The 114,636-nt window shown below is 59.7% G+C and carries 107 protein-coding genes, 2 tRNA genes, 2 rRNA genes and 3 pseudogenes (2 of these 114 cut by a window edge); 56 read left to right on the top strand and 58 right to left on the bottom strand.

The features are described 5' to 3' along the window. The 6 genes from AB4O35_RS06690 to AB4O35_RS06665 form a co-directional block, all read right to left on the bottom strand. A 23S ribosomal RNA gene (locus AB4O35_RS06690) occupies positions 1-2,151 on the bottom strand (it extends 741 nt beyond the left edge of the window). 249 nt (positions 2,152-2,400) lie between these two features. Next, a tRNA-Ala gene (locus AB4O35_RS06685) sits at positions 2,401-2,476 on the bottom strand. A 30-nt stretch (positions 2,477-2,506) separates the two neighbouring features. Next, a tRNA-Ile gene (locus AB4O35_RS06680) sits at positions 2,507-2,583 on the bottom strand. 82 nt (positions 2,584-2,665) lie between these two features. Next, positions 2,666-4,202: ribosomal RNA gene (locus AB4O35_RS06675) — 16S ribosomal RNA — on the bottom strand. Together the 16S and 23S rRNA genes with 2 tRNA genes alongside form the textbook arrangement of a ribosomal RNA operon. 630 nt (positions 4,203-4,832) lie before the next feature. Continuing rightward, positions 4,833-6,053, bottom strand: coding sequence for a CaiB/BaiF CoA transferase family protein (locus tag AB4O35_RS06670; protein ID WP_460149572.1), 1,221 nt, complete (start codon positions 6,051-6,053; stop codon positions 4,833-4,835). Between the two features lie 12 nt (positions 6,054-6,065). After that, positions 6,066-7,247, bottom strand: a complete 1,182-nt coding sequence (locus tag AB4O35_RS06665) for an acyl-CoA dehydrogenase (RefSeq protein ID WP_065875664.1) — start codon at positions 7,245-7,247, stop codon at positions 6,066-6,068. Between the two features lie 157 nt (positions 7,248-7,404). Here AB4O35_RS06665 and AB4O35_RS06660 point away from each other — a divergent pair, with 157 nt between their 5' ends. The 20 genes from AB4O35_RS06660 to AB4O35_RS06565 all read left to right on the top strand — a co-directional run bounded on the left by AB4O35_RS06660 (position 7,405) and on the right by AB4O35_RS06565 (position 27,920). Further along, positions 7,405-8,304, top strand: coding sequence for a LysR family transcriptional regulator (locus AB4O35_RS06660; protein ID WP_065891252.1), 900 nt, complete (start codon positions 7,405-7,407; stop codon positions 8,302-8,304). 452 nt (positions 8,305-8,756) lie between these two features. Beyond that, the gene (locus tag AB4O35_RS06655) at positions 8,757-9,878 is read left to right on the top strand and encodes a Re/Si-specific NAD(P)(+) transhydrogenase subunit alpha (protein ID WP_049710711.1); all 1,122 of its coding nucleotides are present in this window, start codon (positions 8,757-8,759) and stop codon (positions 9,876-9,878) included. A gap of 15 nt (positions 9,879-9,893) precedes the next feature. After that, positions 9,894-10,214 (top strand): NAD(P) transhydrogenase subunit alpha part 2, encoded by a 321-nt coding sequence (locus AB4O35_RS06650; RefSeq protein WP_065910223.1) that lies wholly within the window; start codon positions 9,894-9,896, stop codon positions 10,212-10,214. After that, positions 10,214-11,650 carry an NAD(P)(+) transhydrogenase (Re/Si-specific) subunit beta gene (locus tag AB4O35_RS06645; protein ID WP_065910221.1) on the top strand — a complete coding sequence of 479 codons (1,437 nt, stop codon included), beginning with the start codon at positions 10,214-10,216 and terminating at the stop codon, positions 11,648-11,650. The genes AB4O35_RS06650 and AB4O35_RS06645 overlap by 1 nt, the downstream gene beginning before the upstream one ends. 179 nt (positions 11,651-11,829) lie before the next feature. Continuing rightward, positions 11,830-13,323, top strand: coding sequence for an acetyl-CoA hydrolase/transferase family protein (locus AB4O35_RS06640; protein WP_065910219.1), 1,494 nt, complete (start codon positions 11,830-11,832; stop codon positions 13,321-13,323). A gap of 318 nt (positions 13,324-13,641) precedes the next feature. Then, positions 13,642-13,854, top strand: coding sequence for a DUF1127 domain-containing protein (locus AB4O35_RS06635; protein ID WP_049710714.1), 213 nt, complete (start codon positions 13,642-13,644; stop codon positions 13,852-13,854). Between the two features lie 295 nt (positions 13,855-14,149). Then, positions 14,150-14,302 carry a DUF1127 domain-containing protein gene (locus AB4O35_RS06630; RefSeq protein ID WP_460149571.1) on the top strand — a complete coding sequence of 51 codons (153 nt, stop codon included), beginning with the start codon at positions 14,150-14,152 and terminating at the stop codon, positions 14,300-14,302. A gap of 135 nt (positions 14,303-14,437) precedes the next feature. Next, positions 14,438-14,758 (top strand): DUF2388 domain-containing protein, encoded by a 321-nt coding sequence (locus AB4O35_RS06625; protein ID WP_025854295.1) that lies wholly within the window; start codon positions 14,438-14,440, stop codon positions 14,756-14,758. Between the two features lie 80 nt (positions 14,759-14,838). Continuing rightward, the gene (locus tag AB4O35_RS06620) at positions 14,839-15,147 is read left to right on the top strand and encodes a DUF2388 domain-containing protein (protein WP_065910217.1); all 309 of its coding nucleotides are present in this window, start codon (positions 14,839-14,841) and stop codon (positions 15,145-15,147) included. A 39-nt stretch (positions 15,148-15,186) separates the two neighbouring features. After that, complete coding sequence (locus AB4O35_RS06615; RefSeq protein ID WP_049710717.1) at positions 15,187-15,507, top strand: DUF2388 domain-containing protein; 321 nt, start codon at positions 15,187-15,189, stop codon at positions 15,505-15,507. Next, positions 15,504-17,465, top strand: a complete 1,962-nt coding sequence (locus AB4O35_RS06610; RefSeq protein WP_065875657.1) for a DUF7844 domain-containing protein — start codon at positions 15,504-15,506, stop codon at positions 17,463-17,465. The genes AB4O35_RS06615 and AB4O35_RS06610 overlap by 4 nt, the downstream gene beginning before the upstream one ends. Before the next feature lie 346 nt (positions 17,466-17,811). Continuing rightward, complete coding sequence (locus AB4O35_RS06605; protein WP_003187405.1) at positions 17,812-19,119, top strand: CitMHS family transporter; 1,308 nt, start codon at positions 17,812-17,814, stop codon at positions 19,117-19,119. A 68-nt stretch (positions 19,120-19,187) separates the two neighbouring features. Next, entirely contained in the window at positions 19,188-19,955 is a 768-nt protein-coding gene (locus AB4O35_RS06600) for a TerC family protein (protein ID WP_049710720.1), read from the top strand. Positions 19,956-20,166: 211 nt separating this feature from the next. Then, positions 20,167-21,825: a Na/Pi cotransporter family protein gene (locus tag AB4O35_RS06595; RefSeq protein ID WP_049710721.1), complete on the top strand. Its 1,659-nt coding sequence runs from the start codon at positions 20,167-20,169 to the stop codon at positions 21,823-21,825. A gap of 57 nt (positions 21,826-21,882) precedes the next feature. Then, a complete protein-coding gene (locus AB4O35_RS06590) occupies positions 21,883-23,265 on the top strand; it encodes a M16 family metallopeptidase (RefSeq protein ID WP_065946106.1) in 1,383 nt (460 codons plus the stop codon). 72 nt (positions 23,266-23,337) lie between these two features. After that, a complete protein-coding gene (locus tag AB4O35_RS06585; protein ID WP_065946105.1) occupies positions 23,338-24,369 on the top strand; it encodes a DUF5924 family protein in 1,032 nt (343 codons plus the stop codon). 54 nt (positions 24,370-24,423) lie between these two features. Further along, entirely contained in the window at positions 24,424-25,572 is a 1,149-nt protein-coding gene (locus AB4O35_RS06580) for an ABC transporter permease (RefSeq protein WP_065875654.1), read from the top strand. Beyond that, positions 25,569-26,372 (top strand): ABC transporter ATP-binding protein, encoded by an 804-nt coding sequence (locus AB4O35_RS06575; RefSeq protein WP_065875653.1) that lies wholly within the window; start codon positions 25,569-25,571, stop codon positions 26,370-26,372. Before AB4O35_RS06580 ends, AB4O35_RS06575 begins: the two co-directional genes overlap by 4 nt. Before the next feature lies 1 nt (position 26,373). Then, a complete protein-coding gene (locus AB4O35_RS06570) occupies positions 26,374-27,312 on the top strand; it encodes an MlaD family protein (RefSeq protein ID WP_065880375.1) in 939 nt (312 codons plus the stop codon). Continuing rightward, positions 27,309-27,920, top strand: coding sequence for an ABC-type transport auxiliary lipoprotein family protein (locus tag AB4O35_RS06565; protein ID WP_065875651.1), 612 nt, complete (start codon positions 27,309-27,311; stop codon positions 27,918-27,920). The genes AB4O35_RS06570 and AB4O35_RS06565 overlap by 4 nt, the downstream gene beginning before the upstream one ends. A gap of 92 nt (positions 27,921-28,012) precedes the next feature. Here the strand turns inward: AB4O35_RS06565 and AB4O35_RS06560 are convergent, their stop codons facing one another. From AB4O35_RS06560 to AB4O35_RS06540, 5 genes are all read right to left on the bottom strand, one after another. After that, the gene (locus AB4O35_RS06560) at positions 28,013-29,242 is read right to left on the bottom strand and encodes a nucleoside recognition domain-containing protein (RefSeq protein ID WP_065880374.1); all 1,230 of its coding nucleotides are present in this window, start codon (positions 29,240-29,242) and stop codon (positions 28,013-28,015) included. Between the two features lie 98 nt (positions 29,243-29,340). Beyond that, entirely contained in the window at positions 29,341-30,672 is a 1,332-nt protein-coding gene (gltP, locus tag AB4O35_RS06555; protein WP_065880373.1) for a glutamate/aspartate:proton symporter GltP, read from the bottom strand. A gap of 752 nt (positions 30,673-31,424) precedes the next feature. Further along, the gene (locus AB4O35_RS06550; protein ID WP_065875649.1) at positions 31,425-31,892 is read right to left on the bottom strand and encodes an inhibitor of vertebrate lysozyme family protein; all 468 of its coding nucleotides are present in this window, start codon (positions 31,890-31,892) and stop codon (positions 31,425-31,427) included. 2 nt (positions 31,893-31,894) lie between these two features. Then, positions 31,895-32,059 carry a DUF1328 domain-containing protein gene (locus AB4O35_RS06545; protein ID WP_003170804.1) on the bottom strand — a complete coding sequence of 55 codons (165 nt, stop codon included), beginning with the start codon at positions 32,057-32,059 and terminating at the stop codon, positions 31,895-31,897. An 80-nt stretch (positions 32,060-32,139) separates the two neighbouring features. Continuing rightward, a complete protein-coding gene (locus AB4O35_RS06540; protein ID WP_065875648.1) occupies positions 32,140-32,424 on the bottom strand; it encodes a hypothetical protein in 285 nt (94 codons plus the stop codon). Between the two features lie 379 nt (positions 32,425-32,803). On the opposite strand from AB4O35_RS06540, the gene algB reads away from it, so the two are divergent. Together algB and AB4O35_RS06530 are read left to right on the top strand one after the other, a co-directional pair. Continuing rightward, positions 32,804-34,150, top strand: coding sequence for a sigma-54-dependent response regulator transcription factor AlgB (gene algB, locus AB4O35_RS06535; protein ID WP_065875647.1), 1,347 nt, complete (start codon positions 32,804-32,806; stop codon positions 34,148-34,150). Between the two features lie 10 nt (positions 34,151-34,160). Beyond that, positions 34,161-35,948 (top strand): ATP-binding protein, encoded by a 1,788-nt coding sequence (locus AB4O35_RS06530; RefSeq protein ID WP_065946104.1) that lies wholly within the window; start codon positions 34,161-34,163, stop codon positions 35,946-35,948. On the opposite strand, the gene AB4O35_RS06525 is transcribed toward AB4O35_RS06530, so the two are convergent. From AB4O35_RS06525 to AB4O35_RS06495, 7 genes and pseudogenes are all read right to left on the bottom strand, one after another. Continuing rightward, positions 35,945-36,721, bottom strand: a complete 777-nt coding sequence (locus tag AB4O35_RS06525; protein ID WP_065875645.1) for an N-acetylmuramoyl-L-alanine amidase — start codon at positions 36,719-36,721, stop codon at positions 35,945-35,947. The genes AB4O35_RS06530 and AB4O35_RS06525 overlap by 4 nt on opposite strands. A gap of 88 nt (positions 36,722-36,809) precedes the next feature. Then, positions 36,810-38,877: pseudogene (locus AB4O35_RS06520) on the bottom strand (GGDEF domain-containing protein). Next, complete coding sequence (locus AB4O35_RS06515) at positions 38,874-39,752, bottom strand: endonuclease/exonuclease/phosphatase family protein (protein ID WP_049710736.1); 879 nt, start codon at positions 39,750-39,752, stop codon at positions 38,874-38,876. Before AB4O35_RS06515 ends, AB4O35_RS06520 begins: the two are co-directional and overlap by 4 nt. Before the next feature lie 10 nt (positions 39,753-39,762). After that, positions 39,763-40,398, bottom strand: a complete 636-nt coding sequence (dsbA, locus tag AB4O35_RS06510) for a thiol:disulfide interchange protein DsbA (RefSeq protein ID WP_049710737.1) — start codon at positions 40,396-40,398, stop codon at positions 39,763-39,765. Between the two features lie 168 nt (positions 40,399-40,566). Next, positions 40,567-41,178, bottom strand: a complete 612-nt coding sequence (locus AB4O35_RS06505) for a c-type cytochrome (protein WP_065880370.1) — start codon at positions 41,176-41,178, stop codon at positions 40,567-40,569. A gap of 36 nt (positions 41,179-41,214) precedes the next feature. Further along, a pseudogene (locus tag AB4O35_RS06500) lies at positions 41,215-41,334 on the bottom strand (c-type cytochrome); the annotation flags it as partial. Positions 41,335-41,337: 3 nt separating this feature from the next. Further along, positions 41,338-41,434 (bottom strand): annotated as a pseudogene (locus tag AB4O35_RS06495) (cytochrome); the annotation flags it as partial. Between the two features lie 192 nt (positions 41,435-41,626). On the opposite strand from AB4O35_RS06495, the gene yihA reads away from it, so the two are divergent. Further along, the gene (gene yihA, locus AB4O35_RS06490; RefSeq protein WP_065875642.1) at positions 41,627-42,268 is read left to right on the top strand and encodes a ribosome biogenesis GTP-binding protein YihA/YsxC; all 642 of its coding nucleotides are present in this window, start codon (positions 41,627-41,629) and stop codon (positions 42,266-42,268) included. 269 nt (positions 42,269-42,537) lie between these two features. Here yihA and polA read toward each other — a convergent pair whose 3' ends face one another. Continuing rightward, entirely contained in the window at positions 42,538-45,315 is a 2,778-nt protein-coding gene (polA, locus tag AB4O35_RS06485) for a DNA polymerase I (RefSeq protein ID WP_065910200.1), read from the bottom strand. Between the two features lie 74 nt (positions 45,316-45,389). Between polA and AB4O35_RS06480 the strand changes: the two genes are divergently transcribed. Continuing rightward, a complete protein-coding gene (locus tag AB4O35_RS06480) occupies positions 45,390-45,680 on the top strand; it encodes a DUF2782 domain-containing protein (RefSeq protein ID WP_065875640.1) in 291 nt (96 codons plus the stop codon). 56 nt (positions 45,681-45,736) lie between these two features. Beyond that, positions 45,737-46,690, top strand: a complete 954-nt coding sequence (locus tag AB4O35_RS06475; protein WP_065875639.1) for a homoserine kinase — start codon at positions 45,737-45,739, stop codon at positions 46,688-46,690. 124 nt (positions 46,691-46,814) lie between these two features. On the opposite strand, the gene AB4O35_RS06470 is transcribed toward AB4O35_RS06475, so the two are convergent. Next, a complete protein-coding gene (locus tag AB4O35_RS06470; RefSeq protein WP_065946102.1) occupies positions 46,815-47,744 on the bottom strand; it encodes a zinc ABC transporter substrate-binding protein in 930 nt (309 codons plus the stop codon). Positions 47,745-47,802: 58 nt separating this feature from the next. On the opposite strand from AB4O35_RS06470, the gene zur reads away from it, so the two are divergent. Genes zur through AB4O35_RS06450 form a run of 4 tightly spaced genes read left to right on the top strand, consistent with a single transcriptional unit; the run spans position 47,803 to position 50,602 of the window. Then, positions 47,803-48,285 (top strand): zinc uptake transcriptional repressor Zur, encoded by a 483-nt coding sequence (gene zur / locus AB4O35_RS06465; protein WP_065875637.1) that lies wholly within the window; start codon positions 47,803-47,805, stop codon positions 48,283-48,285. Beyond that, positions 48,285-49,064 (top strand): zinc ABC transporter ATP-binding protein ZnuC, encoded by a 780-nt coding sequence (gene znuC, locus AB4O35_RS06460; RefSeq protein ID WP_065880367.1) that lies wholly within the window; start codon positions 48,285-48,287, stop codon positions 49,062-49,064. The genes zur and znuC overlap by 1 nt, the downstream gene beginning before the upstream one ends. After that, positions 49,057-49,845, top strand: a complete 789-nt coding sequence (gene znuB, locus AB4O35_RS06455; RefSeq protein WP_049710746.1) for a zinc ABC transporter permease subunit ZnuB — start codon at positions 49,057-49,059, stop codon at positions 49,843-49,845. Before znuC ends, znuB begins: the two co-directional genes overlap by 8 nt. A 37-nt stretch (positions 49,846-49,882) precedes the next feature. Further along, a complete protein-coding gene (locus tag AB4O35_RS06450; protein WP_065875634.1) occupies positions 49,883-50,602 on the top strand; it encodes a PA5502 family lipoprotein in 720 nt (239 codons plus the stop codon). Positions 50,603-50,702: 100 nt separating this feature from the next. Here AB4O35_RS06450 and katE read toward each other — a convergent pair whose 3' ends face one another. Continuing rightward, entirely contained in the window at positions 50,703-52,865 is a 2,163-nt protein-coding gene (gene katE / locus AB4O35_RS06445; RefSeq protein ID WP_256531576.1) for a catalase HPII, read from the bottom strand. Positions 52,866-53,110: 245 nt separating this feature from the next. Between katE and AB4O35_RS06440 the strand changes: the two genes are divergently transcribed. The 3 genes from AB4O35_RS06440 to AB4O35_RS06430 are packed head-to-tail and all read left to right on the top strand — an operon-like array spanning position 53,111 to position 55,615. Then, positions 53,111-54,118, top strand: coding sequence for a methionine ABC transporter ATP-binding protein (locus AB4O35_RS06440; protein ID WP_065875632.1), 1,008 nt, complete (start codon positions 53,111-53,113; stop codon positions 54,116-54,118). Further along, positions 54,118-54,795, top strand: a complete 678-nt coding sequence (locus AB4O35_RS06435) for a methionine ABC transporter permease (RefSeq protein ID WP_065946100.1) — start codon at positions 54,118-54,120, stop codon at positions 54,793-54,795. The genes AB4O35_RS06440 and AB4O35_RS06435 overlap by 1 nt, the downstream gene beginning before the upstream one ends. A 49-nt stretch (positions 54,796-54,844) precedes the next feature. Beyond that, complete coding sequence (locus AB4O35_RS06430) at positions 54,845-55,615, top strand: MetQ/NlpA family ABC transporter substrate-binding protein (RefSeq protein ID WP_065875630.1); 771 nt, start codon at positions 54,845-54,847, stop codon at positions 55,613-55,615. A 161-nt stretch (positions 55,616-55,776) separates the two neighbouring features. On the opposite strand, the gene AB4O35_RS06425 is transcribed toward AB4O35_RS06430, so the two are convergent. Genes AB4O35_RS06425 through AB4O35_RS06405 form a run of 5 tightly spaced genes read right to left on the bottom strand, consistent with a single transcriptional unit; the run spans position 55,777 to position 59,700 of the window. Continuing rightward, positions 55,777-56,412, bottom strand: a complete 636-nt coding sequence (locus AB4O35_RS06425; RefSeq protein WP_049710752.1) for an SCO family protein — start codon at positions 56,410-56,412, stop codon at positions 55,777-55,779. Next, positions 56,409-57,308 (bottom strand): heme o synthase, encoded by a 900-nt coding sequence (gene cyoE, locus AB4O35_RS06420; protein ID WP_065875628.1) that lies wholly within the window; start codon positions 57,306-57,308, stop codon positions 56,409-56,411. Before cyoE ends, AB4O35_RS06425 begins: the two co-directional genes overlap by 4 nt. Then, positions 57,296-58,375, bottom strand: a complete 1,080-nt coding sequence (locus AB4O35_RS06415) for a COX15/CtaA family protein (RefSeq protein ID WP_065946099.1) — start codon at positions 58,373-58,375, stop codon at positions 57,296-57,298. The genes cyoE and AB4O35_RS06415 overlap by 13 nt, the downstream gene beginning before the upstream one ends. Positions 58,376-58,385: 10 nt before the next feature. Further along, the gene (locus tag AB4O35_RS06410; RefSeq protein WP_065946116.1) at positions 58,386-58,970 is read right to left on the bottom strand and encodes a hypothetical protein; all 585 of its coding nucleotides are present in this window, start codon (positions 58,968-58,970) and stop codon (positions 58,386-58,388) included. Then, positions 58,936-59,700: an SURF1 family protein gene (locus AB4O35_RS06405; protein ID WP_065880365.1), complete on the bottom strand. Its 765-nt coding sequence runs from the start codon at positions 59,698-59,700 to the stop codon at positions 58,936-58,938. The genes AB4O35_RS06410 and AB4O35_RS06405 overlap by 35 nt, the downstream gene beginning before the upstream one ends. A 28-nt stretch (positions 59,701-59,728) precedes the next feature. Here AB4O35_RS06405 and AB4O35_RS06400 point away from each other — a divergent pair, with 28 nt between their 5' ends. Next, positions 59,729-59,932, top strand: a complete 204-nt coding sequence (locus tag AB4O35_RS06400) for a twin transmembrane helix small protein (RefSeq protein WP_016978774.1) — start codon at positions 59,729-59,731, stop codon at positions 59,930-59,932. Between the two features lie 6 nt (positions 59,933-59,938). Here AB4O35_RS06400 and AB4O35_RS06395 read toward each other — a convergent pair whose 3' ends face one another. The 4 genes from AB4O35_RS06395 to coxB are packed head-to-tail and all read right to left on the bottom strand — an operon-like array spanning position 59,939 to position 64,244. Next, entirely contained in the window at positions 59,939-60,826 is an 888-nt protein-coding gene (locus AB4O35_RS06395; protein WP_065875625.1) for a cytochrome c oxidase subunit 3, read from the bottom strand. 35 nt (positions 60,827-60,861) lie between these two features. Beyond that, a complete protein-coding gene (locus tag AB4O35_RS06390; protein ID WP_065875624.1) occupies positions 60,862-61,413 on the bottom strand; it encodes a cytochrome c oxidase assembly protein in 552 nt (183 codons plus the stop codon). Positions 61,414-61,471: 58 nt separating this feature from the next. Further along, complete coding sequence (gene ctaD, locus AB4O35_RS06385; protein WP_065875623.1) at positions 61,472-63,058, bottom strand: cytochrome c oxidase subunit I; 1,587 nt, start codon at positions 63,056-63,058, stop codon at positions 61,472-61,474. A 58-nt stretch (positions 63,059-63,116) separates the two neighbouring features. After that, positions 63,117-64,244 carry a cytochrome c oxidase subunit II gene (coxB, locus tag AB4O35_RS06380; RefSeq protein ID WP_065880363.1) on the bottom strand — a complete coding sequence of 376 codons (1,128 nt, stop codon included), beginning with the start codon at positions 64,242-64,244 and terminating at the stop codon, positions 63,117-63,119. A 368-nt stretch (positions 64,245-64,612) separates the two neighbouring features. Between coxB and AB4O35_RS06375 the strand changes: the two genes are divergently transcribed. After that, entirely contained in the window at positions 64,613-65,260 is a 648-nt protein-coding gene (locus tag AB4O35_RS06375; protein WP_065875621.1) for a hypothetical protein, read from the top strand. 128 nt (positions 65,261-65,388) lie between these two features. Here the strand turns inward: AB4O35_RS06375 and AB4O35_RS06370 are convergent, their stop codons facing one another. The 8 genes from AB4O35_RS06370 to prlC all read right to left on the bottom strand — a co-directional run bounded on the left by AB4O35_RS06370 (position 65,389) and on the right by prlC (position 75,557). Further along, entirely contained in the window at positions 65,389-66,936 is a 1,548-nt protein-coding gene (locus tag AB4O35_RS06370) for a SulP family inorganic anion transporter (protein ID WP_065891267.1), read from the bottom strand. An 85-nt stretch (positions 66,937-67,021) separates the two neighbouring features. After that, positions 67,022-67,753: a carbonic anhydrase gene (locus AB4O35_RS06365; protein WP_065875619.1), complete on the bottom strand. Its 732-nt coding sequence runs from the start codon at positions 67,751-67,753 to the stop codon at positions 67,022-67,024. 228 nt (positions 67,754-67,981) lie between these two features. Continuing rightward, a complete protein-coding gene (locus AB4O35_RS06360) occupies positions 67,982-69,040 on the bottom strand; it encodes a PA0069 family radical SAM protein (RefSeq protein ID WP_065946098.1) in 1,059 nt (352 codons plus the stop codon). A gap of 70 nt (positions 69,041-69,110) precedes the next feature. Then, positions 69,111-70,409: a c-type cytochrome gene (locus AB4O35_RS06355; protein ID WP_065880360.1), complete on the bottom strand. Its 1,299-nt coding sequence runs from the start codon at positions 70,407-70,409 to the stop codon at positions 69,111-69,113. A gap of 12 nt (positions 70,410-70,421) precedes the next feature. Next, the gene (locus AB4O35_RS06350) at positions 70,422-72,206 is read right to left on the bottom strand and encodes a GMC family oxidoreductase (protein WP_065875616.1); all 1,785 of its coding nucleotides are present in this window, start codon (positions 72,204-72,206) and stop codon (positions 70,422-70,424) included. A 2-nt stretch (positions 72,207-72,208) separates the two neighbouring features. Then, a complete protein-coding gene (locus AB4O35_RS06345) occupies positions 72,209-72,961 on the bottom strand; it encodes a gluconate 2-dehydrogenase subunit 3 family protein (protein WP_065875615.1) in 753 nt (250 codons plus the stop codon). A gap of 272 nt (positions 72,962-73,233) precedes the next feature. Continuing rightward, positions 73,234-73,509 (bottom strand): YheV family putative zinc ribbon protein, encoded by a 276-nt coding sequence (locus AB4O35_RS06340; protein ID WP_049710768.1) that lies wholly within the window; start codon positions 73,507-73,509, stop codon positions 73,234-73,236. Further along, entirely contained in the window at positions 73,506-75,557 is a 2,052-nt protein-coding gene (gene prlC, locus AB4O35_RS06335; protein ID WP_065880358.1) for an oligopeptidase A, read from the bottom strand. Before prlC ends, AB4O35_RS06340 begins: the two co-directional genes overlap by 4 nt. A 101-nt stretch (positions 75,558-75,658) precedes the next feature. Here prlC and AB4O35_RS06330 point away from each other — a divergent pair, with 101 nt between their 5' ends. Next, entirely contained in the window at positions 75,659-76,201 is a 543-nt protein-coding gene (locus tag AB4O35_RS06330) for a gamma carbonic anhydrase family protein (RefSeq protein ID WP_065880357.1), read from the top strand. Next, positions 76,198-76,857 carry an HAD family hydrolase gene (locus AB4O35_RS06325; protein ID WP_065875612.1) on the top strand — a complete coding sequence of 220 codons (660 nt, stop codon included), beginning with the start codon at positions 76,198-76,200 and terminating at the stop codon, positions 76,855-76,857. The genes AB4O35_RS06330 and AB4O35_RS06325 overlap by 4 nt, the downstream gene beginning before the upstream one ends. 95 nt (positions 76,858-76,952) lie before the next feature. Here AB4O35_RS06325 and AB4O35_RS06320 read toward each other — a convergent pair whose 3' ends face one another. Beyond that, positions 76,953-77,996: an aminopeptidase gene (locus AB4O35_RS06320; RefSeq protein ID WP_065891271.1), complete on the bottom strand. Its 1,044-nt coding sequence runs from the start codon at positions 77,994-77,996 to the stop codon at positions 76,953-76,955. Positions 77,997-78,138: 142 nt separating this feature from the next. On the opposite strand from AB4O35_RS06320, the gene AB4O35_RS06315 reads away from it, so the two are divergent. Beyond that, entirely contained in the window at positions 78,139-78,561 is a 423-nt protein-coding gene (locus AB4O35_RS06315; RefSeq protein WP_065875610.1) for a PA0061/PA0062 family lipoprotein, read from the top strand. Here the strand turns inward: AB4O35_RS06315 and AB4O35_RS06310 are convergent, their stop codons facing one another. Further along, positions 78,562-78,801 carry a DUF1161 domain-containing protein gene (locus AB4O35_RS06310; RefSeq protein ID WP_049710774.1) on the bottom strand — a complete coding sequence of 80 codons (240 nt, stop codon included), beginning with the start codon at positions 78,799-78,801 and terminating at the stop codon, positions 78,562-78,564. It abuts the gene before it with no gap. A 155-nt stretch (positions 78,802-78,956) separates the two neighbouring features. Then, positions 78,957-79,388 carry an OsmC family protein gene (locus AB4O35_RS06305; RefSeq protein WP_065875609.1) on the bottom strand — a complete coding sequence of 144 codons (432 nt, stop codon included), beginning with the start codon at positions 79,386-79,388 and terminating at the stop codon, positions 78,957-78,959. A 217-nt stretch (positions 79,389-79,605) separates the two neighbouring features. Between AB4O35_RS06305 and AB4O35_RS06300 the strand changes: the two genes are divergently transcribed. Further along, the gene (locus tag AB4O35_RS06300; RefSeq protein ID WP_065875608.1) at positions 79,606-80,607 is read left to right on the top strand and encodes an LLM class flavin-dependent oxidoreductase; all 1,002 of its coding nucleotides are present in this window, start codon (positions 79,606-79,608) and stop codon (positions 80,605-80,607) included. A 59-nt stretch (positions 80,608-80,666) separates the two neighbouring features. On the opposite strand, the gene AB4O35_RS06295 is transcribed toward AB4O35_RS06300, so the two are convergent. Continuing rightward, entirely contained in the window at positions 80,667-80,891 is a 225-nt protein-coding gene (locus AB4O35_RS06295) for a DUF1161 domain-containing protein (RefSeq protein WP_049710777.1), read from the bottom strand. A 113-nt stretch (positions 80,892-81,004) separates the two neighbouring features. After that, positions 81,005-81,220, bottom strand: coding sequence for a dodecin (locus tag AB4O35_RS06290; RefSeq protein WP_049710778.1), 216 nt, complete (start codon positions 81,218-81,220; stop codon positions 81,005-81,007). A 155-nt stretch (positions 81,221-81,375) separates the two neighbouring features. Between AB4O35_RS06290 and AB4O35_RS06285 the strand changes: the two genes are divergently transcribed. After that, positions 81,376-81,702 carry an ElaB/YgaM/YqjD family protein gene (locus AB4O35_RS06285; protein ID WP_032885107.1) on the top strand — a complete coding sequence of 109 codons (327 nt, stop codon included), beginning with the start codon at positions 81,376-81,378 and terminating at the stop codon, positions 81,700-81,702. Between the two features lie 11 nt (positions 81,703-81,713). Here the strand turns inward: AB4O35_RS06285 and AB4O35_RS06280 are convergent, their stop codons facing one another. After that, positions 81,714-82,610 (bottom strand): LysR family transcriptional regulator, encoded by an 897-nt coding sequence (locus AB4O35_RS06280; protein ID WP_065875672.1) that lies wholly within the window; start codon positions 82,608-82,610, stop codon positions 81,714-81,716. 110 nt (positions 82,611-82,720) lie between these two features. Here AB4O35_RS06280 and trpB point away from each other — a divergent pair, with 110 nt between their 5' ends. The 4 genes from trpB (at position 82,721) to AB4O35_RS06260 (ending at position 87,179) form a co-directional block, all read left to right on the top strand. After that, positions 82,721-83,962 (top strand): tryptophan synthase subunit beta, encoded by a 1,242-nt coding sequence (trpB, locus tag AB4O35_RS06275; RefSeq protein ID WP_065875607.1) that lies wholly within the window; start codon positions 82,721-82,723, stop codon positions 83,960-83,962. Further along, positions 83,962-84,771 carry a tryptophan synthase subunit alpha gene (gene trpA, locus AB4O35_RS06270; protein WP_065946097.1) on the top strand — a complete coding sequence of 270 codons (810 nt, stop codon included), beginning with the start codon at positions 83,962-83,964 and terminating at the stop codon, positions 84,769-84,771. The genes trpB and trpA overlap by 1 nt, the downstream gene beginning before the upstream one ends. A 136-nt stretch (positions 84,772-84,907) precedes the next feature. After that, a complete protein-coding gene (locus tag AB4O35_RS06265) occupies positions 84,908-85,348 on the top strand; it encodes an anti-virulence regulator CigR family protein (protein WP_065946096.1) in 441 nt (146 codons plus the stop codon). Between the two features lie 172 nt (positions 85,349-85,520). Continuing rightward, entirely contained in the window at positions 85,521-87,179 is a 1,659-nt protein-coding gene (locus tag AB4O35_RS06260; protein ID WP_065875604.1) for a BBE domain-containing protein, read from the top strand. 36 nt (positions 87,180-87,215) lie between these two features. Here the strand turns inward: AB4O35_RS06260 and AB4O35_RS06255 are convergent, their stop codons facing one another. The 6 genes from AB4O35_RS06255 to AB4O35_RS06230 all read right to left on the bottom strand — a co-directional run bounded on the left by AB4O35_RS06255 (position 87,216) and on the right by AB4O35_RS06230 (position 92,821). Beyond that, complete coding sequence (locus AB4O35_RS06255) at positions 87,216-88,520, bottom strand: MFS transporter (protein ID WP_065875603.1); 1,305 nt, start codon at positions 88,518-88,520, stop codon at positions 87,216-87,218. Between the two features lie 114 nt (positions 88,521-88,634). Continuing rightward, on the bottom strand, positions 88,635-89,783 hold the full coding sequence (gene dgoD, locus AB4O35_RS06250; RefSeq protein ID WP_012721479.1) for a galactonate dehydratase: 1,149 nt from the start codon (positions 89,781-89,783) through the stop codon (positions 88,635-88,637). A gap of 48 nt (positions 89,784-89,831) precedes the next feature. Continuing rightward, a complete protein-coding gene (locus tag AB4O35_RS06245; RefSeq protein WP_065875602.1) occupies positions 89,832-90,452 on the bottom strand; it encodes a 2-dehydro-3-deoxy-6-phosphogalactonate aldolase in 621 nt (206 codons plus the stop codon). A 1-nt stretch (position 90,453) separates the two neighbouring features. Continuing rightward, positions 90,454-91,413: a 2-dehydro-3-deoxygalactonokinase gene (locus AB4O35_RS06240; RefSeq protein WP_460149570.1), complete on the bottom strand. Its 960-nt coding sequence runs from the start codon at positions 91,411-91,413 to the stop codon at positions 90,454-90,456. A gap of 96 nt (positions 91,414-91,509) precedes the next feature. Beyond that, positions 91,510-91,839 (bottom strand): DOPA 4,5-dioxygenase family protein, encoded by a 330-nt coding sequence (locus AB4O35_RS06235; protein WP_065875600.1) that lies wholly within the window; start codon positions 91,837-91,839, stop codon positions 91,510-91,512. Positions 91,840-91,870: 31 nt separating this feature from the next. Continuing rightward, on the bottom strand, positions 91,871-92,821 hold the full coding sequence (locus AB4O35_RS06230; RefSeq protein WP_065875599.1) for a choline sulfate utilization transcriptional regulator: 951 nt from the start codon (positions 92,819-92,821) through the stop codon (positions 91,871-91,873). A 103-nt stretch (positions 92,822-92,924) separates the two neighbouring features. Here AB4O35_RS06230 and betC point away from each other — a divergent pair, with 103 nt between their 5' ends. The 3 genes from betC (at position 92,925) to AB4O35_RS06215 (ending at position 97,040) form a co-directional block, all read left to right on the top strand. Continuing rightward, positions 92,925-94,439 (top strand): choline-sulfatase, encoded by a 1,515-nt coding sequence (gene betC, locus AB4O35_RS06225; protein ID WP_065946095.1) that lies wholly within the window; start codon positions 92,925-92,927, stop codon positions 94,437-94,439. Between the two features lie 18 nt (positions 94,440-94,457). Further along, entirely contained in the window at positions 94,458-95,372 is a 915-nt protein-coding gene (gene choX, locus AB4O35_RS06220; protein ID WP_065875597.1) for a choline ABC transporter substrate-binding protein, read from the top strand. Positions 95,373-95,471: 99 nt separating this feature from the next. Continuing rightward, positions 95,472-97,040, top strand: coding sequence for a SulP family inorganic anion transporter (locus tag AB4O35_RS06215; RefSeq protein ID WP_065875596.1), 1,569 nt, complete (start codon positions 95,472-95,474; stop codon positions 97,038-97,040). A gap of 124 nt (positions 97,041-97,164) precedes the next feature. Here the strand turns inward: AB4O35_RS06215 and aroE are convergent, their stop codons facing one another. Both aroE and hemF read right to left on the bottom strand, forming a co-directional pair. Next, on the bottom strand, positions 97,165-97,989 hold the full coding sequence (aroE, locus tag AB4O35_RS06210; RefSeq protein ID WP_065891276.1) for a shikimate dehydrogenase: 825 nt from the start codon (positions 97,987-97,989) through the stop codon (positions 97,165-97,167). After that, positions 97,989-98,921 carry an oxygen-dependent coproporphyrinogen oxidase gene (gene hemF, locus AB4O35_RS06205; RefSeq protein WP_065875594.1) on the bottom strand — a complete coding sequence of 311 codons (933 nt, stop codon included), beginning with the start codon at positions 98,919-98,921 and terminating at the stop codon, positions 97,989-97,991. The genes aroE and hemF overlap by 1 nt, the downstream gene beginning before the upstream one ends. Positions 98,922-99,080: 159 nt before the next feature. On the opposite strand from hemF, the gene AB4O35_RS06200 reads away from it, so the two are divergent. Next, positions 99,081-100,058 (top strand): quinone oxidoreductase family protein, encoded by a 978-nt coding sequence (locus tag AB4O35_RS06200; protein WP_460149569.1) that lies wholly within the window; start codon positions 99,081-99,083, stop codon positions 100,056-100,058. Between the two features lie 131 nt (positions 100,059-100,189). Here AB4O35_RS06200 and AB4O35_RS06195 read toward each other — a convergent pair whose 3' ends face one another. The 3 genes from AB4O35_RS06195 to AB4O35_RS06185 form a co-directional block, all read right to left on the bottom strand. Then, the gene (locus tag AB4O35_RS06195) at positions 100,190-100,747 is read right to left on the bottom strand and encodes an L-threonylcarbamoyladenylate synthase type 1 TsaC (protein ID WP_012721468.1); all 558 of its coding nucleotides are present in this window, start codon (positions 100,745-100,747) and stop codon (positions 100,190-100,192) included. Between the two features lie 54 nt (positions 100,748-100,801). Further along, complete coding sequence (gene dprA, locus AB4O35_RS06190) at positions 100,802-101,896, bottom strand: DNA-processing protein DprA (RefSeq protein ID WP_065946094.1); 1,095 nt, start codon at positions 101,894-101,896, stop codon at positions 100,802-100,804. Positions 101,897-101,959: 63 nt separating this feature from the next. Beyond that, positions 101,960-102,736 (bottom strand): peptidoglycan-binding protein, encoded by a 777-nt coding sequence (locus AB4O35_RS06185; protein ID WP_065946093.1) that lies wholly within the window; start codon positions 102,734-102,736, stop codon positions 101,960-101,962. 135 nt (positions 102,737-102,871) lie between these two features. Between AB4O35_RS06185 and def the strand changes: the two genes are divergently transcribed. The 5 genes from def (at position 102,872) to AB4O35_RS06160 (ending at position 107,555) form a co-directional block, all read left to right on the top strand. After that, complete coding sequence (def, locus tag AB4O35_RS06180; RefSeq protein ID WP_049710796.1) at positions 102,872-103,378, top strand: peptide deformylase; 507 nt, start codon at positions 102,872-102,874, stop codon at positions 103,376-103,378. Between the two features lie 69 nt (positions 103,379-103,447). Further along, positions 103,448-104,401 (top strand): methionyl-tRNA formyltransferase, encoded by a 954-nt coding sequence (fmt, locus tag AB4O35_RS06175; RefSeq protein WP_065946092.1) that lies wholly within the window; start codon positions 103,448-103,450, stop codon positions 104,399-104,401. Then, positions 104,398-105,708 (top strand): 16S rRNA (cytosine(967)-C(5))-methyltransferase RsmB, encoded by a 1,311-nt coding sequence (gene rsmB, locus AB4O35_RS06170; protein ID WP_065880345.1) that lies wholly within the window; start codon positions 104,398-104,400, stop codon positions 105,706-105,708. The genes fmt and rsmB overlap by 4 nt, the downstream gene beginning before the upstream one ends. A gap of 22 nt (positions 105,709-105,730) precedes the next feature. After that, on the top strand, positions 105,731-107,104 hold the full coding sequence (gene trkA, locus AB4O35_RS06165; protein WP_065875588.1) for a Trk system potassium transporter TrkA: 1,374 nt from the start codon (positions 105,731-105,733) through the stop codon (positions 107,102-107,104). 139 nt (positions 107,105-107,243) lie between these two features. Then, positions 107,244-107,555 carry a tetratricopeptide repeat protein gene (locus AB4O35_RS06160; RefSeq protein ID WP_065875587.1) on the top strand — a complete coding sequence of 104 codons (312 nt, stop codon included), beginning with the start codon at positions 107,244-107,246 and terminating at the stop codon, positions 107,553-107,555. 130 nt (positions 107,556-107,685) lie between these two features. Here AB4O35_RS06160 and AB4O35_RS06155 read toward each other — a convergent pair whose 3' ends face one another. Together AB4O35_RS06155 and AB4O35_RS06150 are read right to left on the bottom strand one after the other, a co-directional pair. Further along, positions 107,686-108,573, bottom strand: coding sequence for a lysophospholipid acyltransferase (locus tag AB4O35_RS06155; RefSeq protein WP_065875586.1), 888 nt, complete (start codon positions 108,571-108,573; stop codon positions 107,686-107,688). Between the two features lie 40 nt (positions 108,574-108,613). Continuing rightward, complete coding sequence (locus tag AB4O35_RS06150) at positions 108,614-109,171, bottom strand: DNA-3-methyladenine glycosylase I (protein ID WP_065875585.1); 558 nt, start codon at positions 109,169-109,171, stop codon at positions 108,614-108,616. Positions 109,172-109,252: 81 nt separating this feature from the next. Here AB4O35_RS06150 and glyQ point away from each other — a divergent pair, with 81 nt between their 5' ends. The 4 genes from glyQ to AB4O35_RS06130 all read left to right on the top strand — a co-directional run bounded on the left by glyQ (position 109,253) and on the right by AB4O35_RS06130 (position 113,648). Next, positions 109,253-110,206, top strand: a complete 954-nt coding sequence (gene glyQ, locus AB4O35_RS06145; protein WP_003187265.1) for a glycine--tRNA ligase subunit alpha — start codon at positions 109,253-109,255, stop codon at positions 110,204-110,206. After that, a complete protein-coding gene (glyS, locus tag AB4O35_RS06140; RefSeq protein WP_065875584.1) occupies positions 110,203-112,257 on the top strand; it encodes a glycine--tRNA ligase subunit beta in 2,055 nt (684 codons plus the stop codon). Before glyQ ends, glyS begins: the two co-directional genes overlap by 4 nt. 2 nt (positions 112,258-112,259) lie before the next feature. After that, the gene (gene gmhB / locus AB4O35_RS06135; protein WP_175403036.1) at positions 112,260-112,796 is read left to right on the top strand and encodes a D-glycero-beta-D-manno-heptose 1,7-bisphosphate 7-phosphatase; all 537 of its coding nucleotides are present in this window, start codon (positions 112,260-112,262) and stop codon (positions 112,794-112,796) included. Between the two features lie 81 nt (positions 112,797-112,877). Then, positions 112,878-113,648, top strand: a complete 771-nt coding sequence (locus AB4O35_RS06130; RefSeq protein WP_049710804.1) for a lysophospholipid acyltransferase family protein — start codon at positions 112,878-112,880, stop codon at positions 113,646-113,648. A 182-nt stretch (positions 113,649-113,830) separates the two neighbouring features. Here the strand turns inward: AB4O35_RS06130 and AB4O35_RS06125 are convergent, their stop codons facing one another. Beyond that, a protein-coding gene (locus AB4O35_RS06125; RefSeq protein WP_065946091.1) for a CHASE2 domain-containing protein crosses the window boundary here: on the bottom strand, positions 113,831-114,636 show its end. The gene runs 1,474 nt beyond the window's last position; the window shows 806 of its 2,280 coding nt (coding positions 1,475-2,280); its start codon lies beyond the right edge, outside the window — the gene reads right to left on this strand; the stop codon is at positions 113,831-113,833.

Here is a 114,636-nt window from a genome sequence, read left to right as displayed (position 1 = left end):
TTGGCTCCACGCAGACTGGCGTCCACGCTTCAAAGCCTCCCACCTATCCTACACAAGCAAATTCAAAGTCCAGTGCAAAGCTATAGTAAAGGTTCACGGGGTCTTTCCGTCTAGCCGCGGATACACTGCATCTTCACAGCGATTTCAATTTCACTGAGTCTCGGGTGGAGACAGCGCCGCCATCGTTACGCCATTCGTGCAGGTCGGAACTTACCCGACAAGGAATTTCGCTACCTTAGGACCGTTATAGTTACGGCCGCCGTTTACCGGGGCTTCGATCAAGAGCTTCGCGTTAGCTAACCCCATCAATTAACCTTCCGGCACCGGGCAGGCGTCACACCCTATACGTCCACTTTCGTGTTTGCAGAGTGCTGTGTTTTTAATAAACAGTCGCAGCGGCCTGGTATCTTCGACCGGCATGAGCTTACGGAGCAAGTCCTTCACCCTCACCGGCGCACCTTCTCCCGAAGTTACGGTGCCATTTTGCCTAGTTCCTTCACCCGAGTTCTCTCAAGCGCCTTGGTATTCTCTACCCAACCACCTGTGTCGGTTTGGGGTACGGTTCCTGGTTACCTGAAGCTTAGAAGCTTTTCTTGGAAGCATGGCATCAACCACTTCGTTAACTAAAAGTTAACTCGTCATCAGCTCTCGGCCTTAAGATCCCGGATTTACCTAAGATCTCAGCCTACCACCTTAAACTTGGACAACCAACGCCAAGCTGGCCTAGCCTTCTCCGTCCCTCCATCGCAATAACCAGAAGTACAGGAATATTAACCTGTTTTCCATCGACTACGCTTTTCAGCCTCGCCTTAGGGACCGACTAACCCTGCGTCGATTAACGTTGCGCAGGAAACCTTGGTCTTTCGGCGTGGGTGTTTTTCACACCCATTGTCGTTACTCATGTCAGCATTCGCACTTCTGATACCTCCAGCAAGCTTCTCAACTCACCTTCACAGGCTTACAGAACGCTCCTCTACCGCATCACTTACGTGATACCCGTAGCTTCGGTGTATGGTTTGAGCCCCGTTACATCTTCCGCGCAGGCCGACTCGACTAGTGAGCTATTACGCTTTCTTTAAAGGGTGGCTGCTTCTAAGCCAACCTCCTAGCTGTCTAAGCCTTCCCACATCGTTTCCCACTTAACCATAACTTTGGGACCTTAGCTGACGGTCTGGGTTGTTTCCCTTTTCACGACGGACGTTAGCACCCGCCGTGTGTCTCCCATGCTCGGCACTTGTAGGTATTCGGAGTTTGCATCGGTTTGGTAAGTCGGGATGACCCCCTAGCCGAAACAGTGCTCTACCCCCTACAGTGATACATGAGGCGCTACCTAAATAGCTTTCGAGGAGAACCAGCTATCTCCGAGCTTGATTAGCCTTTCACTCCGATCCACAGGTCATCCGCTAACTTTTCAACGGTAGTCGGTTCGGTCCTCCAGTTAGTGTTACCCAACCTTCAACCTGCCCATGGATAGATCGCCCGGTTTCGGGTCTATTCCCAGCGACTAGACGCCCTATTAAGACTCGCTTTCGCTACGCCTCCCCTATTCGGTTAAGCTCGCCACTGAAAATAAGTCGCTGACCCATTATACAAAAGGTACGCAGTCACCCAACAAAGTGGGCTCCCACTGCTTGTACGCATACGGTTTCAGGATCTATTTCACTCCCCTCTCCGGGGTTCTTTTCGCCTTTCCCTCACGGTACTAGTTCACTATCGGTCAGTCAGTAGTATTTAGCCTTGGAGGATGGTCCCCCCATATTCAGACAAAGTTTCTCGTGCTCCGTCCTACTCGATTTCATGACTAAGAGATTTTCGCGTACAGGGCTATCACCCACTATGGCCGCACTTTCCAGAGCGTTCCGCTAATCTCAAAGCCACTTAAGGGCTAGTCCCCGTTCGCTCGCCACTACTAAGGGAATCTCGGTTGATTTCTTTTCCTCAGGGTACTTAGATGTTTCAGTTCCCCTGGTTCGCTCCATACACCTATGTATTCAGTGTAAGGTAACCATCTTATGATGGCTGGGTTCCCCCATTCAGACATCTCCGGATCAAAGTCTGTTTGCCGACTCCCCGAAGCTTTTCGCAGGCTACCACGTCTTTCATCGCCTCTGACTGCCAAGGCATCCACCGTATGCGCTTCTTCACTTGACCATATAACCCCAAGCAATCTGGTTATACTGTGAAGACAACATTCGCCGAAAATTCGATAATACTCAAAACTGAGTAACTCACAAATTTTACCTTAGCCTGATCCGTTACCAGTGAAAGTAACGCTCAGTCTATCTTTCTATCACATACCCAAATTTTTAAAGAACGATCTAATCAAAGACTAGAAATCAACATTCACCATCATAACGATGGAATGCTCATTTCTAAGCTTTCATAACGTAGAAGCAGTAGTGGTGGAGCCAAACGGGATCGAACCGTTGACCTCCTGCGTGCAAGGCAGGCGCTCTCCCAGCTGAGCTATGGCCCCGTATTTCTACAGGCGTTTCCCACACAAAATTGGTGGGTCTGGGCAGATTCGAACTGCCGACCTCACCCTTATCAGGGGTGCGCTCTAACCAACTGAGCTACAGACCCAATTTCGGGCTGCTTCTTATCGTCTTCTTCAATGAATCAAGCAATTCGTGTGGGAACTTATGGAGCAGCTGATGTCGTCGATTAAGGAGGTGATCCAGCCGCAGGTTCCCCTACGGCTACCTTGTTACGACTTCACCCCAGTCATGAATCACACCGTGGTAACCGTCCTCCCGAAGGTTAGACTAGCTACTTCTGGTGCAACCCACTCCCATGGTGTGACGGGCGGTGTGTACAAGGCCCGGGAACGTATTCACCGCGACATTCTGATTCGCGATTACTAGCGATTCCGACTTCACGCAGTCGAGTTGCAGACTGCGATCCGGACTACGATCGGTTTTCTGGGATTAGCTCCACCTCGCGGCTTGGCAACCCTCTGTACCGACCATTGTAGCACGTGTGTAGCCCAGGCCGTAAGGGCCATGATGACTTGACGTCATCCCCACCTTCCTCCGGTTTGTCACCGGCAGTCTCCTTAGAGTGCCCACCATTATGTGCTGGTAACTAAGGACAAGGGTTGCGCTCGTTACGGGACTTAACCCAACATCTCACGACACGAGCTGACGACAGCCATGCAGCACCTGTCTCAATGTTCCCGAAGGCACCAATCTATCTCTAGAAAGTTCATTGGATGTCAAGGCCTGGTAAGGTTCTTCGCGTTGCTTCGAATTAAACCACATGCTCCACCGCTTGTGCGGGCCCCCGTCAATTCATTTGAGTTTTAACCTTGCGGCCGTACTCCCCAGGCGGTCAACTTAATGCGTTAGCTGCGCCACTAAAAGCTCAAGGCTTCCAACGGCTAGTTGACATCGTTTACGGCGTGGACTACCAGGGTATCTAATCCTGTTTGCTCCCCACGCTTTCGCACCTCAGTGTCAGTATTAGTCCAGGTGGTCGCCTTCGCCACTGGTGTTCCTTCCTATATCTACGCATTTCACCGCTACACAGGAAATTCCACCACCCTCTACCATACTCTAGTCAGTCAGTTTTGAATGCAGTTCCCAGGTTGAGCCCGGGGATTTCACATCCAACTTAACAAACCACCTACGCGCGCTTTACGCCCAGTAATTCCGATTAACGCTTGCACCCTCTGTATTACCGCGGCTGCTGGCACAGAGTTAGCCGGTGCTTATTCTGTCGGTAACGTCAAAACAATCACGTATTAGGTAACTGCCCTTCCTCCCAACTTAAAGTGCTTTACAATCCGAAGACCTTCTTCACACACGCGGCATGGCTGGATCAGGCTTTCGCCCATTGTCCAATATTCCCCACTGCTGCCTCCCGTAGGAGTCTGGACCGTGTCTCAGTTCCAGTGTGACTGATCATCCTCTCAGACCAGTTACGGATCGTCGCCTTGGTGAGCCATTACCTCACCAACTAGCTAATCCGACCTAGGCTCATCTGATAGCGCAAGGCCCGAAGGTCCCCTGCTTTCTCCCGTAGGACGTATGCGGTATTAGCGTCCGTTTCCGAACGTTATCCCCCACTACCAGGCAGATTCCTAGGCATTACTCACCCGTCCGCCGCTCTCAAGAGAAGCAAGCTTCTCTCTACCGCTCGACTTGCATGTGTTAGGCCTGCCGCCAGCGTTCAATCTGAGCCATGATCAAACTCTTCAGTTCAAACATCTTTGGGTTTTTAAGAAACCCTAAACTTGGCTCAGCAATCGTTGGTTACATCTTTGATTTCTCGCGGAGTAACTTGTGATGCTGATAATCTTGTTGACTATCAGTCTGACTCCACAAGCACCCACACGAATTGCTTGATTCAGTTGTTAAAGAGCGGTTGGTTAAGATCTTTCGTCTCAACCGAGGCGCGCATTCTACAGCAGCCTCATTTGCTGTCAAGTGATTATTTTCAGAAGTTTTCGAAGAATTCTTCAACAACTTCAACCACTTGCGCTTCCGATCTCTCGTTAGCGGGAGGCGAATTCTACAGCGTTACACGCTGCTGTCAACACCTCTTTTTCTCCGCTTTCGACCGAGAAGATCGAAACGTTAATAGAGCGAAACAACACTGCTCTACCAACTCCTTCTGGGCTTCGATGAACTGAAGCAACTCGCTGTCGAATCTCGCATAACTCTTTGTTTATCAAGGAGTTTTCCGTTTCGACTGCGCCGGAAGTGGGGCGAATTATAGACTTCTAGGATCTGCCGTCAACCCTTAATTTTGCTTTTTATATCAATTAGTTAGGATTGATTAAAAAACCACCAGAAAAGCTACGATAACGCCCTCTATATAGAAGAGAAGACTCAGATAACACCCAACCCTTTCAAGACAGCTACGTTGGCCACACCCAATCCCAGCACATCCTGCAGCACTTTCGCCGTATGCTCCCCTAATAGAGGAGGCGCACTCCGGTACTCCACAGGGGTCTTGGACAACCGTATCGGACTGGCAACCTGGAGCACCATCCCCGCCAGCGCATGGGGCAACGCTATCGCCAACCCGCGCGCCTTGACCTGTGGATCGGCAAACACTTGGGCCAGGTCATTGATAGGCCCGCAAGGCACACCCACCTGCTCCAACTGTGACACCCACTCAGCCGTCGTCTTAAACACCGTAGCTTGGCGAATCAACGGAATCAGCTCCGCGCGATTGGCCACTCGCACCTTATTAGTAGAGAAACGCGGATCATCCGCCCACTGAGGCTGCCCAGCCACCTCAGCAAACTTACGAAACTGTCCGTCATTACCCACCGTCAGGATAAAGTCACCATCGGCCGTGGGAAAATCCTGATAAGGCACAATATTCGGGTGAGCATTGCCCAAGCGCTTAGGCGCCTCCCCAGTTGTCAGGTAATTCATCGCCTGGTTAGCCAGGCAAGCCACCTGCACATCCAGCAACGCCATATCAATATGTTGCCCGCCACCGTCATGCCCCCGATGCGCCAGCGCCGCCAGTATCGCTACGGTCGAATAAAGCCCCGTAAGAATGTCAGTCAGTGCCACGCCCACCTTCACCGGCCCAGCCCCGTCATCACCCTCCGGCCTGCCGGTCAGACTCATAAGCCCGCCCAACCCCTGGATCATGAAGTCATAGCCAGCACGCGCCGCATAAGGCCCCGTCTGACCAAAGCCGGTAATCGAGCAGTAGATCAACTCCGGATTGATCTCCTTGAGCGACTCATAATCCAGCCCATACGCCGCAAGACCACCCACCTTGAAGTTCTCGATGAGGATGTCCGACTTGGCCGCCAAGTCGCGCACCAGTGCCTGGCCCTCCGGCCACGTGAAGTCGATAGTCACGGACTGCTTATTGCGATTGGCCGACAGGTAATACGCCGCCTCACTGGTGTTCTCGCCATAGGCATCTTTAAGGAAGGGCGGTCCCCACGCACGCGTGTCGTCGCCATTGCCAGGCCGTTCGACCTTAATTACCTCTGCCCCAAGGTCCGCCAGGATTTGCCCGGACCAGGGACCCGCCAGTACTCGCGATAAATCCAGTACCCGCAGATGCGAAAGCGCGCCCATGCCGTGCTCCTGTTAATAGAACGCCTGAAGACCGGTTTGCGCACGCCCCAAGATCAGGGCATGCACGTCATGGGTGCCTTCGTAGGTGTTCACCACCTCGAGGTTGACCAAATGGCGCGCCACCCCGAACTCATCGGAAATACCGTTGCCACCTAACATATCCCGCGCCATACGCGCGATATCCAGGGACTTGCCACACGAGTTGCGCTTCATGATTGAAGTAATCTCGACCGCTGCAGTGCCTTCATCCTTCATACGACCCAAACGCAGGCAGCCTTGCAGGGCTAGAGTGATCTCGGTCTGCATATCGGCCAGTTTCTTCTGGATCAATTGAGTCGCCGCCAATGGACGACCGAACTGCTGACGATCCAGAGTGTATTGGCGAGCGGTGTGCCAGCAGAATTCTGCGGCACCCAAAGCCCCCCAGGAGATGCCATAACGTGCAGAGTTGAGGCAGGTGAAAGGCCCCTTCAAGCCACGCACATCCGGGAAAATGTTCTCTTCGGGCACGAATACGTTATCCATGACGATTTCACCCGTAATGGAGGCGCGCAGCCCGACCTTGCCGTGAATCGCCGGGGCGCTCAGACCTTTCCAGCCTTTCTCCAAGACAAAACCACGGATGTCACCGGCATCGTCCTTGCCCCAGACCACAAATACATCCGCGATCGGGCTATTGGTGATCCACATCTTCGCGCCGGTCAGGCTGTAGCCGCCGTCTACCTTGCGCGCACGGGTAATCATCGCGCCCGGGTCGGAACCATGGTCAGGCTCTGTCAGGCCAAAACAGCCAATCCATTCGCCAGAGGCCAACTTCGGCAGGTACTTTTGTTTCTGCGCCTCAGTGCCAAACTCGTTGATAGGCACCATCACCAGTGACGACTGCACACTCATCATCGAACGGTAGCCCGAGTCGACACGCTCCACCTCACGCGCAATCAACCCATAGCAGACGTAGTTCAAACCGCTGCCACCGTACTGCTCCGGAATCATTGCGCCGAGCAGCCCGGTCTCACCCATCTCGCGAAAAATCGCCGTATCGGTCTTTTCATGGCGAAAGGCTTCGAGCACACGCGGTGCCAACTTGTCCTGGGCGAATTGCTCAGCACTGTCGCGCACCATGCGCTCTTCTTCGGTGAGCTGTTGATCCAGCAGCAGTGGATCAATCCAGTTGAAGCTTGCCTTACCAGCCATGAATAAGTCCTCGCGGAGAAAATCGGAAGTCGTGGAATGAGCCTAGGCCCGCCAGGCGCACAGGGCAAACGAGGTTTCCGCATAGGGTTGTGCTAATTTCTCACTTCGTAACGGTTAAGAACGGCCCATCAGCGCTTTATGAGTGAGGACACGGTATATGCGCAGAAAAATTCCCAGCACCACCGCCTTGGTCAGTTTTGAAGCAGCAGCCCGCCACGAAAGCTTCACCAAGGCCGCGCACGAGCTTTCGATCACTCAAGGCGCCATCTGTCGACAGATCGCCAGCCTTGAGGAGTTTTTGAGTGTCGAGCTGTTTCGGCGCTCACGGCGCGGGGTCAAGCTGACGGAAGCAGGGCTTTCCTACAGCCGTCGCGTTGCCACACAGTTAGACGCAGTGGAGCGCGATACGCTTTCGGTAATGGGACAGCAGGGCGCCAACGTCATTGAGCTGGCCGTGGTCCCGACGTTTGGCACTCAATGGTTAATACCTCGCCTTAAGGACTTTCAACGCCAGCACCCGGAAGTCACCGTCAACCTGACCAACCGCACGCGTCCCTTTCTGTTTGCCGATACCGAATTCGACGCCGCCATCTACTTCGGCGATGCCGACTGGTCCGGCACTGAATCCCATCGACTGATGGGTGAGAACCCTGTCCCCGTGTGCAGCCCACGACTTTTGGCTAGCCGCACGCAGCTCAGCGCTCAGGAGATTGCAGAGCTGCCGCTCCTGCAGCAGACCACTCGACCCTACGCGTGGCGCCAGTGGTTCAGTGCCCAACAGCTGAACATCCCCCGCGACATGACAGGCCCCCGTTACGAGCTATTCTCGATGTTGTCCCAGGCAGCCATGCATGACATGGGAATCGCGCTGATCCCGCCGTTCCTCATCCAGCGCGAGCTGGAGGAGGGCCACCTGGTGATTGCAAACCCCGAGACACTGACCAGCTCAAAGGCTTACTACCTGATGATTCCTGAGAGAAAAGTAGAATCTGCCTCCCTGCACGCATTCAGAGACTGGTTAATCGACCAATCACAGCGCTACAGCCCTAGTATCTAAAGGCTAAAGCTGAATTACTGACTATGTAGTCAATTAATTTTCGATCCTACAGATGTACATATATGTCGCATTTCAACAGACTGTATCTGTCAATCAAAAATCAGGCTAAAAGCCATGACCTACATGGCTTGTAGCGACTATTACAAGCCAATAGGCGACTATTCACACAAACCATTGCAAAACACCGCAAAAACGCCTGAAGCGCTTTAACTCCATGTATTAGAAGCGTTTATTTCGGCTTGTTGCGACAATCAGTCACAGGGTGACTTGTAGTTAATTTTTCGTCACACGTCATAATCCCTTGAAGGCCGTAAAGTTCGCCTGCAAAATGCCGCGCCCCGCTGTCATTTCAGCGGGATCGTGCTGATCGGCCGCCCCAGCTGCGCCACTCGCGGTGCACTGGCCTTTTTACAAAAAGATCAAAAGCAAAAAGATCATGCAGGAGATTTGACGTGCACATTGGTGTTCCTCTCGAAACCCAGACCGGTGAAACGCGGGTGGCTGCCACCCCGGAAACCATCAAGAAGCTGATCGGCCAGGGCCACAAGGTCACTGTTCAAAGCGGAGCAGGCATCAACGCCAGCGTCCCCGACAGTGCCTATGAAACGGCAGGCGCAACCATTGGCAGTGCCAGCGATGCGTTTGGCGCCGAGCTTATTCTCAAGGTAGTGGCCCCCAGCGACAGTGAACTTGAGCTGATCAAAAGCGGCACCGTGTTGGTGGGCATGCTCAATCCGTTCAGCAACGAAACTATCGCCAAGCTTGCCGAGCGTGGCATCACCGCCTTCGCACTGGAAGCCGCGCCGCGCACCTCCCGAGCCCAGAGCCTCGACGTGCTGTCTTCCCAAGCCAACATCGCCGGCTATAAAGCTGTGCTGCTCGCCGCTCATCACTATCCGCGCTTCATGCCGATGCTGATGACCGCCGCAGGCACCGTAAAAGCGGCGCGCGTGCTGATCCTCGGCGCTGGCGTGGCGGGCTTGCAGGCCATCGCCACGGCGAAACGTCTGGGTGCGGTGATCGAAGCGTCTGACGTACGCCCGGCCGTGAAGGAGCAGATTGAGTCCCTCGGCGCGAAGTTCGTCGACGTGCCCTACGAAACCGATGAAGAGCGCGAATGCGCCGTCGGTGTCGGTGGTTACGCCCGTCCAATGCCTACCAGCTGGATGCAGCGCCAGGCCCTGGCCGTGCACGAGCGCGCCAAGCAGGCCGACATCGTCATCACCACTGCATTGATTCCTGGCCGCAAGGCACCGACGCTGCTGAGCGCCGAGACCGTCGCGCAAATGAAGCCTGGCTCGGTGGTCATCGACCTCGCCGCAGCCCAGGGCGGCAACTGCCCGCTGACCGTCGCCGATCAAGTGGTAGTGCAGAACGGCGTGATCATTTGCGGCCCGACTAATCTGGCCGGTGCCGTAGCCGCCGATGCGTCGGCTTTATATGCACGCAACCTGCTGGACTTCCTGAAGCTGGTCTTCAACAAGGAAGGGCAGTTTGAACTCAACCTCGAAGACGACATCGTCGCCGCGTGCCTGATGTGCCGCGACGGCCAAGTCATCCGCAAAAACGCCTAAGCAGGGATTCAGACGATGGAAGAGCTTATCTCCCCCGGTATCTACAACCTGATCATCTTTGTGCTGGCGATTTATGTCGGTTACCACGTGGTCTGGAACGTTACCCCCGCGCTGCACACGCCTTTGATGGCGGTGACCAACGCCATTTCGGCGATCGTAATCGTCGGCGCCATGTTGGCTGCGTCGCTCACCGTGACACCGCTGGGCAAAACCATGGGCACACTTGCCGTGGCACTGGCGGCAGTCAACGTGTTTGGCGGCTTCCTGGTCACCCGCAGGATGCTTGAGATGTTCAAGAAGAAAGCGCCCAAAGTTAAAGAAGAGGTGCAGAAATAATGAGTATGAATCTGGTCACGACGCTGTATCTGATCGCGTCGATCTGTTTCATCCAGGCCCTCAAAGGCCTGTCGCACCCGAACACCTCGCGGCGCGGCAACCTGTTCGGCATGCTCGGCATGGCGCTGGCGGTACTCACCACCGTGGGCCTCATCTATAAGCTCGGCGCTGAGCTCGCCACTGCCGGCATCGGCTACGTGATTGTCGGCCTGCTGGTCGGCGGCACTGCCGGTTCGGTCATGGCCAAGCGCGTAGAAATGACCAAGATGCCGGAGCTGGTCGCCTTCATGCACAGCATGATCGGCCTGGCCGCGGTATTTATCGCCATCGCGGCGGTGGTGGAGCCGCAATCCCTGGGCATCGTCAAACACCTGGGCGACGCGATTCCTGCGGGTAACCGCCTGGAGCTGTTCCTCGGTGCAGCCATCGGCGCCATCACGTTCTCCGGTTCGGTGATCGCCTTCGGCAAACTGTCGGGAAAGTACAAGTTCCGCCTGTTCCAGGGCGCACCCGTTCAGTTCGGCGGTCAGCACAAGCTTAATCTGGTGCTCGGCCTCGCAACGCTCGGCCTGGGCCTGGCGTTCATGTTCACCGGCAACCTCACCGCGTTCTCGCTGATGCTGGCCCTGGCCTTCGTGCTTGGCGTGCTGATCATCATCCCAATCGGCGGCGCCGACATGCCAGTGGTGGTGTCGATGCTCAACAGTTACTCCGGCTGGGCGGCGGCGGGTATTGGCTTCTCGCTGAATAACTCGATGCTGATCATCGCCGGCTCCCTGGTGGGCTCGAGCGGCGCGATCCTGTCGTACATCATGTGCAAGGCGATGAACCGCTCCTTCTTTAATGTACTGCTCGGCGGTTTCGGCAATGCGCCGGACGCCGGTGCTGCGGCAGGTTCGAAGGAAGCACGCCCGGTAAAATCCGGCTCGGCCGACGACGCCACCTTCCTGCTGACCAACGCCGACACCGTGATCATCGTCCCGGGCTACGGCCTGGCAGTCGCTCGGGCGCAACATGCGCTCAAAGAGCTGACCGAAAAGCTGACTCACCGCGGCGTTACCGTGAAGTACGCGATCCACCCGGTGGCGGGGCGTATGCCTGGGCACATGAACGTCCTACTCGCTGAGGCAGAAGTGCCTTACGACCAAGTGTTCGAAATGGAAGACATCAACTCCGAGTTCGGCCAGGCCGACGTGGTGCTGGTGTTGGGCGCAAACGACGTGGTCAACCCGGCCGCCAAGAATGACCCGAACTCGCCGATTGCTGGCATGCCGATCCTCGAAGCGTTCAAGGCCAAGACCATCATCGTCAACAAGCGCTCGATGGCCAGCGGTTATGCTGGCCTGGATAACGAGCTGTTCTACCTGGACAAGACCATGATGGTCTTCGGTGACGCCAAGAAGGTCATCGAAGACATGGTCAAAGCCGTCGAGTAACAATGCTTCAGCGCAATACTCGAAACCCCGGCCTGCTGTAGGCTGGGGTTTTTTATGACTGCATGAAACCCGACCAAAGGCTCTAAATCGCTGCCCGGCATTCGACCATGGTAGCGGGCCGAATTTTTTTGAAATCACTAAACTGCGCACCTTGCCTCCGTAGCCCGAGATAACAATCCATGTACCGTGATCGTATCCGCTTGCCTTCGTTGTTGAACAAGGTCATGAGCGCGGCAGATGCCGCCGCACTGATCGAGGACGGCATGACCGTCGGCATGAGCGGCTTCACCCGTGCCGGTGAAGCCAAGGCCGTCCCCCACGCCCTGGCCGAACGCGCCAAGACTTCCCCACTGAAGATCACCCTGATGACCGGCGCGAGCTTGGGCAATGACCTGGATAAACAACTGACCGAAGCCGGCGTACTGTCACGACGCATGCCATTCCAAGTCGACAGCACCTTGCGTAAGGCGATCAACGCCGGCGAAGTGATGTTTATCGATCAGCACTTGTCGGAGACCGTGGAGCAACTGCGCAACAACCAGCTCAAGCTGCCGGACATCGCCGTGATCGAAGCCGTCGCCATCACCGAGCAAGGACATATCGTGCCCACCACCTCCGTGGGCAACTCGGCCAGCTTCGCCATTTTTGCCAAGCAGGTGATCATCGAGATCAACATGGCGCACAACCCAAATCTGGAAGGGTTGCACGACATCTATATCCCCACCTATCGGCCAACACGTACGCCAATCCCACTGGTCAACGTTGACGATCGCATTGGCAGCACCGCGATCCCGATTCCACCGGAAAAGATCGTCGCCATCGTTATCACCAACCAGCCCGACTCGGCCTCTACCGTGACGCCGCCTGACAACGACACCCAGGGCATCGCCAATCACCTGATCAACTTCCTCAAGCAGGAAGTCGACGCTGGCCGCATGACCAACAAGCTCGGCCCACTGCAGGCCGGGATCGGCAACATTGCCAACGCAGTGATGTGCGGGTTGATCGATTCGCCGTTCGAAGACCTCACCATGTATTCTGAAGTGTTGCAGGATTCGACCTTCGACCTCATCGACGCAGGCAAGCTGAGCTTCGCTTCGGGCAGCTCGATCACCTTGTCAGAACGACGCAATGCCGATGTGTTCGGCAACCTCGAACACTATAAGGACAAGCTGGTATTGCGCCCGCAGGAGATCTCCAACCATCCTGAAGTGGTGCGTCGCCTGGGCATCATCGGCATCAATACCGCGTTGGAGTTCGACATCTACGGCAACGTCAACTCCACTCATATCTGCGGCACCCGGATGATGAACGGCATTGGCGGCTCCGGCGATTTCGCGCGCAACGCGCATTTGGCGATCTTCGTCACCAAGTCGATTGCCAAAGGCGGTGCAATTTCCAGTGTGGTGCCAATGGTCAGCCATGTGGACCACACCGAGCATGATGTCGACATCCTGGTGACAGAAGTCGGATTGGCCGACCTGCGCGGCCTGGCGCCGAGGGAGCGGGCACGGGTGATCATCGACAATTGTGTGCACCCGGCCTACCGCGATGCGCTGAACACTTACTTCAATGCTGCTTGTGCCCTCGGTGGGCATACCCCACACATCCTGCGTGAAGCACTGAGCTGGCACATTAACCTGGAAGAAACGGGGCACATGCTCAAGGCGTGATTGATACAGATTCGAGCTGATGCAAATACAGTTTCATCAGCTCGGCACCCTCCTGGCCTTTTAATGAAAAAACTGTACTGCTGTACTGGTCATTTCCTACCTAAATATCCCACATACCTCGCCAAAAATGCCTATTTCGCACTTATTTAGTGCGGACAGGTACAGTTGCCCCGTTTTCGTACAGTACAGCACCCTTAAACAGTTAACTGCCCTCTCACAATACAAGTGAACTGTATCTAGAGAGTCTTGCGTCGGAAGAGGATCATTGGCATCAGTTAAACCACTACCTAATCCCGCCACAAGCGGAAGGATGTCATCATGGAACGTACACTCAGTTCCGATCTGTTCTCTGAAAAAGCTGTAAACAACCAAGCCGCAATGCCTCTGCGCGTTCTGGCCAACCTGATGTTGTGGCAGCGCCGCATCTCCAGCCGTCACCAACTGGCTCGCCTGGATTCGCGTCTGCTGGCTGACGCAGGTATCAGCGAAGCTCAACGTTACGAAGAGCTGAGCAAGCCGTTCTGGCGCTAACTTAGCGCTCGCTGGCCCTGACCCACCGGGTCCACTGCCAGCACTGATTCTTCAAAACAAAGCCCGCCCCGGGAAACCGGAGGCGGGCTTTGTTGTTTCCGGGATGGTGGTTTTGAACGGGAAAACAGAAGTCTTTCATAGCGACAGTTACAGTTTAAAAAATACAACAGTTAAGCAGTACAATTTAGCATTGGTGTATCTGTACCGGTCACACGGGCTCGCTCAACATGGTGTTCCAAGACCTCATGAAAGGTAACCGCCATGGATATGCCATCCCCCTCCTTATAAGCGGTTTTTGCACCAGACGACCTCCATCCTCGCTAAATGGATGCGCCGCGCCTATGAACGACGCCAGCTGTCGCGGCTTGATGGCCGGGAGCTGTCGGATCTCGGTATCAGCCATGGGGACCAAATGGCTGAACTGTCCAAGCCGTTCTGGCGTGACTAGGCAGTCGAGGCGCTTCCCGAATGGATAAGTGTCGGCTTAATATCCACTCAACACGTGGCGAACCGCGTAGCACGGGCGTCTGATCCGAATGGTTGCCCTGCGCCACCTTATCCGTTCATCTACAGGAGTCACCCCATGTCCCGTCTTCGCCTGCTGAGTGCTGCAGCCCTGTTGGCCCTGGCTGCCAATGCCAATGCGACCAGCTTCATCGTGACCACCGACTCCATCGTCGGCGCGCTGAAGGCCACTTCCGACGCCAGCTCCGATGCCACTTCGTCCCTGCGTGACAATAAGGTCGTGCGCGCCGCTCGTGACGACGCCGCCAGCTTTGTCGCCAGCGAAGGCGCCATTCGTGGAGTAAAACTGGAAAGCGCCCTGGCGCAGATTCGCCAACAGGCTCCGCAACTGAACACTGCGACTGACGCCCAACTGGCCCAGGCCATCCTGGCGATCTGACGACAGGACGGATGCCTGGGCGCTGGCTCTCGCCCGGGCATTGCGCTAGCCTTGGCGCTCGCTTTCAATAGTCGAGTCCTATGGCTTTTTCATACCGCCTTTTAATAGTCCCTTTGATATTTTCCGCCGGCTGGTCGCCACTGTCTTCGGCCTTTGACCTGACCACTCAGAGCACCGTCGTCAGCGCGTACGCCACCAGTAAAGTGACCTCCGCACCCTTCGACAAAAAAGTGATAATGGCCGCCCAGGACGACGCTGCTGCATTTATCGCCACTGACGGCCAATGGCGGGGTGCACGGCTGGAGTCGGCGCTGGATTACCTGCGCCGTAACCAACCAAAACTTAACGCCAGCGACCTTGAACTGGCGCAAGCAATTCTCGTCCAATAATCATCTTTGTATTTCCATCTTTGTATTTGGAGTTATTCCATGCGTAGCCCGCTGATCGCCGCCACCCTTGGCCTGCTGTTGTTGGCCGACGTTGCCCAGGCGCATACCTTGGTTGCCACCAGTAACATCATTGTTCGCGCCTCTGGCCGCACCATTGATTTCACCTCGGACACCACCACTTCCATCCGCGATTCCAAAGTGGTGCGCGAAGCCCACGATGACGCCGCCAGCTTCGTAGCTACCAACGGCGAGATCCGTGGCGCGCGATTGGAAGCAGCCTTCGACACCCTGCGCACACGCTTGCCCGAAGCCCGTGACGCCAGTGACCAGACGCTCGCTGAAGCTATCCTCGCACTGTGAGGCGAATTGCCGCCTGGCTCCTGGCCGGGGCCGTGCTGCTGTGTGCCAGCGCGGCCCAGGCCAGCCTGCAACTGCGGCTCAAGACCGAGGGCTTGAGCCCGGCTGAACAACAGGCCAGCCAGGCGTTGCTCGACGAAGCGATGCGCTCTTTGCCGCCGCGCTTTATCGAGCAGTTGGACCGACGCATCGATGTCGGCTGGACCGACAAGATGCCCGAAAACGCCTACGGTCAAGCCTCCCTGGTGTCCGAGCTGGACCTCAACCGCAACCTGCTCGCCAGCCTCACCGATGGCAGCGCCGCTACTCAGAAAACCAATCGCCCCCACGGCACTGTGCGCCGGGAAATGCTTGCCACGGTGCTGCATGAACTGACCCATATCTATGACCGTGCGCGCCTGTGGTCCAAAGAAGACCGTGCGCTGATCAATCGTTGCAGCCGCCAGAACAGCCTCACCGGCCTCATCGGTCTGCCTGATCAATGCCGTGGCCAGAACGGCCGACGCTTTACCCTAAGCGATGACCCTCGCCTGCTGGACCTTGCCGGCTGGCCGCAATACGTTGGTCGGCGCGGCGAGCGTGAGCAGAACAATCACCAGGTCGCCCGCAGCCCGGACATCTACGAAACCACCAGCCCGCTGGAATTTGTCGCGGTCAATATGGAGTACTTCCTCCTCGACCCAAGCTACGCCTGCCGCCGCCCCTCACTGTTCCGCTATTACAAGGAACACTTCGGCTGGGCCCCGCCCGAACAAGACACCTGCGCCAAGAGCTACGCATTCCTGAACGCCGGCAACGACTTCGCCAAGACACCGCTGGGCCATGTCGACCCGGAGCGCGTCTACGAAATTGACTACCTGCTGGCCGAAGCCAACCAGAACCTGGTCAGCCGCTGGGGCCACAGCATGTTGCGCCTGGTGATCTGTGCGCCGGGCCGCCCGCGAGGGCCGGATTGTCGGCTGGACCTGGACCAGCATCTAGTGTTGTCCTACCGCGCGTTTGTCGGTGACGTACAGCTGTCGAGCTGGGATGGCCTGGTTGGCAAGTACCCGTCGCGACTGTTTGTACTGCCGCTGGCGCAAGTGATCGACGAGTACACCAAGACCGAGTTGCGCGGCTTGGCCTCTGTACCGTTGAAACTGACCCGCCAGGAAATCAACGACACCGTCGAACATGCCGCCGAAATGCACTGGAGCTATGACGGCAACTACTTCTTCATTTCCAACAACTGCGCAGTGGAAAGCCTCAAGCTGTTACGCAGCGGCAGCGCCAACCCACAACTGACCGGCCTGGATAACATCACCCCCAATGGTTTGCTGGAGGTTCTGAGCGCCCGCGGCCTGGCCGACACAAGTGTGCTGGACGACAAGCGCAAGGCCTTGCGCCTGGGCTATCACTTCGACTCCTTCCGCGAGCGTTACCAAGCGATGTTCGATGTGCTGCGAAAACACCTGCCGATCAAACAAACCCAGGTCGAAGACTGGCTGTCTCTCAGCGCAGAGGAACGCCGCCAGTGGTTCGGCCAGGCCGACCTGCGCACCAGCGCCGCGTTGCTGCTGCTGGAGCAGGCGAGCTTTCGTAAACAGTTGATGCTGGCCCAGGACGAGGTCAAACAACGCTACCTCGGTGCTCGCGAGCTGAAAAACGGTGGCATGGAGAAAGCCAACGCCACGTTGCAACAGATCCTCGCCAACAGCGGCTTCCTCAGCCGCCCGGCGGAGCTGCTGGGCAGCGGTGGCTACGGGCTGCCGCAACCGTCGGAATCCAAACGCCTGGAATCGGAAAGCGCCGAACGCCAGAAGCAGCTGCAATCGCTGACCGGCGAACTGGATAAAGAGGTGAGGGCGCTGCTGGAGCCTTCCCGCTCCGCCGAAATTGCTGCGTGCGAAGCCAACCTCAAGCAGGTGGGCGAGCATTTGCGGGCATTGCATAAGGCCGCCGGCGGTCTGGAGCTCCCATAGACACCCGCAACTCCCGTAGCAGCTGTCGAGCGCCAGCGAGGCTGCGTCGGCGGACTGCCTGACGCACCGCAACGCAGCCTCGCTGGCGCTCGACAGCTGCTACGACAACTTATTGCACCTCTCATCACCTGTTTTGCCAGCGAAAGCTGGCTGAAAGCTTTCGCGACTAGGATCACCTCCAACTGCCGGCAACAGACCGGCTGTACACAACAACAATGGTGATTCCCGATGTCCGCCCGTACCCGCCTGTTCGCCCCAACTCCACCCGTACGCCTCGTGCCTTTCGTTCTGCGCTGACCCCCACCGGTTCGCCATTCCCTAGCCGCGCTACGCCTGGAGTATTCCTATGCTGACTTTCCTTGGCTTTGCCATGGTCATCACGTTCATGTTCTTGATCATGACCAAGCGCCTGTCCGCGCTGATCGCCCTGATCATCGTGCCGATCCTGTTTGCGCTGTTCGGCGGTTTCGCCCCGAAGATCGGCCCGATGATGCTCGAAGGCATCACCAAGCTCGCGCCGACCGGCGTGATGCTGATGTTCGCCATTCTCTACTTTGCCCTGATGATCGACTCCGGCCTATTCGACCCGGCCGTGCGCAAGATCCTCAAGATGGTCAAGGGTGATCCGCTCAAAGTCTCCGTCGGCACCGCTGTGCTGGCCCTGGTCGTGTCCCTCGACGGTGACGGGGCCACCACCTACATGATCTGCGTGGCCGCCATGTTGCCGCTGTACCAGCGCATCGGCATGAGCCCGCGGATCATGGCCGGCTTGATCATTCTCGCCGGTGGCGTGATGAACATGACCCCTTGGGGCGGCCCGACCGCCCGCGCCGCCAGTGCGCTGCATGTGGACCCATCGGATATTTTCGTGCCGATGATCCCGGCCATGGCCGCTGGCGTGGTCGCGATCCTAGTGATCGCCTACATGTACGGCAAGCGCGAACGTGCGCGCTTGGGTGAACTGCACCTGCAAGGTGACGAGATCGACCACAGTGAAATCAGCGTGTCGCAATTCCCGGATGCCCGCCGTCCGAAGCTGATCTGGTTCAACGGCGCGCTGACCCTGGCGCTGATGTGCACCCTGATCGCCGGTCTGTTGCCACTGCCGGTGCTGTTCATGGTGGCGTTCAGTATCGCAATGATCGTCAACTACCCGTGCCTGCAACAGCAGAAAGACCGCGTCGCCGCCCATGCCGGCAGCGTCTTGGCGGTGGTGGGGCTGATCTTCGCCGCCGGTATCTTCACCGGCATTCTGTCCGGTACCGGCATGGTCGACGCCATGTCCAAGAGCCTGCTGGCGGTCATCCCGGAAGCGATGGGCCCGTACCTGGCGGTAATCACCGCGCTGGTCAGCATGCCCTTCACCTTCTTCATGTCCAACGACGCGTTCTACTATGGCGTACTGCCCGTACTCGCCGAAGCCGCCAGCCACTACGGCATCACCGCCGTCGAGATGGCCCGCGCGTCTATTGTTGGCCAGCCTGTGCACTTGCTCAGCCCGCTGGTACCTTCGACCTACTTGCTGGTAGCTCTGGCCGGTATCGAATTTGGCGATCACCAGCGCTTCACGCTGAAGTGGGCAGTGCTGGTATGCCTGTGCATAATGTTCGCCGCATTGCTGATGGGGATTTTTCCGCTGTTCAGCACTCTATAATCGTACCGACTCACTCACCGCGCGGCGCTGCAGCTTGCGCGGTCTAACACTTGCTCAAAGGAATACACATGGAATGGCTGACCAATCCGGAAATCTGGATTGCCTTCTTCACGCTGACGGCCCTCGAGATCGTTCTGGGTATCGATAACATCATCATGATTTCGATCCTGGTCAGCCGCATGCCCAAGCATATGCAGGCGCGCACCCGGATCTTCGGCCTGGCGCTGGCCATGGTCACGCGCATTCTGTTGCTGCTGTCGATCACGTGGGTCATGCAACTGACCAACGACCTGTTCGTGGTCTTCGGCCAAGGCATTTCCGGTCGCGACCTGATCCTGTTCTTCGGTGGCCTGTTCCTGCTGTGGAAAAGCTCCCAGGAGATGTACCACGCGCTCGAAGGTGAAGACGAAACCCACGAAGAACCGGGCGGCAAAGGTGGCAAGTTCATCTACACCATCATCCAGATCGCGATCATCGACATCGTGTTCTCCCTGGACTCGGTGATCACCGCTGTCGGCATGGTTTCCCATGTGCCGGTCATGGTTGCGGCGATTGTCGTGGCAGTGCTGGTGATGATGCTGGCGGCCGGCACCATCAGCGAATTCATCGACAAGCACCCGTCGCTGAAGATGCTCGCGCTGTCGTTCCTGCTGGTCGTGGGTACCGTGCTGATCGCCGAATCGTTCGATGTGCACGTGCCAAAAGGCTACGTCTACTTCGCCATGGCGTTCTCGCTGGCAGTGGAAGCGGTGAACATCAAGATGCGTACCGCCATCGCGAAAAAGCGCAAACAGCAGGATCCTGTGAAACTGCGCAAAGATATTCCGGGTCAATAAAACTGACTCGCTGCTGAAAAAGGGGCTTTCGAGCCCTTTTTTCTCGTCTGCAAAAAGCTGATTTCATGACAGTTTTGTTTCAATCCCCACTTTAGCTATGCGATGCTGGCGCAGAACCCATTCGCCAACTACAGCTTAATCACAAGACGTAGAACGGCAGCGGCAATTCTCATTTGCGTCGATTGGCGCACACCCACACGGGGGGCCGAGCATGCTGACCTTGCTCAATCTGCTTTCCGCCGTGACCCTGCTTATCTGGGGCACGCACATCGTCCGTACCGGCATCCTGCGGGTCTACGGCTCCAACTTGCGCCAAGTCATCGGGCAGAACATGTCCAAGCGCTGGCTGGCGTTTGTTGCCGGTATCCTGGTGACCGCCATGGTGCAGAGCAGCAACGCCACGGCGATGCTGGTGACTTCCTTTGTTGGCCAGGGCCTGATGGGACTGATGCCCGCCCTGGCGACCATGCTGGGCGCCGACGTCGGTACCGCGCTGATGGCGCGCGTGTTGACCTTTGACTTGTCCTGGCTGTCGCCGCTGCTGATTTTTCTCGGGGTGATTTTCTTCCTGTCGCGCAAGCAGACGCGGGCAGGGCAGTTGGGCCGGGTCGGCATTGGCCTCGGGCTGATCATCCTCGCGCTGCAACTGATCGTCGAAGCCGCCGGGCCGATCACCCACGCACAGGGCGTGAAAGTGCTGTTCGCTTCATTAACCGGCGACATCCTGCTCGACGCCCTGGTCGGTGCCTTGTTCGCGATGATTTCCTACTCCAGCCTGGCCGCCGTGCTGCTGACCGCCACCCTGGCCGGCGCCGGCGTGATCGGCCTGCACGTGGCCATCGGCTTGGTGATCGGCGCCAACATCGGCAGCGGCGTGCTGGCCTTCCTCAGCACCAGCATGCAGAACGCCGCCGGCCGCCAAGTGGCCTTGGGCAGCTTGCTGTACAAATTGATCGGCCTGCTGCTGATCATCCCGGTACTCGACCCGCTGGTGCTGTGGATGGATGGCCTGGACTACAGCGCCCAAGGCATGGTCATCACCTTCCACCTGCTCTACAACGTCAGTCGTTGCCTGATCCTGTTGCCCACCATCGGCCCGATGGCGCGGCTGTGCGCCTGGCTGCTGCCTGAACGTGAAGAGGTCAACGGCAAGGCCAAACCGCGCCATCTGGATCCTACCGCACTGACCACGCCGAGCCTGGCACTGGCCAACGCCGCCCGCGAAACCCTGCGCCTGGGCGACCTCATCGACAACATGCTCACCGCCATGCAGGAGGTACTGCGCGGCAAACAGACCGCTATCACCCAGGAAATGCGCAGCCTCAGTGACGATGTCGAAGCGCTCTACAGCGCGATCAAACTCTACCTGGCGCAAATGCCCCGCGAAGACCTCAGCGAACAGGACAGCCGCCGTTGGGCCGAGATCATTGAGTTGTCGATCAACCTGAAACTGGCCGGCGACCTGATCGAACGCATGCTGCGCAAAGTCCAGCAGCAGAAAACCTCCCAGCGCCGCCAGTTCTCCGAAGTGGGCCTGGAAGAACTGACCGGCCTGCACGGCCAACTGATCGCCAACCTGCGCCTCGGCTTGTCGGTATTCCTCAGCGCGGACCCGGAAAGCGCTCGCCAATTGCTGCGCGAGAAGCGCCGTTTCCGCGCCCAGGAACGCCGTCTGGCCCACGCCCATGTCAGCCGCCTGCAGCGCAAAATCGTACAGAGCCTAGAGACCAGTTCCCTGCATCTGGAACTGATTGCCGACATGAAACGCCTGAACTCGTTGTTTTGCAGCAGTGCTTATGTAGTGTTGGAAACGTCCGACACCGGCGCGCTCTCCGCCGAAGATATTGCCGACATCACACACTCGCCCTGAACGGATGATGGCCCGTGAAGTCAGTTAAAGCTGACCTCACTCGCCAGGAAGCTTGTTATGCGTCGCCTGTTATTCGCTTGCCTGCTCATGAGCTGTACCCACGCCTTTGCCTTTGACCGCCTGCAAGTCGAGGGCTACACCTTGCCCAACGGCCTGCAATTGCTGCTCAAACCGGGCACCGAGCGCGGGCACGTGGCGATTCGCCTGGTGGTGGGCGTAGGGCTGGATGACTTCAGTTGCGAGGACAAAGAGCTGCCGCACTTGCTGGAACACTTGCTGTTCAGCGGCATCGACGGCGGCGGCGAAGGTGACCTGGAAGACCGCATGCAGGCGCTGGGCGGCGAGTGGAACGCCTACACCAGCAATGCCGACACCACCTTTGTGATCGAAGCGCCCGCGCAAAATCAGCGCAAGGTGCTCGACCTGCTGCTGGCGATCATCACCCGTACCGAACTGACCGACGCCAATATCAACGCCGCCAAGCAAGTGGTCGAGCGCGAAGACGGCGGCCACTATTCACACCTGCAACGCCTACTGGACCGCCAGGACCTGGGCCACACTGCCAGCAATCAACTGGCCGTCGAGCTTGGCCTCAAGTGTGCTGAACGTGCGGAGGTCGATCACCTGACCCGCGACCAATTGGAGAAGCTGCGCAAAAACTGGTACGCGCCTAACAACATGACGCTGATCATCGTCGGCGACCTCGACAAACTGCTGCCGGCTTATCTGGAACGCACCTATGGCCAACTCGACCCGGTCGAGCCGACTGAACACCCCGCGCTGCCTGACATCCAGCACGCCGCCGCCAGTCATCGTGAACTGATTCACGGCTGGGTAGGCGACAGCGCCAAGCTGCACTGGCTGTTTCCCGAGCCGGTGCTGGACGAACAGCACGACGAAACCTACGACTTGCTCAAGGACTACCTCGACTGGGCGCTGTACCGCCAACTACGCCTCAAGCACGGCTTGTCCTACGGCCCCTGGAGCGAACGCGAAGTACTCGGCGGCGTCGGCTTCCTCAGCCTGAACGCCGACCTTGAGCGGGAAAACCTCCCCGTAGCCGAACAGGTACTCCAGGACCTCAAGGCGCAACTGCTCAAGGATGGCCTCGACCCTGCGGTATTCGCGCGCCTGCAACAGGCTGCAATCGCGCGCCAGGCCTGGGCCGTTCAAGGTAACAGCGCGTTGGCCGACTACTATTGGAGTGCATCCAGCGATTACAACAAAGGCCGCTTCAGCGACCCGGCCAAGCGCATCAAGGCGGTGAGCCTGGACCAGACCAACCAAGCCATGCGCCAAGTGTTCAAGCAGCCCGGCTACTGGCGCATCGAGAAACCGCTGCTGAGCTATGACGCCCTCAGTTGGATCGGCGCCGGCGTACTCGGGCTGATCGCCATTATGCTGATCGGCGTGCGGGTTTATCGCAAACGGATCGCGTAATGAGGCACCGGACGACGGGCTAAGACGCTATTCTGTCTCGGATTTTTCCCTACAAAGACTGCGAACCGCCGAATGCCAAACCTGACCCGCATAATCACCCGCATCCTCGAGCTGATGAAGCGCTACCCAGGGGTGATTGCACTCGGCGGTTTTATCTCGGGTGTGTGCAGTTTCATCCTGGTGGATCGCCAGCAAGGCATGGCGAGCTGGATCGCCGTGATCATGCTGGTGAGCTGGCTATGGCTGATGCTGGAAAACAGCTTTACCCAGCTGTTCACCAAAGTCTTCAAGCGCGAAATTCCCGAACCCCTGTTGCGCTACGCGACCCAGATGATCCACCAGGAAAGTCTGTTTTTTGTGCTGCCGTTCTTTTTTGTCACCACCGCCTGGAACAGCGGCCAATCGATTTTCACCGGGCTGCTTGGGGCGGCGGCGCTGGTGTCGATCATCGACCCGCTGTACTACAAGTGGCTGGCGCCCAAGCGCTCGCTGTTTCTGGCGCTGCATACCCTGACCCTGTTCGCCGCATTGCTCACCGCACTGCCGATCATCCTGCACCTGACCACGGCCCAGAGTTACAAGCTCGCCCTCGGCGTAGCCATGGTCTTGTCGATTCCGAGCCTGGCGGTGAGCCTGCCGCTGCGCAGCCTCAAAGGCTGGGCGATGCTGCTCGGGGTCACTGCCGCCATAGGCTGTGCCGGTTGGTTTCTACGCAGCTGGGTACCGCCAGCCACGTTGTGGATGACTGAAGTCGCCATCAGTACCCAACTGCAAGACCGCACCCCCGGCGATGACCTCAAGGAAGTCAACGCCGCGCAGCTGCGAAGCAGCGGGCTGTACGCCTACACCGCGATCAACGCCCCGCGCGGGCTGGATGAACGGATCTACCACGTGTGGAAATTCAACGGCAAAGAGGTCGACCGCATCGCCCTGGATATCCACGGCGGGCGCAAAGAGGGCTATCGCGCCTGGACCCACAAGCAGAATTTCCCAGGCGACTCGGTAGGCCGCTGGCAAGTGCAGGTTTTGACAGAAGACGGGCAGGTGATCGGCGTACTGCGGTTCAAAGTCACCGACACAGCACAAACGGACAATCCAAAGTAGGACGTATCGTGCTATTACGTAGGAATTGTGGATAGCCAAACAAGCTCGGAGCTTATGACCACCCGTACGACCGCCGGCGCAGCTCACCTCGATACGTCCACCACCCCGCCACAGCTGAGGATTACGGGGGACTGGACGCTTGCCCACTATGCCGGCCTGAAGAAGCTGTCGGACAAACTTGACGGCCAATACGACGCCGGCGCGCGCATCGACCTCAACGGCCTCGGCGCGCTGGATACTGCCGGCGCCTCGCTGCTGGTGGAGTTGCTGGGGCCGACCCGTATCGAGCAATCCGCCGAACAGACCGATTGCAGCCTGTCAGCCGCCGACCGCGCGCTGCTGAAGACCGTCTACCGCTCCCTGAATGATTTTTGCGTGCCGGAGAAAGCACCGGAAGAAGCCACCGGCATTCAGGTGCTGGCGCGCATCGGCAGGGCGGTGGACACCGTCTGGCAGGACAGCAAAAAACTGCTGGGCTTTATCGGCCTGATTCTCGAAACCTTTGCTCGCGGTATTTTCCGCCCCAAGCGCTGGCGCATCACGCCGATGGTCGCGCACATCGAACAAACCGGCCTCGACGCTGCGCCTATTGTGGCCCTGCTGACCTTTCTGGTCGGCGCCGTCGTAGCGTTCCTGGGCGCCACGGTGCTCAAGAGCTTTGGCGCGACGATTTTTACCGTGGACCTGGTGGCCTTCTCTTTCCTACGCGAGTTCGGCGTGTTGCTTACCGCCATCTTGATCGCCGGCCGCACCGCCAGTGCCTTTACCGCGCAGATCGGCTCAATGAAGGCCAATGAAGAAATCGACGCCATCCGCACGCTGGGCCTCGACCCGATGGAACTGTTGGTATTGCCGCGCGTGCTGGCGTTGCTGGTGTCATTGCCAATGCTGACCTTTCTGGCAATGCTCTCCGGGATTGTCGGCGGCGGCGTGGTCTGCGCCGTGGCGTTGGATATTTCCCCGGCAATGTTTCTCTCGTTGCTGCAATCGGACATTGGTGTGCAGCATTTCCTGGTGGGCATGGTGAAAGCGCCGATCTTCGCCTTTTTGATTGCTGCCATTGGTTGCCTGGAAGGCTTCAAGGTCAGTGGCAGTGCCGAGTCGGTCGGCGCTCACACCACCTCCAGCGTGGTGCAGTCGATTTTCGTGGTGATCGTGCTGGATGCGGTGGCTGCGCTGTTCTTCATGGAGATGGGCTGGTGAGTCGTCTACACCGAGCGCCCAGTGAGGCGGTGATTGAAGTGCGCGGGCTGTGCAATCGTTTTGGCAGGCAGAGCGTGCACGAGAACCTCGACCTGGATTTGTACAAAGGCGAGATCCTCGCGGTCGTCGGCGGGTCCGGCAGCGGTAAGTCGGTGCTGTTGCGCAGCATTGTTGGCCTGCGCCGGCCCAGCGAAGGTGAAGTGCGGGTGTTCGGTAAAAACCTGCCCAATCTTTCGGAACACGAACGCTCGCTGGTGGAACGACGCTTCGGCGTGCTGTTCCAGAAGGGCGCACTGTTTTCCTCGCTGACCGTCACCGAAAACGTCGCGCTGCCACTGATTGAACACGCCGGCCTCAGCCGCCGCGACGCCGAGCACTTGGCTGCGGTCAAGCTGGCCCTGGCCGGGCTGCCGCTGTCGGCGGCCGACAAATACCCGGCTTCGTTGTCGGGCGGCATGATCAAGCGCGCGGCCCTGGCCCGTGCGCTGGCGCTGGACCCGGACATCCTGTTTCTCGACGAACCCACCGCCGGCCTCGACCCGATTGGTGCGGCGCAGTTCGACCAACTGATCCTGACCCTGCGCGATGCGCTGGGCCTGAGTGTGTTCCTGGTCACTCACGACCTGGATACGCTGTACACCATCACCGACCGCGTGGCGGTGCTGGCACAGAAGAAAGTGCTGGTCGCCGGTGCCATCGACGTCGTCTCGGAAACGGACGACGCGTGGATTCACGAATATTTCCACGGCCCCCGGGGCCGCGCGGCATTGGATGCCGCTCAATCGCTTAACGAGGTATGACATGGAAACCCGAGCCCATCATGTGATGATCGGTCTGTTCAGCGTGATCGTGGTGGTCGGCGCGCTGCTGTTCGGCCTGTGGCTGGCCAAGTCCAGCATCGACAGCGCTTTCCAGGATTACGAAGTGGTCTTCAACGAAGCCGTCAGCGGGCTTTCCCAGGGCAGTTCGGTGCAGTACAGCGGCATCAAAGTGGGTGACGTTATCAGCCTGCGCCTGGACCCCAAGGACCCGCGCCGCGTCCTCGCACGCATCCGCCTGGCCGGCCAGACGCCGATCAAGGAAGACACCCAGGCCAAACTGGCACTGACCGGTATCACGGGCACCTCGATCATCCAGCTCAGCGGCGGCACGCCCCAAAGCCCCGAACTCAAAGGCAAAGACGGCAACCTGCCGGAAATCATCGCTTCGCCTTCGCCCATCGCGCGCCTGCTCAATAACAGTAACGACTTGATGACCAGCATCAACCTGCTGCTGCACAACGCCAACGACATGTTCTCCGCGCAGAATGTCGAGCGCCTGAGCAACACGTTGGACCACTTGGAAAAAACCACGGGGTTCATCGCCGACCAGCGTGGCGACATCAAGGTGGTGATGCAGCAACTGATGCAAGTGAGTAAGCAGGCCACTGCCGCCTTGGAGCAAACCACGGTGCTGATGCGCAATGCCAACGGTTTGCTCAACGATCAAGGCAAACAAGCCTTTGGCAGCGCAGAAAAAGCCATGAAGTCTCTTGAACAGAGCACCGCCACCATCAACACCTTGCTGACAGACAACAAGAGTTCGGTAAACAGCGGCATGCAAGGCCTCAATGAACTGGCACCGGCCGTGCGCGAACTGCGCGAAACCCTCGGCTCGCTGCGCGCTATCTCTCGCCGCCTGGAAGCCAACCCCAGCGGTTACCTGCTGGGCAGCGACCAGAACAAGGAGTTCACGCCATGAAGCGTGCTTACCAAATGATCGCCCCTGTGGCCCTGGCGCTCATCAGCGCGTGCTCGATCCTGCCCAAGGCCGACCCTTCGGATGTGTATCGCCTGGCCTCGGCCCAGACCACCACACAGGGCACCCCGGTCGCCTGGTCGCTGCGCGTGACCAAGCCGCAGACCAGCGAATTTCTAGACAGCCCGCGCATTGCCGTGGTGCCCAATGGCGACCTGATCAGCAGTTATGCGAACTCGCGCTGGAGCGATCCGACCCCGGTGCTGTTGCGTAATCGCCTGCTGGACGGGTTTCAGCGCGATGGGCGGGTAACGTTATTGAGCACCGACGAGACCAATCTGCAGGCCGACTATGAGCTGGGCGGGCAATTGCAGGCATTCCAGAGTGAGTACCGAGGCAGTGCGGTGGAGGTGGTGATTCGCCTGGATGCGCGGCTGGTGCGGGGGAGTGATCAGCGGATTATTGCCAGCCGGCGATTTGAGGTGAGACAGCCGGTGAATGACACCAAGGTGCCGGCCGTGGTGGCTGGGTTTGGACTGGCGGGGGATCAGTTGAATAAGCAGGTGGTGGATTGGGTGGTTGCGCAGGGCAATAGTGCACCGAAACGCTGAGGGCCTCTTCGCAGGCAAGCCAGCTCCCACATTTTGATGTGTGAATACAGTCAAATGTGGGAGCTGGCTTGCCTGCGAAAGGGGTTTAAGCCTCAGCCAAAGAACCAGTAGCACACCGCAATCGCCGCCACGACGCCGGCAAACTCCGCCAGCAACGCACATCCCACCGCATGCCGCGCCCGCTGGATCCCCACCGAACCAAAATAAACCGCCAACACGTAAAAGGTGGTCTCGGTACTGCCCTGGATCGTCGCCGCCACCAGCGCCGGGAAGCTGTCCACACCTTGGGTTTGCATGGTCTCGATCAGCATCGCCCGCGCGGCACTGCCGGAGAACGGCTTGACCATGGCAGTGGGCAAGGCATCCACAAACCGCGTGTCCATGCCGGTCCAGGCCACGACGTGGCGAATACCTTCCAGACCAAAGTCCAGCGCGCCGGATGCTCGCAGCACGCCGACGGCACACAGCATCGCCACCAGGTACGGCAGCAAATTCTTGGCCACATCGAAGCCTTCTTTGGCGCCTTCGACGAACGCCTCGTACACCTTCACCTTACGCAGCGCGCCAATCACCAGGAACAGCATGATCAGGCCGAACAGCGTGAGGTTGCCGAGGATCGACGACAAGCCCGCCAGTGCGGTGGCGGACAGCGTCGCCAGCAACGCCATGAAGCCGCCCAGCACCAACGCACCCGGAATCAGATAGGCCAGCACCACCGGATCCCACAGCCGCAGGCGCTGCATGATCGCCACCGACAACAGACCCACCAAGGTAGACGCACTGGTCGCCAGCAGGATCGGCAAAAACACCAGCGTCGGGTCCGCAGCACCTTGCTGCGCGCGGTACATGAAGATGGTCACCGGCAACAGCGTCAACGAAGACGCGTTGAGCACCAGGAACAGGATCTGCGCGTTACTCGCCGTGTTGGGGATGGGGTTGAGTTCCTGCAATGCCTTCATCGCTTTCAAGCCGATGGGCGTTGCCGCGTTATCCAGGCCCAGGCCGTTGGCTGCAAAATTGAGGGTGATCAAGCCAATGGCAGGGTGGCCGGCGGGCACTTCAGGCATCAGGCGGCGAAACAATGGGCCCAGCGCCTTGGCCAGCCAATCGACGATCCCGGCTTTTTCGGCGATGCGCAAAAAACCCAGCCACAGCGTCAGGGTGCCGAACAGCAGCACCATCACTTCCACCGACAGTTTGGCCATGGCGAAAATGCTTTCGACCATTGCCGCAAAAATCCCGGCATTACCGCCAATCAGCCATTGCGCCAGTGCTGACACCATTGCCACGACAAAGAAGCCAAGCCACAGGCCATTGAGCATCAGTTGAATCCCCCAAAGAATGGGGCGAATGATAACGGGGCTGGCAGAAACGACAAACCCCGGAATTTTCCGGGGTTTGTTTCAGAGCCGTCGTGCTATCAGCCGCGCGTAGCTTGGCCGACTGGCCGCGCTTGCGTGCTGCGCCAGTGCGGCAGGGAGTTCCAGTAACGCTCGCCCTTGGCATCGTCGTACATGCCTTCCCAGCGGGAGATGACCAGTACGGCCAGGGCGTTGCCGATCACGTTGAGCGCAGTACGCGCCATGTCCATGATGCGGTCGACACCGGCGATGAACGCCAGGCCTTCCAGCGGAATACCCACGCTGCCCAGGGTAGCCAGCAGTACCACGAAGGACACGCCCGGTACGCCGGCGATACCTTTGGAGGTGACCATCAGGGTCAGCACCAGCATCAACTGCTGGCCAATCGACAGGTCGATGCCGTACAGCTGGGCAATGAAGATCGCCGCGATGCTCTGGTACAGGGTCGAACCGTCGAGGTTGAACGAGTAACCCGTCGGTACCACAAAGCTGCAGATGGCCTTCGGCGCGCCGTAGGCTTCCATCTTCTCGATCACGCGCGGCAGCACGGTTTCGGAGCTGGCGGTGGAGTAGGCCAGCACCAGCTCATCCTTGAAGATGCGCATCAGCTTGATCACCGAGAAGCCGAACAGGCGGGCGATCAGGCCGAGAATCACGAAAGCGAAGAACAGGATGGCGACGTAAACCAGGATCACCAGCTTGGCCAGCGGCAGCAAGGAGGCGAAGCCGAAGTTGGCGACGGTGACGGCGATCAGTGCGAATACGCCGATCGGGGCGTACTTCATGATCATGTGGGTGACTTTGAACATGCTCTCGGACACGCCCTGGAACATGGTCACCAGCGGCTCACGCAGCTCAGGCTTGAGGCTCGACAATCCCAGGCCGAACAGCACGGAGAAGAAGATGATCGGCAGCATTTCGCCGCGGGCCACGGCGGCGAAGATGTTCGATGGGATCAGGTTGAGGATGGTCTCGATGAACGCATGCTCATGCTGCACTTCGGCGGCAGTCGCCTGGTATTTGGAGATATCGACGGTACCCAGGGTACTCATGTCGATGCCAGCACCCGGGTGGAACAGGTTGGCCAGCAGCAGGCCGACCACGATGGCGATGGTGGTGACGATTTCGAAGTAAAGGATGGTTTTGACGCCGATACGCCCGAGTTTTTTCGCGTCACCGACACCGGCAATGCCGACGATCAGCGAGGAGATCACAATCGGGATCACGATCATCTTGATCAGGCGGATAAAGATATCGCCCGCTGGCTGCAACACATTGCTGATCCACCAGGCCTTTTCAGCGCTGAAATGGTTGAGCACAGCACCGATTGCGATCCCCAGCACCAAACCGATGAGGATCTGCCAGGCGAGGCTTAGCTTTGCCTTCTTCATGTCATTACCCTTACTTCAAGTGAACTTAAGGCAAACGCGCCAGCTGCAACGCCCGAGGGCGAAAAAGTGTGTGCATCTGCCTCCATGGAAGGTCACCGCAGCGTGGCCGAAATGGCTTACTGGCAGGCGAAAAAAGGCGCAACTATTCCCATGCAAGGGAGCGACGTCTAATGCCGTAAACGCCTACCCTATGCCGAATCGGCATGGTCTTTTTTCATAATAACTGTCCGAACGGTCAGTTCAAATGTGACATTTTGTCCGACAAACATGCCGTGAACCTGCCAAACCCGGCTCGCGCAGAGATTCAGCGCGTGTCGCGAGCATTGCTAGAAATGCTTGGGAACTCCGCTGTTTAGTGTCAGAAATGCCCTATAGGCCCAGACCAATTTTATCGATAGATGGTCGAGCCGACACACTAAGAAATGGTTGGGAACAAGCAGAACGGAAATTTGCGACTAAGGGAGGTATAGGCAGGTATATGAAGAGGGACAACGAGGCAGAGGGTTTACGTCATAAGCGCGCCGCAAGTTCAGCAAGCCATAAGCTTGTGAACCTGCGTCGCAGCCTTTCGCCTGACCCGGCCCTTTCGCAGGTACTCCCTGTACCCGTAGGTCACGCCGATCGCGATTGATCAGCACAACCCGGCCCCTTGGTCATGCACAGCACTTGGCGTGCTGTGCAGATAGAAAGAAGCGAGGGGGCTTCTTTCCATGGACGCTAGTTCCGCAGACGACAATCGCGTCAAACGGAACCTAGTACCAATTCGGATCTTTCTTGAGTTGCTCCATCAGGAGCTTCTGCATGCCCTCGTCCGGCTTGCCGATAAAACGGTAGTCGGCGTGCCGCGTGGGTGACTTGTCCGCCGGCAGGCCGGCCGGGACTTCCACCAACATGGCGTAGGCATCTTCCTTGTCGAGGCTGAAGGCAACGATCAAGCGCTTGTTCAGGCACGTGTCAGCGGTTTCGCAGAGCGGCCCAACCAAATACTTATCACCGTCTTCTTCCACGGCATTCATTTGCTCGGCCGTGCCCGACAGGTTCAATACCCATTCCGGCAGACGCTCTTCTTTCTTCACCACGCCTTGCCAGGTTTCACGGTATTGCGGGTCCGCGCTGAGCAATTCGTTGGCTCGGGATTGGCCGTCATTGGCGGCCATCACCAAGCCGCTACCGCCCAGAAGCAGGGCGGCAGTAATGGCTTTGAAGGACAGAGTGGTCATTTTCAGCCTCGGCCGCGACGACCAAAGAAGAAAGAAGCGATGAACATCACCAGGAAGACCACAAACAGGATTTTTGCGATACCCGTGGCGGTGCCCGCGATACCACCGAAGCCCAAGACTGCAGCCACAATGGCGATGATCAGAAATGTGATTGCCCAACTCAACATGGTGATTCTCCTTATCGTTCTTTAAGAGGTAACAGCTGTGGTGCCGTACAGCCACTCAACACAAGTGGCCTTTTTGTTGCCTAGAACACCCAACGCTCTTGGGATGGCAGTTCACTCAGGGAAGACGCCTGGTCAACCATCCGCAATTGCGGGGCTGTTGCGCTGGGAGCAACGCTGCCAACGGAACGGAAATGGGTCTGGGTCATGGCCGGACGCTCAAACTGAGGAACCTGCTGCTGACTCTGCTGCCAATGTTGCAACTGCTGACCACCAATCAACGTGACCATCAGCGCCAAGCTGGCAAACAGCCCTTGCTGCAAGCGCAGTGGCGATACACGCAATTGGCTAAGGCTTTGGCGAGTCATGCTGCTGGTCTCCCACATTTTGATTATTTGTTGAGAGGGATATTGCAGAGCGCATGCCAGTTTTTTTACAAAATAAAACCTAATTAAATCAATAACTTATCTATTAATGAATAACCATGAGCCCAGCATCCTGCACGATCCCCCACTTGGCGCCGTGCGAAATGCACGACGGCCAGCGGTCGGATCAAGGGATAGAAAGCGGAAGGTGTGTTGCCGAACTGGCAAGACGGCATGAAAACGCCATCAGACGGGGGTTTGTAGACAGGACTGCAGATACCTGCACGACGTCGTCATTTATCGATCAGAATAAACCATGCAACTTGCCCGATTATTCCGGGACTAAACACCATCATTCATACTTTTAGGGAGCGCGGGACAGATGGAATCAGCCAAGGAACTTCAAGGCCGCATTCTTTTAGTGGATGACGAATCCGCGATCCTCCGCACCTTCCGTTATTGCCTGGAAGATGAAGGCTACACAGTGGCTACCGCGAACAGCGCTGCCCAGGCCGATACCTTGATGCAGCGCCAGGTGTTCGACCTGTGCTTCCTGGACTTGCGCTTGGGCGAAGACAACGGTCTGGATGTGCTGGCGCAGATGCGCATCCAGGCGCCTTGGATGCGCGTGGTGATTGTGACCGCCCATTCGGCGGTCGACACCGCTGTTGACGCGATCCAGGCTGGCGCCGCCGACTACTTGGTGAAGCCGTGCAGCCCCGACCAACTGCGCCTCGCCACCGCCAAGCAACTGGAAGTGCGTCAACTCTCTGCGCGCCTCGAGGCCCTCGAGGGCGAAGTGCGCCAACCGAAAGATGGCCTCGACTCCCACAGCCCGTCGATGATGGTGGTGCTGGAAACCGCACGCCAGGTGGCCGGGACAGACGCCAACATTTTGATCCTGGGTGAATCCGGTACCGGTAAAGGTGAGCTGGCACGAGCCATTCACGGCTGGAGCAAGCGCTCAAAGAAATCCTGTGTGACCATTAACTGCCCATCGCTGACCGCAGAGCTGATGGAAAGTGAGTTGTTCGGCCATAGCCGTGGGGCCTTTACCGGTGCCAGTGAAAGCACCTTGGGCCGTGTCAACCAAGCCGATGGCGGCACGCTGTTTCTCGACGAGATCGGCGACTTTCCACTCACCTTGCAACCTAAATTGCTGCGATTCATCCAGGACAAGGAATACGAGCGTGTGGGCGATCCGGTCACCCGTCGTGCCGACGTACGTATCCTCGCGGCCACCAACCTGAATCTGGAAGACATGGTGCGCGACGGCCGTTTCCGCGAGGACTTGCTGTATCGCCTCAACGTGATCACCTTGCACCTGCCGCCGCTGCGCGAGCGAAGTGAAGACATCCTGACCCTGGCCGACCGTTTCCTGGCGCGCTTCGTCAAGGAATACGCCCGACCTGCACGCGGCTTCAGCGATGAAGCACGCGAAGCGTTGCTCAACTATCGCTGGCCGGGGAATATCCGTGAGCTGCGCAACGTGGTGGAGCGCGCCAGCATCATTTGTCCCCAGGAGAAGGTCGAAATCAGTCACCTTGGGATGTCTGAGCAGCCGACCAACAATGCGCCGCGTATCGGTGCGGCGCTGAGCCTCGACGAGCTGGAGAAGGCACACATCGGCGCCGTTCTCGCTACCAGCGACACACTGGACCAGGCGGCTCGCACCCTGGGTATCGACGCGTCGACCCTGTACCGCAAACGTAAACAGTACAACCTGTGAGCTGTACCCTATGAAGTTAGCGATGAAACTGCGCACTCGGTTATTCCTGAGCATCTCCGCGCTGATCACCGTTGCCCTGCTGGGTTTGATCCTGGGCCTGGTCAGCGTCATGCAAATGGCCAAGACCCAGGAGTCTTCAATTCGCAGCAACTTCGTTACCCTCGACCTGGGGCTCAAGCTGCGTCAGAGCCTGGGCGACCAGTTGATGATGATGCTGGAGGCGCGCCCTGATCCGGGCGCCCTGGAAGCCTCGAAAGGACGCTACTTTGATTTGCTCGATCAGGGGATTGCCCATGAGCGGCAAGCGCACACCGGAAGCGGCTTCAGCGAGGCCAAGACGGACTACTTGAGTTTCCTCAAGGCTTTCGATGAGTCTCAGCAGGCTTCGCCGCCGCCGGGCAGCAAGGAAAAACTCCACGAAACGTTCAACGTGCTGCGTAACGGCCTGATCGCCGAACACAAGCACGCCTTGGAAAACATCAGCTCCACCGAACAAAAGTCCCGCGCGCGCGCCTTGCTGATTGCCGGCCTTCTGGGATTGGTGGGGCTCGCGGTGCTGATCATCGGATTCATTACGGCTCATGGCATTGCCCGGCGTTTTGGCGGGCCGATCGAAGCCCTGGCCAAGGCGGCGGACAAGATCGGGCAGGGCGATTTCGAAGTGACGCTGCCCATCTCCTCTGCCGCGGAAATGAACCTGTTGACCCGGCGCTTCGGCATCATGGCCGAAGCGTTGCGCCAGCATCAGGCGACCAACGTCGATGAACTGCTGGCGGGCCAGCAGCGCCTGCAAGCGGTGCTCGACAGCATTGACGATGGCTTGCTGATGATCGACCGCCAAGGCCGCCTGGAGCATCTCAACCCTGTCGCCCAGCGGCAATTAGGTTGGGACGAGGAACGCCTCGGCCAAGGCCTGGGCGAGGCGTTGGTGCGTCCGGAACTGGACGAGCAACTGCAACTGGTACTGCGAGGCGGCAACCTGGAGCGGGCGCCGGATGATCTGGAAGTGGAAGTCGAAGGCGAACTGCGCCTGCTGACCTACAGCTTGACCCCTGTGAGCCATACCGAGGGGCACATCCTCGGCGCGGTGATGGTGCTGCATGACGTCACCGAACAACGGGCATTCGAGCGGGTGCGCAGCGAGTTCGTCCTACGCGCCTCCCATGAACTGCGTACGCCGGTGACGGGCATGCACATGGCATTCGGGCTGTTCCGCGAACGCGCGAAGTTTCCCGCAGAGTCCCGTGAAGCGGACCTGCTGGACACGGTCAATGAAGAGATGCAGCGCCTGATGCAGTTGATCAACGACTTGCTCAATTTCTCGCGCTACCAGAACGGCCTGCAGAAACTCACGCTGGGGCCGTGCGATGTGACTGACCTGCTGGAACACGCCCGGGCGCGCTTCGTCGAGCCGGCCAACGCGCAAAACGTCGAACTGCTGGTAGAAACTCAATCCGACCTGCCCAGATTGTATGCAGACCAGGCACAACTGGAGCGGGTGCTCGACAACCTGCTGGGTAACGCCCTGCGCCATACCGCCACGGGCGGACAGATTCGCCTGCAGGCGCGCCGGCATGGCGAGCGGGTGATTATCAGCGTCGAAGATAACGGAGAAGGCATCGCTTACGGGCAACAGGGGCGGATCTTCGAGCCCTTTGTTCAGGTGGGTCGCAAGAAAGGCGGCGCTGGCCTGGGGCTGGCGCTGTGCAAGGAGATCGTACAATTGCACGGCGGCCGCATGGGCGTGTATTCGCGGCCGGGGCAAGGCACTCAGTTCTATATGGCGTTGCCGCTTTAACGGTGGTTCAACGCTCGCAGGATCGCTGCACTCTCCGCATCCGGCGCGCCATCAAACAGCGATGGCCGGAAATGCATCTGGAACGCTGCGATCACGTGACGCGTGGCTACATCCAGCTCCCCGGTCTGGGGTGTCTGGTAGCCCAGACGCGCCAACTCTTCCTGAAACCAGGTAATGCTCGGCAGCTCGGTGGCGTATTGCACCCGGTAGCGCGCGACAGCCTGGGCATCCGGCCATACGCCCAGCCCTTCAGCAGCCAGGCGCTTCCAAGGAAATAGCGGGCCCGGGTCCAACTTGCGCAGCGGTGCGATATCGCTGTGACCAATAATGTTTTTGGGGTCGATGCCGTTGCGCTTACTGATGTCTTTGAGCAAGACCACCAGGGATTGCACCTGCGCCTCAGAGTAGGGGTACCAGAGTCGGCCAGTCGGCGTGTCCTTGTAGCCAGGGTTCACGATCTCGATACCGATGGAGCTGGAGTTAAGCCAGGTGCGCCCCATCCACTCGCTTTCCCCGGCATGCCAGGCGCGCTGGCTCTCATCCACCAGCTTGTAAATGGTGGCGGAGGCATCGTCGCCGATCAGGTAGTGGCTGCTGACCTGGCCGTGGGTGAGCAATGCCAGGGAGCGTTCAAGGTTGGTGGAAGTGTAATGGACGACCACGAATTGCACGCGGTTATCGTGATTCACCGAGGGGTGGTTGGTGTCCAGGCGAGGGCCGCTGGCGCAGCCCGCAAGCAGAAGGAGCACAAAAGCAAAGTACAAGGATTTCATGGCGGAAGGCATTACACTGAAGACGATAATGCAACAGTGTAACGTACCGATTGTGGCCCGGCGGTCAAATTACAAAATGGAACATTTTTTAGGCTGCCTGCACCCGATTCCGTCCCGCCGCCTTTGCCCGGTATAGCGCCGCATCGGCGCGCTTGAGCGCCAGATCACTGCGCTCTCCCGGCTGGAACTGCGCCACGCCCATGGACACCGTGATCGTCACCGGCTCGCCCTTGAAATGAAACGGGCACGCTTCAATCGCTGCGCGCAACACCTCGCCCGCCGCCAGGGCGTCCGTCAAGGATGAGTCAGGCATCAGCAAGACAAACTCTTCACCGCCAAAGCGCGCGATAAAGTCAGTCGGTCGCAGGCGTTTGCGCAGCACATTGGCGATGATCTTCAGCACCTTGTCGCCAGCCAGATGGCCGTAGCCATCGTTGATGCGCTTGAAGTGATCCAGGTCCAGCATCGCCAGCGAAAGGTTGTTGCCGCGCTGGTGCCAAGTGTTGACCTCCTGATCCAGGCGCTCACTCCACGCTGCGCGATTGGGCAAGCCGGTGAGTGGATCGATCAGGGCCTTCTGGCGTTGAACCTCCAGGTGCTCGCGATAGCCTTGGGCTTCCTGCTCCATATTGGCAACCCGCTCGGCCAGGCCCTTCAGACGTGCAGCCGTTTCCTGCTCACGTTGATCGCGCTGCTGCTGGTGCTCATCCATGGTGCCTAGCAGGCCTTCGAGATGGCTTTCCAATACGTGCTTGAGGCTGTCCAGGTCGGCGGCTTCCTGCACGCTGCTTTGCAGGCCGTCGACCTGTTCGCGGATCTGCGTGTCCAGCTCCCGGGCGGCGGAACGGCTATCGGCGTGGCCGTCGCTGGCGACCTGCAAATGCCCCTGGAACGCTTCGAGGCGCTCGTTGAGCTGCTTGAGGTAAGCCTCGAACTCATGCTGGCCACTGTCGGTGATCGCCAGCATCAAGACTGCCAGGTCGTCGAGGATAGGCAGCAGTTCGTACCAGTTCAGGCCGTGGGCCAGACGCTCACGCATGGCTTCGGCCTGGGGCCAATGGCGCTCGGGCAATGCCAGCTCTTCCAGCAGGCCGAGCAGGGTGTCTTCAATGTGCTTGGCCACGGAGCTGTAGGACGGCTCCGGCGAGTCGGGTAAGGAATACACGCCATCCGATTGCAGCTCGTCGGGGTCGGACTCTTCGACCTCCAGCACGGGCGGCAGCGACAGGCTGCCGATGACAGTCTTATCCGGGGTTTCGACCTGAAGTTCGGATGTTTCAATGAAGGCGGCAAGGGCGCTTTCCGGTGCCGGCTGTTCTGCCTGAAGTTCGGGCTCGGGCTCGGGTTCCACACGTGCCAAGGGCGCTACGAGCTCGTCAACTGGAGCGGCTTGAGCAGGGGCCTCGTAGACGAACGTTTCACTGGAGGCCTCGGCAACTTTTGCCGGAGCATCTGGTTCAACTGCAGGGGCAACCGGTGCTCGAGGCTGTGGCGAAAAGGCGCGCAAGGCTTGCGTCAGTTCCTCGGACTGCTCGGGCTGCTGAGGTTCGGCGACAGGCTTGGCCACAGGGAGGGGGCGCCGCCGGGCTGGGGACCGGCTCGTCCGCTACCGTCTCGTTCGCAAAATCCTTGGAACCAAACAGGCGCTGCAAGAGCCCAGGCCCTGAGCGCATAGTTTCGCTGTCCGGCTCCAGGTTATTCAGCGCCTGGCTTTGCAGGCCACTCAACTCGCTCAGCAACAACGGGATCTCACGTGCCTGGCCGACGCGTCCGTCCAACTGCTTGGCGAATGTTTTCAGCGGCCGGGCGACCTCACGCGGTAATGGCAGCTTTTGCAGTTGCGTGACCAGGGAGGTCAGCGCGGTGCTGATCTGGTCGACCCGGGTTTCGCGGCGCTGCTCTGAATCCAGAACGGCCTTTTCCAGGCGCGGCAGCAACGCGGCGAGGGCGGCGTCCATGTCATCCGTGCGGACAACGTCGCGCATTTCCTTCATGCATTGATCAACCGCGCGATCGGTGCCCTCAGCCGCCAACGTACTGCGTACGAGCCCACGGCGCAGCAGGTCAAGGCGGGCGGCCCAGCGACGTTCGAGCTTTTCCTGTTGCTCGATGCTTTTAAGGTACTTCTCTTTCCAGCGCTGGGCGTCGTCGCTCATGCAAGGGGTCCGCGAGGGCCGGGACTCAGCGCGGGGAATGCATCGGCCGTGAGCGAACCCGGCAGGCGAATCTCTACCGCGACCGGCAGGTGATCGGAGATGGGCTGCGCCAGCACCTGCACACTCTCGAGTGTGAGGGTCGGGCTTAGTAGGATATGGTCAAGACAGCGTTGCGGGCGCCAGCTGGGAAACGTGGCTTCGGCTTGCGGTGCCAGTAGCCCAAGGTCGCGCAACGGGGAATTCAGCAGCAGGTCGCTGGCGTGGGTGTTCATGTCCCCCATCAGCACCTGGTGTTTGTAATTTCCAATCAGCTCTCGGATGTAGGCCAATTGCATGGTCCGGGTGCGCGCACCCAGCGCCAGGTGCATCATCACCACGACCAAAGCCTCTGGCCCCTCGCCAAAACGCACAAGGATAGCGCCCCGGCCCTTGGGGCCTGGTAGCGGGTGGTCTTCGATGGCAGAAGGCTTCAAGCGGCTGAGCACGCCATTGCTGTGCTGCGCCAGACGCCCGAGGTTGCGATTGAGCTGCTGGTACCAATAAGGGAAGGCACCCAGCTGGGCCAAGTGCTCCACCTGATTGATATAGCCGGAGCGCATGCTGCCGCCATCGGCTTCCTGCAGGGCAACCAGGTCAAAGTCATTCAACAGGTTGCCGATCTTTTGCAGGTTGCCGGCACGCCCGTTGTGGGGCAACAGGTGTTGCCAGCCACGGGTGAGGTAATGCCGATACTTCTCGGTACTGATGCCCACCTGGATATTGAAGCTCAGCAGCCGCAGACGACTGTCCGGCGGCAAACCCGTGGTTTCCAGGTGATGTTCGTTGACCTGCGGATCATGCAGGCCAACCACACGTTCGGTACCCCAGCGGCGCATGACGGGCCCCTTACTTGGCTGCGCGCTCTTTGGCGATCAGTTGGTCGGCAACATTAAGCACAGCTTCCGGGCCGCCAGCAGTACCCAGGTCAAAACGGTATTTGCCGTTGACGATCAGCGTCGGTACACCTTGCACGCCATACTTCTGCGCGAGTTCCTTGGCCTGTTTGATCTGGCCCTGGATCGCGAAGGAGTTGAAGGTAGCCAGGAACTTGTCTTTGTCGACACCTTGGGTGGCAACGAAGTCAGCCATTTCGTCTGGTTTGGTCAGGCGCTTGCCTTGTTTTTGGATAGCTTCGAATACAGCGTTATGGACCTTGTGTTCCACACCCATGGCTTCCAGGGTCAGGAACAGTTGGCCGTGAGCATCCCATGGGCCGCCAAACATGGCTGGAATACGTTTGAAGTTCACATCCTTAGGCAGTTTCTCAACCCATGGGTTGATCGTCGGCTCAAAAGCGTAGCAATGCGGGCAGCCATACCAGAACAGCTCCACCACTTCGATCTTGCCTGGCACCGAAACCGGAACCGGGTTGGCCAATTCAACATAGGTTTTCCCGGCTTCAAGCGGCACATCGGCAGCTTGTGCGGTCATGCCGAAGAGGCTGGCAGTGACGAGAGCGGCGCTGAGGATCAGATTACGCATGCTTTACTCCTGGACAAATAAAGTCGCCTCACGCGACCTTTGTTGTGACAGGTCTACGCGGGCATGAGTTCGTTAGTGTAACGGTAGCGGCCACAAAAAAGGGCAGCCTAAGCCACCCTTTTTATGCTTGCATCGATGGATTAATCGAGCGTTAACGTCGTGCGCGCCTCAGTGCAGGCCCTGGATGTAGCTGGAGACCGCCGCAATGTCTTCATCACTCAGCTTGCGAGCGATTGTGCGCATGATCATCGCATCGCCGTCGTTGCTTCGCCCGGCCTCTTCCTTACGGAAATCGGTCAACTGTTTGGCGATGTAGGTTGCGTGCTGGCCACTCAAGTGCGGGAAGCCAGCGGCTGCTATACCAGCGCCATTTGGCGAGTGGCAGCCGGTGCAGGCAGGAAGACCTTTTTCCAGGTCACCGCCGCGGAACAGTTTCTCACCACGGGCCACCAGTTTCGGATCGGCAGCTCCCACACTGCCTTTCTGGCTGGCAAAATACGCGGCGATGTCTGCCAGGTCCTGATCGCTGAGGTTGGTCAGCAAGCCGGTCATTTCCAGGACCGTGCGCTTGCCAGACTTGATATCCTGCATCTGTTTGGTCAGGTAGCGCTCTCCCTGGCCGGCCAGTTTGGGGAAGTTCGGCGCCGGGCTGTTACCATCCGGTCCATGGCAAGCACCACATACGGCGGCTTTCGCCTGGCCCGCTGTAGCGTCGCCTGCAGCATGGGCAACACCGGTGATGCCCAAGGTCAACAGCAGACTCACGATCAGTTTGTTCATCAGCTAATCCAACTACGGCTAAGGGTTTAAGAGTTATCAACCGGGTTTACTCACCATCAACTCAATGATGGCCTGGTAATCCTCAGTACTGCAGTCCATGCACAAACCACGCGGCGGCATTGCCTTGAAACCCTGGGTCACGTGTTGCACCAGCGTGACCACGCAAACTCGGTTGTACACCGCTTCCGGATCCTGTGTAGCCTGAGCACCATTAAAGCGGGACCAGGACACCGACAGCGCGCAACCACTTGGTCATACGTCGACCATTTCAGGGTTTGAGAGCGTTTTGCGTTCTAATGCGCAATAAAGGTCTTTCGCTCCCGTGAACCTCGTCCTTCGCTGGGACAAAGCACACACAAAATCTGCGGCATTATATACTGGCGCTACTGAAACGGAAACGACACCGCTTGCCGCACCCTTTCTCGGCATCGCCCACATCGGAAATCTCATGCAACTCAAGAATCCCATCCTCGGCCTGTGCCAACAGTCCACATTCATGCTCAGCGCCGCCAAAGTTGACCAATGCCCCGATGACGAAGGCTTTGAAGTCGCCTTTGCCGGTCGTTCCAACGCCGGTAAGTCCAGCGCACTGAACACCCTGACTCACGCCAGCCTGGCACGCACCTCGAAAACCCCGGGTCGCACGCAACTCCTCAACTTCTTCAAGCTAGACGATGATCGGCGTCTGGTCGACCTTCCGGGCTACGGTTACGCAAAAGTACCCATCCCGCTGAAGCTGCACTGGCAGCGTCACCTCGAGGCTTATCTGGGTGGTCGCGAGAGTTTGAAGGGTTTGATTTTGATGATGGACATCCGCCATCCGATGACCGATTTCGACCTGCTGATGCTCGATTGGGCTGTTGCCAGCGGTATGCCGATGCATATCCTACTGACCAAGGCCGACAAACTGACCTACGGCGCCGCCAAGAACACCCTGCTCAAAGTGCAGGCCGAAATCCGTAAAGGCTGGGGTGACGCGATCACTATCCAGCTGTTCTCGGCGCCGAAGCGCTTGGGCCTGGAAGACGCCTACACCGTGCTGGCCGGCTGGATGGAATTGGCCGACAAGGGCGCGGAAGTCGCGGAGTAACTTTTCTGCAGGCAAAAAAAACCCCGGACTTCGTATGGGGAGGGGAAGTTCGGGGTTCAAGTTCCGGACCGCTAGGGCGGGGTCCAGATATCTGCCAACACTTAACACAACATAGGAGCATTGAAGGGCTTCACCACCCATTCAGTAACTCTGAGTGGCAGTTCACGGGTTAAGTTCCGGCAGGCTCAAAAAACTATTGGAAATAACTGACGGCGACTTCCGGACTAAAGCACTCTGCCACCACGCAAGGTGGTGGCAAAGCCCCGTAATCAGTGCGCTTCGTCCCAGTTATCACCCACACCTACCTCCACCAGCAGCGGCACATCCAGCTGAGCAGCCGCACTCATGTGCTCACGGATCCTCTCGCTGACTTCGGCCACCAAGTCCTCACGCACTTCCAGCACCAATTCATCGTGCACCTGCAGGATGACCTTGGCATCCAGGCCCGAATCGGTCAGCCAATTGTCCACCAGCACCATGGCTTTCTTGATGATGTCCGCCGCCGTGCCCTGCATTGGCGCGTTGATCGCAGTGCGTTCTGCCGCCGCGCGCTCCTGGGGCTTGTTGGAATGGATATCCGGCAAATACAGCCGGCGCCCGAAGAAAGTTTCGACGTAGCCCTGGTCGGAAGCCTGGGCGCGGGTGCGCTCCATGTACTCGCGAACCCCGGGATAACGGGCGAAGTACACGTCGATGTACGCCTTGGCCGTCTTGGTATCGACGCCGATGTCCTTGCCAAGCTTCTGCGCGCCCATGCCATAGATCAAACCGAAGTTGATCGCCTTCGCGCTGCGGCGCTGGTCAGACGTAACCTCACCCAGCTCAACCTTGAACACTTCGGCGGCCGTCGCCGTGTGCACGTCGAGGTTGTGACGGAAGGCGTTCATCAACCCTTCGTCCTTCGACAGGTGCGCCATGATCCGCAGCTCGATCTGCGAATAGTCCGCCGCCAGCAGTTTGTAGCCCTTCGGCGCAACAAACGCCTGGCGAATCCGCCGCCCTTCGGCGGTGCGCACCGGGATGTTCTGCAGGTTCGGGTCACTCGAGGACAAGCGCCCGGTAGCCGCCACCGCCTGGTGATAGGACGTGTGGATCCGCCCGGTGCGCGGGTTGATCTGTTCCGGCAAGCGATCGGTGTAAGTGCTTTTCAGCTTGCTCATGCTGCGGTACTGCATCAGCACCTTGGGCAGCGGATAGTCATCTTCAGCCAGCTTGGCCAGCACTTCTTCGGCCGTCGACGCCTGGCCCTTGCCGGTTTTTTTCAGCACCGGCAGGCCGAGCTTTTCGTAAAGAATCGCGCCGAGCTGCTTGGGCGAACCCAAGTTGAATTCCTCACCGGCGATCTCGAATGCCTGGCGCTCCAGTTCGACCATCTTGTTGCCCAGCTCGATGCTCTGGATGCCCAGCAGCGCCTTGTCCACCAGCGCACCCTGGCGCTCGATACGGGCCAGCACCGGTACCAACGGAATCTCGATATCCGTGAGCACGCTCACCAGGCTCGGGATGGCTGAAAGTTGCGCGAACAGCGCCTGATGCAGACGCAAGGTCACATCGGCATCTTCAGCCGCATAAGGGCCGGCCTGCTCCAATGCGATCTGGTCGAAGGTGAGCTGCTTGGCGCCCCTGCCGGCGATATCCTGGAAACTGACGGTGTCGTAATCCAGGTACTTCTTCGCCAGGCTGTCCATGTCATGCCGGGTTGCGGTGGCGTTCAACACATAGGATTCGAGCATGGTGTCAAACGCGATGCCCCGCACGGTAATGCCGTGTGCAGGGTCGCCGCCGATGGCGCAGTTGGCCAGGATGTTCATGTCGAACTTGGCGTGCTGGCCAACCTTGAGTTTGGTCGGGTCTTCCAACAGTGGCTTCAGGGCCAGCAGCACGGTGTCACGGTCCAACTGCTCCGGCACGCCGATGTAGGCGTGGGTCAGCGGGATGTAGGCGGCTTCATGGGGCTGCACGGCGAAGGAAACACCGACCAACTGTGCCTGTTGGGCGTCGATGCCAGTGGTTTCTGTGTCGAAGGCGAACAACTTCGCCTCGTTGAGCTTCTTCAACCAGACATCAAACGTCGCCTGGTCGAGGATGGTGGTGTAGGTGGTCTGCGCTGGCGCCACGGTTTCAACGACTGCTTCAACGACAGGAGCAGCCTTGAGTTCGACACGCTTGGCGTCACGCTGGATCTCGTCAATCCAGCTCTTGAACTCCAGCAGCGTATACAGCTCCAGCAGTTTTTCACGGTTCGGTTCGATCAGGTGCAGATCATCCAGGCCCACATCCAGCGGCACATCAATCTTGATCGTCGCCAGCTGGTAGGAAAGGAACGCCATCTCCCGGTGCTCTTCCAGCTTGGCCGGCAGCGTCTTCGCGCCACGGATAGGCAGGGTCGGCACGATATCCAGCTGTTCATAAAGCTCTTTTAGGCCGCCGTTCACACCTACAAGTAAGCCGGACGCGGTCTTAGGACCAATACCCGGAACACCCGGAATGTTGTCGGACGAATCGCCCATCAACGCCAGATAGTCGATGATCTGCTCCGGAGCGACGCCGAATTTCTCCTTTACGCCCTCAATGTCCATCGCACTACCGGTCATGGTATTGACCAAGGTAATGTGGCCGTCCACCAGTTGCGCCATGTCCTTGTCACCGGTCGAAATCACCACCGGGCGGTCAGCGGCGGCACTGCTGCGGGCCAGGGTGCCGATCACATCATCGGCCTCGACGCCTTCGACGCATAGCAGCGGGAAGCCCAGCGCGATTACGCTTTGATGCAATGGCTCGATTTGCAGGCGCATGTCATCGGGCATGCTTGGGCGATTGGCCTTGTATTCGGCGTACATGTCATCGCGAAAGGTCCCACCCTTGGCGTCGAACACCACCGCGAACGGGCTGTCCGGGTACTGCCTGCGCAGGCTTTTGAGCATGTTCAACACGCCCTTGACCGCACCGGTCGGCAGGCCTTTGGAGGTGGTCAGCGGTGGCAGCGCATGAAAAGCGCGGTACAGATAAGAAGAACCGTCCACCAGGACGAGGGGTGCTTGGCTCATGAGCAGAATCAACCTTTTCGGCGGGTCAGGCGCTAGAATAGCCGGACCAATGACGACAAAGGGACAAGGTTATCATGCGCACATTCAATCGCCTGCTGTTGACCGGCTTGATTGCACTCGCTCCGTTGGCTGCCATGGCGGCAGACGATGCGCCTGGGGGTGATCCGGAAGTGACCATTCGCACGGAAGGCGACAAGACCATCCAGGAATACCGTCAGAACGGGTTCCTGTACGCAATCAAGGTCACTCCGAAAGGGGCGCCTCCGTATTTCCTGGTGCGCGCGGACGGAACCGATGCGAACTTCATCCGCTCTGACCAGCCGGATATGCTGATCCCGTCATGGAAGATCTTCGAATGGAAATGATTTCTTAACTTAAATTGGCGCCGCGCACAGCGGCGCCCGTACTGGCAGTTTTAACCATGTCTGTGTTCACCCCCCTGGCTCGGCCCGAGCTGGAAACCTTTCTCGCCCCTTACGGGCTCGGCCGCCTGCTTGATTTCCAGGGGATTGCCGCCGGTAGTGAAAACACCAATTTCTTTATCAGCCTGGAGCAGGGCGAGTATGTCCTGACCCTGGTTGAGCGCGGCCCGGTCGCAGAAATGCCGTTCTTTATCGAGCTGCTCGACGTGCTCCACGACGCTGACCTGCCCGTGCCTTACGCCCTGCGTACAACCGACGGCGTTGCATTGCGCGAGCTGAAAGGCAAACCGGCACTGCTGCAACCGCGCCTGGCCGGCAAGCACATCAAGGACGCCAACGCCCAGCACTGTACCCAGGTCGGCGACCTGCTTGGCCACCTGCACCTGGCGACACAAGGCGAAAAGGTGCTGGAACGCAAGACCGACCGCGGCCTGGAGTGGATGCTGGCTGAAGGCACGCAACTGATTTCGCACCTGAACGACGCACAGCAGCGCCTGCTGCAAGCTGCACTGACGGAAATCGACGCTCACAAGGCCCAGATCCTCGCCCTGCCGCGCGCCAACGTCCACGCCGACCTGTTCCGCGACAATGCGATGTTCGAAGGCACGCACCTCACAGGCCTGATCGACTTCTACAACGCCTGCTCCGGGCCGATGCTGTACGACGTGGCGATCGCCCTGAATGACTGGTGTTCGGATGCCGATGGCGTGATTGACGGACAACGCGCCCGTGCGCTGCTCGGCGCCTATGCCGGCCTGCGACCGTTCACCGCCAAGGAAGCCGAACTGTGGCCGACGATGTTGCGGGTGGCGTGTGTGCGGTTCTGGCTGTCACGCCTGATCGCTGCCGAGTCGTTTGCAGGGCAGGATGTGTTGATCCATGACCCGGCGGAATTTGAGCATCGCTTGGCACAACGCCAGCAGGTCACAATCCAACTGCCGTTCGCCCTCTAAAGCCCCAACTCGGTCAATGTGGGAGCTGGCTTGCCTGCGATAGCGTCAGGTCAGCCAGCAATTTCGTCGCAGGCCCACCGCAATCGCAGGCAAGCCAGCTCCCACATTTGACCTGCGCCGTCTGTTACAACGATTCCAGGCACCCAGCCAAGTCATTCCCCAACTTTTCCAACACCTGCTCATAACCCTGAGCCGTAGCCGGGGTATACCCGCCCAGCGCATCCAACTCCGCCAGCTTCACCGGCAAACCCGCCACCAGGGTTTCAGCCAAACGCGGGCGCAACGGCGGCTCGCTGAACACGCAGGTCTTGCCCACTTCCTGCAAACGCGTACGCATCGCCGCTACGTGCTGGGCGCCGGGCTGTACTTCAGCGGCAACGCTGAACACACCGGCGTGCTTGAGCCCGTAAGCCTCTTCGAAGTAATCGAAGGCTTCATGGAACACGAAGTAAGGTTTGCCGCCAATCGGCGCCAGACGAGCTTTCAGGCGGGCATCCAGAACATCCAGGCGCCCATCAAAAGCTTTCGCATTGCTCTGATAACGCACGGCATTGGCCGGGTCAGCGGCCGCCAGATCAGCAGCCATACGCGCCGCAATCACGCGAGCATTCACGGTCGACAGCCACAAGTGCGAATCCAGGCTGCCTGGGCGGTGATCATGATCATGTTCGTCGGCATCGTCGGCGTGAGAGTGGCTATCTTCGGCAAACCGCCGCAGCTTCATACCCGGAAGATCCTGCACCGCTACCGTTGTTGCCGTACGACCTTTCAGCACGCGCGGCAGGAAACTCTCCATATCCGGGCCGATCCAGTACAGCAGGTCCACCGACTGCACGCGCCGTACGTCGGATGGACGCAGCGCGTAGTTATGCGGCGATGCACCCGGCGGCAGCAACACCTCCGGAACCGCCACGCCGTCCTGCACAGCCGCAGCAATTAACTGCAAAGGCTTGATGCTGGTCAGCACCTTGACCTCGGCCTGAGCGGCGCCATTGATGAACAAACTGGTGACAAATACGACAAAAACGGGAAAAAGTCGGGACACGATGACCACTCGATGGCGTAGGAACGGGTAACATAATAACGTCTCTATCAAATGTCTGTCGCCGCTCATGCCTATTACACCGCTTGCCAGCCGTCCCCACGACCACTCCCACTGCGTGCATACCGCGCTGTCGGAGGCCGATACCCTCTGTGCACAGAAGGGTTTGCGCCTGACCGCCTTGCGTCGGCGTGTACTGGAACTGGTGTGGCAGAGCCACAAGCCACTGGGCGCCTACGACATTCTCGGGGTGCTCAGCGAGCAGGACGGCCGCCGCGCAGCGCCACCCACGGTCTACCGTGCGCTGGATTTCCTGCTGGAAAACGGCCTGGTGCACCGCATTGCCTCGCTCAACGCTTTTGTCGGCTGCAACCACCCGGAACACGCGCATCAAGGTCAATTCCTGATCTGCCGCGCGTGCCATGCCGCCATCGAACTTGAACAAAAAAGCATCAGCGACGCCATTATCAGCAGCGCTGCCGATGTCGGCTTTACGGTCGAAGGGCAAACGGTCGAAGTAGTCGGCCTGTGCTCGGGCTGCCAGGGGGCTTGATGAGCAATGCGTTAATCCGCCTGGAACAAGTCGGGGTCACGTTCGCCGGGCAAAACGTGCTGGATAACATCGCACTGAGCGTCGAACCCGGGCAGATCGTCACCCTGATCGGCCCTAACGGCGCCGGCAAGACCACACTGGTGCGCGCCGTGCTCGGCCTGCTCAAGCCCGACACCGGCAGCGTCTGGCGCAAGCCCAAGCTGCGCGTCGGCTATATGCCGCAGAAGCTGCATGTCGACCCGACGCTGCCGCTTTCCGTGTTGCGCTTCCTGCGTCTGGTGCCGGGCGTGGACCGTGCCCGCGCGCAGGCAGCGCTCAAGGAAGTCGGCGCCGAACAGGTGATCGACAGCCCGGTGCAAAGCATCTCCGGCGGCGAAATGCAGCGCGTGCTGCTGGCCCGCGCCTTGTTGCGCGAGCCGGAACTGCTGGTACTGGATGAACCCGTGCAGGGCGTCGACGTCGCCGGCCAGGCCGAGCTGTACAGCCTGATCACGCGCCTGCGCGACCGGCATGGCTGCGGCGTGCTGATGGTGTCCCACGACTTGCACTTGGTGATGAGCACCACCGACCAAGTGGTCTGCCTCAATCGACACGTGTGCTGCTCCGGCCACCCGGAACAGGTCAGTGGCGACCCCGCGTTCGTCGAGCTGTTCGGCAAAAACGCGCAGAGCCTGGCGATCTATCACCACCACCACGACCACGCGCATGACCTGCATGGCGCGGTCGTGGAGGATCCTTCTACCCCTCACGTTCATGGAGATAGCTGCAAGCATGGCTGATTTTCTGCTCTACGCCCTGCTGGCAGGCTTGGCTTTGGCACTGGTTGCGGGTCCGTTGGGCTCGTTCGTGGTCTGGCGGCGCATGGCGTATTTCGGCGACACCTTGTCGCATGCCGCATTGCTGGGCGTGGCCATGGGCTTTTTGCTCGATGTAAGCCCGACCATCGCCGTGACCGTGGGTTGCCTGCTCTTGGCGGTGCTGCTGGTAACCCTGCAACAGCGCCAGCCACTGGCTTCCGATACCCTGCTGGGCATCCTGGCGCCAAGCACCCTGTCTTTGGGCCTGGTGGTGCTGAGCTTTATGCACGAAGTGCGTATCGACCTGATGGCCTACCTGTTCGGCGATCTGCTGGCGATCAGCCCCACTGACTTGGCCTGGATCCTCGGCGGCAGCGCGACCGTGCTGGTGTTGCTGGTAGCCCTGTGGCGCCCACTGCTGGCGATCACCGTGCATGAAGAGCTGGCCACGGTAGAAGGCTTGCCTGTGCCGGCCCTGCGCATGGCCCTGATGTTGTTGATCGCCGTGGTGATTGCTGTCGCGATGAAGATTGTCGGCGTATTGTTGATCACGTCGCTGCTGATCATTCCCGCCGCCGCCGCTCAACGCCATGCCCGTTCGCCGGAGCAAATGGCGATCGGCGCCAGCCTGTTGGGAATGTTTGCAGTGTGCGGGGGCTTGGCGCTGTCCTGGTTCAAGGACACGCCTGCCGGGCCATCGATTGTGGTCACGGCCGCCGCCCTGTTTCTGCTGAGTTTTGTCCTGCCCCGTCGAGGGGTGTAGACTTGCTCGCTTTTTGCGCAAATAGAGAGTCGCAGGAATGAAGCCGTTCACCGCACGTTATCTGCTCCTTGCCGCATTTTCCCTGCTGCTGGGCGCCTGTCAAAGCACACCGCCCGCCGCCCAACAGGCACCGGACGCACGCGCTGTGGCCATCGCGCAGCTGGAGCAAAACCTGGCCAGCAGCGAGCTGGCTACCGCCGAAGATCAGTTGACTACCCTGCAAGCCCAGTCGCCCAACGACCCGACGCTTGAGGGCTACCAACGCCAATTGGCCGAGGCCTACCTGCAGCGCAGCCAGATCGTGTTGCAAAAAGGTGACGTTAACGCAGCTGCCACCGCGCTAAGCCGTGCGCGTGCGCTGATGCCAAAGGCACCGGCACTTACTGGCGGCGTTAACAGCGCCATCAGCCACGCCCGCAAAGCCGAGCTGGATAAAGCCGAAGCCGCTCTGAAAGCCGCTGAAACCAAGCCCGCCGCCAAGGTCATCGACCCGGCAGCGCCAAGCACCACCGTGGCACTGAACCTCACCGACATCGAAGCACTGCGCCATCAGCTGGATGCAATCGCCACCGACGTCGTGAATTACCAGTGCGACGTGAGCATCCAGGCACCGCGCACCGAGGATTACCCGTGGCTGGCCACGTTACTGACCAAACGGGTGAAGCGTATTGATTCGGGGTATGACCTGAAGATTCACCGGCAGATTTTGAAACACATTCCGGCGCAGGTTGTGCTGATTCCGCGCAAGGCGGACTAACAGCATCGCGGGCAAGCCCGCTCCCACACTTGAATGTGTTCACAATTCAAATGTGGGAGCGGACTTGCCCGCGATGACGATCTAACAAACAACCAATGACTTAAGCCGGAATCGCCTTGGCCTTAGGCTCACGATCCCAAACCCGATGCTGCGCAATCGCCGCGAAGAACGCCTTGAACGCCTTGGCATCCCCGCCCACGATCAAGCCTGCATCCGCCTCAAGCTTGAGCACGTCCAGCAACTGCTTGGCCTCACCGGCCAACGTAATTGCCTTCAGGTGTTTGTAGGCCTCCAGCACGTAATGCAGCGCAACACCGTCACCACTCAACGCTTTCACAGAGTCCGCGCCGCCCGGTACGAATACCGCATCAAACGCAATCGACGGCATGCCTTCCATGGACGCATCCACCGGCAGCGATTTGCCATCCGCCGTGGTGACCGGTGCCGAGGTTGGCCCCAGCAACTTGGCATGCGCGCCTTCTGCTGCGAGCGCTTTTTTCATCGCGTCGATGGCAGCACCATCAACCCCGTTTGCTGCCAGGATCGCCACCTTGCGGGTCTTGATATCGCCCGACAGCAAGTTCACCTGGCTCAACGCCGGGGACTCTTTGACCGAAGTCTCACGTGGCGCTACTGTGCCTTTGCTCGGCGCCGGCAGACCCAGGTTCTGCGCAACGCGCTTGGCCAGCTCCAGGTCGATATTGGCGAGGATTTCATTCACCTGACGCGCACGAATATGCTCGCGCTCGACCTTGCCCAATTCAAAGCTGTAGGCGGCGATGATGTGCTCTTTCTCGTGGTGGCTCATGCTGTTGAAAAACAGCGTGGCCTGGGAGAAATGGTCGCCGAACGATTCACTGCGCTCACGCACCTTGTTCGCATCGACACGCTCGTAGTAGGTCTCGAAACCGCCGTCGGTCGGGCCGGCAGGCGTTTCTTTCGGCCAACCGCCGTCGATGGAGTTCGGCTCGTAAGCAGCACGACCCTTATCAATCACCGTGCGATGCAGGGCATCGCGCTGGCCGTTATGGTTCGGCGCGACCGGGCGGTTGATCGGGATCTCATGGAAGTTCGGACCACCGAGGCGGCTGATCTGGGTGTCCGTGTAGGAAAACAGACGGCCTTGCAGCAACGGGTCATTGGTAAAGTCGATACCCGGCACGATATGGCCTGGGCAGAAGGCGACCTGCTCGACTTCAGCGAAGAAGTTGTCCGGGTTGCGGTTCAGCACCATCCGGCCCAGCGGCGTGATCGGCACCAGTTCTTCGGGAATGATCTTGGTCGGGTCGAGCAGGTCGAAGTCGAACTTATGCTCGTCCTCTTCTGCAACGATCTGCACACCCAGTTCCCACTCAGGGTAATCGCCGGTTTCAATCGACTCCCACAGGTCGCGGCGGTGGTAATCGGTGTCTTTACCGGCCAGCTTCTGCGCTTCGTCCCACACCAGCGAGCAGGTGCCCACTTTTGGACGCCAGTGGAATTTCACGAAGCTGGACTTGCCCTCGGTATTAATCAGGCGAAACGTGTGTACGCCAAAGCCCTGCATGGCACGCAGGCTTTTGGGAATGGCGCGGTCGGACATTGCCCACACCACCATGTGCGCCGACTCCGGCACCAGCGAAACAAAATCCCAGAACGTGTCGTGGGCCGAACCGCCAGTAGGAATTTCGTTGTGGGGTTCAGGTTTCACGGCGTGAACAAAGTCGGGAAACTTGATCGCGTCCTGAATGAAGAACACTGGCATGTTGTTGCCAACCAGGTCGAAGTTGCCTTCGTCGGTGAAAAATTTCACTGCGAAACCGCGTACATCGCGCACCGTGTCGCCTGAGCCGCGAGGGCCCTGCACGGTAGAGAAGCGCGTGAATACCGGGGTTTTCTGCCCGGGATTGCGCAGAAAGCCGGCCTTGGTCAGCGCCGAGTGGTCTGCATAGGTTTCAAAAAAGCCATGAGCGCCCGTCCCACGGGCATGCACGATGCGCTCCGGGATGCGCTCATGGTCAAAGTGCGTGATTTTTTCACGCATGATGAAGTCTTCCAGCAGCGACGGGCCACGGGAGCCGACTTTCAACGTGTTCTGGTTATCGGAAATCTTGACGCCTTGGTTGGTACGCAGGGCCTGGCCGGTCGCATCGGAACGGAATTCCTCCAGGGCCTGCAGCTTGGCGTTGGTGTTGCCACGGTCCAGGGTATCGGTGCCCGCGAGTTCACTCTTCGACGGGGTGGCTGGCTTCTTGGTACTCATCAGACAAAACTCCTTATTCAAAGTGGCCAGAGCGATCCCCGGCTCGTTTGAGCAAAAACCCCAGGCACGGCACCTGGGATATCGCGTTGCTTAAGTAGTGACTGATGAGGTTTTGGGCCGTTCCTTTTTTATGACCTTTGATCGCGTTATTGCCAAATCGCTGGTTGAATGCGAAATAAATGCTAAGAAACGCTATACGGACAGGCTAAAATGCGCGCCCGGCTAACCGCTGATCCCTTTTCCATGCGCCCCACAAGGTTCGCTACGTGATCGAGTTTCATAACGTCCATAAAACTTACCGCGTCGCCGGTAAGGATATTCCCGCGCTGCATGCCACCAGCCTGAGTGTCGAAAACGGCCAGGTGTTCGGCCTGATTGGCCACTCCGGTGCAGGCAAAAGCACCCTGCTGCGCCTGATCAACCGCCTCGAAGAACCAAGTGGCGGCCAAATCACCGTTGATGGCGAAGAAGTCACCGCCCTGGACGCCAACGGCCTGCGCCGTTTCCGCCAGCAGGTTGGGATGATCTTCCAGCACTTCAACCTGCTCGCGTCCAAGACCGTTGCCGACAACGTGGCACTGCCACTGACCCTGGCCGGCGAATTGTCGCGCAAGGAAATCGACCTACGCGTCGCCGAGTTACTCGCCCGTGTCGGCCTGTCGGACCACGCCAAGAAGTACCCGGCGCAGTTGTCCGGCGGCCAGAAGCAACGCGTCGGCATCGCGCGTGCCTTGGCGACCAAGCCAAAGATCCTGCTGTGCGACGAAGCCACCAGCGCCCTCGACCCGCAAACCACCGCTTCGGTGTTGCAACTGCTGGCCGAGATCAACCGCGAGTTGAAGCTGACCATCGTGCTGATCACCCATGAAATGGACGTGATCCGCCGCGTCTGCGACCAGGTGGCGGTGATGGACGCCGGCGTGATCGTCGAGCAAGGCTCGGTCGCCGATGTGTTCCTACACCCCAAGCACCCGACCACCAAGCGCTTCGTACAAGAATCCGAGCAGGTCGATGAAGGAGAGCAACGCGATGATTTCGCCCACGTCCCAGGCCGCATCGTGCGCCTGACGTTCCAGGGTGAATCGACCTACGCGCCTTTGCTGGGTACCGTCGCCCGTGAAACGGGTGTGGACTACAGCATCCTTGCCGGTCGTATCGACCGCATCAAAGACATCCCCTACGGGCAATTGACCCTGGCCATCACCGGCGGTGACATGGAAGCGGCCTTCGCCCGCTTTACCGCAGCCGATGTGCACATGGAGGTCCTGCGTTAATGGACGTTTTATTACTGCATTACTTCGACAAAGTTGACTGGGCTGACATCTGGGTTGCCACCGGCGACACCATGCTGATGCTCAGTACCTCGCTGCTGTTCACCGTGCTGGTGGGCCTGCCGCTGGGTGTTCTGCTGTTTCTCTTCAGCCCCCGACAGTTGCTGGAGCAGAAGACCACCTACGCAGTACTGGCATTCGTGGTCAACGCCATACGCTCTCTGCCATTTATCATTCTGCTGATTGTGATGATCCCTACGACGATCTTTATCACAGGCACGTCGCTTGGCGTGGCCGGCGCGATTCCACCGCTGGTGGTAGGTGCTTCGACGTTCTTCGCACGGCTGGTGGAAACCGCCCTACGCGAAGTGGATCGCGGCATCATCGAGGCGACTCAAGCAATGGGCGCCACCACCCGGCAGATCATCATCAAGGCGCTTTTGCCGGAGGCTAAGCCCGGTATCATTGCTGCAATCACAGTCACTGCGATCGCACTGGTAGGCTACACCGCGATGGCGGGTGTAGTGGGCGCCGGAGGCTTGGGTGACCTGGCCATTCGTTATGGATACCAGCGTTTTCAGGACGACGTCATGGTCGTCACCGTGGTGATGTTGATCGTGCTGGTACAAATTCTGCAGACCATCGGCGATAAGCTGGTGACGCACTATTCTCGAAAATAACGGCCATTGCCGGCCCCCGCCGGCCATGCCCGAACAAGGAGCTTGCTGGATGAAAAAACTACTGGTTGCTTTCGCCGCCGTTGCCGCGTTTTCCGCCCACGCCGAGACCATTACGGTCGCCGCTTCGCCGGTCCCGCACGCGGAAATCCTGGAATTCGTGAAACCTGCCCTCGCCAAAGAAGGCGTGGACCTGCAGGTCAAAGTCTTCACCGACTACGTGCAGCCGAACGTACAGGTCGCTGAAAAGCGCCTGGACGCCAACTTCTTCCAGCATCAGCCGTACCTGGATGAGTTCAACAAAACCAAGGGCACTCACCTGGTGAGCGTAGCCGGTGTGCATCTGGAACCCCTGGGCGCTTACTCCAGCAAATACAAAACCCTCGCTGAGCTGCCTGATGGCGCCAACGTGGTGATCCCGAACGACGCCACCAACGGCGGCCGCGCGCTGTTGCTGCTGGCCAAGCACAACCTGATCACCCTGAAGGATCCGACAGACATCCTGTCGACCATCAAGGACATCACCGCCAATCCGAAAAACCTGAAGTTCCGCGAACTCGAAGCCGCCACCCTGCCGCGCGTGCTGACCCAGGTTGACCTGGCGCTGATCAACACCAACTACGCGCTGGAAGCCAAGCTGGACCCGTCCAAGGACGCCCTGGTCATCGAAGGCAGCGACTCGCCTTACGTGAACATCCTGGTCACCCGCGAAGACAACAAAGACTCGGACGCTGTGAAGAAGCTGGTCGCAGCCCTGCACACGCCGGAAGTGAAGAAATTCATCGAAGAGAAGTACAAAGGCGCGATCAAGCCGGCGTTCTGATCCAACTCGATCTCCCAGACACTGGAGATCAAAAAATGTGGGAGCGGGCTTGCCCGCGATGGCGGAGCGTCAGTCACAGAATATGTTGACTGGCCCACCGCTATCGCAGGCAAGCCAGCTCCCACATTTGTTTTGTGGTGTAGGCTGAATTGGCGTCCGGCTTATTTACGCTGTAGCAACACCGGCAGTTGCACCACCAGCTTCTGATTGTTCAACGGCGCCCGGATAAACCCACGCTGCGTCCCATCCGGCCCGATCAGCGCCAGGTTGCCGCTGTGGTCGACGGTGTAGTTCGGCTTGCTGGTATCCGCCGGAATGAACGGAATGCTCACCGCATTCGAAACCTTCTGCACATCCTCCACGTTCGCGCCGGTCAGGCCCTGGAACTGCGGGTCGAAGTAGCCCAGGTACTGCTTGAGCTGAGTCGGCGTGTCGCGGTGCGGGTCGACGCTGACCAGGATCACCTGCAACTTATCCACAACGTCCTTGGGCAGCTCGCTCTTGATCTGGCGCAGTTGGGCGAGGGTCGTCGGGCAGATGTCCGGGCAAAAGGTGTAGCCGAAGAACAGCAGACTCCACTTGCCTTTCAACTCATTGACCAGCACTGGCTGGCCGTCCTGATTAGTCATGGTCACCGGCGGTAGCTGACGGCTTTGCGGCAGCAGGATGATGCCGGCGTCGATCAAGGCAGTAGGGTCGCCCTGGCCTTTGCCCGAGAGCACTTTGTTGACGGTCAGGCCCATGATCAATGCCACCAGGGCCACCAGGATGAAGACAGTTTTTTGAGTTCGAGTCATAGGTTCAACAGTAAGTAGTGGTCTACGAGCAGGGCGATAAACAGCAGCAACAAGTACCAGATAGAATACTTGAAGGTGTTGATCGCCGCGTGCGGCCGAGCGCCACGGTACAACACCCAGGCCCATTGCAGAAAGCGCCCGCCCAATACCAGCGCGCACGCAAGGTACAACAGGCCACTCATATGAATCACATACGGCATCAGGCTCACCGCCAGCAAGGCGAAGGTGTAGAGCAGGATATGCACCTTGGTGTAGTGCTCGCCATGGGTGACCGGCAGCATCGGGATATCGGCCTTGGCGTATTCCTCCTTGCGGTGGATGGCCAGGGCCCAGAAGTGCGGCGGGGTCCAGGCGAAGATGATCAGCACCAGCAGCAGGGGTTCGGCACTGACATGGCCGGTGACGGCGACCCAGCCCAATAATGGCGGCGCGGCACCGGCGAGGCCGCCGATGACGATATTTTGCGGCGTCGCACGCTTCAGGAAACCGGTGTAGATCACTGCGTACCCCAGCAGCGAAGCCAGGGTCAGCCATGCTGCCAATGGGTTGGTGAACGCCAGCAACAGCGCCAATCCCGCAACAGCCAGAAACAATGCAAAGGCCAACGCAGCCAACGGCGACACACGCCCCTGCGCCAACGGCCGCTTATGAGTGCGCGCCATCACCGCATCAATCCGCCGGTCCACCACGTGGTTCACCACCGCCGCGCCACCGGCACACAGTGCAATGCCCAGGTTGCCAAACACCAGCACTGTCCACGGCACACCCGCGCGCGTTGCGAGAAACATCCCCACCAGCGAGGTGATGAGCATCAACACCACCACTTTCGGCTTGGTCAGCTCCAGGTAGTCACGCCAGATCGCCTGGCCGTGACGCGCGCCGATCAAGGTCGCCATGGCATCTCTCCTTTAAGGGTGATGAGGCCCGATACGTGTTTGCGCGGGCTGAAACGCCAGCCGAACGGCCGTTGATTACGCACCCGAACCAGGCTGGTGCGAGCGTGGTAATTGACCAGCACCAGACTCAGCAACAACGCAACGCCCCCAGCGTTATGGCCTACAGCCACTGCCAGCGGCAGCCCGAACGCCACATTGCTCAGGCCCAGGCAGATTTGCGCAGCCAGGGCGATCAGCAGCAAGCCCGCCAACCGCGTCATGCCCACGGCGCGCAGTTGCCAGGCCAGGCCGAGCAGTACCAGGCTGACGATGACAGCACCGATGCGGTGGGTCAGGTGAATGGCCGTGCGCGCTTCGCTGTCCAGCTGCCCGCCCAGGTAATTGGGGCCGATGTGCTGGGTAAGATGAAAGCCGTTGGCAAAATCCGCCGCCGGCCACCATTCGCCATGGCACGTTGGCAAATCAACGCAGGCCACCGCCGCGTAGTTGGAGCTGACCCAGCCGCCCAGCGCAATCTGCCCGATCACCAGCACCAAGCTTGCCGTCGCCCAATACTGCAGGCGCTTGGGCACGATCAACGCAGGCAGCACGCCCGACAAGCGCAGGGTCAACAGAAACAACAGGCTCAGGGTCGCAAAGCCGCCGAGCAAATGCCCCGTCACCACCTGCGGCCACAGCTTCAACGTGACCGTCCACATGCCAAACGCCGCCTGTGCAAACACTACCGCCAATAGAAACAGCGGCAATTTCACCGGCTGACCGGGATCACGCCGATGCCTCCACGAGCGCGCCGCCAGCAGCAAGATCAGCAGGCCCAACGTACCTGCGAAGTAGCGGTGAATCATTTCGCTCCAGCCCTTGTCCGCCTCAACCGGTGTATCGGGGAAATGCAGTTCGGCATGGGCCAGCTGAGTTTCGCTCTGCGGCACGCTGATAAAACCGTAGCAGCCAGGCCAGTCCGGGCACCCCAGTCCAGCATGGGTCAGGCGGGTATAAGCCCCCAGCAGCACGACGATCAGCGCCAGCAAGGTGGCAAACAACGCGAGGCGAAATCCAGGTTTGGCCATGACGATGCCCTTATCCGATATTCGACAGTTTCAGCAGATGGCGCAGATCGTTGAGCAAGTCCTTGCCCTTGACCTTAGCGTCGTAGCGCAGCACCAGGTTGCCGTGGGGATCGACGATCCACAGCTGTGCATCGCCCGGCGCGCCGGCGTCCTTGGTGAAGGTCGCCAGGTCCAGCGGGTAACGCTGCAGTTGCGGGTATTCAGCCTTGAGCTTGGCCTCGTAGTCGGTGGTGACCGGCTGCGTACTGGCCAAGGCGTGGCTAGCACGGGAGGCGTCGCGGCCGAGACCGATCTGCAATTGGCGCGCGAGGTACACCAGTTGCTGGCAATCCGCGGCACAGGCAGTTGGCGCGGTGACCAGCAGTTGCCAACGCTGCTCATCGGCTTGCACGCCAATATCGGCGCGGGTCTGGCCGTTGCCGATCATCTCGCCATGGTAGCTGCGGCTTTCCGGCACCCAGAACTGCAATTTGTACATGAAGGTCGCCAGCGCCATCGGGCCGATCACCATCATCAGGATCAGCAACAGCTGCCAACGGCCTTTGCGCCGATCAGGCACGTCAGACATGTTGAGTGGATTCATGGCCGCTCCCATGGGGCTTCTCCTTTTTGTTGTGCCATCCGAGGTAGAGGTAAAGCGCCAGCAGGGCCAGCGACATGGCGAACCACTGCACGGCATACGCCAGGTGTTTTTCCGGCCCCATGGCCACGATGGGCCAGGTGGTTTCGTAGGTGCCGGGGCCTGCTTCGGCCCGTAGCTCGTAGGCGAAACCGCTGCGCCCCAGTTCAGCCCACAGCGCGGCCGGATGCAGGGCGGTCAGCAAGCGCGGCCATTGCGCGCTCGCCGGGTCTGCATGCAGTTGGAAGGTTTCGCCGGGGGCGACGTACACCCAGGCATCCAGGTTCAAGGGCTGCTCAGGGGTGGCAAAGACGGGCGGCGTGCGCCGATCCGGCCAAGGCAGCCAGCCGCGATTGAGCAAGAGCCACAGGCCGCTGGCCTGGTCGTGGAAGGGTTGCAGCAGCTCTACGCCGGCCTTGCCGTCACGCAGGCGGTTATCGAGAAACACACTGTGTTCGGCGTCGAATTGCCCGCGCAGGCGCACACGACGAAAAGCCGGGTCAGCCAGCTCGTTGAGCTGTGCACTGCTGATCGGATCAGCCGCGCGCCGCTCGGCATAATTGTCCACCATCAGCTGTTTTTCATGGCCGCGGGACAATTGCCAGAACCCCAGGCCCACCATCAACGGCAGCAGCACCAACACCACCAGCGTCGGCGCAATCCCGGGGCGAAAGCTTTTCATGGCGCTGGCTATACTTGTTTTCATTGCCCGCCCATCCAATTGGAGCCAGACCATGCTCAAAGCCGCTATTGCCCTGATGCTGATCGCGACTGTCGTGAGCCTGTTCAGTGGCTTGTTCTTTCTGGTCAAGGACGAGGGCAACTCCAACCGCCTCGTCACCGCCTTGACCGTGCGCGTGGTACTGGCCGTGATCACCGTGGCGCTGATCGCCTGGGGCTTTTTCAGCGGCCAGCTGGTTTCTCATGCGCCGTGGTAAGGCGCCTCACAGCACATAGACGAAGAAAAACAGCCCGATCCACACCACGTCCACAAAGTGCCAATACCAACTCGCTGCTTCGAAGCCGAACTGGTGCTCGGCGTTGAAATGCCCCTTCAGGATGCGCATCAGCATCACGAACAGAATGATGGTGCCGATGGTGACGTGCGCCCCATGAAAGCCGGTGAGCATGAAGAAGGTCGCGCCGTACACGCCCGAGCCGAGCGTGAGCCCCAACTCTTTATAAGCGTGGATATATTCCTCGGCCTGGAACCCAAGAAATGCCAGGCCCAGCAGCACGGTGATCGCCAGCCAAATCTTCAGCGCGCCGCGATGGCCTTTGCGCAGGGCATGGTGGGCGATAGTAATGGTCACGCTGGAACTCACCAGCAAGATGGTATTGACCAGCGGCAGGCCCCACGGACTGATGGTCCCCTCCGGCGCGGGATACAGTTTCGGATCAGGGTTGTTAAGCAACGGCCAGGCAAACTCGAAGTTTGGCCACAGCATATGCGCAATGCCTTTTGAGCCTTCGCCAGCCAACCACGGCGCCGACATGTGCCGCACATAAAACAGCGCACCAAAGAACGCGATAAAGAACATCACTTCGGAAAAGATGAACCAGGTCATGCCCCAGCGGAACGAGCGGTCCATCTGCGAACTGTACAAACCGGCGCGGCTTTCCTTGATCACCGCGCCGAACCAGCCAAACATCATGTAGGCCAGCAGCAAGCCACCCACGAAAAAGATCCACGGGCCGTGGGATTCCGGGCGCGCCGCCTTCAAGTCGTTGAACCACAGACCCAGGCCATACACGGTGATCAACAAGCCAAACGTGGCAATTATCGGCCATTTGCTTTGCGCCGGTACGTAGTACGTATCATGAGTCGACATGTATTCGCTCTCCTGATTGAGCGGGCAAACAGTAGCTAGCCACCGGTATGGACAGCCACGGGCGGTTGGCGCGCGGTGATATCAAACAGCGTGTACGCCAGGGTCAGATGCTTCACATCCTTGGGCATGTCGCGGTCGACAATAAAACGCACCGGCATCTCAATGCGCTGGCCTGGCTGCAGCACTTGCTGGGTGAAGCAAAAGCACTCGGTCTTGTGGAAATACATCGCCGCTTCGGCCGGGGAAATGCTCGGCACGGCTTGGGCCGTCATCGGTTTGTCGGTGGGGTTGTAGGCCACGAACAGCATCTCGGTCACCGCGCCCGGGTTGACCACCACTTCGTCAGCCTTGGCATAAAAATCCCACACCATATCGATGGCATTGGTGGACAGGAACTGCACGCGCACCTGGCGTGAGGGGTCCACCACCTGCGAGCCCTCGTACTGCCCGGCGGTCTTACCGTTAATGCCGAACGCCTTGCACATCACGTCATAGATCGGCACCAGGGCAAAGCCGAAGGCGAACATCGCCACCACCAGGATCAGCAGGCGGGTGACGAGGCGTTTGAGCGGAACGGACTCAGCCATCACACCACCCCCGCTTTTGACTTTCTGTGGGAGCTGGGAGTAGTAGCCACCAATGTGCTCACTTGACCTCCGGCGGCGTAGTGAAGGTGTGATACGGCGCGGGCGAAGGAATGCTCCATTCCAGGCCCTCGGCGCCATCCCACGGTTTAGCCGGCGCCGGTGTACCGCCACGGATGCACTTGATCACGATAAACAGGAAGAAAATCTGCGTGGCCCCGAACATGAATGCGCCAATCGACGAAACCATGTTGAAGTCAGCGAACTGCAGGTTGTAGTCCGGCACCCGGCGCGGCATCCCGGCCAGCCCGACGAAGTGCATCGGGAAAAACGCTAGGTTCATGCCCACGAAGGACAGCCAGAAGTGCAGCTTGCCCAGGGTTTCGTCGTACATGTGGCCGGTCCATTTCGGCAGCCAGTAGTAGGCCGAGGCGAAGATGCCGAAAATCGCGCCGGGCACCAGCACGTAATGGAAGTGCGCCACCACGAAGTAGGTGTCGTGGTACTGGAAGTCCGCCGGGGCAATCGCGAGCATCAAGCCGGAGAACCCGCCGATGGTGAACAGAATCACGAAGGCCACCGCAAACAGCATCGGCGTCTCGAACGTCAGCGAGCCTTGCCACATGGTGCTGACCCAGTTGAACACCTTCACCCCGGTGGGCACGGCGATCAGCAGGGTGGCGTACATGAAGAACAGCTCGCCCACCAACGGAATACCGACCACGAACATGTGGTGCGCCCAGACGATGAACGACAGGAACGCAATGCTCGCCGTGGCGTAGACCATTGAGGTGTAGCCGAACAACGGCTTGCGCGAGAAGGTCGGGATGATCGAACTGACGGCGCCAAAGGCCGGCAGGATCATGATGTACACCTCGGGATGGCCGAAAAACCAGAACACATGCTGGAACAGCACGGGGTCACCGCCACCGGCCGCACTGAAGAAGCTGGTGCCGAAGTGGATATCCATCAGCATCATGGTCACGCAGCCGGCCAACACCGGCATGACTGCGATCAACAGGAACGCGGTGATCAGCCAGGTCCAGACGAACAGCGGCATTTTCATCAACGTCATGCCGGGGGCACGCAGATTGAGGATGGTCGCGACCACGTTGATCGCGCCCATGATCGAACTGATGCCCATGAGGTGGATGGCGAAGATAAAGAACGTCACGCTTTCCGGTGCATAGGTGGTGGAGAGCGGCGCGTAGAAGGTCCAGCCGAAATTCGGCCCACCTCCGGGGGCGAACAGGGTCGATACCAGCAGCAGGAACGCCGCCGGCAGCAGCCAGAAGCTGAAGTTGTTCATGCGCGGCAGGGCCATGTCGGGCGCGCCGATCATCAGCGGAATCATCCAATTGGCCAGGCCGACAAACGCCGGCATGACCGCGCCGAACACCATGATCAGCCCGTGCATGGTGGTCATCTGGTTGAAAAACGCCGGCTCGACGATCTGCAAGCCGGGCTGGAACAATTCGGCACGAATCACCATGGCGAACGAACCGCCGAGCAGGAACATGGTGAAGGCGAACCACAGGTACAGGGTGCCAATATCTTTGTGGTTGGTGGTCAGCACCCAGCGCATCAAACCCTTGGCGGGGCCGTGGGCATGGTCAGCGTGACCATGGTCATCGATCACAGCGCTCATGGCCGTTCTCCTGAGAGCAAGTGGGCAGGGCGGGTCGAGGTAAACGCCATGAAAGAGGTCATTTGCTTTCCGCCTGCTTGATGGCCAGCACGTCTTTAGGCGTGACCATGTCGCCTTTGTTGTTGCCCCACGCGTTGCGCTCGTAGGTCACCACGGCGGCGATATCCACTTCCGAGAGCTGCTTGCCGAAGGCGGCCATCGCGGTGCCGGGCTTGCCGTGATAGACGATGCTCAGGTGGCCTTCTTTCGGGCCGGTGGCGATCTTCGAGCCCTTGAGTGCAGGGAACATCGGCGGCAGGCCCTGGCCTTCAGCCTGGTGACACGCCACGCAGGTGGTGTGGTAGACCTTGTCGCCACGCGCCACCAGCTCTTCCAGGGTCCACTCCTTGGAGGTCAGCTCCTTGAGCTTGGCGGCCTCTGCCTTGCGCTCGCCGAGCCAGGTTTCGTAATCGGCCTTGGACTTGACCTCGACCACGATGGGCATGAAGCCGTGGTCCTTGCCGCACAGTTCGGCGCACTGGCCACGGTAGATGCCGGGCTTCTCGACACGCGTCCAGGCCTCGTTGACGAAGCCGGGGATGGCGTCACGCTTGACCGCAAAAGCCGGCACCCACCACGAGTGGATCACGTCGGCGGCCGTCACAAGGAAGCGCACTTTGGCCCCCACTGGCAACACCAGCGGCTGGTCGACTTCCAGCAGGTAGTGTTCGCCCTTGGTCGCCTGGTTGTGGATCTGTTCGGCGGGCGTGGCCAGGTTGCTGAAGAACTCCACGTCCTGGCCCAGGTATTTGTAATGCCATTTCCACTGGTAACCGGTGACCTGGATATCGATATCCGATTCACTGCTGTCGTAGATATTGATCAGGGTCTTGGTCGCAGGAATGGCCATCGCGATCAGGATCAGCAAGGGCACTACGGTCCAGAGGATCTCCACGGTGGTGCTCTCGTGGAACTTCGCCGCGACCTGGCCCGTGGACCGGCGATGAACGATCATCGACCAGAACATCGCGCCAAACACGATGATGCCGATCACCACACAAATCCAGAAAATGGTCATGTGCAGGTCGAACACAGCGTGACTGACTTCTGTCGCCCCTGGCGCCATATTCGTTGTCCAGGCGGCATGTGCCTGGCCGAATACTGACCACAACAGGAGGCCCATCCAAACATGTGGATGTCGCATCATTGCGGGTTCCCCTTATCGTTCTTGTTATCCCGCCGGTTTGCACCTGCGTCGAAGGGAGCGGCTTCCATACTGCTTACAACCGCTTAGCCTTGCCTGCTTATGCAGTCTGGCGTCATCAGCTAATCGCGTACAAATCCGAGTATAGACAGGCTCTGCAACCCCGCAATGTGTAGGGGTAAATGAGCTGAAATGAGGCATTTGGGCCTAATGAAACAGGCTGCGGAATCGTTTATGCGCTGCGCTATCGCGATTCGATATAACGCCTGCGCATAACCATGAAATAATTATGACAAATGCGTCTGAGGCGCTCGTATAAACGAGCTACCTTATCCTCTCCCTTTTCCTACGCCTGCATCACTGGAGCCTTCATGAACACCGCCGCATTGCGCGAGCAGATTTCCCGTGCCCACCAACACGAAACCAGCACGGGCCAGCTTGCCCAGCAACTGGAAAAACAATTGCCGCACCTGCATTCGGCCATTTCCCTGGCTGACGGTGATCGCAACATTGTCATGAGCCGCTTTGTCACCGCCTACATCGACCTCGTCCCGGATTTGCTGGACGCTGCCAACGACGTGGCCCGCGAGGCCGGTATCGAAAGCCAGATCAAACCGGTGCTGAAGATCGCCGAGCATTTCTTCCTGCAGCCGCCTGCGATCCTGGCGGGCCACGAGGGGCTCGACGGCCTGCTGGATGAGGCTTACCTGGCCCATCGCCTGGTGGAAGAAGTCAACGATCTGTATATCAAGCATTTCGGTCAGCCGTTGATTCCGGCGGATACCACTGTGGCTAACGTGATTGCCCACCAACTGATTGGCGAAACATTCGCTAATCAACTGGATGAGGCGGTGCATCACGCAGTGGATGAAATGCTCAACGAAGAGAGCTTTGCGCTGGAGTCGGTGGAGGCTTACCGCGAAACGCTCAAGAGCCCGAACACCGAGGCCGCGTGGAAGCGCTGGCCGTGCCTGTCGCGGCAGTTGGGGGTTGAGTTGGCGTTGGATCAGCCGGCCTAGATCTTAGATCCAATGCAAAACCCATGTGGGAGCGGGCTTGCTCGCGAATGCTATGGTTCAGTCAACACTTCCGGTGACTGACACTCCGCCTTCGCGAGCAAGCCCGCACACATTTTGATCCGGTTTCGTCAGCTTACAGATGGCGCCGAACCTATCCCCGTTGTCATTCGCACCCGCCCTTCCAACCGGCGCTTCAACCCACGCGCCTCGATCACCAGTGTCGAACCCTTCGCCGCATTGGCACGCCCCCATTCCTCCAGTAACTCCAGGCAAGAATGGTCAATGTAATTCAGGTTGTTCAGCGGTACGTGCAAGGTCGTCCCAGCGGGCACTGTTGCCAGCACTTGAGTCAACGCCGGCACTTTCAGGAAGGTCGCCGCCCCCGTCAGGCGCAGCTCCATCTCATCGACCTGGGGCAAGTCGATCAGGCTGACCTTAAGCCGTGAGGCCTTGAACGCCAGTTTGACCAACGTCAACCCAAAGCCCACCAGCACGCCGGTCAGCAGGTCGGTAAAGATGATCGCCAGCGCCGTGGCCGCATAGGTAAACATCGGCATCCGCCCATAGCGCCCCAGCGCCTTGAACGCCTTGATGTCCACCAGCTTGATCCCGGTATACACCAGCACACCCGCCAGGCTCGCCACTGGAATGCTTTGCAGCACGCTCGACAGCAGCAATACGAAACCCAACAGCCACACACCGTGGAACATCGCCGACAAGCGCGTCGTGGCACCGGCCTGTACGTTGGCCGAACTGCGTACGATCACACCGGTCATCGGCAGGGCACCGACTAGGCCACACAGCATGTTGCCTACACCTTGCGCAGACAATTCCCTGTCAAAATCAGAACGCTGACCGCTGTGCATGCGGTCGACCGCCGCAGCGGAGAGCAGGGTTTCGGCACTCGCGATAAACGCCACGGCGAACGCGGCGATCAACAGTTGCGGATCAGCGAGGTTCAGCAAGTCGCTGGGACGCAGCCAGTCGATGGCATCGGCGAGATTTTCCGGCACCTCCACACGCTTGACCTGCAACGCCAGCACCAAACTGACAACGGTGGTCAGGCCCACGCCCAACAAGGCGCCCGGCACAAAGCGCAGCCGTTGCGGGCGTAATTTGTCCCAGGTGTACATCACCAGCATTGTCGATAAACCGAGCAATCCCGCCTGCCAGCCAAGGCCGCCGCCCAGGGTCGGGATCGCTTCAGCCAACGCCGCAGGGAAGCCTGCCAGGTTATCCAGCCCCGAAGGTTTGGGCGCGCCGTCGAGCATCACGTGGATCTGCGACAGCACGATCAGCACGCCAATCCCTGCCAGCATGCCATACACCACCGCCGGCGCCGTGACACGGAACCAGCAGCCCAGACGCAAACGCCCGGCGACCAGTTGCAGAAAGCCCGCCAGCAACAGGATCGGCCCGAGCATCATCATCCCGTGCTGGCGCACCAGCTCAAAGACCAGCACAGCCAAACCTGCGGCGGGCCCACTGACTTGCAGCGGCGACCCTGCCAGCCAACCCACGACCAAACCACCGATGATCCCCGTGATAAGCCCTTTGGCCGGCGGCATGCCGGACGCAATAGCAATGCCCATGCACAGGGGCAGGGCAACCAGAAAAACAACCACCGAGGCGAGCAGCTCTCGTGGCAATACAGCTTTCAATTGAGCAGCACGCATGATGACTCTCCCGAGGCATTGGCCGGGCGCGGTAAAACCTGGCTGCATCCATGGCAGCCACCGCTTTACCCGACAGGGAAGTGTTTTAGAAGCGCGCTTTAGGCGTCGCGGAAGGAATCGGCCCATCGCCGCCCAACGGCAGGAACGTCGATTGATCCGCATCGTAGGCGCGGATTTCGCTGGTCTCGATGTTGTAGATCCAACCATGGATGAACAATTGACCATTAGCCATGCGCGAAGCCACGGAAGGGTGGGTGCGCAAATGTTGCAGCTGGGCGATGACGTTTTCTTCAGTCAGCACCTTCATGCTCTCGCCTTCGTTGGCGCAGTCGCAGTTGTCCTCGACCATGGATTTGGCGACCTCGGCATGTCGCAACCAGGCCCTTACGGTCGGCATCTTCTCCAGGCTGGCGGGGTTGAGCACCGCACGCATGGCGCCACAATCCGAGTGCCCGCAGACAATGATGTGCTGCACGCCCAAGGCCAGTACGGCGTACTCAATAGCGGTGGAAACGCCACCGTTCATCTGCCCGTACGGCGGCACTACGTTGCCGACGTTACGCGTCACGAACAGGTCGCCAGGGGAGCTTTGTGTGATCAGCTCGGGCACGATGCGCGAGTCAGCGCAGGTAATGAACATCGCCCGTGGGCTCTGGGCCGTGGCGAGTTTCTTGAAGAGTTCTTCCTGTTGGGGGAAGACGTCGTGATGGAAATGCAAAAAGCCGTCAACGATATGCTTTAGCGCTGCATCGGCGGTTTCCGCCACCTGAGGGGCTGAAGCCGACGCAGCCAACGGCTGTTTATCCTTGTCACTCATGATTCATCCTCTTGATTAATGCAGGGGAGTTTTCAGGTCAGTTCGACGCCAGGCCATTGGAAAAGTTGTAAACCGCCCAACGGTCAGAGTGCCGACTCATCAGTCACTCGCTGAACAAGGTAACCGTCGAAACTTAACTCAAACTGAATGAACCGCTCTAGAACGCGGCTTTCAGTGATGTCAAAAGGCGATTATTCCTACAAGGCGGATGCCGCCTTACACGTCAGTCTACAACAATGCCATCTGCCTGCCCGGTGGGCAGAAGGCTGTGCAATCAAGATTGAACCCTTCCCGACGGTCGAGCCCCAGCCGCTTGATCGCCTTGTTGAACCGCTGGGCCAGCAGATCGGCAAATGGCCCTTCGCCGCGCATGCGTACACCAAAGCGGCTGTCATACACCTCGCCGCCGCGCACCTGGCGCACCAAGCTCATCACATGGGCCGAACGTTGCGGGTAATGCGCCGCCAGCCACTCTTCAAACAACGGCGCCACCTCAAGCGGCAGGCGCAGCATCATGTACGCCGCGCTCTGTGCGCCCGCCGCGTGGGCTTCGGTGAGCAGGCTTTCCAATTCGCTGTCGTTGATCATCGGGATCATTGGCGAGCACAGCACCCCCACCGGGATCCCGGCCTCGCGCATCACCCGAATCGCCCGCAACCGCGCCTTGGGCGCCGCCGTGCGTGGCTCCAGGATCCGCTTGAGCTCATCGTCCAGGCTGGTGAGGCTGATCATCACGGCCACCAAACGCTGCCGGGCCAGCTCGGTGAGCAGGTCGAGATCGCGCAGAATCAGTGACCCCTTGGTGATGATGGTCACCGGGTGCCGATAGCGCAGCAGCACTTCAAGGGTTTGCCGCGTGATTCGGTACTCGCGCTCGATAGGTTGGTAAGGGTCGGTATTGGAACCGAGATTGATCGGCGCACACACGTAGCCGGGCTTCGACAGTTGCTGCTCCAGCACATCCGCGGCGTTGGTCTTGGCGATGAGCCTGGTTTCGAAATCCAGCCCCGGCGACATGTCCCAATAGGCATGGCTGGGCCGCGCATAGCAGTAGATACACCCATGCTCGCAGCCACGATAAGGGTTGATCGAACGATCAAACGGCAAGTCCGGCGAGTTGTTGCGGGTGATGATGGTCTTGGCCGTTTCGATACGCACTTCGGTGCCCTGGGTCGGCGGCACTTCCTGATACCAGCCGTCGTCCTCGACCACGCTGACGGTGGGCGCAAAGCGGTTGTGCAGGTTGGTGGCCGTGCCCCGACCACGGGGCGGCAGCGGAGTAGACATGAAAACGCCTCGGTACTGTTTTTATATACAGTATCGAGGCGCAAGGTTTCTGACCAGTGCCGTTTGGCGGTCAGTGCTTTTGAGTGACCTGTCCCAGGTCGTCACCCGAGGTGGTGCGCATATCGTTCTTGCGCAGGTCCGCCACTTCGCTGGCTTTCACCGGCGCGCCTTGGTTGCCCCAGCTGCCACGAATGAAACTGACCACATCCGCCACTTCCTGGTCCGACAGGCGCCAGGCAAATGCTGGCATGGTGAAGGTCGACGGCGCCGCGTGCGTAGCCGGCAACGTGCCGCCGTTCAACACGATGTTGATCAACGACGTGGCATCCGCCGTCTGTAATACCGGGTTGCCCGCCAGCGCCGGGAACACCCGCGTGTAGCCATGGCCGTCAGTACGGTGGCAGGCCGCACAGTTGTCGATGTACACCGACGCACCTCGCTTGCTGTCATCACCTTTCCACAGGGCATCAGCCACCTGCTTGTCGTACTGGTGCGGCTGGTCCTTGGGGTCTACCGCCGGCAGGCTCTTGAGGTAACGGGCGATAGCCGTCAGGTCATTTTCCGACATGTACTGCATGCTGTGGACCACAACATCGCTCATGCCACCAAACACCGCACTGCGATCACTGCGGCCGGTCTTGAGGAATTGCACCAGCTGCTCCTCGCTCCAACTGCCGAGGCCGTCCTTGTGGTCGCCGCGCAGGCTCTTGGCGATCCAGCCCTCCAACGGCGCACTGCCAGACAGGAACGCGTTGCCATCAGTGGCACTCAGGGCTTTTTCCTGCATGGTCAAAGCCCGTGGCGTATGGCACGCGCCACAGTGGCCAAGGCCTTCCACCAAATAAGCACCACGGCTGATCACCGGGTCAGCATTGGCGGGCGCCTGGTAGTCCGCCACCTCGGGCGCAAACATCCAGCGCCACGCCGCCAACGGCCAGCGCATGCTCAGTGGCCAGGGAATATCGCTGTCCTTGTTCTCCTGGGCGACCGGTTCAACACCCTTCATGAAATACGCATACAACGCCTGCATATCGCTTTGGCTGACACGTGCGTAAGACGGGTAGGGCATCGCCGGGTAAAGCGTACTACCGCTCTTGGCGACGCCATGGCGCACGGCCTTGTCGAAGTCTTCAAAGCTGTAGTCGCCCAGGCCGGTCTTGTCCGGCGTGATGTTGGTGGAATAGATCACGCCGATGGGGGTTTCCATCGGCAGGCCGCCGGCGAACGGTTTACCGCCCTTGGCGGTGTGGCAGGCCACGCAGTCACCGGCGCGGGCCAGGTATTCGCCCTGCTTGACCAGATCGGTCTCAGCCGCGCTTACCGAGCAGCTGCTGAATAGGGCAAACGTCGCGATAACAAGTGCTTTCATGGTCATCGCTCCTTATGCCTGAACCAGTGGGCCGGGGTTTTTCAGGTACTGCTCGCGGATCGCCCGGGCCGACCAATAGGTCAGCGCCGCCACCAGGCCGGTAGGGTTGTAGCCCAAACCTTGTGGGAAAGCGGATGCGCCTGGCACAAACACGTTGTGTACATCCCAGCACTGCAGGTAACGGTTCAAGGCACTGGTTTTCGGGTCGGTGCCCATGATTGCGCCGCCGTTGAGGTGGGTGGTCTGGTACGACGCGGTGTTGAAGTGCTCACCGACCTTTTTGCCCAGCACGGCAATCGCCTTGGGGTTCATCGCTTCGGCGACTTTGCCCATTTTCTCGACCATGAAGCGGTTCATCTTGATGTCGTTTTCTTGCCAATCGAACGTCATCCGCAGCAGCGGCAAGCCGTAGGCATCCCGATAAACCGGGTCCAGATCCAGGTAGTTGCCCCGGTAGGATTGATGGGCGCCGTGGGCATCCATCGACACTTGGTGGGTGTAGTAATCGGCGGTCGCGCGCTTCCACGCGCTGCCCCAGGCCGGGGTGCCCGGCGGGTTGGAGGTGCCGGCAATCGGTCGGCTACCGGCCTGGTTGACCCACATCGGCGAGCCGCCCACAAAGCCGTGAGGCCCGTGGTCGAAGTTGTCGGCGTTGAAGTCATCAATGGCCACGCCATTGCCGCCCGCACCGATGAAGTTGTTGGTGTGGGTGTCCTTGTCGAAGAACGCCTTGATGGTCGCCATGTTCTGGTAGGCGAAATTCCTGCCCACCACACCTTCATTGGTGATCGGGTCGTAAGGCTTGCCGATTCCGGACAGCAGCATCAAACGCACGTTGTGGAACTGGAATGCGCCGAGGATCACCAGGTCTGCCGGCTGCTCGCATTCCCGGCCCTGGGCGTCGATGTACGTCACACCGGTGGCCTTGCGCTTGGTGCTGTCGAGGTTGACCTTGAGCACGTGGGAATTAGGCCGCAGTTCGAAATTCGGTACCTGGCGCAAAGCTGGCAGGATGTTCACGTTCGGCGAGGCTTTGGAGTACATGTAGCAAACATAGCCACTGCAGAAACCACAGAAGTTGCACGGGCCCATCTGCGCACCATAGGGGTTGGTGTACGGCCCCGAGGTATTGGCCGACGGCAGGTTGTAGGGTTTGTAACCCACATCGCTAGCCGCTTTTTGAAACAGTTGTGCGGAGACGGTGTTTTTCTGTGATTCCAACGGGAACGGATTGGAACGGTCAGGCGCATAGGGGTTGCCGCCACGGCCTTCACCGACGAGTTGGCCTTTCACCGTCCAGGCCTGGCCGGAGGTGCCGAAGACTTTTTCCGCGTAGTCGAAAAACGGCTCCAGCTCTTCATAGCTCACGCCGAAGTCCTGGATCGTCATGTCCTTGGGGATGAAGTTTTTGCCATAGCGCTCCTCGTAATGGGTGCGGATGCGCAACTCGATCGGGTCGACGCGAAAATGCACGCCCGACCAGTGCAGGCCCGCACCGCCGACGCCGTTGCCCGGCAAGAACGCACCCAACTGACGGTTAGGCAGCGCCACATCATTCACGCTATGGCGAATGGTCACCGTCTCTTTGGAAATGTCCTGGAAGAGTTTTTTACGCACGCTGTAGGTCAATTCGTCGATGACCTGCGGATAGTTGCCGTCCGGGTAAGTGTCCTGCATAGGCCCGCGTTCCAGCGCGACCACGTTGAGGCCCGCTTCCGTCAGCTCCTTGGCCATGATCGCGCCGGTCCAGCCGAAGCCGACGATCACTGCATCTACTTTCTTCATGATGGTCGCCACGTTTATGCCCTCTCACCGCGGATGGAAACTGCCGGGAAGGGGTATTGCTCGTTGCGTTCAACCCAGTCCATGAAGTCGGCGCGAGCGCCGGGGAAACCAATCATGGTCCAGCCGACCATGCCTTTGTTACCGCCGTGGATCGGGTCGCAGAAGAAGCCTTCCTTGGTATTTTGCAGCAGCAAGTTGAAGAACATCTTCGGCGGCACCGTCTCGAAATGCGCAGCAACTTCGCTACCGCCAGCCTCGAGGCGGCGCAGCATATCGTCTCGGGTAGCGCTGTCTTGCGCAGCAAAAGCTTTACCGTTGAACGCCTTCGACCATGCATCCGTCGCGGCAATGCCCAGACGATAGATCTCTTTGGGTACCAATTTGCTCTGCCAGCCCATCTCGGGCGGTGCGTCAGCGTTGAAGGGGCCTTGCATGAACCACAGGGCACCACTGGCGTAAGGCGTATTCATCTGGCGGTCGATGTATTCCGGTGCACCCGCTTCCAGGGCACCTGGGCCTTGGGCATCGGCGGGAATCAGGCGCTCGACGGCGGCATTGATAAACGCCCATTCCTCGGCGGTGAAATACGTAGGCTCATAGGCGTTGTCGCTGGCCGCAGGCTTCGCGGGCGCGGCCTGCGCTGGCTCTGGCGTAGCCATCAGCATCGAGCCGCCGAGGCCGGTGCTGGCAACCGTGACCACCGGGATCAAGGTCAAGGATTTGCGCAAAAAGTCACGCCGGGGGTTGTCTTGATCTTGATCAGACATGGTGGCACCTCATCATTTGGTCACGGGTTATCAGCTTCTAGTGAGCTTTTTGGCAATCAATAGTTACAAATGATAGCAGGCTAAGGATAAGGGGAATCGATTCAGCGACCTAAGTCGAATAAATGCAGGCAAAAAAAGTGGGAGCAGCTTGTGTGGGAGCTGATTTGCCTGCGATGCAAACACCTTAGTCGTCCTATCAGACCGAGGTGATGCTATCGCAGGCAAGCCAGCGCCCACACAAGCTGCTCCCACATTAGATCAGCGTATGACGCCTACTCTTTTTTCAGCTTCGGGTTGGGGAAAAACTGTACGGCTTGAATTTTAGGATCAGCCGGCGCTTTCAACGCTGAGGTGTTGACCCGCGTACCCAATTCCTTGGGCACCGACAGACCCTGGTCATTCAGTGTGTCGGTATAACCGCAGGCCACGCACTCGCGATGCGGCACGTTGTCCTCGGTCCACATTTTCAACTTGTCCGGCTCGCTGCACGCCGGGCAGACCGCCCCGGCGATGAATTGCTTTTTGGTAATCACAGGCCCTTCGCTCATGCTGCCGCGTCCTCACTCAGGCCGCTGTGGCGCAAGAGTGCGTCAATCGACGGCGCACGTCCGCGGAAGTCGACGAACAGCACCATCGGCGCCTGGGAACCGCCACGAGCCAGGATCGCCTCGCGGAAAGCACGGCCGGTTTCGGCATTGAGTACGCCGTCTTCTTCAAACTTGGAGAAGGCATCCGCCGAGAGCACTTCAGCCCATTTGTAGCTGTAGTAACCCGCCGCATAACCCCCGGCGAAGATATGCGCAAAGCTGTTGGGGAAGCGGTTGTAGGCCGGCGGACGCATCACCGAGACTTCATCGCGCACGCCTTCCAGCACTTGCGCCACGCTGCGGCCATCCCCGTGGGTGGCATGCAGTTCGAAGTCGAACAGCGAGAATTCCAGCTGGCGCACCATCATCAGGCCGGACTGGAAGTTCTTCGCCGCGAGCATTTTTTCCAGCAGGTCCTGGGGCAGCGGCTCGCCGGTTTCGTAATGGCCAGAGATCAGCGCCAGGCCTTCCGGCTCCCAGCACCAGTTCTCCATGAACTGGCTCGGCAACTCCACCGCATCCCAGGCCACGCCGTTGATGCCGGACACACCGGCATGCTCGACGCGGGTCAGCAAGTGATGCAGGCCGTGGCCGAATTCGTGGAACAGCGTGGTGACTTCATCATGGGTCAGCAGGGCAGGCTTGCCGCTGTCGGCCGGGGTGAAGTTGCACACCAGGTTGGCCACCGGGCTTTGCAGTACACCGTCTACGGTGCGGCGACGGTCGCGCGCGCCGTCCATCCAGGCACCGCCACGCTTGTTGGCGCGGGCGTACAGGTCGAAGAAGAAGCGGCCGACGTGCTGGCCGTTTTCCTTGATTTCAAACAGGCGGACATCCGGGTGCCAGGTGTCGAAGCCTTTTTGCTCGGCGATCTCGATGCCGTACAGACGCTGGACGATCGCGAACAGGCCGCCGAGCACCTTGTCGATGGGGAAGTAGGCGCGCAGGGCTTCCTGGGACACGCTGTAACGCTGCTCACGCAGCTTCTCGCCGTAGAAACCGCTGTCCCAGCTTTGCAGGTCGGTGCAGCCTTGTTCGGCGGCGTAAGCCTTGAGCTGTTGCAGGTCTTGGGCGGCAAACGGTTTGCTGCGCTTGGCCAGGTCACGCAGGAAGCTGAGCACCTGGTCGCTGGACTCGGCCATTTTGGTGGCCAGGCTCAACTCCGAGAAGGACGCGTAGCCCAGCAATTGGGCAAGCTCCTGACGCAAGTCGAGGATCTGTTCCATCACCGGGCCGTTATCGTTCTGACCGGCATTCGGGCCTTGGTCCGACGCGCGGGTGCAGTACGCCGCGTAGACTTCTTCACGCAGCGCGCGATCCTGGGCGTAGGTCATTACCGCGTAGTAGCTGGGGAATTCGAGGGTGATCAACCAACCGTCGAGGCCCTTGGCCTGGGCAGCGGCAGCCATTTGCGCCTTGGCCGAGTCGGTCAGGCCGGCGAGCGTGGCTTCCTCGGTAACGTGCTTGGTCCAGGCCTGGGTAGCATCGAGCAACTGGTTGGAGAACTTGCTGCCCAGCTCGGACAGCTTGCTTTGCACTTCGGCGTAGCGCTTTTGCTGTTCCGGCGGCAAATCGATGCCCGACAGGCGGAAATCACGCAGGGCGTGTTCCAGGATGGTTTTTTGCGCCACGTCGAAACCGGCGGCTTCCGGGCTATTGGCGAGGGCTTCAAAAGCCTGGAACAGCGCGCGGTTCTGGCCCATCTCGGTGGAATAGGCGCTCAACGCGGGCAGGCAGCCTTCATAGGCTTCGCGCAGTTCAGCGCTGTTGCACACGGCGTTGAGGTGGCTGACCGGGCTCCAGGCGGCGCCCAGGCGGTCGTTCAATTCATCCATCGCCAGGACCAGGCCGGCCCACGTCGGATTTTTCCCCTGGCTTTGCAGGATGCCTTCGATGGCAACACGGTTATCGGCAAGGATCTGTTCGATGGCCGGCTGGACGTGCTCGGCACGGATCGCCGAGAACGGCGGCAGGTCGTAGGACTGCAGAAGAGGGTTGTTCGCGCTCACGGTTGGCACCTTGGCTGAAGAAACTGATAAGACAAAGATGGGGCCATCTTAATTACAATCAACACCCACCGCAGCTATCAGCAGAAGAGAGAGAGGCTATCGTGACCCTTCGCACCTATCAGAACCACACGCCAACCCTGGGCGCCGGGGCTTTTGTCGATGTTTCGGCGGTGGTGATCGGCGATGTCGAAATCGGCGCCGACAGCTCGGTTTGGCCGCTGACCGTGATTCGTGGCGACATGCACCGCATCCGTATCGGTGCGCGCACCAGCGTGCAGGATGGCTGCGTATTGCACATTACTCACGCCGGGCCGTTCAACCCGGACGGTTTCCCGCTGTTGATCGGCGACGATGTGACCATCGCCCACAAAGTCATGCTGCACGGCTGCACCGTGGGCAACCGCATCCTGATCGGCATGGGCAGCATCGTGATGGACGGCGCGGTGGTGGAAGATGACGTGATCATCGGCGCCGGCAGCCTGGTGCCACCGGGCAAGAAGCTCGAAAGCGGTTTTTTGTATGTTGGCAGCCCGGTTAAACAAGTCCGCGCATTGACTGACAAGGAGCGCGCCTTTTTCACCTACAGCGCCGCCAACTACGTGAAGCTCAAAGACCTGCACCTGGCTGAAGGATTCGACCGATGAGCCTGCCCTACCAAACCGTCCTGTTTGACCTGGACGGCACCCTCACCGACCCACGCGAGGGCATCACCCGTTCGATCCAGTACGCCCTCGGCAAGCTGGGTATCGACGAGCCGGACCTGACAAAGCTGGAACACTTTATCGGCCCGCCGTTGCTGCAAGCCTTTATGCAGTTCTACGACTTTGATGAAGCCAAGGCCTGGGAGGCGGTGAATTTCTATCGCGAGCGTTTCAAAGTCACCGGATTGTACGAAAACCGCGTGTTTGACGGCGTGATGCCACTGTTGGAGGACTTGAATAGCCAGGGCCGCCAACTGTATGTGGCGACGTCCAAGCCTTGGGTGTTTGCCCGCGAGATCGCCCGGCACTTCGATTTTGCCAGGCATTTTAAAGTGATCTACGGCAGCGAGCTGGACGGCACGCGCACCAATAAGGTCGAGTTAATCGCCCACCTGATCAGTGAGGAAGGCCTGGACCCGGCCACCACCTTGATGATTGGTGATCGCAAGCATGACCTGGTCGGCGCGCGCAGCAACGGGCTGGATTCGGCGGCGGTGGGGTATGGGTTTGGCAGTTTCGAGGAGTTGAATGCCGAGGCGCCGACTTGGCATTTTGAGACATTGGCCGAGATGCATCAGGCGTTTATGCCGCGCAGCTGAAATAGCCTTCGCGAGCAAGCCCGCTCCCACATTCGACCGCATTCTCATGCTGGAAATCGGTCTATTGTGGGAGCTGGCTTGCCTGCGATGAGGCCCTAAAGCCCAACACCTTCCAACTGTTTCAACGCTGCTCTACGCTGCTCCACCGGCAACCCGCCCATCTTCTCCACCGCCGCATAAAACCTCACCCAATCCCCACCCTCCTGCGCAAACAACGCCGCAAACGCCGGTACCCACCTGTCATACAACCCAAACGGCAACAGCCGCGCATTGTTCATCGGCTGGTTGATCCAGGCGTCATACCGCTTATCACCGCCCCACTGGCTATCGCGCAATTGTCGGTAATCACTGCGCAAGCGCTCGAACTGCGCGGCCTTGGCCTGGCGCATCACGTCGGCCGCCAAGGGCTTGGCGTAGAGCGCTTCCAGGCGTTTACGGGTGTCGAGAATCAGGCGGATAAATTGGTCGCGCTGCTGCAGTGATGCGTTGCTAAGCGGTGCCAAACCGCGCGCGGCTCGCCATTGGCGAGTGCCTTCCTGCTCAACGAACGTGGCAAACGACTCATTGAACTCGGTGTCGTCCTTCACATAGAAGCGCTGGTGCGCCAGCTCATGAAAAATCAGCGTGGCCAGGCGTTCATCGCCCCAATTCATCATCGAATTCATGATCGGGTCGTTGAACCAACCCAGCGTGGAGTAAGCCTCGACGCCGCCAATCGACACATCCATGCCCCGCTGCTTCAACAACGCCGCCTCGCCCCGCGCCGCGCCCTGGTTGTAGTAGCCGCGATAGGCCACGCAACCGGCAATGGGGAAGCAATGGGTTTCAGGTGAAAGGGAAAATTCTTGCGTGGCGAAGACATTCCAGACCACATAAGGCCGGCCGATATCGGCGTACAGCCGGTAACTCTGGTTGTCAGGCAGGCGCAGATGTTCACTGGCGAACGTTCGCGCTTTTTGTGATTGTGCCAGGTGCTCGCGCAGCAGCGGTGGGCGGAAAGGGTCGGCGATAACCTGCGCCACTGGCTCCCGGGCCCGCAGCAATTGCCACTGGCCACTCGCCAATTGGCTGTAATAGCTCACGCTCGAGCAGCCGCTGAGCACCACCACCATCAGCCCTGGAAGAAAACGCCTGACCATGCCCCGACCGCTCCTGGGAAATCTGCCCGCCAGACTATCGCGCCTGCGTGGAATTTTTCCATGGCATGACGTGTTTATACTCATAGGGAGTCTGTTGCCGTCGGCGCCAGGCTTAATTCTCTCATCCCGTTGAGTGCCTGCCATGCGTCAGCTCTTGCTTCCCGTCGCCGCCCTGTTCCTCAGTGCCTGCACCACAACCCCTGTGCCACCGGCAGACCCGCAACAGGCCTGGGTCGATTTCACGACGCCGACGCCGGGGTCCAGGCTGGTGATGGCACAGCGTTTGGACGGTAAGAACCTGAATGATGGGCGTTACTTCCAAATGCCGCCCGGCAGTCACGAATTAATGGTGCGCTTCGATTTTGAAGTGCCCGCAGGCGGTGGCCTGGGCGGACTCAGCTCGATGATGTATCGCACCTGCTTCATGACCCTGCAATACGACCACTTCCAGGCTGGCCAACGCTATGTGCTGGAAGGGCGCTCGCTGGCCTTCACACCTAATATCCGGCTGTATGACTCGGCACGTCAGTTGCTCGCGGAAGAACGCAGCGTCAACTGCATCTGATCAGTCGTTGTTCTTCTGGTAGACGATACGCTTGGTACCGTTTTCGCACGAACCGACAAGCATGGCGCTGTCGTGATTCTTGGCTTCTTCGGCGGTAATGATTTCCAGGGTGTAGGAGGGAATAGCCTTGGCCTGGATCTTTACCTCGATCTCTTTCCTGAGCTCTTCACAATCTTTCGGAGCGGCCACAGCCGATGTGGCCAATACACCGCAGATGATCGCCAAGGCAAAACGTTTCATGTGTGAAGCTCCCTGAATGCATTGCGCACGAGTGTGCGGCTAAGGCTGCAATGGCTATAGGACCACATTTGTGAAACACGAGTTCTGATTTAACGCATAACTAAGTGTGGGAGCTGGCTCCCACACACGCCAGCTCCCACATTGGATCTGCTGTGTCAGTTAACCAGCGTGCCATCCAGGGTGATGGTCGCATTCAACACCTTGGACACCGGGCATCCTTCCTTGGCCTTCTTGCTCAGCTCATCGAACTGCGCCTGGCTCGCGCCTGGGATCTTGGCCTTGAGGGTCAAGTGCACGGCGGTGATCGCAAAACCACCCTCGACCTGATCCAGCGTGACGTCAGCCTGGGTGTCGATGCTGTCAGCCTTGAGCCCGGCGTCGCCGAGAATCATGGAAAACGCCATGGAGAAACAGCCAGCGTGGGCCGCGCCAATCAATTCTTCAGGGTTGGTGCCTTTGCCGCCTTCGAAACGGGCCTTGAAGCCGTAAGGTGCTTCACGCAATACGCCGGTCTCCGTAGAAATGGAACCCAGGCCAGTCTTCAGGTCACCTTCCCAATGCGCGGATGCTTTTTTAACGATACTCATAGCGGTCTCCTCGAACGGTGGTTTTGCTTCAGTAAGGGTTCTGAGGATAGTTGGCGTGGCAAAGTTCATCTTGTCGGAGAAACCTAGCAATTTAGTAGGAAATTTCCATTCCGCTATTGAATCTCGGGTATATGCCCTCATTGCATAGACCATGCACATGAAGCGGCAGGTTTTGGTTCGTCTAAGAAGCCTGCGCCCCCATTGGAGAAGCAGGCTTATGAAATCGCTGTCCGACGTAAAATTCTCGACCCTTGACCTCGTGCCCGTGCGCGCCAACGGCAGCCCGGCGCAGGCGCTGCGTAATTCCCTGGACCTGGCCCAGCATGTGGAAAAGTTTGGCTATAACCGTTTCTGGGTGGCCGAACACCACAACATGGACGGCATCGCCAGCTCTGCCACCTCGGTATTGCTGGGTTACCTGGCCGGCGGCACCTCGACCATCCGCGTAGGTTCCGGCGGTGTCATGCTGCCCAACCACGCGCCGTTGGTGATCGCTGAACAGTTCGGCACCCTGGAAAGCCTCTACCCCGGCCGTATCGACCTGGGCCTGGGCCGCGCACCCGGCTCCGACCAAATGACCGCCCGCGCCCTGCGCCGTGAGCGTTCCGGCAGCGCGGATGATTTTCCGGACGATGTGGCCGAACTGATGGCCTACCTGGGCCCACGTACGCCTGATCAACGGGTTATTGCGGTGCCCGGCAGCGGCACCAATGTGCCGGTCTGGTTACTGGGTTCCAGCCTGTTCAGCGCCCAACTGGCGGGCGAGCGCGGTTTGCCCTACGCCTTCGCCTCGCATTTCGCACCGCGTTTGATGCATGAAGCGATTCGCGTCTACCGCAACCACTTCAAGCCTTCAGCCGTGCTGGACAAACCCTACGTGATGCTCGGTATTCCGCTGGTCGCCGCAGACACTGATGAGCAGGCCGACTACCTGGCCACCTCGGTGTACCAACGCATCCTTGCATTGATGCGCGGCCAGAGCCTGGTGCAGCGCCCGCCGGTGAACACCATGGACGGCCTGTGGCTGCCCCATGAAAAAGACGCGGTCGGCAGCTTCCTGGGCCTGGCGATGGTTGGCGGCCCGGCGAAGATCCGCGCCAAGCTGGAGGTGTTGATCGAGCAGACCGGCGCCGATGAGCTGATTTTTACCAGCGACCTGTACGAACATGCTGACCGGATTCATTCCTATGAGCTGCTCGCGCAAGTCATGAAAGGCTAAACCCGAGGCGAAAAAAAACCGACGCACTCGCGTCGGTTTTTTATGTCTGGAGCACGAGATTAACCGCGCTTGTAGACGATTTCCTTGGTACCGCCTTCGCAGCTGCCGACCACTTGAGCGTCGGTAGAAGCGCCTTTATCCACCACTTCGAGCGAATAACCTGAAGCGCCCTTGGCGTCGATTTTCGCTGCGATTTCGCTTTTCAGCTCTTCGCATGGCTTGCCCGCCGCCAGGGCTGTACCTGCAATGCTCAACAGACCGACTGCTAACAGAAACTTCTTCATCCGTTACTTCCTTACGCTGATCGAATAGAACGTGCCGACGCTGTCGCATCGGCACCCCAACGTTGTAGCGCAGGTTATGGCAATCGGCCAGTCAGCAAGTTCAACTCACAGGATCAACTGCTGGCAATTCGGAACCCTACCTTGAGCGTGACCTGATAGTGCGCGACCTTGCCATTCTCGATATGGCCGCGGGTTTCAGTCACCTCAAACCATTCCAGGTGCTTGATGCTCTTGTTGGCTTCAGCCACCGCGTTGTTGATGGCGTCTTCGATGCTGGTGGTGGACGAACCCACCAATTCGACTTTCTTGTACGTGTGATGATCAGACATGGCGTTTCTCCTGAGGTCTCTAGTGAGCGTAGCAGTCAATGTTCCTACTGCTTCTGGCGACGATTCGTCCTCGAAAGTTCAGATTTACTGCACTTTTTGAATAGGCCGCAGTCGGTATCTACACACGCCACTCAATCACTTCAGGAGATGTCCACATGGCCAACACTTCTTTACGCAAAGCGTCACTGGAAAGCATGGAAGCCGAGATTTCGAGCCTGCTCAAGTCCCTTGAGAGCCTCAAGGACGATGCGTCCGACGAGTCGCGCAAAACGTTGAAGGCCCTGAAAAGCAATGCCGAGAATGCCCTCAAGCACTCCCGTCATCTGATCAGCGATGCCTACGAAGAAAGCAAAGTCAAAATCCGCGAAACCAGCGTTGCTACCCGTGACTACGCGCAAGAGCACCCATGGACCACAGCCGGCGTTGCTGTCGGCGCACTGGGTCTGCTGGCAGCCTATCTGCTGTGCAAACGTGGTGACTGATTTTTTACCCGCTAATCAGCCTGTCGCAACAGCTCAACCTTGAGCCACTGCGCCAGTTGCCCGGCGCGCCCGTCTGCGGCGCGCTTGGGTAGCCACAACGCCAGGTGCGCCGGGGTTTCACTGAACCCCCACGGCGCCACCAGGCGACCCGCCCGCAAATCCTCTGCTACCAGCGGTTCCGGCGCAATCGCCACACCCAGCCCTGCCACCGCCGCCTCCAGCAAATAATATAAATGCTCAAAACCCTGGCCGTGCTTCAACGCGCCCGGCTTGATGCCGTGTTGCTGCGCCCAGCTGGGCCAGGCTTGCGGCCGCGATGTGGTGTGCAGCAACGCTTCATCGCACAACGCAGCGGCGGGTGCCTCGCGCAACCGCTCGTAACCGGCAAAACGCGGGCTCATCACCGGGCCGATGCGTTCGCTGGCCAGTTCATACACCTGCATATCCGCCGGCCAAGGCGGTTCGGCGAACACCAGCAGCGCATCCAGGCCGGGGCGGCGAGGATCAAGATCACCGTCACCTGCCGACAGGTGCAGGCGCAGATCCGGCAAGTCCGCATTCAAGCGACCCAGGCGCGGGATCAACCAACGCGCCAGCAGGCTGCCTGAACAGCCAAGCACGAAGGGCGCGTCAGCGCTGGCCTGGGTCAGCTCTGCACATGCATCCCTTAATCGCTCAAAGGCTTCGGCGCTGGCATCCCGTAGCCGCACGCCGGAATCTGTGAGTTTAAGGCCGCGCCCATCCTTGACGAACAAGCTGACACCCAGGTGTTCCTCCAACACCTTCAACTGCCGACTGACGGCACCGTGGGTCACGTGTAATTGTTCGGCTGCTTGGCTGACGCTGTTCAGCCGCGCAGTGGCTTCAAACGCGCGAAGGGCATTGAGGGGTGGAAGGTCTCGGCTCATCTGTGAGTTTTCCTGACAGGTTACGGCGATCTTATCGGTTTTCAGCATAGGCCGTCAGGGGTAGAGTGGTCCTCATTGTTTCTCATACCGATTATTTCCTGGAGCGTCCCATGACTCAGTCCCAGACCGATCTACGCAACGGCCCTGACGCCAGCGGCCTGTTTGGCGCGTTCGGCGGCCGTTACGTTGCTGAAACCCTGATGCCGTTGATCCTCGACCTGGCCCGCGAATACGAAGCGGCCAAGATTGATCCGGCATTCAATGAGGAATTGGCCTACTTCCAGCGCGACTACGTCGGGCGCCCGAGCCCACTGTATTTCGCCGAACGCCTGACCGAGTTCTGCGGCGGCGCCAAGATCTACCTCAAGCGCGAAGAGCTGAACCACACCGGCGCGCACAAGATCAACAACTGCATCGGCCAGATCCTCCTGGCGCGGCGCATGGGTAAAAAACGCATCATCGCCGAGACCGGCGCCGGCATGCACGGCGTGGCCACTGCCACCGTAGCCGCGCGTTTTGGCCTGCAATGCGTGATCTACATGGGCACCACCGACATCGAGCGCCAACAGGCCAACGTGTTCCGCATGAAGCTGCTGGGCGCGGAAGTGATCCCGGTGGTGGCCGGCACCGGCACCCTGAAAGACGCAATGAACGAAGCCCTGCGTGATTGGGTGACCAACGTTGAAGACACCTTCTACCTGATCGGCACCGTGGCCGGCCCACACCCGTACCCGGCGATGGTGCGTGACTTCCAGGCCGTGATCGGCAAGGAAACCCGCACCCAACTGCAAGCCCAGGAAGGCCGCCTGCCGGACAGCCTGGTTGCGTGCATCGGCGGTGGTTCCAACGCCATGGGACTGTTCCACCCGTTCCTGGATGACACCAGCGTCGAGATCATCGGCGTTGAAGCGGCCGGCCACGGCATCGAAACCGGCAAGCATGCCGCCAGCCTCAACGGCGGCGTACCGGGCGTGCTGCACGGCAACCGCACCTTCCTGTTGCAGGACGACGACGGCCAGATCATCGACGCCCACTCGATTTCTGCAGGCCTGGACTACCCTGGCATCGGCCCTGAACACGCCTGGTTGCATGATATCGGCCGCGTCCAGTACACCTCGGTGACCGACGATGAAGCCCTCGATGCATTCCACAAATGCTGCCGCCTGGAAGGGATTATTCCTGCACTGGAAAGCGCCCACGCCCTGGCCGAAGTGTTCAAACGCGCACCGACCCTGCCGAAGGATCACTTGATGGTGGTCAACCTGTCCGGCCGTGGCGACAAAGACATGCAGACCGTCATGCACCATATGGACCTTTCTCAACAAGAGCATGCAAAGCAGGAGAAACACTGATGAGCCGCCTGCAAACTCGCTTTGCCCAACTCAAAGAACAAAACCGCGCCGCCCTGGTGACCTTCGTTACCGCCGGCGACCCAGGCTATAACACCTCGCTGGCCATCCTCAAAGGTTTGCCCGCCGCTGGCGCCGACGTGATCGAGCTGGGCATGCCCTTCACCGACCCGATGGCCGACGGCCCGGCGATCCAGTTGGCTAACATCCGTGCGCTGGAAGCCAAGCAGAACCTGGTGAAAACCCTGCAAATGGTCCGCGAGTTCCGCAAGGACAACAATGACACGCCGCTGGTGTTGATGGGCTACTTCAACCCGATCCACAAATACGGTGTGCCGCAGTTCATCGCCGACGCCAAGGAAGCCGGTGTGGATGGCCTGATCGTGGTCGACATGCCGCCTGAGCATAACGGCGAACTGTGCGACCCGGCCCAGGCCGCCGGTATCGACTTTATCCGCCTGACCACGCCGACCACCGATGACGTGCGCCTGCCGACCGTCCTCAACGGCAGCTCCGGCTTTGTGTACTACGTGTCGGTAGCCGGTGTGACCGGTGCTGGCGCCGCTACCCTGGAGCACGTCGAAGAAGCCGTGACTCGCCTGCGTCGGCATACCGACCTGCCGATCAGCATTGGTTTCGGTATCCGCACCCCGGAACAAGCCGCAGCGATCGCGCGCTTGGCGGACGGTGTGGTGGTGGGTTCGGCGCTGATCGATCACATCGCCAATGCCAGCAATGACCAACAAGCCATCGACGGCGTGTTGAGCCTCTGCGCGGCGCTGTCGGAAGGCGTACGTAACGCCCGTAAGTAAAGGCCCCGTAACCAGTAGGTAAAGTTCCTGATACAGAGGAATCAACCCGCTCGGGCACAGCCTAAACAGCAAGACCAAGGGATTTCGAACCTCGTTCGAGATCCCTTTTTTGTGTGTGTGCCCTGAGGAATACCCGATGAAAATGCCCAAATCCGTGATTGCAGGCCTTGGCGTGCTGGTGCTCGGCGCCAGCGCCCTGGTGCAGGCCGCGCCGTACGACCAAGGCGGCCCTGACCGTGGCGGTCCACCAGGCCAGCACGAACAACGTGGCGACGAGCATCGCGGCCCGCAGGACAACCGTCGCGGCGGCCCACCCCAGGATTTCGGCCCGGTGCGGCAGATCATCCACGACAATCACGGCCAGTTCTCCCGTGGCGCACCGCCACCGCCGAATGTGCGCCTGGTGCGTGGCCAGCCGTTGCCGCATGGCTACTACGGCGAACGCCTTGACGGCCGTGCCCTGGCACGCCTGCCGGTGTACCCGGGTTACGAATGGCGCCGCTCCGGGCCGGATGTGGTGCTGATCGCCGTGGGCACGGGCGTCGTTTATGAAATCCTGGATGGCGTGTTGAACTGACCACGCGACAGCTGCATTTCTTCCGCTAGGCTTGGAGGGGAACACACCGTTCCCCTCTTAACCCACTTCATGCCTATTGCCGTCTAACCACCTCTGCAAGCCACGTATTTCTTGCCTCTCGGTCGTTAAGTTATTCGCATCAGAAGTCATCTTTGGCTCCCCGGAGTACAACATGGCATTTGATCTCATCACCGCATCGGACCGCCGCCACTCAACCTTACAAAAAGGCTTCAACCTGCGCTGGCCACTGGGCAATGTGCAGGGTCAATCCGCACCTAATGGCGCCGACCTGATTTACCTTTGTTACACCCCGCAGGACATCATCGCCGCAGCCGCTCAGGCGCTGGCGGTGCCCAATGGCCGGATCACCGTGCGCAGCGGCGGTCATTGCTATGAAGGTTTCGTGTCGAACAAGATGCCCAACAGCATCAATGAGGCACTGTCGATTCTGGATATCAGCCAACTCAACCAAGTGCTGTACGACGCCAACGGGCAGATCCGCTCCGACCTGGTACCCACCTCACCTCATCGCTACAGCTTTCGCCTGGAAGCGGGCGGCCAGAACTGGGACGCCTACGTAGCGCTGTACAAATTGGCTAACAAGAGCCTGCCCGGCGGCTCGTGTTACTCGGTCGGGCTGGGAGGCCATATCTGCGGGGGCGGCTATGGGTTGCTGTCGCGCAAGGATGGTTTGGTGTGCGACTGGTTGAGCGGTGTCGATATGCTCGTGCCAAACGCCCAAGGCGACGGCCTGATACCGGTGCATGTAGCCCGCAATAGCACAGATCAGGACGAGCTGGATCTGTTTGCCGCGTGCTGCGGCGCAGGCGGCGGGCAGTTCGGGATTATCACCAGCTACTACTTCGAAGACTTGCCTGACGCCCCCAATGAAGTGCTGTGGCTGGTGATGGAGTGGGACTGGTCGCTGCTGACCAAGCCAGCGCTCGACAACCTGCTGACGGCTTATCAGGACTGGTTTGCCCGCAACCAAGCCCACCCAGACACCTGGGGCCTGGCGACCAAGTTGGAAATGCGCCATCAGAACACCGGCAATGTCACCCTGGATGTTCATTATGTGGACAAGGATGGCGGGCTGAATGATCGGGCAGCCTTCGATGATTTCGTGACCGCCATGCTCAATGCCATCGGCATTCCCGCCACCGAATGCCTCAGCCAACTACCCACGACCCACCTGCCACGCAGCAACCCGGCAGGGCGCACGATCAACTCACTGTCGACGGCGCTGGCGGCCACACGTCAAATGGATTGGCTGCATTGCCAGCAGACACTCAACGGGTCCGGGCCCAACCAGCGTGGCCGGTATAAGTCGGCTTACCAGACAGGCGTGTTCACCCCAACGGTGCTGCAGGCGATCTGGGACACGCTGACGTGGAATGACTCTGAGAAATTTCTGACTCAAAGCCTGATCCAGATCCAGTCGTTCGGTGGGCAGATCAATGAAGCCAGCGCCGCAGTCCGCCGTGAATCATCAGTCGCGCAGCGCTCGTCGTACTTGAAGTGGCAACCACAGTGCTATTGGCGTGATGAAGAGATCGCGGCGGATCAAGCACATGAGAAGTGGATCCAAGGGTTGTTTTTCGCAGCCTTCGCCAATGACAGTGGCGTTCCGGTCAATGCCCAATTCCAGGGGTGCTACATCAATTACCCGGACCGCGACATGCTGTTTATTGGCGGTGACCCAAGCAAGGGCCTGAACCCGCAGTGGTACAAGATCTTCTTCCCTGACCTCATGATCGAAAGCCGCCTGCGCCGCACCAAACAGCGCTGGGACCCGCTGAATGTGTTCCGCAACGAAATGTCTGTGCCATGACCCAGGGCAGAGGGCGACCGCGAGGTCGCCCTTTTTTTACAACTCGATCCGCTCGACCTTGCCGACCAGCAAGATGTAGGACAGCGCCCCAAGCAACGCCAGCACCGCGATATAGGTAATCGCTGGCGCAAACGAATCACCGCTGGCCAGAAAGCCAATCACGATCGGCGTGGCAATCGCCGACAGGTTGCCGATGAAGTTGAACACACCACCGGTCAAACCCAGCAGCCGTGCAGGCGCGAGAGTCGAGACCAGCGACCAGGTGATCGACGCCAGGCCATTACCAAAGAACGCCACCGCCAGGAACGCAATCACCCACGCGGTCGAGTCCACATAGTTGGCGCCGATGATCGCCGTGGAAATCAGCAAACCGCCAATGATCGGCAGCTTGCGTGCAAAACCCACCGACGCGCCGCGACGAATCAACCAGTCGGAAAAAAGCCCGGAACACAGCACACCGACAAACGCCGCAAGGAACGGCAGCGATGCCAGCAGGCCGGACTTGATGAAGTCCATGCCGCGATACTTCACCAAATAGGTCGGGAACCACGTCAGGAAAAACCACAGTGTGGAGTTGAGGCAGAACTGCCCCAGGTAGATCCCCCAGAGTTTGCGCTTGCTCAACACGATGCCCAGGTCGACCCAACTGAACGGCGCCTTGACGGTTTTTTCCTGCATGTCGACCAGCCCGCCGCCTTCACGGATCAGCTCGATTTCCGCAGCGTTCGCGCCTTTGAAATCCTTGGGCTCGCGGTACACCGCGTACCAGATCACCGCCCACACAATCCCCACGCCACCGGTCGCCACAAACACCATGTGCCAGCCAAACGCATGCTGCAGCCAAGCCAGTACCGGCGTGAGAAATGCCAGCCCGACAAACTGGCCCGAGGTGTAGACGCCAATCGCCGTGGCGCGCTCACGCTCGGGAAACCAGGTGGTGACCACACGGCTGTTGATCGGATAGGCCGGCGCTTCCAGCGCGCCCACCGCCATGCGCAGCACGAACAACGCGATAAAGCTGGCGGCGAAGCCGAGCATTACGGTGGCGATGGACCACAACAGCAGTGCTGCGGTGTAGAGGATGCGCGGTGGCACGCGATCGACCAGCCAGCCACCGGGGATTTGCATGGCGGCGTAAGTCCAGCCGAAGGCGGAGAAGATCAGGCCGACGTGCACCGGGTCGATCCCCAGTTCACTGGTCAGCGCCGGGGCGGCGATCGACAGGTTGCTGCGGTCGAGGTAATTGATCACCACGGTGATGAATAACAGCACCATGATGAAAAAACGCTTTCTGGTAGGCGTGACTAAAGACGCCTGCCCGGTGAAGGATTCAGGGTGCATGAGGGGGTGCCTCTTCTTATGTTTATTGAGGACAAATCTTGCTGAAAGAACCCGGTCAATGTGGGAGCAGGCACGCCAGCGCCCACATTTTGAATGGGTTTCTTCAGAGAACTATCACCACTCGGCAAAGCTGCCGTCGGCATGGCGCCAGATCGGGTTGCGCCAGCGATGGCCGATGGCCGCGCGTTCGATCACGTATTCCTCGTTGATCTCGATACCCAGGCCCGGTCCGTTAGGGATTTTCACGAAGCCTTTGTCGTAATCAAATACACGCGGGTCCTTCACATAGTCGAGCAAGTCGTTGCTCTCGTTGTAGTGAATGCCCAGGCTTTGTTCCTGGATAAACGCGTTGTAGCAAACCGCGTCCAGTTGCAGGCAAGCCGCCAAGGCAATCGGGCCCAGCGGGCAGTGCAGGGCCAGGGCCACGTCGTAGGCTTCGGCCATGTTGGCGATCTTGCGGGTTTCGGTGATGCCGCCGGCGTGGGAGGCGTCCGGCTGGATGATGTCGACGTAGCCTTCGCTGAGCACGCGCTTGAAGTCCCAGCGCGAGAACAGGCGCTCGCCCAGGGCAATCGGGGTGCTGGTCAACGGTGCCAGCTCCTTGAGGGCTTCGTAGTTTTCGCTGAGCACTGGCTCTTCGATAAACATCAGTTTGTACGGGTCCAGTTCTTTCATCAGCACCTTGGCCATGGGCTTGTGCACCCGGCCATGGAAGTCGACGCCAATGCCGACGTTCGGGCCGACCGCATCACGCACGGCGGCGACGTTGGCCAAAGCCAGGTCGACTTTTTCGAAGCTGTCGACGAACTGCAATTCTTCGGTACCGTTCATTTTCACCGCAGTGAAGCCACGGGCCACGGCTTCCTGGGCAGCACGAGCGGTGTCGGCCGGGCGGTCGCCGCCGATCCACGAGTACACGCGAATCTTGTCACGTACCTGGCCACCGAGCAGGTCGCTGACCGACACGCCAAGAGCCTTGCCCTTGATGTCCCACAGCGCCTGGTCGATACCGGCGAGGGCGCTCATGTGCACGGCGCCGCCGCGGTAGAAACCCCCGCGATAGAGCACGGTCCAGATGTCTTCGATGTTGCGTGGGTCTTTGCCGATCAGGTAGTCGGACAGTTCTTCGACGGCAGCCGCCACGGTGTGGGCGCGGCCCTCGACTACGGGCTCACCCCAGCCGGTCACACCCTGGTCGGTCTCGACCTTGAGGAAGCACCAGCGCGGCGGGACGATAAAGGTCGTCAGTTTGGTGATTTTCATCTGTTATCTCTCTTATAGATGCGGCGCCTGTGGGCGCGAAACTTGAATTCAGTTCAGGGCTTTCCAGGCGGCGACATAAGCCTGGGCGCGGCTCGCTACCTGATCCACTGTCATGCCCGGTTTGAACAACCCGGAACCCAGCCCGAAGCCTTTGGCGCCGGCGTCGATAAACACCTGCATGTTGTCCGGGGTGATGCCACCCACCGGCAGCAACAACGTGCCTGCCGGCAATACCGCCAGCCACGCCTTGATCACCGACGGGCCCATTTGCTCGGCCGGAAACAACTTCAACACATCGGCACCTTCGGCCAGTGCGGCGAAGGCTTCGGTGGGCGTTGCTACACCCGGTGAAAGGAACAGGCCCGCTGCTTTGGCGGCGCGCAATACCTTGGCATCGCTGTGGGGCATCACGATCACCTGGCCACCAGCGGCTTTCACCTGCTCGACCTGCTCAGGCAGCAACACCGTACCGGCACCGATCAGGCAATCGGCGGGCAGGCTGTCGCGCAGGGTGCGGATGCTGGTGTAAGGGTCGGGCGAATTCAGCGGGACTTCGATCACCCGAAATCCGGCCTCGTACAGCACCTGGCCAACGGCCTTGGCTTCGTCCGGGCGGATACCGCGCAGGATGGCGATCAAACCGTTTTGCGCGAGTGCTTGCTTGAGCATGTCAGGCCTCCGATACAGGTTGAGTGAGCCCAGCCGCCACTGCCAGTTGCCACAGGCCGCGTTCGCTGGCTTCCTGCGCCAGGCTGACGTGGGCGAAGCCGCAGAGGGCGAGGGCGCGTTGATAGCGGGCGCAGAGTGGCGCGGCACCGACCAGAATGATCGGCGTGTGTTTGGCCTTGCCGGGCAAGCCGGCGAGTTCATGGCCGATGAGCAAACCCGAGAGGTAATCGGGCTGTTCGTCGGGGGCGAGTTCGGCGGTGAGCCCAAGGGTGCGCGCGCTGAACAAGGTGGACAGCACGCCGCGCTGGCCGTCTTTGGAGAGCGCCACTTGCACGCCTCGGTCAAACGCTTCGACTTGGAATATTTCAGACGGTTGCTGGGTACGGCCGAGGATGCTGTGCTTGCTCAGTACTGCAAACAGCTCACCGGTCATGAAGGTGTCGAAGTGAGTGATGCAGCCATCGACCACCTCGACCCACTTGGAATGGCTGCCGGGCAGGCCGATCAATACATCGGCGCCCAACCCTTGCAGCACGCCCAATACTTGGGTTTCTTCGCCGCGCATCACGTTGGGCAAACCGTTTTGCTCGATCACACCGGGCACGATATGCACATCAACCCCGCGCAGGCTGCGCACCTTATGCAGCGCCTGGCCCAAGCGGGCGACGTCGACGGGCGTATTGCGATAAGCCGCTTCGCTCCAACCCTGGGCGCTGCCGACCATACCGCAGGCGATCACCGGGAGGTCGGGTTGCGCCTCAAGCCAATCCCCGCAGGCCGCGTCGAACGCCAACTCAAACCCATCGCTGCAGCGCACGCCGGCGATGTCGCGGGGCTCGCTGCGCAAATGCATGATGCCCCACGCCAGCGAGCGCTGTTCCAGCACTACGCCTGCGGGGCCGAGTTTATAAGCACGAAGGGAACTGGTTCCCCAATCGAGCGCGATCAATTGCGCCTGCATCGCTTCACCTGAGTTCTGAGCGGATGCAGCGAATATAAACCTACGCGCGAGGAAGTCTCAATATATAAATATCAATCCCATATTTAGGGATGGCATTTAAGAAAAAGCTGACAAGTTCAGTTCCCGCATGGCCCCCATCCAGATGGCATAGTCGGTGTGATCTTTCAGGTCATCGCCGGTATCCGGGTGCAGGAACACCACCAGCCCATTGCGATGGATGACCAGCCACGGCAACACCACGCCAATGTATTCGGCGTCGAACGCGAGCTGGCAGCTCCAGTCCGGGTGCGGGCCCACGGGCCGTTCGTGCACACGGCCCATGCGCAGCGGGAAAAGCTTGGCGGCGTCTTCGCACAAGGTGCGCGCCTGCTCAATGGTGCTGGCGTCAAAGTAGATATGGGCGTGATAGCCCTTGATACGTTGCATGACCGACTCCGGATCCAATGTGCGCCAAATCCTAGACCGCAATGGACGGCAGGGCCAGCCCGGTCAGCGACTGCGCGCTGCTGGCCTGCTCGGCCACCAGCCAGTCGACAAACCGCTCCACCAGCTGCCCCCGGCGTTTGCGTTGGGGCTGCACCACGTAATAGCCGAAACGCGAGATGACGGTGTCGCTGAGCGGTCGGCACAGCCAGTTCTGCTCCAACAGGTTATCCACCAGATGGCGCCAACCGATGGCCAGACCCTGGCCGGCAATCGCGGCCTGGATCAGCAGCGTGTAGTTGTCGAAGCGCAGTTGGCCGGGCGTGGGCGCCGTGGCGATGCCCAGTTCGCGAAACACGCCGCTCCAGTCGAACCACTGGCTGTTATTTTCCTGGCGCAGGTGCAGCAAGGGGAAATCGTGCAAATTTTGTACAGTCAGCGGTGTGGCCTGGTCCTTCAGCCACTGCGGGCTGCACACCGGGAACACTTCCTCGTTGAACAACCACAGGCTGTCGCCCTGCTTGAAACGCCCGTCGCCAAACAGCACCGCCACATCGATATCGCTGCGCAGGGTGGCGTGGTTGCGTTCGCTGGTCACCAGGCTCACATCCACCTGGGGGTTGGCTGCGTGAAAGCGATGCAAACGCGGCATCAGCCAATAGGCGGCGAATGCGAAGTCGGTGGCCACTTGCAGCACTTCGTGCTGATCCTGCTCGGTGATCGCACTGAGGCCCGCGTTGATGGCCTGCAAACCGCCCTGCACATGCTCGAACAACAGGGCACCGGCGTCGGTCAGTTCGATACCCCGGTAGATCCGATCAAACAAACGGATCGCCAGTTGCTCTTCCAGGCGCTTGATCTGCTGGCTGATGGCCGGTTGGGTGGTGCCCAGCTCCATCGCGGCGGCGGTAAAGCTGCGGTGGCGCGCTGCGGCTTCGAAGGCGCGCAGCAAATCGAGGGACACGTCACCGAGGGCTTCATACATAAGCTGTGCTTATCCTAGACATTGCTTTTCATGGGCTTTACCCCAATTTCCATGGGCTGCATGCTCATTCGCATAAACACCGCCTATGGAATGCCGAGAACCCATGAAGCGCAAGAACATTCTTTTTATCATGGCCGATCAAATGGCCGCGCCGTTGCTTCCGTTCTACGGTTCTTCGCCTATCAAGCTGCCTAATCTAAGCCGCCTCGCTGCGCAGGGCGTGGTGTTCGACGCGGCGTACTGCAACAGCCCGCTGTGCGCACCGTCGCGTTTCACCCTGGTCAGTGGCCAGTTGCCGAGCAAGATCGGCGCCTACGACAACGCCGCCGATTTCCCCGCCGATGTACCGACCTATGCCCACTACCTGCGTCGCCTCGGCTACCGCACCGCGTTGTCGGGCAAGATGCACTTTTGCGGGCCAGACCAACTGCACGGTTATGAAGAACGCCTGACCAGCGATATTTACCCCGCCGACTACGGTTGGGCGGTGAACTGGGACGAGCCGGACGTACGACCCACTTGGTATCACAACATGTCCTCGGTGCTGCAAGCCGGCCCGTGCGTGCGCACCAACCAGCTGGATTTCGACGAAGAAGTGGTGTTCAAGGCGCAGCAATACCTGTTCGATCACATCCGCGAGGACGGCGACCAGCCGTTCTGCTTGACCGTGTCGATGACTCACCCACACGATCCGTACACGATTCCCAAGCCATTCTGGGACCTGTACGACGACGCCGACATCCCGTTGCCTGCAACACCCGCGCAAGGTGATCTCGACCCGCACTCCCAGCGCCTGCTCAAGGTCTACGACCTGTGGGACAAGCCGCTGCCTCTGGATAAGATCCGTGATGCCCGCCGTGCCTACTTCGGTGCGTGCAGCTACATCGACAACAATGTCGGCAAGCTCCTGCAAACGCTGGAAGACACCGGCCTGGCTGATGACACGATCATCATCTTCTCCGGCGACCACGGCGACATGCTTGGCGAGCGCGGCCTCTGGTACAAAATGCACTGGTTTGAAATGGCCGCCCGCGTGCCGCTGCTGGTCAGTGCGCCGGGGCAATTCGCGCCGGGCCGCGTAACCCAAGCCGTCTCAACCGCCGACCTGCTGCCAACCCTGGTGGAACTGGCCGGCGGCGAGCTTGACCCGCGCCTGCCGCTGGACGGCCGCTCGCTGGTCCCGCACTTGCAAGGGCAGGGCGGGCACGACGAAGTGTTTGGCGAATACATGGCCGAAGGCACTATCAGCCCGCTGATGATGATTCGCCGGGGTGCCTACAAATTCATCTACAGCGAAGACGACCCTTGTCTACTGTTCGATGTACACAACGACCCGCACGAGCGGGAGAACCTCAGCCAGTCACTGGAACACCGGCCACTGTTCGAGGCGTTTTTGAGTGAGGCGCGGGCCAAATGGGACATCCCGACGATCCACCAACAGGTGCTCGCCAGCCAACGCCGCCGCCGCCTGGTGTTTGAAGCACTGACCCAAGGCAAGCTGAAGAGCTGGGATCACCAGCCATGGGTAGACGCCAGTCAGCAGTACATGCGCAACCACATCGACCTCGACGACCTGGAGCGCAAGGCACGTTATCCACAACCCTGCCAAAACCAATAAATAGACTGAGGGAAGGCCATGCAAAAGTTGACTGTAGTGCTGGGTATGTTGGTGTTGAGTAGCGCCAATGTGTACGCGGACGCCAGTTGCGAGACCGTGAAGATGGCTGATCCGGGCTGGAGCGATATCGCCGCCACCAATGCCATCACCGGTTTTTTGCTGACGGGCATGGGCTATAAGGCCAAGGTCGACACCCTCGCGGTGCCAATCACTTTTGGTGGGCTCAAGGACGGCCAGGTGGATGTGTTCCTGGGCAATTGGATGCCGGCGCAGCAGGGCTTTTACGACAAATTCGTGGCCAATGGCGATGTGGTGCAACTGGCGAAAAACCTCGACGGCACCGAGTTCACCCTCGCCGTGCCCGACTACGTATGGGACGCCGGGGTGCATGACTTTGCCGACCTGAACACGTTTGCGGACAAGTTCGACAAGAAAATCTATGGCATCGGCTCCGGTGCGCCGGCGAATATCTCGCTGCAGGAGATCATCAAGAAGAACGACTTCGATCTCGGCCAGTGGAAGCTGGTGGAGTCCAGCGAACAGGCGATGCTTGCCGAAGTCTCGCGGGCCGTTAAGAAGCAGAAATTCGTCACCTTCCTTGGCTGGACGCCACACCCGATGAACGTGCAATTGAAAATGCACTACCTCAAAGGAGGCGAGAAATACTTTGGCGACACTGGCAGCGTGTACACCCTGACCCGCAAGGGTTACGCACAGGCCTGTCCGAACGTAGGCAAATTGCTGACCAACCTGAGTTTTACCCAGGAGATGGAGAACAGCATCATGGCTGAGGTGGCCAACAACAAGGTCAGCAATGCGGATGCGGCGAAAGCGTGGATCAGGGCGAATCCGGCGGTGCTGGATAAATGGCTGGACGGCGTAAAAACCCTGGATGGCAAGGATGCGTTGGCGGCGGTAAAAGCCAAACTCTAAAGCCCAACACCAATCCCTTGTGGAAGCTGGCTTGCCAGCTTCCACAAGATCCGGTGTGTACTGATACCCTGAGCCAAACCTTTTCTACCCGAGCCTTCGATGCCCCGGCCCAACCGCCACACACTTTTCCCCTTCCTCGCCTGGCTCCCGCGCCAAACCCGCGCCAGCGTCGGACGCGATGCAATCGTCGGTCTCAGCGGCGCCGTGCTCGCGCTGCCGCAGTCGATTGCCTACGCGCTGATCGCGGGTCTCCCACCCGAGTACGGCCTGTATGCCGCGATCATCCCAGTATTGATCGCCTGCCTCTGGGGCTCATCCTGGCACCTGATCTGCGGCCCCACGGCGGCGATCTCCATTGTGCTCTACGCCAGCGTCAGTCCGTTGGCCGTGCCGGGGTCACAGGACTACATCACGCTGATCCTGCTGCTGACATTCCTTGCCGGGGTGTTTCAGTGGTTACTCGGCATGCTGCGCTTTGGCACTTTGGTGAATTTCGTCTCCCATTCGGTGGTGCTGGGTTTCACCCTGGGTGCTGCGGTCGTGATCGCACTGGGGCAGTTGCCCAACCTGCTGGGCCTGGATTTGCCGAGCCAGGCCACGGCAATCAAGAGTTTACTGGCGCTTGTGGATCACGGTGGAGAATGGGACCACGCCTCTCTCACCCTTGGCCTGGGCACTTTGTTGGTCGGCGCACTGCTCAAATACCTGGTGCCCCGCTGGCCGACGCTGTTGATCGCCCTGGCACTCGGCAGCCTGGCGGCGTGGCTGTGGCCAGCCCTGTTCGGACATGTGGCACGGGTCAGTTCGTTTATCGGCAAACTGCCACCGTTCAGCCCGTTGCCGATGGACCTGGACATGATCCTGCGCCTGCTGCCCAGCGCCGTGGCGGTGGGCATGTTGGGGCTGGTGACCAGCCTGTCGATTGCCCGCTCGCTGTCGGCGCGTTCACAGCAATTGCTTGATGCCAACCAGGAAGTCCGTGCGCAGGGTTTATCCAATATCGTTGGCGGATTTTTCTCCGGCTATCTGTCGGCCGGCTCCTTTACCCGCTCGGGCCTCAGCTATGAGGCGGGCGCCTGCTCGCCGTTGGCCGGCGTGTTTTCGGCGCTGTGGGTGGCGTTGTTCGCGTTGTTGGGTGCGGCGCTGATCGCGCACATTCCAATCCCGAGCATGGCCGCGAGCATCCTGCTGATTTGCTGGGGTTTGGTGGACCATCGCGGCATTCGCGCGTTGTTCCGCGTCAGTCGCGCTGAGTTTGTGGTGATGAGTCTGACGTGCGTGGCGACCTTGTTGCTGGAGCTGCAAACGGCGATTTACGCCGGGGTATTGGCGTCGCTGTTTTTCTATCTCAAACGCACGTCGCAACCTCGGGTTCAGCAATGGCGAGACGGGGATGAAGATGTGCTGCGGGTGGGCGGCTCGATCTTTTTTGGCGCCAGCCATTATCTGCAGGTACGCCTGCAAAGTTTGCAGGGCGAGCGGGTGGTGATTGAGGCGCAGCAGATCAACTTTATCGATTATTCGGGGGTGGAGATGCTGCACCAGGAAGCGCGGAGGTTGAAGGGGTTGGGGCGAAGTTTGACATTGCGCCGGGCCAGGCCGCAGGTGGTGGAAGAACTGAAGAAGCTCGAAGGACCGGCAAACTGCCCCCTCCATTTCGAAGACTGAACGCAGTTAAAACTGTGGGAGCTGGCTTGCCTGCGATAGCGGTGGATCAGCCATTACATCTGTATCTGCTGGACCGCCATCGCAGGCCAGCCAGCTCCCACATTAGATCTTCATGGGCGTGAAATCAGTTGGCAGCCAACTGCCGGCGCAGCTCAGCCAACACCGGCGCCGACTCCGGGCGCACACCGCGCCACAGGTAGAAAGCTTCGGCCGCTTGCTCCACCAACATGCCCAACCCATCCATTGCCACGGCTGCGCCTTGTTCAGTCGCCCAGCGGCAGAACGGGGTAGGTTCCTTGGCATACATCATGTCGTAGCAAAAGGTCTTACCCGGCTCGATCAGGCTGCCAGCAATCGGCGGTACATCGCCTGACAGGCTGGCCGACGTAGCGTTGATGATCACGTCCACCGGCTCACGCAGCCAGTCGAACCCACTGGCAGACACCGGGCCCAGATCGGCAAACAACTCGGCAAGCAACTCCGCCTTTTCCACCGTGCGGTTGGCGATGATCAGCGAAGCCGGCTGCTCGGCCAGTAACGGCTCCAGCGCGCCGCGCACCGCCCCACCGGCGCCCAGCAGCAGGATGCGTTTGCCTTGCAACGTCAACCCGGCGTTGACCTTGAGGTCGCGCACCAGGCCAGCACCGTCGGTGTTGTCGCCGAGCAAGGTGCCCTCGGCGAGTTTACTCAACGTGTTCACCGCGCCAGCGCGTTGGGCGCGCTCGGTGAGGGTGTTGGCCAGGCGGTAGGCGTCTTCCTTGAACGGCACAGTCACATTGGCGCCACGGCCTTGTAGGAAAAACTCACGGGCGCAGCCGGTGAAATCCGCAAGCGGCGCAAGCAAGGTGCTGTAGTCCAGTTGCTCGCCCGTCTGCTCGGCGAACATGCGGTGGATCAGCGGCGACTTGCTGTGGCCGATGGGGTTGCCAAATACCACATAACGATCCATCAGACCGCCGCCTTGGGCGCAGCGATGCCCAGCCAATCGCGGTCTTGCAGGAAGTAATCGGTAAGGCGCGCTTCTTCGCTGCCAGCCTCAGCCTTCCAGTCATAGCTCCAGCGCACTTGCGGCGGCAGCGACATCAGGATCGACTCAGTGCGCCCGCCCGATTGCAGGCCGAACAGGGTGCCACGGTCGTAGACCAGGTTGAATTCAACGTAGCGGCCGCGACGGAATTCCTGGAATTCGCGCTGTTGCTCGGTGTACGCGATGGCCTTGCGCCGTTGCACGATCGGCAGGTAGGCGTCGATAAAAGCGTCGCCGATGGCGCGGATGAAGGCGAAGCAGGTGTCGAAGTCCCACTCGTTCAAGTCATCGAAGAACAGGCCGCCAATGCCACGCGGTTCGTTGCGGTGCTTGATATGAAAATAACTGTCGCACCAAGCCTTATAGCGCGAATACACGTCCGCGCCGAATGGCGCACAGGCCTGCTCGGCCACGCGGTGCCAGTGGATGCAGTCTTCTTCGTTACCGTAGTAGGGCGTGAGGTCGAAGCCGCCGCCAAACCACCACACCGGCTCTTCGCCTTCTTTTTCGGCGATGAAAAAGCGCACGTTGGCATGAGAGGTCGGCACATGGGGATTATGCGGGTGGATCACCAGCGACACGCCCAGGGCCTCAAAGCCGCGACCGGCCAACTCTGGGCGATGCGCGCTCGCGGACGGTGGGAGACCGCTGCCAAATACGTGGGAAAAGTTAACGCCGCCTTTTTCAATCACCGAACCGTTTGCGATCACACGGGTGCGACCGCCGCCGCCCGCAGGCCGGGTCCAGGCGTCTTCGATAAAACGAGTGTCCGTCTCGAAGGTTTCCAGGGCGCTGCAAATGCGGTCTTGCAGGTCAAGCAGGTAGGCTTTTACGGCCTCGGTGCGGGTAGTCATGGCATCACCTTGAATCGGGCAAAGCTACGCGAAGCCATTGGGCGTCGGCGGCAAATGGGCGCACAGGATAACACCGCACCCCATTGCGTCGCAGTTGACGAAGATCAAGCTTAGGAGTTCGATAGGCGGCTACGCGAGTTCGAACCAAGGAGAAGGCAGATGGCAAAACGTATCCAGTTCAGTGCCCATGGCGGCCCCGAAGTGCTTGAGTATGTCGACTACACGCCAGCGGAGCCTGGCCCGCAGCAGGTTCGCGTGCGTAACGAGGCGATCGGCCTGAACTTCATCGACACCTATTTCCGCAGTGGTCTGTACGCGCCGCCAGCCCTGCCATCGGGCTTGGGCGCAGAAGGCGCCGGCGTGGTCGACGCGGTCGGCAGCGAAGTCACCCAATTCAAGGTCGGCGACCGTGTGGCCTACGGCAGTGGTCCGTTGGGTGCCTACAGCCAATTGCACGTGCTGCCCGCCGCCCACCTGGTGCACCTGCCGGACGAGATCAGCTTTGAACAAGCGGCCGGCGCCATGCTCAAGGGCCTGACCGTACAGTACCTGCTGCGCCAGACCTATGAAGTGAAAGCCGGTGAAACCATCCTGTTCCACGCCGCTGCCGGTGGCGTGGGCTCGCTGGCCTGCCAATGGGCCAACGCCCTGGGCGTGAAGTTGATCGGTACCGTCAGTTCGCCGGAAAAGGCCGAACTGGCCAAATCCCTCGGCGCCTGGGAAACCATCGACTACAGCAAGGAAAACGTCGCACAGCGTGTGCTGGAATTGACCGACGGCAAAAAAGTGCCGGTGGTGTACGACGGCGTCGGCAAGGACACTTGGCTGACCTCGCTGGACAGCGTGGCGCCGCGCGGGCTGGTGGTGAGCTTCGGCAACGCGTCAGGCGCGGTGGATGGGGTGAACCTGGGGATTCTGTCGGCCAAGGGCTCGCTGTATGTCACCCGGCCTACCTTGGCGACCTATGCCAATAACCCGCAGAACTTGCAGGCGATGGCTGATGACCTGTTCTCGATGATCAAGAGCGGCAAGGTGCGTATTGATATCAACCAGCGGTATGCGCTGGCGGATGCGGCGAAGGCGCAGACGGCGTTGTCGGGGCGGCGGACTACTGGGTCGACCATTCTCCTGCCATAAGGCTATGGATATCTGGAGTCTGTAAGGGCCTCATCGCGGGCAAGCCCGGCTCCCACATTTGACCGCGTTGTCATGAAGGACACCGATCAACTGTGGGAGCCGGGCTTGCCCGCGATGGCCATGACTCGGTCTCAGGAAGGCCGCACCACCTCACCCGTCACCAAATCCCGAATCAGGCTCGGGTTCTTGCGCCCACCCAACGCACCACCCAACACCAGATCCACCTGCCCACGGAAATACTGCTCCACGCGAATCCGTGTGCGCGCAGCCGGGCGCCCCTGAGGGTTGGCCGAGGTGGAAATCAACGGCCCCACCAACGAGCACAAATCCCGCACCAGCGGATGATCAGTGACCCGCACCGCCACGGTGTCGTGCACACCTGTTACCCATTCCGGCAGCAACCCCTGGTGAGGCACCAGCCAGGTGTTCGGGCCAGGCCAGGTGCTGGCCATGCGATCGATCCAATCCTGCGGGAAGTCTTCGAACAGAAAGTCGAACTGGCGGATATTGTCCGCCACCAGGATCAGGCCCTTGTCCACCGAGCGGTTCTTGATGGCGAGCAAACGGTCCACTGCTTCTTCATTCCACGGGTCGCAGCCCAAGCCCCAGACCGCTTCGGTCGGATAGGCAATCACCGCGCCTGCGCGAATTTCTCGTGCGGTTTCCAGCACACGCCACCGGTTGACCATTGTTTACTCTCCAGACTAAAGCTCTGCGCAGTTTACCGATCTTCTTTACAAAACCTAGCAGCGCGCAAGCCAGCGCCCATTTTCACAGATAACCTGACCTTCCAGCTCCAACTCGGTCAGCGTCGCCAGCACCTGGGACAACGGGCGCCCGCTGGCAATCACCAAGGCCTCACTGGTCTGGGGTGCTGCGTGCAACAGCGCCACCAGCGGATGGATGACAGGCATCGGCGCCGGGCGCGACAGCGCTTGCCAGCCACGCAAACCTTCAAGGATGTGCTCGATGGTCTCCACCAGCACAGCGCCGTCGCGGATCAACTGATGACAGCCCTTGGCGCCGGGATGATGGATGGAGCCCGGGATCGCATACACCTCACGCCCCTGTTCGGCGGCCAGCTTCGCGGTGATCAGCGAACCACTGGCCATGCTGGCTTCCACCACCAGTACGCCCAGGGACAAACCACTGATGATCCGGTTACGCCTGGGGAAGTTGCTGGCCTGGGGCGGTGCGTCCAGTGGAAACTCGGAAACCACGGCGCTGCCTTGGTCAATCATCGCCTCCGCGAGCCGTCTGTGGCGTTGTGGATAAAAATTTTCGAGCCCAGTGCCGAGTACGCCGATTGTCTGACCGCCCACATCCAATGCCGCTTGATGGGCTGCGCCGTCGATGCCTAATGCAAGGCCACTGGTGATGACAAAACCGGCGCTCGCCAGACTGCGCGAAAACGCAGCGGCGGTGTCCATACCAGGACGAGAAGCGCGACGACTTCCGACCATCGCCAGTTGCGGTCTTTCCAGGATTGAAGGGTCACCGGCGACGAATAAAAGCGGCGGCGCATCGTCAATCTCGGCGAGCAGAGCGGGGTACTCCGGTTGGTCCCACATCAGCAAATGCTGGGTCGGGCACGCCAGCCAGGCCAATGCCGCACTGGCGCCGTCGCGGATCTCATGACTGCGCCGGGCATCGGCGCTGATGGCTGGCAACCCCAGCGAACGCCAGGCACTCGCAGGCGCGCTGATGGCCTTTGACGCCGAGCCGAACGCTTCGATCAGTAAGCGAAAACGCTTCGGACCCAGTTCCGGCAGCCTGTGCAAGCGTAGTCGGGCTTCCAGTTCTGACGGGGATACTTCGCGGTTGTTTATGGGATGCATGTGATCGTCCTTGACCGGAACAAGCTGTGGATAACTCTGTTGGTAACTTATTTAGCAGGCTATTTATTGTGTTTGATGGGCAGTCTTGAAACGGTCCATTACCGCCAGCGGCCGTGAAGCACTGAGCACCAGGCCGTAACTGAGCTTTTCGTAGGTGCGAAACACCAGCAGGGTGCCGGCGCGTTCATCAGGGAGTTGCGTCGGCGCGCCAGTGAGGCTGTCGCGGACGGTGGCGCCGGTCTTGATCACGCTGAGCAGTTGGCCTTCGACCAGACCATCGCGTCGGCCTTTGTTGAGGGTCACCGCGTCGAGCACGCCGATGTGCGTAACACCCTTGGGGATATCGATGATGTGTCCTTCAACAAAGGGCACGGTGGGCGCGGTCGCAAGCGTTGTCGGATCGATAGGCGGTTGTGCACGCAGCAAGCGGTCTCCGGGGCGCACCTCCTGCGTGACGCGCTGTACGGTCAGGGTAGTAAGGTCGCCCGCCACGACAAATCGCGCAGTACCAATGTCGTCAGCGTTAACGCCCAACAGCTCTTTAGTCACCGGGTCGGTGTAAACCTTGCCTCGTCGGAATATTCCGTAATTCGGCTGGGAAGGCTCCAAGTCGCCCCTGGCATATACCCGCTCGCCATTGGCACCCAGCACTCGGCCAGCATGGGCGGCAACGATGTACGGCGCGTTGTCCAGGTCTCGAGGCGAATCAAGAATGCGGTTATGCAGTAAAAAGCGCTGGATAGCCTGTTGCGTCGGCTGATCCAGCCGCTGCACAGGCGGCGGCACCAGGGCCATGGCGAACGGGGGCCACAACAGCAAGACGAGTAGCGATTTCCTCATGGGGTGAATCTCCTTTATTATGTGCGTTCGCGTGAAATGCCAGAGCCTTCGCGGCTTTTGGGTGTTTCACACCGGCGGTCTGGGTCCATCCCAACGCCGATTTGCCTCTACCTCACATGTGCAGCAATTACGCTTATGGCTATTTTGAACATCCTCGAATTCCCCGACTCGCGCCTGCGCACTGTCGCCAAGCCGGTGGCCGTAGTGGACGACAAGGTTCGTCAGTTGGTCGATGACATGTTTGAAACAATGTATGAAGCCCCGGGCATCGGCCTCGCCGCTACCCAGGTCAACGTGCATTTGCGTGTCGTGGTCATGGACCTGTCGGAAGACCGCAGCGAGCCGCGGGTGTACATCAACCCCGAGTTCGAACCGCTGACCGAAGAGATGGGCGAATACCAGGAAGGCTGCCTGTCGGTGCCGGAGTTCTATGAGAACGTCGAGCGACCGCTGCGCGTGAAGATCAAGGCCCTGGACCGCGACGGCAAGCCGTTCGAGCTGATCGCCGAAGGCCTGCTGGCGGTGTGCATCCAGCACGAGTGCGACCACCTCAACGGCAAGCTGTTTGTCGATTACCTGTCGACGCTCAAGCGCGACCGGATCAAGAAGAAGCTGGAAAAAAAGCATCGCCAGCAAGCTTGATGCCCTCCTTCCAAAGGCTTGCTGCGGCAAGCCTTTTTCTTTTGTGACTGCTTTTAACCGAGACCACCCATGACCGAGCCACTGCGCATTGTTTTTGCCGGCACTCCTGAATTCGCGGCCGAACACCTGAAGGCACTGCTTGCCAGCCCTTATGACATCGTCGCGGTGTACACCCAGCCGGATCGCCCGGCCGGTCGTGGGCAAAAACTGATGCCGAGCCCGGTCAAGCAACTGGCGCTGGAACACAACATTTCCGTGCTGCAGCCGCCAACCCTGCGTAACACCGAGGCTCAGGCCGAGCTGGCGTCCCTGAAGCCGGACCTGCTGGTGGTGGTGGCCTACGGCTTGATCCTGCCGCAAGTGGTGCTGGATATTCCGCGCCTGGGTTGCATCAACAGCCATGCGTCGCTGCTGCCGCGCTGGCGCGGCGCGGCGCCGATCCAGCGCGCGGTGGAGGCGGGTGACAGCGAAAGCGGCGTAACCGTAATGCGCATGGAGGCGGGTCTGGACACCGGCCCGATGCTGCTGAAAGTCACCACCCCGATCACCGCCCAAGACACCGGCGGCAGCCTGCACGATCGCCTTGCCGAGCTGGGCCCGCCCGCCGTAATCCAGGCCATCGCCGGCCTGGCTGCCGGCACCCTGGAAGGCGACGTGCAGGACGACAGCCTGGCCACCTACGCCCACAAGCTGAACAAAGACGAAGCGCGCATCGACTGGAGGCGCCCGGCCGTGGAGCTGGAACGCCTGGTACGCGCCTTCAACCCGTGGCCGATCTGCCACAGCACCCTCAACGGCGAAGCCTTGAAAGTACTGGCCGCGACCCTGGCCGAGGGCACAGGCGCGCCGGGTGAAATCATCGGCGCCAGCAAGGACGGCCTGTTGGTCGCTTGTGGCGAACAGGCGCTGTGCCTGACCCGTCTGCAATTGCCCGGTGGCAAGGCGCTTAATTTCAGCGATTTGTTCAACAGCCGTCGTGAGAAGTTTGCCCTGGGCACTGTTCTCGGGGTGGTCGCCCAATGAACCCGCGTCTGGCCGCCGCCAAGGCCCTTGCCGCCGTGCTCAACGGCAAGGCATCGCTGAACAGTTCGCTGCCCACGCAGATGGATAAGGTTGAAGACCGTGATCGCGGCTTCACCCAGGACCTGGCCTTTGGCACTGCTCGTTGGCAGCCACGCTTGTCGGCACTGGCCGCCAAGTTGCTGCAAAAGCCGTTCAAAGCTGCGGATGCCGACGTCGAGGCGCTGCTGCTGGTGGGCCTCTATCAGTTGCTCTACACCCGCGTACCCGCTCACGCCGCCATCGGCGAGACGGTCGGTTGCGCCGACAAGCTGAAAAAGCCCTGGGCCAAGGCCTTGCTCAACGCCGTGCTGCGCCGCGCCCAGCGCGAGAGTGAAGCGCTGCTGGCCGAACTGGAACATGACCCGGTGGTGCGCACCGCCCATCCGCGCTGGCTGCAAAAATCGTTGAAGGCGTTCTGGCCTGAGCAATGGGAAGCCATTTGCGCAGCCAACAATGCGCACCCGCCGATGATCCTGCGGGTCAATCGCCGTCATCACAGCCGCGACGCCTACCTGCAATTGCTCACCGACGCTGGCATCAACGCTACGCCGTGCGTGTACAGCGTCGACGGCATCGTGCTCGAAGCGGCCGCCGATGTGCGCAGCCTGCCGGGCTTTGCAGAAGGCTGGATCAGCGTGCAGGATGAAGCCGCACAATTGGCTGCCGACCTGCTCGACTTGGCGCCCGGCCAACGCGTGCTCGACGCCTGCTGCGCACCTGGCGGTAAGACCTGTCACATTCTGGAAGTCGAAACAGACCTCGCCGGTGTCGTCGCTGTCGACCTCGAAGCCAAGCGCCTGGTGCGCGTGCGGGAAAACCTTGCACGCCTGGGCCTCAGCGCCGAGCTGATCGCCGCCGATGGCCGTCACACCGCCACCTGGTGGGACGGCAAACCGTTCCAGCGCATTCTGCTCGATGCACCGTGCTCCGCCACCGGTGTGATCCGCCGCCACCCAGACATCAAGCTCACCCGCCAACCCGACGACATTGCCGCCCTGGCCGTGCTGCAAGGCGAGCTGCTCGACGCGCTGTGGCCGACCCTGGAAGTCGGCGGCATCCTGCTCTACGCCACGTGCTCCACCTTGCCGACTGAAAATACCGAGGTGATCGAAGCCTTCCTCGCCCGCACCAGTGGTGCTCGGGAGCTGGATCTCGCCACAACCGCCGGCATCAAGCAGCCCCACGGTCGCCAACTGCTGGCGCAAGAAGGCGGACACGATGGCTTCTACTACGCCAAACTGATCAAGATTGCCGCCGCGCGCGGCTGAATGGTTTTAAGGGAGTGACCGGATGAAAATCATCATCCTTGGAGCAGGGCAGGTCGGCGGCACGCTGGCTGAACATTTGGCCAGCGAAGCCAACGACATCACCGTGGTCGACACCGACGCCGAGCGCCTGCGCAACCTCGGCGACCGCCTCGACATCCGCACCGTACAAGGCCGCGCGTCGTTCCCGACGGTGCTGCGCCAGGCCGGTGCCGATGACGCGGATATGCTGGTGGCTGTGACCAACAGCGACGAAACCAACATGGTCGCCTGCCAGGTCGCTCACACCCTGTTCCACACCCCGACCAAAATTGCCCGTGTGCGCGAAGCGGCCTACCTGACCCGCGCCGGTTTGTTCGACAACGACGCGATTCCAGTGGACGTATTGATCAGCCCGGAACAGGTGGTCACCCACTACATCAAGCGCTTGATCGAAATTCCGGGCGCCTTGCAGGTAATCGACTTTGCTGGCGGCAAGGCGCAACTGGTCGCGGTGAAGGCCTATTACGGCGGCCCACTGGTCGGCCAGCAACTGCGCCAGTTGCGTGAGCACATGCCCAACGTGGAAACCCGCGTCGCGGCGATTTTCCGGCGGGATCGGCCGATCCTGCCGCAGGGCGATACGGTGATCGAAGCCGACGACGAAGTCTTCTTCATCGCCGCCAAGGCGAATATTCGTGCCGTCATGAGCGAAATGCGCCGACTCGATGAGACCTACAAGCGCATCGTCATCGCGGGCGGCGGGCAGATCGGCGAGCGATTGGCCGAGGCCATCGAAAGCCGCTATCAGGTGAAGATTATCGAGATGAGCCCGGCACGCTGCCGGCATTTGTCCGACACCCTCGACAGCACCGTCGTACTCCAAGGCAGCGCCTCGGACCGCGACCTGCTGATGGAGGAGAACATTGCCGACGCGGATATCTTCCTGGCCCTGACCAACGATGACGAAGCCAACATCATGTCCTCCTTGCTGGCCAAGCGGCTGGGCGCGAAGAAGGTGATGACCATCATCAACAACCCGGCCTATGTCGACCTGATCCAGGGCGGCGATATCGACATCGCCATCAGCCCGCAGCTGGCCACCATCGGCACCTTGCTCGCCCACGTGCGCCGGGGCGACATCGTCAGCGTGCACTCCCTGCGCCGTGGCGCGGCGGAAGCCATCGAGGCCATTGCCCACGGTGACTCGAAGTCGAGCAAGGTGATCGGCAAGGCCATCCGCGATATCGGCTTGCCGCCGGGGACGACCATCGGCGCGATTATTCGTGACGAAGAGGTGATCATTGCCCACGACGATACGGTGATCGAAACCGGGGACCATGTGATCCTGTTCCTGGTGGATAAGAAACATATCCGCGATGTGGAGAAACTGTTCCACGTGGGGTTGAGCTTCTTCTAAATCGGGTATTCCACTGTGGCGAGGGAGCTTGCTCCCGTTGGACTGCGTAGCGGTCCCGTAGATTTTGCGAGCGCTTCGCACTCGAGCGGGAGCAAGCTCCCTCGCCACAACAGCCTTCTTTCGCTCAAGGTGACAGTAAATGCTCGAATCCCTGGAAAAAATGCTCGCCAAGGGCGTGGATAACTCACTGCTTCGCTTTGGTTTGGGCAAGGGTTATCTGGACTTGAAGGAAAACGCCAAGGCAGCGGAGCATTTGCACAAATGCGTCGAGTTCGATCCTAAGTATTCGGCGGCTTGGAAGCTGTTGGGCAAGGCACATATGGGATTGGAGGATCGCGCAGCGGCACGGCTGGCGTGGGAGAAGGGCATCGAAGCGGCCCAGGCCCATGGTGATAAACAGGCCGAAAAAGAGATGACGGTGTTCTTGAAGAAACTCGATCGCCAAACTTGAGCCGATCTTCTGTGGGAGCTGGCTTGCCTGCGATGCAGGCAACTCGGTCTCTCAGTTACACCGAGGTGATGCCATCGCAGGCAAGCCAGCTCTCACATTAGATCTTCACGGGTCTTGAGTCAGAGGTGGCTCAGTACCACCGCGCCTCACCCGGCGGGCGTTTCTTGAAGCGCTTCATGCTCCACATGTACTGGCTCGGGTAAGCGCCGACATACCGCTCCACCACCTTGCTCATCGCCGCGCAGGACGTGGCGGTGTCGGTGCTGTACATATCTTCCGGCGCCGCTTCCAGGATCACTTTGTAACCCGAACCGTCCGGCAGCCGCAGCGCATGCAGGAACACGCCGACCGCTTTGTGGCCCGCCAACATATTTGGCACAAACTTGCTGGTCAGCGCCTGGGTGGCGAAGAACGGTACGAAGATCCCCGCAGATTCCGCCGGCTCCGGGTCCGCCGGAATACCCACCTGGCCGCCCTTACGCACTTCCTTGATCACACTGAGGATGCCTTCCTTGGTCGACGCCGCCACCCGGTTACCCAGTTGCACCCGCTGCTTGCGCAGCAACTCATCCACTGCCTTGAGCTTGGGCGGCCGGTAAAAAATGATGGGTTTGCACTGGTTGCAATAGAAATGGTTCAGCACTTCCCAGTTGCCCAGGTGGCTGGTGATGCCGACCACGCCTTTGCCCGAAGCCAAGGCTTCGTGCAGCACGTCCAGGCCTTCGACTTCGCGCACCAGGTCGATGGAGCGCTGGGCTGGCCAGATCCAGGCGCAGGCGCTTTCGGTGAGGGACTTGCCGATGTCCATCAGGCTGCGGCCGACTAACGCTTCGCGCTCGGCGGGGTCCATGTCGGGGAAGCATTTGGAAAGATTGATCCGCACCGTCTCGCGGGAACGGTTAGGGGTTTTCCACATGATCCAGCCAATCGCCGTGCCGACGGCCTGGACTGCGCGCCAAGGCAGCAGGGCAAACAACCGGAGAGCGCCTACCAGCAAGGCGCCTTTAAACTTTTCCACAGGTCACTCCTGTTCGTGTGTGGTGCGCAAAGCGGGCATTCTAACCGGCGTTGGCCAAGTCCGCGTAACGGTCGCAGTCCTGAGTGTGGTCCATGACCATCCCCGAAGCCTGCATGAACGCGTAGCAAATGGTTGGCCCGACAAAGGTGAAGCCGGCTTTTTTCAGGGCTTTGCTCATGGCTTCGGCCTCGGGCGTGATCGCCGGGACTTCACTGCGGTCCTTGAAATGATTGACCTTGGGTTTGCCGCCGACAAACGACCAGAGCAACCCCGCTGGGTCGTCCAATTCCAGCCAGGCCGCAGCGTTGCGTCGAGTGGCGTTGAGCTTGAGTCGATTGCGCACGATGCCAGGATCCTGCATCAGGGCTTCGATCTCGCCATCGCTCAACTGCGCCAACCGTTGCGCATCAAACCCGAACAAGACCTTTCGATAATGCTCGCGTTTGCGTAAAACGGTGATCCAGGACAGGCCCGCCTGGAACCCTTCGAGCAAAAGCAACTCGAACAAACCCTGCGCATCGCGCAGCGGCGTTCCCCACTCCTGATCGTGATAAGCCATGTACAGCGGATCTTCAGAACACCAAAAGCAGCGTGGCATAAGGCTCCAGGGGATGGTGGCGCGGCCGAATCGGGTATACTCCCGCTCTTTAAATCGCAGCCCAAGTAACAGGTGAATTTCGTGAGCCAGCCTACGCCAGCCGTGCGTACCTTCCAAGACTTGATCCTCGCCCTCCAGCAATACTGGGCCGAGCAAGGTTGTGTGGTACTTCAGCCCTACGATATGGAAGTAGGCGCCGGCACTTTCCACACCGCTACCTTCCTGCGGGCCATCGGCCCGGAAACCTGGAACGCCGCTTATGTGCAGCCCAGTCGTCGCCCGACTGACGGCCGCTACGGCGAAAACCCGAACCGTCTGCAGCACTACTACCAGTTCCAGGTGGTATTGAAGCCGAACCCGGACAACTTCCAGGAACTGTACCTGGGCTCGCTCAAACACGTCGGCCTGGACCCACTGGTGCACGACATCCGTTTCGTCGAAGACAACTGGGAATCGCCAACCTTGGGCGCCTGGGGCCTGGGCTGGGAAGTCTGGCTCAATGGCATGGAAGTGACGCAGTTCACTTACTTCCAGCAAGCGGGCGGCATCGAGTGCTACCCGGTGACTGGCGAAATCACCTACGGCCTCGAGCGCCTGGCCATGTACCTGCAGGGCGTGGACTCGGTCTACGACCTGGTGTGGGCTGACGGTCCGTTCGGCAAGGTCACCTACGGCGATGTGTTCCACCAGAACGAAGTGGAGCAGTCCACCTACAACTTCGAACACGCCAACGTCGACAAGCTGTTCGAACTGTTCGACTTCTATGAAAGCGAAGCCAAGCGCCTGATCGAACTCGACCAGCCGCTGCCGTTGCCAAGCTATGAAATGGTGTTGAAGGCGTCCCATACCTTCAACCTGCTGGATGCGCGCCGTGCTATCTCGGTGACCGCGCGTCAACAATACATCTTGCGTGTACGCACGCTGGCGCGTTCCGTCGCCCAAGCCTACCTGCTGGCTCGCGCCAAGCTGGGCTTCCCGATGGCAACCCCGGACCTGCGTGATGAAGTGTTGGCTAAGCTGGAGGCTGCACAATGAGTGCTCAAGATTTCCTGGTTGAACTGGGCACCGAAGAGCTGCCACCCAAGGCTCTCAACACACTGGCCGACGCGTTCCTGGCCGGTATCGAAAAAGGCCTGCAAAGCGCTGGCTTGAAGTTCGAAGCGAAGAAGGTCTACGCCGCGCCACGTCGCCTGGCCGTACTGCTGACCGCACTGGAAACCCAGCAGCCGGACCGCAGCATCAACATCGACGGCCCGCCACGCCAGGCTGCGTTCGACGCCGAAGGCAACCCGACTCAAGCCGCCCTTGGCTTCGCCAAGAAGTGTGGCGTCGAGCTGAGCGAGATCGACCAGAGCGGCCCGAAACTGCGGTTCAGCCAGGTCATCACTGGCAAACCGACCGCCAGCTTGTTGCCCACCATCGTTGAAGACTCGCTGAACGACTTGCCGATCCCGAAGCGCATGCGCTGGGGCGCACGCAAAGAAGAGTTCGTACGTCCGACCCAGTGGCTGGTAATGCTGCTCGGTGACCAGGTCATCGACTGCACGATCCTCGCCCAAACAGCAGGTCGTGACTCCCGTGGTCATCGCTTCCACCACCCGCAAGCTGTGCGCATCACTTCGCCGGCCAACTACGCCGCCGACCTGCGTGCCGCCTACGTGCTGGCCGACGCCAATGAGCGTCGCGAGTTGATCAGCAAGCGCACCGAGGAGCTGGCCCGCCTGCAGGAAGGCACCGCTATCGTGCCGCCAGGCCTGCTCGACGAAGTGACCGCATTGGTCGAATGGCCGGTGCCGCTGGTGTGCTCGTTCGAAGAACGTTTCCTCGATGTGCCGCAAGAAGCGCTGATCACCACCATGCAGGACAACCAGAAGTATTTCTGCCTGCTGGACGTTGACGGTAAGTTGCTGCCGCGTTTTATCACCGTGGCCAACATCGAGAGCAAGGACCCGCAGCAGATCATCGCCGGTAACGAGAAAGTCGTTCGCCCGCGCCTGACCGACGCCGAGTTCTTTTTCAAGCAAGACAAAAAGCAGAAGCTCGAAGACTTCAACCTGCGCCTGCAAAACGTGGTGTTCCAGGAAAAACTCGGCAGCGTCTACGACAAGGCCGTGCGGGTTTCCAAGCTGGCCGCTTATATTGCGCCACGCATTGGCGGCGATGCTGCTTGGGCGGCGCGTGCGGGCATGCTGTCCAAGTGCGACCTGGCCACCGAGATGGTCGGCGAGTTCCCGGAGATGCAAGGTGTTGCCGGCTACTACTATGCGCTCAACGACGGCGAGCCGGATGACGTTGCCTTGGCGCTGAACGAGCAGTACATGCCGCGCGGTGCTGGCGCTGAGTTGCCAAGCACCCTGACCGGTGCAGCCGTGGCCATCGCTGACAAGCTCGACACGCTCGTTGGCATCTTTGGTATCGGCATGCTGCCCACCGGCAGTAAAGACCCGTATGCCTTGCGCCGTGCGGCCCTGGGCGTGTTGCGCATCCTGATCGACAAGAAGCTGGACCTCGACCTGACCCAGGCCGTGGTGTTCGCGGTCGGCCAGTTCGGTGCCAAGGTCAAGCAAGCCGGCCTCGCCGAGCAAGTGCTGGAATTCGTGTTCGACCGCCTGCGCGCGCGCTACGAAGATGAAGGCGTGGATGTGTCGGTGTACCTGTCTGTGCGTGCCCTGCAACCGGGTTCGGCGTTGGACTTCGACCAGCGCGTACAAGCCGTGCAGGCCTTCCGCAAACTGCCGGAAGCCGACGCATTGGCTGCCGTGAACAAGCGTGTGTCGAACCTGCTGAGCAAGGCCGAAGGCCTGGGCAACGCTGACGTCGACCCTGGCCTGTTCGCCGATGCCAAGGAGTTCTCGCTGAACTCAGCCATCGCCAAGGCTGAAAACGCAGTGAAACCGCTGATCGCTGAGCGTAATTACGCCGAAGCACTGGCGCGCCTGGCGACCTTGCGTGAGCCGGTGGATGCGTTTTTCGAAGCCGTGATGATCAATGCCGAAGATGCAGGCGTGCGGAAAAACCGCTACGCCATGCTCGCGCGTCTGCGTGGCTTGTTCGTCAACATCGCTGACATTTCGACGCTGAGCTGACCATGGTGAAACTGCTGATTCTCGATCGGGACGGGGTGATCAATTACGACTCCGACGCTTACATCAAGTCGGTGGCGGAATGGGTTCCACTGCCCGGCTCGATCGAGGCCATCGCGCAGTTGAGCAAAGCCGGCTGGACGGTGGCCATCGCCACCAACCAGTCCGGCATCGCCCGTGGCTACTACGACATCGCAACCCTGGACGCCATGCACACGCGCCTGCGCACCTTGGTGGCCGAGCAGGGTGGCGAGGTAGGGTTGGTGGTGTATTGCCCCCACGGGCCGGATGAGGGCTGCGATTGCCGCAAACCCAAACCCGGCATGTTGAAAACCATTGCAGAACATTACAAGGTGCCCTTGGCTGGGATATGGTTCGTCGGGGACAGCCTCGGTGACCTGGAGGCGGCCAAAGCCGTCGACTCTCAGCCAGTTTTGGTTAAGACCGGAAAAGGCGAAAAGACCCAGGCGAAAAACCTGCCGGTAGGCACTTTGATTTTTGACGATCTGGCGGCCGTGGCCGCAGAACTTATCAACAACTAGCTGCCCTCGACTTCCTGACCAAGGATGTTCGGGAGAGCGCTTTTAACAGGCGGGCGTTGTCCCGCAACGGTAAATGCCGCCATGTCGATTTTGCAGGCCATCAGAACCTTTTTCTTTTACCTGCTGCTGGGCACCAGTTCGTTTCTCTGGTGCACCCTGAGCTTTTTTATTGCACCGTTCCTGCCATTCAAAGCGCGTTATCGCTTTATCAATGTCTATTGGTGCCGTTGCGCGTTGTGGTTGACCAAGGTGTTCCTGGGCATTCGCTTCGAGATCAAAGGCGCGGAAAATGTCCCGGATCAGCCTTGCGTGATTCTGTCGAACCACCAGAGCACCTGGGAGACGTTCTTTCTTTCGGCGTACTTCTCACCGTTGAGCCAGGTGCTCAAGCGTGAGCTGCTGTATGTGCCGTTCTTCGGCTGGGCCATGGCCATGTTGCGTCCGATCGCCATTGACCGTGACAACCCTAAGGCAGCGCTCAAGCACGTGGCCAAGAAAGGCGACGAGCTGCTCAAGGATGGCGTTTGGGTACTGATCTTCCCCGAAGGTACACGTGTGCCCTTCGGCACCGTAGGCAAGTTCTCACGCGGGGGTACGGCTTTGGCGGTCAACGCTAACCTGCCAGTGCTGCCGATTGCGCATAACGCCGGCAAATTCTGGCCAAAGACTGGCTGGGCCAAACGCGCGGGGACTATCACGGTGGTCATTGGCGAGCCGATGTACGCCGAAGGTGAAGGACCACGGGCAATTGCCGCGCTGAATGACCGTGCCCAGGCATGGAATCAAGCGCAGCAACGGGCGATGGGTTCGCTGCCGCCGGAGCCGATTGTGGTCGACACACCGGTCATCTGAGTATCTGTGGATAAGCTGTGCACGGTTTGTTGGCAAATCGCCTTTTTCTTCTTATAAGAATCTGATTTTATTACATATTTCCAGAGCTCATAAAATCACGAAAAACGTGCATAAGTTTTTTCAGCATAAAAAAACCGGTCCTTGTGACCGGTTTTTTATGCACAGCAGTAAAGTCGATTTTTTCAATCTTCCAGCAGCGGCAGTTGCAGGCTGAACGTGGTGCCTTTGCCCACCACGCTTTCGCAACTGATGTGCCCACCGTGGCGCTCCACCACGGCTTTGACCATGGTCAGCCCTAACCCTAATCCCTCGCTACCCTGGGCTGAATCGAAGCGACGGTATTGGCTGAACAGTTCCGGCAAGTCCTCTTCGGCAATCCCTGGGCCTTGGTCACTGATGCGACATTCCAACCAGCCTTGCGCACTGCTGTGCCTCAACCTCACGGTCGTACCGGAGGACGAATACTTGATGGCGTTCTCCAACACGTTAAACAGCGCACGAGTGAGCAGTGACTGGTCAGCCGAGACCATACCCTCATCGGCTTCATCCAGGTCGTGAACCAGATGGATCCCCTTCAGGTGGGCGATCACCGCCACTTGATCAAAGGCATCCATTACCAACATGGCGAACAACGTGGGCTGGAACTGGTAACCGTCAGCCTCGGCTTTCGCCAGTTGCACGAAGGATTCGGTGAGGCTCAGGGCGCGTCGAACTTGTTGTTCGATCTGAGCAAAGACCGGTGACTCGCCGTTATGCACATCCAGCAGCGCGAGGATTGCCGAATGTGGTGCGCGCAGGTCGTGAGAGAGGAACCGTAACATGGTCTCGCGGTGTTGCTGGGCTTCGCGCTCCTTACTCAAGTCCGTCAGGCTTAGCAGCCATCCCAGTGCAACATCGCCCTCGGCCGGTAGCAACGGCGCGAGCTCCATGCGCAGGCTGCGCTGGTGGATGTCCCGGAACTCGACGAGCTCCAGCGCTGAGAGGGCAG

This window comes from Pseudomonas sp. H1_A03 (genome assembly GCF_054685145.1).
The sequence above is the reverse complement of the archived record's forward strand: the minus strand, read 5'-3'. Positions and strand labels throughout refer to the sequence as shown.

Coding starts and splice junctions, on each gene's coding strand:
- AB4O35_RS06305 (WP_065875609.1), bottom strand. CDS start 79,388: ATGAGTATCGTTAAAAAAGCATCCGCGCATTGGGAAGGTGACCTGAAG.
- AB4O35_RS06230 (WP_065875599.1), bottom strand. CDS start 92,821: ATGTATGAAGCCCTCGGTGACGTGTCCCTCGATTTGCTGCGCGCCTTC.
- AB4O35_RS06315 (WP_065875610.1), top strand. CDS start 78,139: ATGCGTCAGCTCTTGCTTCCCGTCGCCGCCCTGTTCCTCAGTGCCTGC.
- AB4O35_RS06615 (WP_049710717.1), top strand. CDS start 15,187: ATGCGTAGCCCGCTGATCGCCGCCACCCTTGGCCTGCTGTTGTTGGCC.
- AB4O35_RS06560 (WP_065880374.1), bottom strand. CDS start 29,242: ATGCTCAATGGCCTGTGGCTTGGCTTCTTTGTCGTGGCAATGGTGTCA.
- AB4O35_RS06160 (WP_065875587.1), top strand. CDS start 107,244: ATGCTCGAATCCCTGGAAAAAATGCTCGCCAAGGGCGTGGATAACTCA.
- ctaD (WP_065875623.1), bottom strand. CDS start 63,058: ATGAGCGCTGTGATCGATGACCATGGTCACGCTGACCATGCCCACGGC.
- AB4O35_RS06665 (WP_065875664.1), bottom strand. CDS start 7,247: ATGGCTGGTAAGGCAAGCTTCAACTGGATTGATCCACTGCTGCTGGAT.
- AB4O35_RS06450 (WP_065875634.1), top strand. CDS start 49,883: ATGAAGCCGTTCACCGCACGTTATCTGCTCCTTGCCGCATTTTCCCTG.
- AB4O35_RS06625 (WP_025854295.1), top strand. CDS start 14,438: ATGTCCCGTCTTCGCCTGCTGAGTGCTGCAGCCCTGTTGGCCCTGGCT.
- gltP (WP_065880373.1), bottom strand. CDS start 30,672: ATGAAGAAGGCAAAGCTAAGCCTCGCCTGGCAGATCCTCATCGGTTTG.
- glyS (WP_065875584.1), top strand. CDS start 110,203: ATGAGTGCTCAAGATTTCCTGGTTGAACTGGGCACCGAAGAGCTGCCA.
- AB4O35_RS06235 (WP_065875600.1), bottom strand. CDS start 91,839: ATGCAACGTATCAAGGGCTATCACGCCCATATCTACTTTGACGCCAGC.
- AB4O35_RS06325 (WP_065875612.1), top strand. CDS start 76,198: ATGAGCCTGCCCTACCAAACCGTCCTGTTTGACCTGGACGGCACCCTC.
- AB4O35_RS06280 (WP_065875672.1), bottom strand. CDS start 82,610: ATGAGCCGAGACCTTCCACCCCTCAATGCCCTTCGCGCGTTTGAAGCC.
- AB4O35_RS06600 (WP_049710720.1), top strand. CDS start 19,188: ATGGAATGGCTGACCAATCCGGAAATCTGGATTGCCTTCTTCACGCTG.
- AB4O35_RS06355 (WP_065880360.1), bottom strand. CDS start 70,409: ATGAAAGCACTTGTTATCGCGACGTTTGCCCTATTCAGCAGCTGCTCG.
- AB4O35_RS06185 (WP_065946093.1), bottom strand. CDS start 102,736: ATGAGGAAATCGCTACTCGTCTTGCTGTTGTGGCCCCCGTTCGCCATG.
- AB4O35_RS06620 (WP_065910217.1), top strand. CDS start 14,839: ATGGCTTTTTCATACCGCCTTTTAATAGTCCCTTTGATATTTTCCGCC.
- yihA (WP_065875642.1), top strand. CDS start 41,627: ATGCAACTCAAGAATCCCATCCTCGGCCTGTGCCAACAGTCCACATTC.
- AB4O35_RS06530 (WP_065946104.1), top strand. CDS start 34,161: ATGAAGTTAGCGATGAAACTGCGCACTCGGTTATTCCTGAGCATCTCC.
- AB4O35_RS06195 (WP_012721468.1), bottom strand. CDS start 100,747: ATGGTCAACCGGTGGCGTGTGCTGGAAACCGCACGAGAAATTCGCGCA.
- dprA (WP_065946094.1), bottom strand. CDS start 101,896: ATGCATCCCATAAACAACCGCGAAGTATCCCCGTCAGAACTGGAAGCC.
- AB4O35_RS06430 (WP_065875630.1), top strand. CDS start 54,845: ATGAAAAAACTACTGGTTGCTTTCGCCGCCGTTGCCGCGTTTTCCGCC.
- znuB (WP_049710746.1), top strand. CDS start 49,057: ATGGCTGATTTTCTGCTCTACGCCCTGCTGGCAGGCTTGGCTTTGGCA.
- AB4O35_RS06505 (WP_065880370.1), bottom strand. CDS start 41,178: ATGAACAAACTGATCGTGAGTCTGCTGTTGACCTTGGGCATCACCGGT.
- AB4O35_RS06405 (WP_065880365.1), bottom strand. CDS start 59,700: ATGAAAACAAGTATAGCCAGCGCCATGAAAAGCTTTCGCCCCGGGATT.
- AB4O35_RS06345 (WP_065875615.1), bottom strand. CDS start 72,961: ATGTCTGATCAAGATCAAGACAACCCCCGGCGTGACTTTTTGCGCAAA.
- znuC (WP_065880367.1), top strand. CDS start 48,285: ATGAGCAATGCGTTAATCCGCCTGGAACAAGTCGGGGTCACGTTCGCC.
- trpA (WP_065946097.1), top strand. CDS start 83,962: ATGAGCCGCCTGCAAACTCGCTTTGCCCAACTCAAAGAACAAAACCGC.
- AB4O35_RS06290 (WP_049710778.1), bottom strand. CDS start 81,220: ATGTCTGATCATCACACGTACAAGAAAGTCGAATTGGTGGGTTCGTCC.
- AB4O35_RS06360 (WP_065946098.1), bottom strand. CDS start 69,040: ATGTCTACTCCGCTGCCGCCCCGTGGTCGGGGCACGGCCACCAACCTG.
- AB4O35_RS06545 (WP_003170804.1), bottom strand. CDS start 32,059: ATGTTGAGTTGGGCAATCACATTTCTGATCATCGCCATTGTGGCTGCA.
- AB4O35_RS06580 (WP_065875654.1), top strand. CDS start 24,424: ATGACCACCCGTACGACCGCCGGCGCAGCTCACCTCGATACGTCCACC.
- AB4O35_RS06400 (WP_016978774.1), top strand. CDS start 59,729: ATGCTCAAAGCCGCTATTGCCCTGATGCTGATCGCGACTGTCGTGAGC.
- trkA (WP_065875588.1), top strand. CDS start 105,731: ATGAAAATCATCATCCTTGGAGCAGGGCAGGTCGGCGGCACGCTGGCT.
- AB4O35_RS06525 (WP_065875645.1), bottom strand. CDS start 36,721: ATGAAATCCTTGTACTTTGCTTTTGTGCTCCTTCTGCTTGCGGGCTGC.
- choX (WP_065875597.1), top strand. CDS start 94,458: ATGCAAAAGTTGACTGTAGTGCTGGGTATGTTGGTGTTGAGTAGCGCC.
- betC (WP_065946095.1), top strand. CDS start 92,925: ATGAAGCGCAAGAACATTCTTTTTATCATGGCCGATCAAATGGCCGCG.
- AB4O35_RS06435 (WP_065946100.1), top strand. CDS start 54,118: ATGGACGTTTTATTACTGCATTACTTCGACAAAGTTGACTGGGCTGAC.
- fmt (WP_065946092.1), top strand. CDS start 103,448: ATGACCGAGCCACTGCGCATTGTTTTTGCCGGCACTCCTGAATTCGCG.
- AB4O35_RS06240 (WP_460149570.1), bottom strand. CDS start 91,413: ATGCAGGCGCAATTGATCGCGCTCGATTGGGGAACCAGTTCCCTTCGT.
- dsbA (WP_049710737.1), bottom strand. CDS start 40,398: ATGCGTAATCTGATCCTCAGCGCCGCTCTCGTCACTGCCAGCCTCTTC.
- AB4O35_RS06570 (WP_065880375.1), top strand. CDS start 26,374: ATGGAAACCCGAGCCCATCATGTGATGATCGGTCTGTTCAGCGTGATC.
- AB4O35_RS06605 (WP_003187405.1), top strand. CDS start 17,812: ATGCTGACTTTCCTTGGCTTTGCCATGGTCATCACGTTCATGTTCTTG.
- AB4O35_RS06540 (WP_065875648.1), bottom strand. CDS start 32,424: ATGACTCGCCAAAGCCTTAGCCAATTGCGTGTATCGCCACTGCGCTTG.
- AB4O35_RS06595 (WP_049710721.1), top strand. CDS start 20,167: ATGCTGACCTTGCTCAATCTGCTTTCCGCCGTGACCCTGCTTATCTGG.
- AB4O35_RS06515 (WP_049710736.1), bottom strand. CDS start 39,752: ATGCGCCGCTGGGGTACCGAACGTGTGGTTGGCCTGCATGATCCGCAG.
- AB4O35_RS06670 (WP_460149572.1), bottom strand. CDS start 6,053: ATGGGCGCGCTTTCGCATCTGCGGGTACTGGATTTATCGCGAGTACTG.
- AB4O35_RS06370 (WP_065891267.1), bottom strand. CDS start 66,936: ATGCGTGCTGCTCAATTGAAAGCTGTATTGCCACGAGAGCTGCTCGCC.
- AB4O35_RS06590 (WP_065946106.1), top strand. CDS start 21,883: ATGCGTCGCCTGTTATTCGCTTGCCTGCTCATGAGCTGTACCCACGCC.
- AB4O35_RS06150 (WP_065875585.1), bottom strand. CDS start 109,171: ATGCCACGCTGCTTTTGGTGTTCTGAAGATCCGCTGTACATGGCTTAT.
- AB4O35_RS06200 (WP_460149569.1), top strand. CDS start 99,081: ATGGCAAAACGTATCCAGTTCAGTGCCCATGGCGGCCCCGAAGTGCTT.
- AB4O35_RS06565 (WP_065875651.1), top strand. CDS start 27,309: ATGAAGCGTGCTTACCAAATGATCGCCCCTGTGGCCCTGGCGCTCATC.
- polA (WP_065910200.1), bottom strand. CDS start 45,315: ATGAGCCAAGCACCCCTCGTCCTGGTGGACGGTTCTTCTTATCTGTAC.
- AB4O35_RS06300 (WP_065875608.1), top strand. CDS start 79,606: ATGAAATCGCTGTCCGACGTAAAATTCTCGACCCTTGACCTCGTGCCC.
- AB4O35_RS06295 (WP_049710777.1), bottom strand. CDS start 80,891: ATGAAGAAGTTTCTGTTAGCAGTCGGTCTGTTGAGCATTGCAGGTACA.
- AB4O35_RS06650 (WP_065910223.1), top strand. CDS start 9,894: ATGGAAGAGCTTATCTCCCCCGGTATCTACAACCTGATCATCTTTGTG.
- AB4O35_RS06255 (WP_065875603.1), bottom strand. CDS start 88,520: ATGCACCCTGAATCCTTCACCGGGCAGGCGTCTTTAGTCACGCCTACC.
- AB4O35_RS06585 (WP_065946105.1), top strand. CDS start 23,338: ATGCCAAACCTGACCCGCATAATCACCCGCATCCTCGAGCTGATGAAG.
- AB4O35_RS06640 (WP_065910219.1), top strand. CDS start 11,830: ATGTACCGTGATCGTATCCGCTTGCCTTCGTTGTTGAACAAGGTCATG.
- AB4O35_RS06415 (WP_065946099.1), bottom strand. CDS start 58,375: ATGGCCAAACCTGGATTTCGCCTCGCGTTGTTTGCCACCTTGCTGGCG.
- AB4O35_RS06550 (WP_065875649.1), bottom strand. CDS start 31,892: ATGACCACTCTGTCCTTCAAAGCCATTACTGCCGCCCTGCTTCTGGGC.
- AB4O35_RS06395 (WP_065875625.1), bottom strand. CDS start 60,826: ATGTCGACTCATGATACGTACTACGTACCGGCGCAAAGCAAATGGCCG.
- def (WP_049710796.1), top strand. CDS start 102,872: ATGGCTATTTTGAACATCCTCGAATTCCCCGACTCGCGCCTGCGCACT.
- AB4O35_RS06260 (WP_065875604.1), top strand. CDS start 85,521: ATGGCATTTGATCTCATCACCGCATCGGACCGCCGCCACTCAACCTTA.
- AB4O35_RS06390 (WP_065875624.1), bottom strand. CDS start 61,413: ATGGCTGAGTCCGTTCCGCTCAAACGCCTCGTCACCCGCCTGCTGATC.
- zur (WP_065875637.1), top strand. CDS start 47,803: ATGCCTATTACACCGCTTGCCAGCCGTCCCCACGACCACTCCCACTGC.
- dgoD (WP_012721479.1), bottom strand. CDS start 89,783: ATGAAAATCACCAAACTGACGACCTTTATCGTCCCGCCGCGCTGGTGC.
- AB4O35_RS06310 (WP_049710774.1), bottom strand. CDS start 78,801: ATGAAACGTTTTGCCTTGGCGATCATCTGCGGTGTATTGGCCACATCG.
- gmhB (WP_175403036.1), top strand. CDS start 112,260: ATGGTGAAACTGCTGATTCTCGATCGGGACGGGGTGATCAATTACGAC.
- cyoE (WP_065875628.1), bottom strand. CDS start 57,308: ATGGCGACCTTGATCGGCGCGCGTCACGGCCAGGCGATCTGGCGTGAC.
- AB4O35_RS06365 (WP_065875619.1), bottom strand. CDS start 67,753: ATGAGTGACAAGGATAAACAGCCGTTGGCTGCGTCGGCTTCAGCCCCT.
- AB4O35_RS06425 (WP_049710752.1), bottom strand. CDS start 56,412: ATGACTCGAACTCAAAAAACTGTCTTCATCCTGGTGGCCCTGGTGGCA.
- coxB (WP_065880363.1), bottom strand. CDS start 64,244: ATGATGCGACATCCACATGTTTGGATGGGCCTCCTGTTGTGGTCAGTA.
- AB4O35_RS06245 (WP_065875602.1), bottom strand. CDS start 90,452: ATGCTCAAGCAAGCACTCGCGCAAAACGGTTTGATCGCCATCCTGCGC.
- AB4O35_RS06635 (WP_049710714.1), top strand. CDS start 13,642: ATGGAACGTACACTCAGTTCCGATCTGTTCTCTGAAAAAGCTGTAAAC.
- rsmB (WP_065880345.1), top strand. CDS start 104,398: ATGAACCCGCGTCTGGCCGCCGCCAAGGCCCTTGCCGCCGTGCTCAAC.
- AB4O35_RS06475 (WP_065875639.1), top strand. CDS start 45,737: ATGTCTGTGTTCACCCCCCTGGCTCGGCCCGAGCTGGAAACCTTTCTC.
- hemF (WP_065875594.1), bottom strand. CDS start 98,921: ATGACTACCCGCACCGAGGCCGTAAAAGCCTACCTGCTTGACCTGCAA.
- AB4O35_RS06645 (WP_065910221.1), top strand. CDS start 10,214: ATGAGTATGAATCTGGTCACGACGCTGTATCTGATCGCGTCGATCTGT.
- AB4O35_RS06320 (WP_065891271.1), bottom strand. CDS start 77,996: ATGGTCAGGCGTTTTCTTCCAGGGCTGATGGTGGTGGTGCTCAGCGGC.
- AB4O35_RS06215 (WP_065875596.1), top strand. CDS start 95,472: ATGCCCCGGCCCAACCGCCACACACTTTTCCCCTTCCTCGCCTGGCTC.
- aroE (WP_065891276.1), bottom strand. CDS start 97,989: ATGGATCGTTATGTGGTATTTGGCAACCCCATCGGCCACAGCAAGTCG.
- AB4O35_RS06285 (WP_032885107.1), top strand. CDS start 81,376: ATGGCCAACACTTCTTTACGCAAAGCGTCACTGGAAAGCATGGAAGCC.
- AB4O35_RS06660 (WP_065891252.1), top strand. CDS start 7,405: ATGCGCAGAAAAATTCCCAGCACCACCGCCTTGGTCAGTTTTGAAGCA.
- AB4O35_RS06410 (WP_065946116.1), bottom strand. CDS start 58,970: ATGGGAGCGGCCATGAATCCACTCAACATGTCTGACGTGCCTGATCGG.
- AB4O35_RS06265 (WP_065946096.1), top strand. CDS start 84,908: ATGAAAATGCCCAAATCCGTGATTGCAGGCCTTGGCGTGCTGGTGCTC.
- AB4O35_RS06480 (WP_065875640.1), top strand. CDS start 45,390: ATGCGCACATTCAATCGCCTGCTGTTGACCGGCTTGATTGCACTCGCT.
- trpB (WP_065875607.1), top strand. CDS start 82,721: ATGACTCAGTCCCAGACCGATCTACGCAACGGCCCTGACGCCAGCGGC.
- AB4O35_RS06340 (WP_049710768.1), bottom strand. CDS start 73,509: ATGAGCGAAGGGCCTGTGATTACCAAAAAGCAATTCATCGCCGGGGCG.
- AB4O35_RS06375 (WP_065875621.1), top strand. CDS start 64,613: ATGAACACCGCCGCATTGCGCGAGCAGATTTCCCGTGCCCACCAACAC.
- algB (WP_065875647.1), top strand. CDS start 32,804: ATGGAATCAGCCAAGGAACTTCAAGGCCGCATTCTTTTAGTGGATGAC.
- AB4O35_RS06130 (WP_049710804.1), top strand. CDS start 112,878: ATGTCGATTTTGCAGGCCATCAGAACCTTTTTCTTTTACCTGCTGCTG.